A 115343-nucleotide genomic window follows, 5' to 3' on the forward strand; every position below is an offset into this window, starting at 1 on the left:
TCATTAACTCCCCTGCAAAAATAAAGAAAGGTAATGCCAATAGTGCGAAGATGTTCATTCCTGAAAGCATCATCTGAAATGCTGCCACAGGATTGATATCCATAAACAGCAAGGTAGATACCGCAGAAATTGCCAAACAAAATGCCACAGGTAAACCACAAATGAGTAAGGTGAAAAATACAACAGTCAGTAGCACTAAACTCATAGTTCATATTCCTTTTTTGGTTCAAAACTACCTAGTAGCTGCTCAAGATTAAATAACGCGATAAGGGTACCGCCTATTACTAAAGGTAAATATTGAAGGGACATTGGGAGCGATAATCCGGGTAAGATATAATGCATAGTGCGTAATGACATAGCCGTTCCAAAGTAAGCCATTGCAACACCTAATAGCCCACAAGCAATAAACTCAAATTGCAAGACTTTCGCTTTTACTGCGCTAGAGAACTGGTCTCTAAACCAGGCGAGCCCTAGGTGTAATTGACTTCTGCAACCTGCAGCCGCCGCTAGCATCACTGCGTATAACAGTAGTAACAAAGCTGTTGGTTCACTCCAGCTGGGGCTATCGTTTAGTACTTTTCTGGCAAAAACCTGCCAACCGATAATTAAGCAAATGGCTAGCAAAGAGTAGCCGCTTAAACGAAAGCACCAACGTTCAATAACATTAGCTAACTGTGTCATTAACGAGCCTCCCGAATCTTAGTAATTAAGTCTGCAAGCTCAGGGTCTTGCATTACATCTTGATAAAGTGGCTCAACAGCGCGTACAAATTCATCAAGTTCAATGTTTTCGTTGATGATAATGCCTGCCTGTATGGCCTGTGCCTTGGCCTTATTGACACGTTCATTCCAAATTACTCGCATGTGTTTGGAGGCTTCTTTGGCTGCTTTTTTAACAATGAACTGGTGTTCTTTACTAAGTTTATTCCAACTTTCTTCAGACATAACAATGACTTCAGGCACCATTGAGTGTCTGTCTAAGGTGTAATACTTGGCGGCTTCAAAATGACGAGTAGACACATAAGATGGCCAATTATTTTCTGCACCATCTATGACGCCCGTTAGCAATGATTCATACACTTGCCCAAAACTCATGGGGGTGGCATTAGCACCAAGTGCGTCCATCATACGAACGAACATATCAGTATTCTGAACTCTAATTTTGAGCCCTTTCATGTCACTCAATTTGTTAATGGGTTTCTTGGTATAAAATGAGCGAGCACCAGAATCTAAAAATGCCAGACCCACTAAATGATGAGGCGTTAAGTAATCAAGTAATTGCTCGCCAATCTCTCCTTCGAGGACAGAATACATATGGTCTTGATCACGAAAGAGATAGGGAAGCGACAAGACTTGCAACTCCTGAGCAATATTGCCTAAAGGTGCGACATTAATTCTATTGATATCTATGGCACCAAATATGGTTGCCAAAATGGTATCTTTTTCTTGCCCCAACTGCGCTGCGGCATAATGTTTCATAACAAGATCATTATTAGACATTTCTGCGATGCGCTTTCCCATATAAATCACAGACTGAGCTGTTGGGTATTGAGACGGGTGAACATCAGCCGCCCGCAGAAAAACTTGTCCTAAAACCTGTAGTGGCAATATCAACCATAAAAATGTTAAAAACGGGGTAATCAACCTCACAGTTTGTACGCCTTTTTTGCAAGGCCATAAGCTAAATCAACGGCTAGTTCATAGGCTTCACTCAGTGTGATTTTATGTTCTGCCACCAGCTCAGCTAAGAAATTACAGTCAACTCTACGGGCGAGATCATGTCGAGCCGGGATAGATAAGAATGCCCGAGTGTCATCATTGAAACCCACTGTATTATAAAAGCCAGCGGTTTCTGTAACTTGATTACGGTATCTTTTGATCCCTTCTGGACTATCATGAAACCACCATGCAGGACCTATCTTCAATGATGGGTAGTGCCCTGCCAAAGGTGCCAACTCTCTGGCATACACTGACTCATCTAAAGTAAATAAAATAAGATGTAAGTCAGGATTATTTCCGAACTTATCAAGTAAGGGTTTAAGCCCTTTCACATACTCAATTTGTGTCGGTAAATCAGCCCCTTTATCACGGCCATATAAGTTGTAAAGTTTAGAGTTATGGTTGCGATAAGAGCCTACATGAAGCTGCATCACTAAGCCGTCTTCAATGCTCATTTTTGCCATTTCCGTTAGCATTTGACCGCGAAATTGTTCAGCTTCTTCCGATGAACAGTCACCCGAAATAGCCTTGTTGAGAAGTGATTGGCATTGCTGTACTGGCAAATCACAAGTTACGGCACTTGGATGCCCATGATCTGTTGAAGTTGCACCGAATTTAATAAAGTATTGACGTCTATCTGCGATGGCCTTGAGATAACCTTGCCATGATGCAACATCTTGTTTTGTTTGTTCGCCCATTAAGCGCACTTTGTCGCCAAAGCCATAAAAATCAGGGTCTACGACTTGATCCGGTCGAAATGCCGTAATAACTTTTCCCAGCCAGCCACTTTCTCTAATTGCTTTGTGATAACGTAAGTCATCGGTTGCAGCTTCAGTGGTGGTTAACACCTCAATATTAAAGCGCTCAAATAGTGCTCTGGGTTTAAAGGCATCTGTAGCTAATTTCTCATTTATGGCATCATAAATCACATTCGCATTAGCACCGTTAAGAGGTGTATTAATGCTAAACACTTGCTCAAAAGTTGTATCTAGCCAGATTTTGCTGGGTGTACCACGAAATAAATAATAATTATCGGCGAACAGTTGCCAAATTTTGCGATTGTCGGTTTCAGCTTGAGTTCCCTGTTTATTTTCAATGCCTAGCTCACCCAACGAAATCCCTTGGCTGTATAACATTCTAAATACGTAATGATCAGGCTTAATGAGCAATTCAGTTGCATCAGTAAAGTTCTGATTACTAGCAAACCACTTCGGATCTGTATGGCCATGTGGGCTAATTATTGGCAGCGTCTTTACTTGCAAGTAAAGTTCACTTGCTAACTCTCTAATGACAGGATTTGCAGAAAAAAGCCTGTCTGGATGATTTAAATTGTCACGATTAATAGTCATATTCATTTAAAGAGTACTCAAAAGCTGATGTTTAAAATGTTGAGTTTTCAGAGCCATCATCCACTGTGTTTTTACCGACTTCTTTAAATGCTTTGCACGACTTGGCGAACATTAAATTTATAGGCGATACAATTAACAGAATTCGATTCAACACCCGATACTATTTTTAACTGTTAACCCATGTACCAGTCAGCTAGTTACCTATAATTTAAGTGTCTGACAAGCATTTATAACAGCGTGATTAGAAACACTCACAAATCCTTTTGCGAGTGTCATTAGGTTTAAAAGATAGCGCGTGCACCTAAAAATACTTGGCGTCCGGTGCCAACATAACGTTGCAATCTGTCGCTAGTACCAAAATAGGTATACTCATCGTTTTCATTTAAGTTGATGCCTTCCATTGTCAAAGTGACATTTTCGGCAAAAGGCAAGGTGTACGTCGCAGACATATCGAACTGACCACTGCCTTCACGAGTTTTCAAGAAGGGTTGGTTGTTTCTACAACAAGCCGCTGTGGTGTAATCACTTCTGAAGTTGTATGAGCCACGTATGGAGAAACGCTCAGTTTCGTAGTACACAACCAAGTTATAGTTTTCATCCGATAGCCCTACAATATTGGAAGGAACAACCACATCATTGCCGGTAACAAAAGAGGTACTGCCATTAATTTTACTGTAGTTGATCATCGTACCTAAGCCATCGACGATAAAGCTAAGAGGCTGTTGATACAGAATTTCAAAACCAGTAATTTCAGTGGTATCTGCCACGTTTTGAGGTTGAACGAAGTCAACTATGGTATCAGGTGTTAAATTTGCGTAGATATTTGAATCCAAGGTTGAAATATCTATGCCGGAATCACTGAAAGGTCCGCTTGTGGATTCGTTCTGGATAAATCCAGTGATACTTTTATCGTAGTAACTCAATGCTAAGAGCGACTCATCAGCAAAATACCATTCCAAGCCAAGGTCAATTTGATTAGATAAATAGGGTTCTAAATCTTGATTACCTCGGCTCACCGAGAAATCACTGCTAACAGAGGTTCTAGGTACCATACTAGAAACAATAGGGCGAGTGATAGTTCGTGCTGCTCCCACACGTACAACCAAGTCATCGACCACGTCCCAGGCTAAGTTAAAGCTTGGTAACAATTCGGTATAACTTGAACTGAACTCTAGGTCGTTTCCTAAGAATGGTGCAGCTACATCAACTTCTGTGTTGATAAGCCTAGTACCCGCATTGAATCGGAACTCTCTGTTTAAGAAGTCAGAAGTGTGATTGACTTCAACATAGCCCGCTGTTGTTGTCTCTTTCGCAAAATAGGTCCCGGCTTCGCGTACAGCCGAAAACTCTTTTTCGATTTGATCATAATCGAAATAGGCGGCCGCATCATCTGGATTAATGATTAAATGATTGCTAATCGCTCCATCTGTTGGGTTGAGTACACTTAAGTAATCGTTAAAGGGTAAAGTACTGGCGATTTGAGATAGCTCTGGCACATCACCTGTGATGTTATTGGCTGGCGTATTAGAAGTATTACGAAAATAGTCGTTGTCTCGCTCGTAAGAGTCGAAGGCTACACCAAAACGAAGATTTGAATCATCGTCTCCCCAGGTTCCATCTACATGAAAAGCAGTATCCTTTTCATCTCTGTATATAAAGTTAGCGCGAAGTGTATTAAGAACGAAATTATCAGGGTTGGTAATATCAACATTTGTATAGACTTCTGTAATAGGATGTGAGCCACTTGGAGTAACAATTGTGACTTCTGTATCATCTACACTAGCTAAAAAAGAAATTTCTTCAAGCTCATATTCACTGCTTGAGCTGGATAATACCGCTTCGAGTTTAAACTCGTCATTGACGAACCAAGTGGCACTCAGTGCCGTGTGAAGCTGTTCAGTTTCTTGGTAAAATTTGCGGTTTTCAGAGCGGCGATCAGCGCCTTGTAAGGTAATACTCTCAACCGTATTATTATCGCGTACTGAAGCATTCGTAGGAACAAGATCATTTTGATTTCGAATTTCAACATCCAAATTATGTCGATGGATATCACTTTCCAGCTGTGCACCTAGTATATCTAAGTTGATTTCGAAATCGTCACTAGGTTTATATTGAAAGGCAGCCACATAACTAACTCGGTTACGGTCACCAAACTGCACTTCAGTTCTTGGCAGTCTTGGCAACATCAAGGTATCTAATGCTTCGTCGGATAACCCAGAGTTATTGCCATCGGATACGTCAAATGTGTAACCACCTGCCGATTGAGATACCCAGTCTTGTGATTCGAAACCATCTACCCTAACGTCGCGCTGTTGCGTGGTAAAACCAAATAGAGCACCAAAGGTATCATCTGCAAACGTATTACTGACAATTGCGGTAAAATTAGGGTCACTTGAATCTGCTAGGTCATTGAAACCATGCTTATAGATGGTTGTGGCATTAAACCCTTCGCCAAAGTCAAAAGCTCGAGCACTGCGGATATTGACCACACCGCTGATCCCCCCCTCAACTTGATGAGCCGCAGCACTCTTTGATACGTCAATTTGGGTAAACAGGTCAGAAGAAAATACGTCGAAGTCGAACTGGCGGTTTTCTGCACTGACATCAGTTCCGCCGTTTGAGGCTGTGGAAATCGGCACGCCATTCCAAAGTACGCGAGAAAAGCTGGGTCCTAAACCCCGCAATGAAATTTGCTGACCTTCACCGTTGTCTCTTGTTATCGCCACACCTGATATACGTTGTAACGATTCAGCCAAGTTTAGATCGGGAAATTTACCTATATCTTCCGCTGAAATAGATTCAGTCGTTAATGTTGAACCACGTTTCAGATTTATCGCTTTGTTTAGTGAACCACGAATTCCTGTTACTTCAATTACTTCATATTCTTGCCCAGCGGCCTCTTCAGTTTGCTGTGCCATTACCTGAGATGTTAGGCATGAAACTATCGCCAATGTAATTGGCGACAAACAATGAGTCATTTTTGATATGTGTGTCATCACTTTTCCTATCTTTTATTTATGTTTCATTTGGCCTATTCAATCCCCTGATTGGTAAGGCGATTATAAATTAACCACGATTGACACCGGTGTCAATACATTATTTACAAATTTGATACAAATAAATAAAAAATAAGTTACTTAAATTGTAACCATTAGCACACCTTATAAATGGCTTATTTACTAATAATTATTTATTGTGGTGTACAATTCTCCCATATCAAGAAGCTCAGCAATCAAGCGATTTTATAAATCAGATGAATAACCAAAATATCAGAATAACAATTAACCATGTTGCCGATGAGGCCCAAGTTTCTAAAAAAACGGTATCTCGTGTTATAAACAATGAGCCTAATGTTAGTGAGCGAACACGTAAGCGAGTTCAAGAAACAATCGCGAGACTTAATTACTTTCCGGACCCTCAGGCGAGAGGCTTAGCATCAAGTCGATCCTTTCTATTAGCAATGATATACGATAATCCTAATCCCGAGTTTGTCACTGAAGCCATGCTAGGGATCTTAGCTAGTTGCCAAAAAAAAGGGTATGAATTAGTTGTCCATCCGTGCCTTAGTAAAGAAGAGTTGAACATCGATTCGATTCTTACGTTTATTCAACGAATTAAAATAGACGGAGTGATTTTACTTCCACCCATGTCTGAGTCTCCATTATTAATTGAAGCATTAAGAGCCAAGAAAATTAATTATGTGAGATTGCTCTCAAATGATAATGAGTTTCCTGAAAACCTAGTTCAATTCGATGATCAAAATGCAACCAAAGATGTGGTTGCTCACTTAATCAAACAAGGCCATACCAAAATTGGCTTTATTAAAGGTGCTATTAACTCAGAGTCAAGTGAGCGCAGATTCTCAGCTTTTATAGAAGCCATTGCCGCCAACAATATAGAATTACCAGAAGGATACATACAGCAAGGTAGCTACACCTTCCAATCTGGCTTAGCGAGTGGTTTGACTCTATTACAACAACGCCCCCGCCCCACCGCAATATTTGCATGTAACGATGAAATGGCATTAGGCGTTATTGCTGCAGCAAATAAGCTTAATGTTGATATTCCTGAAGACCTAGCATTGGTGGGATTTGATGATTCACCGCACTCTTCAGAGGTGGTTCCGCCCTTAACAACCGTCAATTTACAAGTCAAAAAGATGGCTGGGCTTGCTGCGGATAAACTGCTATACATTTGTGAAAACAATATTGTACAAGCAGCTAAAATACCATGCTGCGTAACTTCAGAGCTCATAATCCGTGGCTCTAGTTCATCCAAATTTGCTGACGATCTTAAAGTTAATTGATTTTTAACTCGGGAGATCTTAGACTCCTGAAAATTAAAACGTTAATTATTATCAAGTAAATTGTTAACATATAGTTTATTTTGATTATCGTGAACGGCATTAATTACTTTCGCAGCAGTTACAAGGCTAAAATTACAAGCCATTTATCATGGATATCAACAGGGTTTTTCAAGCATGAATAAAATTACGTTTTGGGCTTTGACGGTTGCAGTTGCTGGTTTTTTATTTGGATTTGACACCGCTGTCATTTCTGGAGCTGACCAACCAATTCAAGATATTTGGAATACCTCGCCCTTGTTTCACGGCATGTTTGTAATGTCTTCTGCTCTTTGGGGAACAGTACTTGGAGCATTATTAGGTAATTATCCTTGTGATAAATATGGCCGCAAAGCCACGCTCGTATTGATAGGCGTACTATTTTTTATTTCAGCGCTAGGCTCGGCCATTGCACCTGATCCCTATAGCTTTGCGATATTACGATTTATCGGTGGAATAGGCGTAGGCATATCTTCGGTGGCTGTACCAGCGTATATTTCTGAGATTGCTCCAGCACAACACAGGGGGCGATTAGTAGCGACCTACCAATTTCAACTAGTACTGGGGATCCTAGTCGCATTTCTTTCGAACTATCTACTATCAGGTATTAGCGATTATGATTGGCGCATTATGTTGGGAGTTGAAGCAGTACCGGCTTTACTTTATCTAGCCATGGTATCAAAAATGCCTGAAAGCCCACGTTGGCTCATTTTACACTCTGGAGACTCTGCCAAAGCAAAAGAAGTTTTAATGGATTTAGGCGAACAAAACAGTGCTCAAATTATTGAAGCTATTGAACAAGATGCTGAACACCACAAGCAAGATCCGCTATTTTCTCGTACCTATTCTTTTCCTATATTGTTGGTATTTTTACTCGCATCTTTCAACCAACTCTCGGGCATAAATTTTATAATTTACTACGCCCCTAGAGTATTTGAGTTGGCTGGATTAGATGCTAGTACATCGCTGCTATCAACGTCCGGAGTGGGATTAGTTAACTTAGTTTTTACCATGCTAGGACTATACTTAATAGATAACTTAGGTCGTAAAACACTTATGTATATAGGCTCAATTGGCTACATATTATCTTTAACCGTTGTATCTTGGGCTTTTAATACAGGAGCAAGCGGAATGTTAGTGGTGTTTTTTATCTTTGCGTTCATAGCTTCTCATGCAGTAAGCCAAGGTGCCGTTATTTGGGTCTTTATTGCTGAAATATTTCCTAACAGTGTACGCTCTAAAGGGCAATCAGTGGGTACTGGCGTGCATTGGGTGCTAGCTGCAGCGATTACTTTACTCATGCCATATTTTTTGACACAGTTTTTACCCAGTCAAATCTTCATGTTTTTCACTTTTATGATGGTTTTACAACTGCTGTTTGTACACAAAATGATGCCAGAAACCAAAGGTAAGTCCTTAGAGAATTTAAGCAATATTAGCTATCAATCAAACAAGTGATAACTATGCTTTAACCTCTAGATGTTAACTTTACTCTTTATACTACCAATGGCCGCTACCCCAGAATCTATTGCTGCTTGAGCTACTGCCTTAGCTACCCTTTGCAACAAGCGAGGGTCCATAGGTTTTGGAATGATATAGTCTTTACCAAAGGCTAAGCTATCAAGGTTGCTAGCTGCTAACACTTCCGCAGGCACTGGCTCTTTTGCGATATCACGGATGGCATCTACGGCAGCTATTTTCATTTCGTCGTTTATTTGTGAGGCTCTCACATCTAAGGCTCCACGGAAAATAAACGGGAAACACAGTACATTGTTCACTTGATTAGGATAGTCAGAACGACCTGTTGCCATGATTAAATCATCACGTACAGAGTGGGCTAATTCTGGTTTGATTTCTGGATCTGGGTTAGAGCAGGCAAATATAATTGGATTAGGCGCCATTAACTTTAGCCCTTCAGCTGGCAATAAATCGGGGCCGGATACTCCTACAAATACATCCGCCCCCTCTAAGGCCTCTTCTAAGGTGCGTTTGTCGGTATTATTTGCAAACAACTTCTTATGATAGGTTAGGTCTTCTCTTCTGGTATGGATCACCCCTTTACGGTCTAACATGTAGATATGTTCACGCTTAGCGCCACATTTTACCAACAGCTCCATACATGCAGTGGCAGCGGCTCCCGCTCCTAAACACACTATAATGGCGTCACCTATGTTCTTGCCTTGCACCTCTAAGGCATTGAGCATACCTGCAGCTGTCACTATAGCCGTACCGTGTTGGTCATCATGGAACACAGGAATATTACAGCGTTCTATTAATGCTTGTTCTATTTCAAAGCACTCTGGCGCTTTTATATCTTCTAAATTAATCCCTCCGAAGGTATCTGCAATATTAGCTACGGTATCAATAAATTCAGCGGTGGTTTTGTGTGTCACTTCGATATCGATAGAGTCGATATTAGCAAAGCGTTTAAACAATAATGCTTTACCTTCCATCACAGGCTTAGAAGCTAGCGGACCTAAATTACCCAATCCCAATATGGCAGTGCCATTAGAAATAACAGCCACTAAATTGCCCTTAGCTGTATATTGAAAAGCAGCTTGGGGATCAGCGGCTATTTCTCTAACTGGCTCTGCAACTCCAGGACTATAAGCTAGGGCGAGATCTGTGACACTTTCAGCAGGCTTGGTTACTTCAATGCAGATTTTTCCGGGTGTGGGTTTAGAATGATAATCAAGGGCCTGTTGGCGAAAATTAGACATAATTGATGTCGGTCCTTATTGAAAGGGTTAAAGAGAAAGTATGTTCTAGAATTTGAAGTGACTCTAGCGTTACTAAGCGGCAAGTTTACCGTTAAAAAATATTTACATGAATGTAACATAATGCACAGTCGTAAATGTTAATTCAGAGTAATTTAATTTGAATACTTAGTATCAATTTAAACAATACTTAGGCCAGATCTAGGAAGTGATTCCCCTTAGTTCTCTGCATATATAAGTTGCGCTAGCGCACTCGGCTTAGAAAATAGAAAACCTTGCATTTGATGGCAGCCCACTGACACTAAAAAGTCGACTTGTTCTCGGGTTTCTACACCATCAGCACAAACTTGCACTCCAAGTTGCGTGGCAATTTTCAGAATGGTTTTGACAACAAGAGTGGGACGTTTAGATAGCATTAAGTTATCAATAAAGTGTTTATCAATTCTGATAGTTGTTAAGTCCGACTGGTGTAAATACCCAAGCCCAGAATACCCACAACCAAAGTTACTTAAAGCAACACCGGCACCTATTCCCCTTAATTTATTTAAAAATACTGAGGCTAAGTCATAACTCTCTAAATACACCAACTCTGGCAAAGTAAACTCAATATTTGCTGGGTTTACTTGATAAGTGGAGAAGGTATTCTTGATAAAACCGAGCACATTAGTGTGTTCATTATTTACACAACATAAATTAATGGATATGACAAGCTGAGCATTATTAAGCTCAGTAATAGTGGCTAAATCTCGACATACTGTTTCAACAACCCACATGCTTATGGCACAAGACTTTCCATTGTTAACTGCGATAGGGTTAAATTCACTTTCTGGTATAAAACCTAAGGTTTTACTGTCCCAGTGCACAGATACGTCATACCCCATCACTCGCTCATCAACAGAAACCCTTGATTGGTAATTAACTGTAAACTCCTTATTTTGAATAGCTTCTTCGATAGTGGCAGCAATCAATACACTACGCTTGTTATCTTTCTTCATATCTGGGAGATACATAGTATGAGTATTTATCCCAAGCATTTTTGAACGATACATAGCTATATCTGCATTTTCTATGAACTCACTTAGATTGAAATTTGAATCTGACGCTTTAGCAATGCCTATATTTATAGTGACTTCGACCACTAGATTATTTAGTGAAAATGGCACGTTAAAGTCTTTTATTAAGCGCTCTACTATGTTTGCCAACATAGTGTCAGTAGGTTGATTATGGAGCAAAATCAAAAATTCTGAATCATCCAAGCGAGCTATGAGATCCCCCTCCCGTAACAGTCCCTTAGCTCGCTCACAAACCTTTATAAGTAATTGATCACCTGTCTCTTGGCCTAGCTCATCATAAACCTTTGAAATTCCATCTAAATCAAAATAAATAAGTACTAAATCTTGGCTATTACGCATTGTTCTGGCAAGTTCAATGCGTAATGTCTGCATAAAAAATTGACGATTTGGAAACCCAGTCAACCTATCAAAATTAGCCCATCTTTCAGCGTTCTTTTGATGCTCCTTCAAGGTTTGCGAAAGTTCACGGCTTCTAGAGTATTCTGTATTAATGGTACGCAACATTGAGTTTATACTGCCACCCAGTTCAACTAACTCCTGTTTCCCCAGTGTTTTTATTTCAATGCTGTAATCCTTTCTAACTTCCACCTCCTTAGCAAATTTAGAAATTAATATTAGAGGGTTTAATAACTTACCTTGAAGGGCGTATCCAAATGCGGCACATAGGCTTAACAAAACTACAAATAACGGTAAGGTATGTTTCAAAAGACTAGTCGTATTTTCCTCTAACACTTTAGAAACATCACTCACTACCACCAGATAGTTGTTGGTAGATAATTCAGCACCGATAGCAGTAATTACAACCAAAGTGTCGTTAATAAAGTTAGACACTGGCTGCTGGTTTAAAATAGGCGTTGCGACATAATTTTGAGGTTCTAAACTTGTAGCCTTGAAAGCTTCTTTAATATAGGACTGTTGCAATTGCCAGTTAGAATCATAAACAGCGGCATAGGAGACACTTTTAAATTTATCTAAAGCATTAAATACTTGAGCCTGTTGTGAGCTTGGTAGCAATACCACAGATCTGCTAGTTAATTCTTCGCCTAAATATGTAGATACCAAGTTAAGTTCATTAGATATTGAATCTAAAGAAATCCGCCTATTTTCTTGAATAGATATAAAAAGCGCAATACAAGAAATCAATATAAGAACACAAGTGAGATATGCTGTAGTTGCACTTTTAATGGACTTAAAAAACATTAACTAACCTAGAATGGTGTTATTTAACTAAAATAACGAAGCGACTAAAATTTACCTCACATTAACATAAAACAAACAAAAAACTGCATACCGCTTTACTTTCGGTTAATTATTTTTCCTGATGATTATTTTTTATCCACTGACTATAAATAAATGGGTCAATTTTGATATTTTTCAATCCGAAACAGTCTAAATATAACTTGGTCAAGTTTTGCACAACTCATTGCCATAACTTATACTGCGGTTCCATCATTGCGATAGTAATTGATTGAAATAATTACGTAGTCTCACTTTGACATTTATTAAGGATGAAAAAATGAAATCAAAAAATAATAAAATCCACTTAAGTTTTGCCGCTCTAGTCTTAACATTTACAGTAACACCTACTTATGCTGACGAGCTTCCAGAACCCGCCACAAACCAAGATTATTATTATGACGGAGCTCCCTCCAGAAACCTTATCAATTTAGGGCAAAGTTTGTTTTTTGATAAGATAATGAGTGGCAATAAAAATATTTCATGCGCTACCTGCCATAACCCCTTATTAGCCAGTAGTGATGGCTTATCCCTTGGGGTAGGTGAAGGTGGAGAAGGCCTAGGTAGATATAGAACAACAGGAGAGGGTTCAGATGCGGTAGAATCGAGAATTGGCCGCCATGCTCCACAGTTATATAATTTAGGCGCTAAAGAGTTTGAAAAACTGAATTGGAATGGTATTCATCAAGTTGATGCAGACTTACCAGGAGGGCTAAACCTTCCATCAGGCCTAACAACTCCTAATGGCCTAAATGATGTCCTCGCTGGGCAATCATTATTTCCAATAGTTAACTTAAATGAAATGCTAGGTGATACCGGAGAAAACGAAATTGTAGCCCTAGTCACTCAAGACGATGATCGTTTCCCTAGGCTATGGAATGCTTATGTAGACCGTCTCAAAGCTATTCCTGAATATGTTTCTCTTTTTATGGCTGCATTCGATGATGTAAATTCTGAAGATGACATTGGCATTCAACATTTTGGTAATGCGGTATCAGCATTCCAAGGTTTTGCTTTCAGAAGTGACAACAGTGCATTTGACCAGTATTTGAGAGGCAACACTGCCGCAATGACTGACAAGCAAATTAGTGGGATGGAGCTTTTTTATGGTGAAGCTGGGTGTTCCACTTGCCATAGTGGCACCTTTCAAACCGATCATGATTTTCATGGTATCGCGATACCACAAATCGGACCTGGTGCTGAAGCCGCCTTTCCTTTTGAAGACAGAGGAAGAGCAGAAGTAACTGGTTCAGCTGAAGATTGGGCTAAATTCCGTACCCCGTCACTACGTAATGTATGGATTACCGCACCTTATGGCCATTCAGGCGCTTACGGGACACTCAGAAAAATAGTTGAACATCATCTTGACCCAATAACCTCTCTAGAGAATTACAACGCTAATCAACTTATATTGCCAAAAGATGAAGTGTTAGATGCTTCCGACCTAGATGGATATAACGATGCTACTTTGCGCCAAACAATCATAGATGCTAATGAATTGGAGCCAGTTGAGTTAACTCGAGCGGAAATTAATGATTTGTTAGAATTTCTTCGTGCCTTGACAGATTGGAACGTATTAAATCAAGAGTGGATGATCCCAGACTCGGTTCCTAGTGGCTTGCCAGTTAGAGATTAGTATTTGAACTAATAATATTCTTAAAATGATTCAAAGCCATGTCGATATGTAAAACTCGCCATGGCTTTTTTAATCCTACCACATTCCAACCCAACAGCTTTACATCACAACATCTCTTAAAGTAAACCTGCCTTTTTTACACTCAAATAAGTATTAATGACGTTAGAGGTAAGCTGAGTGGCGGGAGCATGAACACATATTACTCCTTGTTTTTTAAGGCGTTTAAAATTACGTTCGATTGACTGATTTAACATCTGAGCAGAGCTATACATCAATGATTGCTCGAAATTATCCACAGGATCATTAAGGATAGTTTCATAAATAGGTTCGGAAATACTAATAACGGCAACTAAATGTTTCTTTTGAAGAATTTGTACTGCAGCCAATAAATCAGAAAAATCCTCATCTCTTAAACAACTCACTAGTAAAATAAGGGCTCTTTTAGGCTGTTTTAACAGCAGATCTTGTGCAGCTTTAACGTAATCGCTGGCAATTTTTTGAGGATATAAATCATAAAAGTGATTCAAAATTTTACTAACACTTTGCACGCCTTTCATTTGCCCCAACCACCGTGTTTCACTACCAAAGCTTTGTAAACTTAAGCTGTCACCATTTTTGAGTGCTGAATGAGACAGCAAAATAAGCGAATTCAAAGCATGGTCAAAGTAAGTCATATCATCATCATGGACACGCATTCTTTGCCCAGCATCGAGCATAATCATTACATGCTGGTTTTTTTCTTCCTGAAATTCTTTAGAAATAAGCTTGTTAAAGCGACTAGTGGCACGCCAATCAATTTGCTTTAAACTTTCACCCTCGCGATACTCTCTGAGTTGCCTGAAGTCCATCCCGGAGCCACGTAAATTAAACTTTTTCAGCCCAGCTTGGGTGAGATTGATGCTGCCATTAAGACCAGCCATATTTTGAATGGCTAAAAAATTAGGGTATACCTTTACGTCAGAGTCATTCTCATAAAGCCACGAAAACTGCCAATACCCTAAACTAGACATCACACTAAACTCTGTAAAAGATAAACGCGCTAGCCCTCTTTTACGGGGGGTAACTTTGTATTCAAGTTGCAGTGATTCATCAGATTGAATCTCTAGCTCATGAAGTTCGGTGTGCAAACTCCAATCTTCGGGGAAATGCTCTTCTACATCAAAATGAAACGCTAACCTATCGTTATTGGTGATTTCAATTTTAACTGTATGCTCGCAGTTCACAGATAAACTTTGTGGGATGTAGCGTCTACTTGATAGCAAGGGTCGCCTGCGACTAAAAATCCAATCAACAGCAATAACCACTGCCATTAGACCCGCCAGTACATAAGGTAAAATAGCTAACTGGGGAATATCCCCAAAATGCCCTAACGTAGGCAGTAAGATACTCAAACAGCATACAAGAAATAGCTGTCGCAATAGCTTTTTACTTGGTTTCCCCCCCTTTCGAATCATTGTCTTGGGGCTGGCACTTTAGCGATTATGTCATTTAAAACTTGCTCGGTGTTGACTCCAGATATTTCTAATTCAGCCGACAAAATGATCCTGTGTCTAAGTACGGGAAACACCATAGCCTTAATATGGTCTGGCAATACAAAACCACTGCCTTGCATCAAAGCATGCACCTTAGCGGTTTGAATTAGCGCAATACTCGCCCTAACACCGGCACCATGGGCCACCCCTTGCCACTCTCTTGAAGCTCTAACTAAAGCAACGGCATATTCAACAATCTTCTCATCCACCAGTACTTTAGAGGCTAGCTCTTGTAACGACAACACATCTTCTGCACTGATAACACTATTAATAGTTTGTACGTTGTGACTATTTGCCGTAATCCCTTGAGTTAAAGCTATCTCAGCAGAAAGCTCTGGGTACTCTACCTGCACTTTCATCATAAACCTGTCTAGCTCAGCTTCTGGGAGCGGATAAGTACCTTCGTTATCAATAGGGTTTTGGGTCGCTAAAACCATAAATGGTGCGTCTAGGGTATGGCTTTCGCCATCAATAGTAATTTGATGCTCTTGCATCACTTCTAACAAGGCAGCTTGAGTTTTAGCAGGAGCACGGTTAATTTCATCTGCCAGTAACAAGTTGGTAAAAGCAGGCCCCTTACGCAGTACAAATTTACCGCTTGATACGTCTAGCATAGAGTGACCGGTTACATCAGCAGGCATTAAATCAGGTGTAAATTGCACCCGCTTGTAATTAAGGCTAATGCTTTGCGCCAATGCCCTAATTAACAAAGTTTTGCCTAACCCAGGTACGCCTTCAATCAACACATGACCGCCCGCTAAGAATGCGATAATAACTTGTTCTAATACAGTATCTTGGCCTATCAATATTTGGCTTACATTTTGTTTTAGCACAGCAATTTTTTGTGTTGCCTGCTGCAAAATATCGTTATCTAAGGTGTCACTCATAACATCTTCCTGAGTTGTTGCAGCCCCTTGATACAGTGGCTGTATTGGTTTTGATTTAGTTCTTTTTGATCAAACATAAGTTGTTCAATCGTCGCGGTTGGCCAGCCAGATAGCTCTTCTAATAGGAGCACTATTTTCTGTTGGTCTGTGCTATTGGTATTGGGCCATTTTTGATTGATTCGTTGTAAAATAGTATTTCGTACTTGAGTTAACATGGTTAGTTGTTGACCATGCTGCCAATAGTGATTACCGGCCACACGAATATGCTCAGAAAAACGAGAGTTATCAGTTTTATATCCAGCAGACACACTGCCAAATCGCTTTCCAAAGTGCCATATGGCTAAAAGGATCAATACACACACTAACCAAATAAATAATGGAGCATGACCATAAAGCAAGGTAAACCAGTGGGGCTGTTCTACAGGCTTAAACAAATAAACAGTATCAGACTCCTCTAACAGACCCAGCATTAATATGGCGTTATCATACTCGTCAATTTGCCAGTTATTCCAAATTTGGACATCTGTCATTAGGGTAACTAACCCTTCTCCTTTATCAAATTGAACAAAGGTGTAACCCTCCTCATTGCTGACAGAATAAAATGGTTCAAGTTCTTCAGGAAAGGTGATCCGATAAATACTCTCTAAGCTAACTTCAATGGGGTCTCCATGGGGGTCATTCATAGAGCTAATTTGCTGCTCATACTCAGAATAAAGGCTTGATTCATCGCCAACCCATTCCACACCTATACCCAATTGTTGAATCAAGGCATTGGTTCTATGACTATCGGATTGGTCACTTGCATTGACCGATACAATCAAAAAGCCCCCCTGCTCTACCCAGCCCAGCAAGCTTGAAGCTAGTGAAGAGGAAATTGCAGCCTCTGCATCCGCCAAAATCACAGTATCTTCTATTTTAGGTGTAATACCGTTATCGTCCTTGGAATACAGGCGCTGATAATCTTGCTCAAACACCATAGTCACATCATGGGTTTCTAGCAGCTTTTGAGTAGCTAAAAAGGGTTGCTGTCTCACTTCTTTGCTTTCAGCGACATCCTGTTCTTTATCGTAAAACTCGATACTTTTAACGACATAAACTGTGACAATTAAGGCCAGCAAAACCGACAAAATAGATTTTAGGTGTCCTTGATTCATGGGGTTTCACCTGCTTCTACAGTCAGAAACACTTGCTGCCACTGTGTACACAACTCAGCCATTTTTTCAGCATTTGGCCATCTATGGGCCCAAGCTAAATCAATCCATAATTGAATTAGGCTGGTCATAAAACGCAAGCTTTCACCCTGAACTTTAGACCTAATCTCAGCCAAACATTCTAGTTCTGTCATGGATTCAGTAAGACTTAAATCATGCTTTTCATATAAGTAGGTTAAACTGCTGACTAGTAACAGAGACAAAACTTGGCGATAGGCTTGCTGCTCTAACAAAGCATCTAACTCAGCCGGGATATCACTAGGCAAGCCTTGCTGCTTTTCGTGACGGCTAAATGCAGGCAAGTCTACTTTTTGCTTTTTAAGATCGACTTTAATATTAAGAAGTTTAGCTAACTGGTGTCGGCTCAACCATAACAACCACCCAATGATTGAGATAAACAATACCCACAAAATAACTTCAGCAAACTTGGCTATAACAGCAAAAACTCCCATCCAACCACTTAAATCAGGAGGCTCTTCAGATTCCGATGACTCCCATTTCCATCCCGTCCAGCGCCAGTCTCTCACCATCTCTTTATTGTGAAATGGAGGGCCTGCCAGTATTTCTTGTAAGCTTTCTTTAATTGCTGTGTGCTTTTTAAGAGCGTCTTCTGACAGTTGCGGTTCTTCTGGGTCCGTTGCTAACTCCTCAGTTGCTTGTTCAAGCTCGTTAGTTTGAGCGTATGCAACCGGAGCATCTGCTGCATACCCCATTAACCCAGCGACTAAAATAACAAGTAAACTGATTTGTTTAGCTGACCATCTATTGCGTATCTTTTTTAGCCCTAGTTCAATATCCCAGCCTTCTAACAGGATCCTTCGGTTCAAATAGGCGGCAAAACCTCCCCCTATAAATAAGGGTGCAATAAGAACTAAGGCAAAATACCAACAAACGTTATAGGCAATAAGTATGAGGTTTGATTCAGAATAAAAAGCTTCTGCAATGTTCCATTCAAATCCTAGCGGTATCAGCATATTCACTAACATAAGCAAACCAAAAGTAATGAACAACTCCCAGTGCAAACAAATGAGCAACCACCAAAAACTATTATCATCAGTGGTTTGATGCAATAACCGCAGCCGAGCTTTACGCTTTTCACCTCTTAAACCTTCCAGCTGAGCGACAGGTAAATCAAAGCCTCGACTAGGAGATAAACGCTGCCACGTTATACTGGCCAACCAATAGACTTTAATTTGTGACTGCCACGCTTTTAAGGCTTCGACTACTGAAACCTGTTGACCAAAAACTTGGCGGCTATGTATATACAATAACCCCCTTTCAAACCAAGGCTTTAATAACCACAAGAGGTACACGCCATATTCAGGACTGAGTAAGGTGAATAACAAAAAAAATGGGAGCGTGCTGCACAGCATGAATCCATATAAAGGCCACCACCACTGCATGGCCATTCTGCAACCTAAATCAAAGGACTTCCAACTATTACGAGGGTGGGTATCTATGGCTAAAGCTTCAATTTTCATTGGGCGCTCGCCTAAATACGTACACTAAAACCCAAACCCAGCAAAAGCCACCGACAGCATATTTCACATAATTTGGAATAGAATGACTAGACGACCAAAATGCTTCGATAAAAGCAGCAATGACTAACATCAAAAATGAGCCAAAAATTAAAGGAAATACCTTTTTTGCAGAAGCCTTCATAGCATGTATACGGCTTAATTTTTTGGGTGCAATTAAGCTGTAGCCAATCACAGTGCCTGCTGCCGCTGATATAACAATAGCCGTTAACTCAAAAGCCCCATGGGTAATCACAAAGGAGAAAAACGTATCCTGATAACCTATATTTACTATATGGGCACTCACCACGCCAAAATATAAGGCATTAAAGAGTAAAATATATAGGGCACCAAAACCTAATAACAAGCCGCCAACAAAGGATTGAAAGGCAATAGATATGTTATTAAAGATATAATAGCCAAACATAATGAAATCACTATCAGATGCTCTTTCTTCTTCAAAGCGCGAATCACTGGGATCATACATTTCTTCTAAATGCACAACTTGAGCATTCGGTAACACATTGCGAATAAACTCAGGCTCCAAGAAGGTAATACCAAACATCAATAAGGCCACACCATAAAAAAGAATATGGGCCCAAATAATATAAAAACGAAACTCGGTAAGTTGTGCTGGGAAAGTATGTTTCACAAACACCATCAAAGGCATCAAAATACGATTATGAGGCTTATAAAGCTGTTGCTGACCTAACAATAACAACTGATTTAAATGACTAATTAAAGCAGGACTGTAATGGCGGCTTTTTGCGATGGATAGGTCATGAGTCAATTGCCTGAACATTTTAGGTAAATCATGCTCATCGGAGACTTCAGAAGATTCAAGTAGCTCTTTAAATAACTGCCAGTCTTGCTGTTTTAACTGAATAAAGTCATTCTGCCTCATACTTTACCCACTAAACCTGCGGCCATGGCTTTTAATTTAATCACGGCTTCTTCACCACGGCACTCCAACATAGGCTCAAGTTGATTAGCCAGTTCCTGTAAGCGCTCTTCGCTAAAGCTCTGACTTCGCTCTGCGTAAGCCACTATAGTTTGTTGTTCCTCTAAGGTTAGTGAAAGGGTGATTTGCGGCAGTTCATCCACAGTAAAATGCTCCACTTTACTGGGCGTATCTTGATACACCACCATAGTACCCGCCACATGGTCACCTATACGTTTAAATTGCTTAGAACATAAAATGGCAACAAAACCACTGAGATAAGCGAAAGGAAGAATATCTATACTTCTAAACAAATTTCGAAGCATTGAACCCGGCAATGTAATAGGGAGTCCATTGTCGTACACCACAACTAAGCCAAAGTACTTCTTACCTGGAGTGGCCCCCCTATATATCTCAAATAACACAGGGTAAAACCACTCTATACAAAACAGCAAAATGAAAAACAGGCCCTGCCCCATATTGCCAGTAAACTGTAAGGCCATTGATGCCGCAAACAAAACCACGCCTCGTATCAATAAATCAACCACAAAGGCCATAGTGCGAACGCCTATACCAGCCGGCGTCAACATAATATCGATCCCTTCAGGGGTTTCTAGGGCATAGCGGTTGTCTATCATCAGCAGGCTAACGTTTACACATCAGGTAACAGTAAACCAATGACCATTAATCCCCAAAAAGCTATGCCAATAAGAGTAAACACCCAATTAGCGGCACCGAATTTTTTATTGGTGATACCTTCTGGATCATCATTTAAAGTATTGGCAGTCTTTTGTACAACAAGCATAGGGATGATTGAGGTTAATCCAAAAATGATCCAAAAAAGACTGTCAAACAATAGATTTTCAGATATTGAAGGGAGGTTATCGCTAACATTTTGCAAAATTTGCAGCACGATATAATACACCGCCAATGGGCCAGCCATCCAAGGTGCTTTAACCGATTTATGGCCTGCTTCATTTTTAATAGTAGAAAATAACGAGTAAACAAAGAACACCTGAAATATTGCACGAAGTACCGGTAAACAGTCGCGATTTGCATTCAACTTTTGTGCTGTCCAATGTTTGTAAAACCAATAAAAGCTATAAAGGTTTAGAGTACATACAGACAAAATAATCATTTTACTAATCGCTGTAGTGAAAAACTCTGGTTTGGCTTCTTCACTGTCGCTAGAGTTAGTTATAAGTTCAGCTTCTGGAGCTTTATAAATATCATCAGTCGGCAAAATAGATTCCTTTTATAGTGTACTTTAGGGATTAAAGTTTAATTAAGCGGCAAGCATAGGTATCAAAATGGCTGCTAAAATGCCTATAAAGAAAAATCCAAGTACGATTAATACTCCCCAAAAAGACCATTTTTTTGTACCCTTTGAAATTCTTCTACACTTTCCCATTTTTTGTTTTGCCAAGCCCACTCTCGACCTTTAATACCCAAGACTATAGCCATAACAAAACCTATATATGGAATCAATGCTATCAAACCAATCCAAGTAGAATTCCCGATAGACCAAATCCAGTTAAGTAAAAATGCGCCCCAACTCCAACCTTTTACACCATCAGGTAATGGGTGGCCTTTTCCCATTCCAGAATTGTTTTCAACTTCGGTATGTAAATTCGCATCCGGAGCGGTATAGACATTTGATTCAGACAAAATAGATTCCTTATTATTTTTATATTTAACAGCACCTGTATAGTGACTATGACATTATTTTTACTCTATTGTAAACAAGAGCTTACCCCACTTTACCCAATTAACTTTTGTATTAATGTGGATTCATAAGAAACCTAAGTACTCGTTATGAATCAGTAATAAGCAAACTCAATAAACAATGACAATAAGGCGTAGGGAGATTTTAAAACAGACCAACAGCGCTAAATTACAGGCATAAAAAAGGCGCTATTTAAGCGCCTTTAATTTTTGTCTTTTCAGACTACAAACAGTTTACTTCTTTTTAAGACCAGCAAAACGTTTGTTAAACTTATCAACACGGCCGCCCGTATCTACGTTACGTTGCTTACCGGTGTAGAATGGGTGGCAAGATGAACATACGTCTAAGTTAAGTTCTTTTTTCAAAGTAGAACGTACTTTGATTACGTTTCCGCAAGAACAGTTTGCTGTCATTTCCTGGTAATCAGGATGGATACCTTCTTTCATGGGTTACCTCTTCGTCAGGCCGCATCGCTATCCAACCCGAAGTTGAACACCATACGAAAATTAAATTAAAAACTTTGTGGCTAGCCGCAAAGTGGCGCGCATAGTAATGTAAGAGCCAAGCGTGATCAAGGTTTTTGTTGTTTTTATCACCATTAAACCAAGCTGGTTCAGGTTAATAGACATTGTAAATGTTGATTAAAATGAGGTAATAACGGTTTAGTGAAACTCAATTGAGGTCAAGATTTCAAATCAGCTAAACTAGTGGGTCTAGAAAATAAATACCCCTGTAATTGATGACACCCATTTGAAATTAGAAAATTCGCCTGTTCACGGGTTTCTACACCCTCAGCACAAATTTTCAAGTTTAACTGCTTCGCCATTTCGATAATTGTTTTGGTAATTAGCGTACTGCGAACAGAAACGTTAAGGTTATCGACGAATTGTTTATCAATTTTTAAAGTATTCAATTCTATTTGGGTCAAGTAACCTAATGAAGAATATCCTGCACCAAAATCATCTAACGCAATAGAGCAGCCCATTTCACGTAAATGTGAAATAAACTGATTAGCTAATTCGAAATTATCCAAGTAGGCAGATTCGGTCACTTCAAACTCGATATTTGAAGTATCAACTTTATATCGAGTAAACATATCTTTAATGTAATCAACAAGTGCAATATTTTTAATATCAAAAGCTGATAAATTTAAAGACACAACGATTGTATCATCATGTAATGCTAAGACTTGCTCTAGCTCTTGACAGACTTTTTCAATTACCCATTTGGTGATCGATAATATCTTTCCACTTTGTTCTGCTATAGGTATAAACTCTGCTGGCGATATTATGCCTAGTGTGTCACTTTTCCACCTTATCAATGCTTCATAGCCGACTACGATAGCATCTGAGTTAACTTTTCCTTGATAGTGAATGTCAAATTCGTCTTCTTTAATCGCATTTGCAATCGAATTAGCAATGAGCAGGCGACGTTTATTTTCTTCCATCATCTCAGGCACAAAAACTGTATGTCGACTTCTACCCGCCATTTTTGAGCGGTACATAGCAATATCGGCATTACTAATAAATTCACTCACATTAAAATGTGAATCTTGAGCTTGAGCAATACCAATACTCACACCAATCTGCACTTCCCATGAACGTATATGGAAAGGTTTATTCAGACCTGCAACAAGTCGCTCAGATAACTGAAATAACTCAAGTTCATTTGGGTCATTATGTAACAAGATTAAAAACTCATCTCCTCCTAAGCGTGATATTAGATCATCCTCTCGTAAGATTGATTTACATCGGTTACACACTTCTAACAAAACTAAATCACCGACTTCATGACCAAAAGAGTCGTTCACGCCTTTAAAGCCATCTAAATCGAAGTACATCAAAACTAAATTTTGGTTTTCGCGTTTTGCTTTAGACAACTCTAAACGGAGCGTTTCCATGAAAAACTGACGATTTGGTAAGCCTGTTAAACCATCAAAATTCGCCAGCCGCTCCATGGTTTTCTGTTGCTCCATTAACTTATTAGTATATTTCTTATTTTTTTGAGTCTCTTGGTTAATTGTCTCCATCATAAAATTAAGGTCTGTACTCAGTGACGTAACTTCTTGCTTTCCTTTAATATTAATTTTTAAAGAATAATCATGGGTTTTTTGAATTTTTTGAGCGATGCGAGACAAATGACTAAGCGGGAAAAACAACCTTGCTTGTACCCAAAGGAGAAAGGCAAATACAACAATTAGCAGCACCAGAGTAATGGGAAGAACTTGCTTAAGAAGGCTCTGTTTACTCTTATTTAATGGACCGCTAGAGTCGAGGACAATACGCAAATACCCTAAAGGAAAAAGTTCATCCCCTACTAATTTTAAAGCAACCAATTCATCGTTATCGACATAAACGCCAGGCAGCTTGGTTTTAACTCCTTCGTATTGTGCATAAGACTTAGACTTCACTTGAGTAAATGCCTTACCATGGTAACTCTGCAGAGGATGCCACTTGTCATCATAGATGAAAGCATACTTCACATTATCGTAAGGGTCTAAACGTAATAGCATGGTTGCCAGTTCGAATTCATCAGGCTGCACTGCAAGCATGGGAACTAAGTCACTTGACATATTTTCAGACAATGCATCAAGATCTCCCTTTACTGACTCAAAATATAGTTTTTCATGCTCCTGAATTGAAAAATATAAAATGGCTAAGCTGACAAAACATATTGCAATGACGGAAATGGACGATGTGGTATTTTTAATGGTATTAAATAACATCAGGCTCCCTTGCAAAATTCAATACAGTTGTTTCGTACATGAATAATATGATGCATTATCTAACTATCACCATCTTCTTCAGCTTTGATCTTATAGATTGGCTATTAAGAACACAATGCTGACTAGACTAAAGTTGTAGGCTAAACAGCCGTTTAAAAATCTTATATCAAGTATTAATTTAAGAACTAAGAGCAGGTCCAATAATATCTATGGCAATACTTCGTGTCGCCCTACCAATACCTAAACGTAGACTATTTGATTACCATTACGAGGGCATAATGCCCGAAGTGGGAGTAAGAGTACGCGTCCCCTTTGGGCCACGCAAACTTATAGGCGTTGTTTGGGAGATCGCATCTGAGTCAGAATGGGATATTGCTAAGTTAAAACCAGTTGAGGAGGTCATTGACGATACGCCAGTATTAGATAAAACCTTACTTAAACTATGTAACTGGTTAGCTCATTACTACAAACACCCAATAGGTGATGTAGTGCAATCAGCTTTACCAGTAGCTCTTCGCAAGGGAGAATCTAGCTTACCCAAACCAGTTACTTTTTTAACAACCAGCGAATCAGGTGCAAAATTAGAATTAGCTGAATTATCACGGGCACCAAAACAGCAAAAATTACTCGAAAAACTACAAGCTTCAGAATTAACAAAAACCATTGCCAATACAGAGTTTGGTGCACCAGCCATTAAAGCACTGCTAGATAAAGATTTAATAGTTAAGGTCGAGAAAGCACCTAAGTTGGAGACTAATTGGCAACAGCAACTGACAGTAGTAGACAAACCCACACCTAATGTTGAGCAGGCAATTGCCATTAGCTGCATCGAAGGTGCGCTAGGTCAATATAGTAGCTTTTTACTAGAGGGTATAACTGGCAGTGGGAAAACAGAAGTTTATCTACAAGCCATTGAGCCTGTTTTAAAACAAGGTAAACAAGTATTAATACTGGTTCCCGAAATAGGCCTGACACCTCAAACCGTACACCGATTTAAGTATCGATTTGGAATAGAGGTAGGGGTATTACATTCTGGATTAACTAACCTTGAGCGTTTACAGGTGTGGCAGCAAAGCAGCAAAGGACAACTTGGTATTGTAATTGGTACCCGCTCTGCCATTTTCACCCCCATACTCAATCCTGGTTTACTCATTGTTGATGAGGAGCATGATGCATCCTATAAACAACAAGATGGCTTACGTTACCATGCCAGAGATCTAGCCGTTGTCCGCGCCCACGCAGAAAATATCCCCCTTGTGTTAGGTACCGCAACACCAGCATTAGAAACCCTAAACAATGCCCTAACAGGAAAATACCAGCACTTAATACTTAAACAACGGGCCGGTAATGCCTCGGTTGCTAGCCAGCATGTGTTTGATATTCGTCAACAACAGGTTCAATTTGGCTTAGCCCAAGGCATGTTAGATAGGATCAAGCAGCACTTGCAGCAAGGCAGTCAGGTAATGTTGTTTATCAATCGCCGCGGTTATGCCCCTGCTTTAACCTGTCATCAATGTGGACATATTGAGCAATGCAAACGCTGTGACAAACCCTACACGCTGCATAAGCTGCTGAATAAGCTGCAATGCCACCATTGTGGTAGTGCTAAACCTATTCCCAGACATTGCCAAAATTGCCACTCAGAAGACTTAACCGCCATAGGGGTGGGCACTGAACAGTTAGAGCATGGCTTAGCAGAGTACTTTCCCGAGTACAGCAGTATCCGTATTGATAGCGATAGCGCCAGAGGTAAAAACAAACTCGATAAAATGCTAGACAGCATTAACAATAACGAACACCAAATTCTAATAGGTACTCAAATTTTATCGAAAGGGCATCATTTTCCTAATGTAACCCTAGTATTGATCTTAGATATAGACGGTGCTCTTTTTAGTGCAGACTACAGAGCGGCAGAGCATTTAGCACAGCTAATTACCCAAGTAGCGGGTCGTGCAGGTCGCGCTGAAAAGCCCGGTGAAATGTGGCTACAAACTCACGATCCAGCTCATCCCTTACTGCAAGATTTAATCAACAATGGTTATGGGCACTTTGCTCGATATGCATTATTAGAGAGAGAGCATGCGGCACTGCCTCCCTATACTTTTCAAGCACTTTTTAAAGCACAAGCAATGAGTGCACAGCTTGCACACGAATTTTTAGCTCATGTTAGACACTTTTTTGATCAGGATCCCAATGTGTTTTGTATCGGACCTATTCCTGCTTTGATGGAAAAAAGGCAAGGTCAATATCGCATGCAACTCGTTCTTCAAAGTACACAGCGCAGTCATTTACAACACGCCCTTGGGCAGCATATACATCAGATAGAAGACTTGCCCCTTGCCAATAAAGTGAGGTGGTCTTTGGATATTGATCCTCGAGACTTTAGCTAGGATTGCAACCTAACTCAAAAATAATAAAGATACTGATTGATGAAAATATCAGTCAAGGTAAAATAATACGTCGTTTCTCTCCCTGTTTTCGGATATATCATTTTCATGGCTCCTAAAGATTACGTGGCCCGCGGCCGTAATAAAAAACCAGCTCCTCCGCCTCCTAAAGCTTCATTACCTTGGTTAAGAATTATCATCACTCTTAGCCTGCTAGGATTATTTGCTTATTTTTTATGGAGTATTAAGGGTAAAGCACCATATACTGAGGCCGAGATTGAAACTAGCTCTCAAGTACAAATAGCCGAAAATGGTGAAGCTCTACCCGAAATACCCGAAGAAGAATGGGAGTTCATTAAAACATTACCGGAATACACAGTGGAGATTGAGCAACAAGAACAAGACCAACCTATAGTGCAAAGGCTAATGCAATGTGGTTCATTTAGAAAAGAACACCAAGCCCAAGAACTAAAAGCTCAAATTGCATTTCAAGGTTTAGAAGCCCAGGTACGATCAAGTAAAGGCACTTCTGGTTTGTGGTATCGGGTGATTTTAGGGCCTTATGACAGTAAGCGCTTGGCTGAAAAAGATCGCCACACCTTGCAAAGAGCTAAAATTATTGGCTGTAAGATTTGGAACTGGAATTTAAACTAATAAGGTTTTGAGCTAACCGGCACACCTAAATGTGCGAGTTAGCCATAATCTTAAAGAAAACTAACTTGGAAAAGCAAAGCTTACACCTTCGCGTACGCCACTTGAAGGCCACCTTTGGGTAATGGTTTTACGCTTAGTATAAAACCTAACGCCATCTGGGCCATAGGCATGCAAATCACCAAACAATGAACGCTTCCAACCGCCAAAACTATGGTAAGCCACAGGCACAGGTAGAGGGACATTAATTCCCACCATTCCCACTTGTATATTGTCTGAGAAGTACCTAGCCGCTTCACCATCCCGAGTAAAAATACAGGTACCATTACCGTATTCATGATCATCAATTAACTGCATCGCTTGTTGCATAGTGTCTACGCGGATAACTTGTAACACAGGACCAAATATCTCAGCCTTATAGCTTTCCATATCTTTGGTGACGCCATCAATTAAAGTGGCACCGATAAAGAAACCATTATCGTAACCTTCAACCTTAGTATTTCGGCCATCGACTACAATTTTAGCGCCTTGTTGTTCGGCACTCGCTAAATAACCGCTGACCTTGTCTCGGTGTTGGCAACTAATCAGCGGGCCAAAATCGTTACTCGCATCTGTGTAAGCCCCTACTTTCAATCCAGTCATAGCTTGTTGCATTTTGTCTACTAAGGTATCGCCAGCTTTGTCGCCAACGGCCACAACAACAGACAAAGCCATACAGCGCTCTCCAGACGATCCAAAGGCCGCTCCTAACAACTGATTAACGGCGTTATCCATATCAGCATCAGGCATCACTATGGCATGATTTTTAGCACCACCTAACGCCTGACAACGTTTACCGGCAGCATTAGCTGTGGTGTAAATATATTCTGCGATTGGCGTTGAACCAACAAAGCTCACAGCTTTTACTGCGGGGTTAGTCAGCAACTCGTCTACCGCTTCTTTATCACCGTTCACTACATTCATGACGCCATCTGGCAAGCCTGCTTCTTTTAGCAATTGTGCAATGAAAAGTGTTGAGCTAGGCGCACGTTCAGAAGGTTTAAGAACAAAGGTATTGCCGCACACTATTGCTAACGGAAACATCCATAAGGGCACCATAGCTGGGAAATTAAACGGGGTAATCCCCGTTACCACACCCAAAGGTTGAAGCTCACTCCATGAATCAATATTCGGCCCCACATTTCTACTGTGCTCACCTTTTAATAATTGTGGCGCACCACAAGCAAACTCGACATTCTCAATGCCCCTTTGAATTTCGCCAGCCGCATCATGACTGATCTTGCCGTGCTCTTGACCAATCAACTCGGCAATATGCTCAGCATTGTCTTCAAGCAATTGCTTAAATTTAAACATCACCCTCGCCCGCTTCAATACCGGAGTATTTCGCCATGCAGGAAACGCTACTTGAGCAGTATCGATTGCCTCTTGCACAGTTTCTGCCGATGCCAATAGAACCTGCTTATCCACAGCCCCTGTTGCTGGGTTAGTGACATCTTGGGTGCGCCCTGAAGGAGTGACTATTTCTCCCTTAATAAAATGTCCAATAGTTGTCATAATTTTTCCTCAAACACAGTGCTACCCATTACCCAAATAAGGTCAATAGCAAACTGGGTAGTCTTATTAATAGAATGAAGCTTACCGACAGTTTTCTTTGTTGATTTTATGTGCACTGTCGGTAACCTTTTGATTTAAAGTAGGTTAGTCACTACTTTTAGTTAGGTGATGGTAACCACGGTTGTAATAAACGAGTGCTCCAGCCTGTTCTTTTTGTTTGATCCCTACCACTTCACAGATAATGACGTCGTGAGTAGCGACACTTTTCATTTCCACAATATTGCAATCAAAGGACACTGCAGACTCATCTAAAAGCGGTGAGCCAGTGACTAGGGTTTTCCAAGTGCCTTGTGCAAAACGTTCAGACATGGGTGCTTTTCCACCAAATAGATTTGATAAATTATCTTGTCCTGCGTCTAAGGTATTTATCACCAAACTGCTAGCGTTCTCAAAGGCTTTATAAACAGAAGCCCCGCGGTTTAAACACACCAATAGTGTAGGTGGGTTGTCACTCACACTGCATACGGCCGTAGCTGTAAAACCCGCTTTGCCTTGACCTGAGCCTGTGGTCACAACGCTAACTGTACCTGGTAAGGCTGACATACCCTGTCTAAATTCATCTCCAGAAATACACGGCGCGGTGTTCTTAAGTATCACTTCTTTTAATGCGCTCATGATGAGTCTCCTAGCTTAATATGTTTGTGTTATACAATTTTGCAGGCTTGCTCAAAGGCTAAGCGAGGCAGACGTTTATGAACTTTTTCACTGTCGCCATAGCCAAGGTTAATTAAAAAGTTAACCTTCCATGTACTATCTGCGAAAAATGTTTCATCTAATAATTTGGGGTTAAACCCAGACATAGCGCCGCAATCTAACCCTAAGGCACGAGCTGCACTTATTAGATAAGCACCTTGAAGTGAGCTGTTGCGCATAGCCGTTTCATAAGCCGCTTCTGGGCTACCAGTAAACCAACTTTTAGCATCAGCGTAAGGAAACAAAGTCGGCAGTTCTTCATAAAACTCTTCATCAAAAGCAACAATAACCGTACAAGGAGCCGACATAGTTTTATCTAAATTACCGCTCGATATTGTAGGCTTTAATTTTTCTTTACCCTCCGCAGACGTCACAAATACAAAACGTGCTGGGCTGCAGTTAGCTGACGTAGAGCCCAGCTTAACCATGTCATATAATTGAGTTAACAAAGCTTCAGGAATAGGTTTATCTTGCCAGTTTGAGTGGGTATGCGCGTCGTAAAAGAGTTGCGAAAGTGCTGCATCGTCTAAAGGTGTTGTCATCGGTAATGTTCCAAAATTTGTATTATTAATTTAAAAATTAGTTAGATAAGAATGTGAGTAATTTATCGTTGAATACATCTGGGGTAGTAACCGTACAAGCATGTCCCCCGTATTCATAAACTGCCAACTCTGCATTAGGTAAAAAGCCTGCTAGCACTTCAGATCTTTGCCAAGGCACCAACATATCGTCCTTGTTAGCAACGATTAAAGTAGGGGTAGTAATGCTTGCTATATCAGCCTCTATATCAAACTCGCTTAAAGCTTGTATTCTTGCTAATAAATTGGGTTTGTCAGGGAAAGACGCAAGCATATGTTGTTCTTCTTGCTCGAGCATATCGATATTTTGCATGATCCAATCTGGTGGATACAAAAACAAAGCTTGGGCCTGCAAGTACATTAGTGGCGGGCTATTATCTAATAATGATTTTCTTACCCTAAAACAACGTAAACTGTGTTCATTAGGGCTACTCCACGCATTAATTAACACCAGACTTTGTAGCAATTCGGGGCGCTCGATAGCAATTTGTAAGCCCACTAAGCCACCTAATGCATGGCCCACAAAATGGCAATCGCTCACATCGATACTATCTAAAAGCGCGAGTAACTCTGTTGCCATTGATTGAATAGAGTAACCACTAGGTAAAACTCCAGGGCTGCGACCTGTGCCATTTTGGTCATAGACAATCACCCGAAAACTACTTTCTAAGGCAGGCAGTTGAGCTTTCCAAAAATGAGCAGAGCCGCCTAATCCAGAGCTCAATACAACAGTTGGCGCCTCCGGATGTTTAGAGCCCAGTATTTCAAAATACATGTTTAAACCTTATTACACATTTAGAATTTATACCGCTTTTTGCTGCAAGGCACGTGTCTCTAAAAGCACTAGTCAATGTGGGCAATACTTGCGATCTCCACTAGCGCTTCCGGCTTAACCAAGCCACATTGAATACAGTAGCGAGCTGGTTTTTCGCCAGGGAAATACTCAGCATACACCTTATTCAACGCTGGATAGTCATCCCAACTGGTGATCATTATGGTGTTAAATGTCACATCATCCATAGTGCCACCAGCAGCTTCAACTACACTTTTAATGGTTTCTAAAATGTAACGAGTTTGCGCTTCTGCATCCCCAACGTGAACAATATTATTGTCTTTATCAAAGGCTAACGTACCCGAAACATACAAGATATTATCCGCCATAGAACCCGGAACAAAAGGAGCGATTGGGGTACTAGTGCCTGGTGGTATGATTGCTTTTTTACTCATTTTAGATTTCCTTTAATTTAGTTTTTTATGGTAATTATTTAGTGGCTTTATTAAGCCAGAACATCACAAAATTCATCTACACTAGATACCCAACCAAAAAAAGTAGCTATATTAAACAGCGCCGATTCTTGGATCATATCCGAGCCCGCTTGATAGGTAGCATCAGCCAATACAACGCCAAAATACTCCAAGAAAAAGCCATCTCGTAAGGTTGATTCCACACATACATTGGTAGCAATACCAGTAAACACTAAGTTACGAATGCCACGACTACGCATCATGCTATCTAGGTTAGTGTTAAAGAACCCGCTATAACGGGTTTTGGGGATAATGATATCTCCCTCTTGAGGGGTTAGCTCATCAACCAGTTCGTAGTCCCAGGTACCTTTTGCTAAGAGTGTGCCCATAAGCTCTGGGTTTTTACGCATGGTTTTTAAAGCGTTAGATTTATACCAATTTGGCGACCCTGGGCCACCTGCTTCAGCATATTTGTTGTCCCAACCATTTTGAAAGAACACAATAGGCATGTTAGCTTTTCTAGCCGCGGCAATCGCTTTAGCAGTTTGCGCAATTACAGGGCCTGTGCTTGAAATATCAAAGCCAGCCTTGTCTAAATAACCATTTTTACTGGCGTAAGCATTTTGCATATCTACAACTATTAGCGCAGTTTCAGTTACATCAAAGGCTAACGGTTCTGGCTTTGCAGGTAATATAATTTCATTAGGCTTATCGCCAGTACAATAACCAGCAATGGGGAGTTCTGTAACTTCAGACATTATTCACCTACCGCTGCTTTGATATGTTGACGAGATTTCATAAGTGGTTGAATCTTTTGTCCGTAATCATCCATGCCTTGGATAAAGTCATCAAAGGTTAGGAGTACACCCTCACAACCCGGCACAGTATCAATTTCGTCTAGCATGGCGGCAACTGAAGCATAAGAGCCTACTAAAGTGCCCATATTTAGGTTAACCGCTGATGTAGGATCAGTCATATCTCGAATATTGGTATCTTTTCCTGATTTTTTATCTGCGGCGCCCTGTTGTGTCATCCAATCTAAAGCAGATTGATCTTTACCATCTTTATACATTTGCCACTTAGCCATGGCTTTTTCATCAGTTTCGTCGGCAATAACCATGATCAATACCACCGAACCAACGTTTCTGCCTTTTTCTTCTGCCACAACTTTTAAACGCTCTGCCGTAGGGGCAAAAGCAGTTGGCGTATTTACGCCTTTTCCAAAGCAAAAGTTGTAATCTGCATGTTCAGCTGAAAACTCCATTCCCGCGGAACTTTGACCTGCACAAATAATAGGAATTTTAGATTCAGGCATGGGCTTCATACGGCAATCTTCCATATGGAAATGGTCACCTTTAAAATCACTACTTCCGGTTTCCCACAACTCTTTACACACTTTTATATACTCACCCAAGTATTCGTAGCGGTTAGAGAAAAACTCATCTCCAGGCCACATACCCATTTGTGAATACTCTGGACGTTGCCAGCCAGTAATTAGGTTTACACCAAAGCGGCCGTGAGAAATTGAATCAATAGTCGCCGCCATTCGGGCGACTATTGCCGGTGGCATCACTAATGTGGCGGCCGTTGCATATAGTTTAATTTTCGAGGTAACCGCGGCTAACCCTGCCATAAGGGTGAAAGACTCCAGGTTGTAATCCCAAAACTCAGTGTCGCCACCAAACCCTCTCAACTTAATCATGGATAAAGCAAAGTCCATATCGTACTGCTCTGCTTTTTGGACCACCTCTTTATTTAAATCAAAACTAGGTTTGTATTGAGGTGAAGTCTTTGAAATTAACCAGCCATTGTTACCAATTGGAATAAATACGCCTACGTCCACTATTGCCTCACTTATTTTTTGATTATCTTTATTACGTGCAACTAACTTAATTTGTAAGTAACAGCGTGACAGTTATAAACTGCTTAGTTGTTAAACAATAACCTGACTTAGCACATTTCAGACCAAATGGTAAAAACCTATATATAACAACACGATAAAAACAAAACACAGGCAAACTTGGACCAAACGGTCCAAAATGTTGCGTGATATTCGTGCAACAACGCACAAAAAAAAGGCACGTGAGAAAACCTAGATTATTTTAATCAGGGATATTAGAATTCTAGGGAACCAATTAAAGGATTCATTTACCTTGTCATCGGAAAAAACAACAGCCAATTCAGATACATCCCAAGCACTAGGCGGCGGAACTAAGCGTAGTCGAGCAAAACTAGATAAAAAGAATGCCATAATGCAAGCCGCACTAGAATTATTTTCTCGCCATGGTGTAAAAGGTACCAGAGTTGAAAAAATAGCTGCTTTAGCCAAGGTATCCAAAACTAACTTACTCTATTATTTCAATAGTAAAGAGCAACTCTACATAGAGGTAATGCAGCGACTATTGCAGGTTTGGCTTGCGCCTTTGGCTAGTTTTAACGAAGAACAAGATGCCATACAAACAATCAATGACTACATTAGAGTAAAATTAGAACTATCAAGAGACCACCCAGCGGAGTCTCGACTGTTTTGCATGGAAATGCTTCACGGTGCACCATTATTAGAAGATCAGCTAAAGTCTCCATTAAAGGAATTGGTTGATTCAAAAGCTGCGGTTATTAATGCTTGGATTGCTGCAGGAAAACTAGCGCCTGTAGACCCATACCACTTAATTTTCACTATATGGTCAACCACCCAACACTATGCAGATTTTCGCGTGCAAATTGAATCTATCACAGACAAAAATCTAGATGACCATGACTTTTTTGAGAGTACCCTTAGCAACCTACAAAACATCATTTTGCAAGGTGTACGCCCTAGTTAAATTAAGCAATGCTAAAGGGAATGCATAGTAGCTATACCTTACAACACCTTGCGTACTTGAAAAAAAATCAATGCTCCCCACATCTAATCCATCTGGCAGCGTTTTAAATTATTAAATCGCCATAGCCCACTCTTAGCCCTAACAACCAATAATTGATTAACCCTTGGTTGTTAAGAGATATCGAAGGAATTTTCGTGACTACAATTGTATCTGTACGCCGTAATAACCAAGTAGTTATTGCAGGTGATGGCCAAGTATCACTTGGTAATACCGTAATGAAAGGCAATGCTAAAAAAGTACGCCGTTTATATCATAACAAAGTACTGGCAGGGTTTGCCGGCGGCACCGCCGATGCATTTACCTTATTTGAACGGTTTGAGTCTAAATTAGAAATACACCAAGGTAACTTAACCCGTGCAGCGGTTGAGCTGGCCAAAGATTGGCGTAGTGATCGCGCTCTTCGTAAGCTTGAAGCCCTGTTAGCGGTAGCAGATGAAACTGCCTCTTTCATTATCACGGGTAACGGTGATGTGGTACAGCCAGAGAATGACTTAATTGCCATTGGTTCGGGAGGAAACTTCGCTCAAGCTTCAGCAATGGCACTACTTGCAAATACAGAGTTATCGGCAAAAGAAATTGCTGAAAAAAGTTTAACTATAGCCGGCGATATTTGTGTGTTTACCAATCATAGTCAAACAGTCGAAACCATAGACTACTAATATCAAACAGAATTTTACGAGCCACGCTTCAAAAGTGACTCACTTTATATAAGGTTTTCAATATGTCAGAAATGACCCCAAGAGAAATTGTTCACGAGTTGGACAGTCACATTATCGGCCAACAAGATGCTAAACGTGCAGTATCTATCGCGTTACGTAATAGATGGCGAAGAATGCAACTTGAGCCAGAACTTCGTCAAGAAGTCACGCCCAAAAACATCCTAATGATAGGCCCTACTGGTGTGGGTAAAACGGAAATTGCACGCCGCCTAGCAAAACTTGCCAATGCGCCTTTTATTAAAGTTGAAGCCACAAAATTCACGGAAGTGGGCTATGTGGGTAAAGAAGTGGAAACCATCATCCGAGACTTGGCTGATATCGCCGTTAAGATGACCAAAGAGCAAGCTACGCAAAAAGTAAAATTTCGCGCCGAAGAAAACGCAGAAGAGCGTATCTTAGACGCTCTATTACCGCCCCCCGAAAACGCCTTTGGCGAAAAAGAAGAGCCGCAAGACAAAGGCACCAGACAAATTTTTCGCAAAAAGCTACGTGAAGGCCAGTTAGATGATAAAGAAATCGAGCTAGATTTTGCTGCGCCTCAAGTTGGCGTAGAGATCATGGCGCCTCCGGGTATGGAAGAGATGACCAACCAACTTCAAGGTATGTTTCAAAACTTATCAGGTAAGGAAAAGAAAAAGAAAAAACTTAAGGTTAAAGAAGCCTTTAAGTTATTGATTGAAGAAGAAGCCAGCAAACTAGTGAATCAAGAAGACTTAAAGCAAACCGCTATTGAATCATTAGAGCAAAATGGCATTGTCTTCATCGATGAAATTGACAAAATTTGTAAGCGCGAAGGCACTACCAGCGGTGGCGATGTCTCCCGTGAAGGTGTACAACGAGACTTACTGCCATTAGTTGAAGGTTCAACCGTATCCACTAAACATGGCATGGTAAAAACTGATCACATTTTGTTTGTTGCATCTGGCGCATTCCAAATGAGTAAGCCATCTGATCTTATCCCTGAGTTACAAGGCCGCTTACCCATTCGTGTTGAATTATCAGCATTAACGTCTGATGACTTTGTGCGTATTTTGACAGAACCTAATGCTTCGTTAACCGAGCAATATGTGGCTTTACTTAAAACCGAAGGGGTTGATGTAACCTTTACCGAAGAAGGTATTAAGCGAATTGCTAATGCCGCTTGGCAAGTAAATGAACGCACCGAAAACATTGGTGCTAGACGTTTACACACAGTTATGGAGCGCTTAATGGAAGAAATTTCTTACGACGCTTCTGAAAGAAACGGGGAATCATTGATAGTCGATGCTGAGTACGTTAACAATCATCTAGATATGCTAGTAGAAGACGAAGACCTAAGTCGCTTTATTCTTTAATCACGTGCTACATAGTATCTAGCACATAAAAAATGCCGCTTATTTTAAGATAAAAGTAAGCGGCATTTTTGACTTTAAGGTTTGATATAAAGTTTAGCGCTAGCCACATCAATAATAGTGCTCATCTGGGCCAGGTGCTTATTACCTAAAACACCAATAAGACGTGGTTGGTTTTCAACATTTACCGCATTCATTAATGCAGTAAAATCAGTAGTAAAAAAGTCATCTGAAATAGTCGTATGCCCTAAGGTAATAAGACCATTTTTAAATACCTTCATAGGCAGCTCTATTCCTTCGCCAATAACGGTTTTTGCAGTGGGGTGGTCTTTCAAATCTAAACCAAACGACTTAAGTACAGACTCATCTAATACTATTTCAGGCGCTCCAGTATCAACTAATAATCTGACTTTTTGCTCTGCTAATAGAGCATCAACAAAACTAAAACCCATTGGTGAATTTTGCAAGGTAACGATATTGTATGGTTTATCAAAAGTTGCAGTTAGAAATTTATCTATGTCGGTCTGGCCATCAGGGAGCAGCAGCTTAGCGTTTTTCACGTCCAGCAAAGCATTCAACTCAACCAATGCATCGTTGCCTATAATACCCATCACTTCGGGAGAAAACCGGTTTGATGAATCATTAGAGAAAATAGACGTAAGACGAAGTTGTTTTTTGCCAATAGAAAATTGAGCTATATCCACTGGCATAGTAGCAATTTTGCCCGCATCAGCATCGCCTATGCGAACCCCGTCGATTCTATCCTTGTTAGTATTAATAGCAAAAACATCTAGGTTTTGACTAAAAATAACAGTGCCAGTTACACCGGTATCAAGTATGAATTTTGCCTGTACGTCATTGATAGAGGCATGTATTTCAAAGTGCCCATCTTCAGTCTTGATTAGAGGGATATGCTCCATCTCCGCATATGATAAAAATGACATGGCTGTTAAAAATACCAAAATGAATGCTTTCAAAAAAATATCCTTTTTATAAGTTGAAGTTATTTGGCCCATTTTCTTTAGAGAAGTTCAGATTTACTGACGAGCAAATTGATTCAACATACCCTCTCAACAGCCAGGCATATTGATATCTTCAACATAGAATCGAGTCAGCTGCTCCCCGTTAATGTTGGAATTCAATGAATACCTCTATTGTCGTAAAGAGTATGAATCAAGGTTTTGAATCCAAATAATGCACTTATCCACAGCACTTTTTATATTTTTTACCACTACCGCAGATACATGGATCATTCCGAGCAGGGGCTTTTTCAACGGTTACTGTACCCTTTTTATTCAGTAATGCAGTTAACTCGTTGATCTTCTCTACCGCTCCTTCCTTTGCATCAATGGTAATATCTGCATACAAATCAGCTTCAGCCACTAAAGCTTCAACTTCTTGCTTACGAGTGTCATTGGTAACCACTAACTTAAGGGGATATTTTTTGCTGCCTACAATACGGCTAGCGTTACGCTCATAACCGTATTTTAAAGTCGTTTGACGAGCGTCTTGACGACCTTTAAAAAAGAATTTATCTGACATTTGATGTTCCGAATATATAAAAGTAATGAGCAGATGCCATCATTAAATTGTCACAAAAACTAGTAAAAAATACTCTGCAAATACGAACAGGTTAAAGTGATAGGCTGCTATAAAAAATTATTCGCAAGTTTACTACAAGTACCAAGCTCACACATAGTCTGCCTGAGATTATTACAGTCTTTCGGACAAAAAAACGCCGCGCTAAGGCGGCGTTACAATTACAAATACTTTTTCTATAGTTACTCAATTAGCTGTTTCGGCTGAGTTCCTTGCTGCCCTGTTTTAGCCAAGATAAATGCGCCAATAAAAGCAGATAAAATAGAGCCTATCAATACCCCTACTTTAACACTCACCTGATACTCTAAGGGTTGCTCTTCAAAAGCTAAGGTCCCTATAAATAAACTCATAGTAAAGCCAATACCGCATAATAAAGTCACGCCGTACAGCTGTGCCCAAGTAGCTTTTTCGGGTAGTTTAGCCAAACCTGATTTAACGGTTAACCAACACACTCCGAAAATCCCCACCTGCTTACCAATAAATAAACCGGCAGCTATTCCTAAGGTAATAGGATTGAAGATATTATCCATAGTGGCACCAATTAATGACACGCCAGCATTGGCAAAGGCAAAAATAGGCAACACAAAAAACGCCACCCAACTATGAAGCTTATGTTCAAGGTGCTCCAACATTGGCTGACCATCGGTGTTTTTGAGTTTCAATGGGATAAACAAGGCTAATGCAAATCCTGCTAAGGTAGCGTGTACACCCGACTTTAACACTGCAGCCCATACAACAACCCCCACCAGAATGTAGATACCTTGAGTACGAACATTAAAGCGATTTAATAAAAACAACACAATTAATCCAGACACAGCAACCGCCAGAGAAACGGTAGATAAGTCTTGAGAATAAAATAGCGCAATAATAACAATAGCCCCAATGTCATCAAAAATAGCCACACTCAGTAAAAAGAGTTTTAAACTCAAGGGTAAAAATTTACCAAAGATAGTGAACACACCAACAGCGAAGGCAATATCAGTGGCAGACGGGATAGCCCAACCTGCAATTGCAACGGGGTCATCGCTATTAAACCAAACATAAATTAACGCTGGAAATACAATACCTGCAATGGCCGCCACTGCGGGTAATGTTATTTGGGCTGGTGACGATAAATTTCCTCCTAATATTTCTCGTTTAATTTCTAAACCAACAAGAAAGAAAAATATAGCCATTAAACCATCGTTTACCCACAGAATAAGAGGCTTAGCAATTTCAAAGTTTCCAAATGCTACAGTCACAGGGATAGCTAACAGCCCATTATAGAGCCCATTAAGCGGCGTATTAGCCATTATCATAGCTACTATAGCTGCCAGAATTAACACCACGCCACTCGCTGCGTCGTGCTTGAAAAAAGCCTGAATTGAACTAGGCATACTCCCCCCTTTACTAATTTTAAAAAGTAGTTATACAGAAAAAATATGCATTGTAATATTCGAATTATATTTGCATATCATCAACTTTAGATTGATGATTGTCGTTTTTATATAAGCTATCGCCCGTGACTAACCTAAACTATCAACATCTATTATATTTTTACATCACCGCAAAAGAAGGAAGTATCGCAAGAGCCTCTAAAGTATTGCACCTCACAGCTCAAACTATTAGCAGCCAGATATCAGTGTTAGAAGACACTTGCGGTTTTCAACTTTTCGATAGAATTGGTAAAAGGTTAGTATTAAATGAAAAAGGCAAGCTTACCTATACATTTGCAGATGATATATTCAAATTAGGTAATGAGCTTCAGCATACTCTAAAAAATCAATATCAAACCTCACAACATATTTTTACAGTGGGCATCACAGATGCGCTACCCAAAGTTTTAGCTTTCGATTTATTTCGCTCTTGTTTTGAAAACGACCTAAATACGCACCTTATTTGCAAAGAAGGAGATCTCGACTCTTTAATGACAGAACTTGCGGTTAATAAGCTAGATATAATTTTATCTGACAGACCTATGCTACCAGGTGTACATGTAAAAGCATTTAATCATGTTATTGGTGAAGGTGGCCTTACATTTTTAGCAAGTGCTAATCTAGCTGAGAGTTTAAAAGACAATTTTCCCCAATCCTTGCACCATCAACCCTTTCTAATTTCAGGCGAAAAATCAGTACAGCGACTAAACCTACTCACTTGGTTCGACAGTCTTGGTATACAACCAATCATAAAAGCAGAGTTTGAAGACAGTGCATTAACAAAACTTTTTGGGCAAGCTGGATACGGAGTATTCTGTGCGCCTACCTCAATCGAGCAACATTTAATGGAACACTATGATGTGAGCATTGTAGGTAGAACGAAAGATATAAAAGAAAACCTATATTTGATTTCCCCAGAACGAAAACTAAAACACCCGGCGGTTGTGCCTTTATTTGAACATGCTAAAACCATTGTTCAGGCTAAATAGAGTGGGGTTACAACTCTAAATAAGAATCTATTGAAATAGTGTAATTAGCCTTCTATATTAATGACACGCATGATTTACTAAAAGGATTTTTAACGTGTTTACCAGCATCTTTATGTCTTCAATATCAAGCCTAATACCATGTTAGCGGCAGTGACCCCTACCCTATTAAATGTTCGCAGTATGCCTACTCCAAGCTCAACTGTATTAGGGCAATTGACTCAAGGTATGGTGATAAAAGGTGATGGGCCTTTTGATGGTTGGGTGCAATTTAATTACCAAGATACCTTTGGTTTTATATCGGCTCACTATTTACAACCTATTAATGATTTAACCAAACTTACTGGAACCGTAAGTACCGACCGCCTTAATGTACGTGATGCTCCATCTGCTAGTGCAAAATACCTAGCCACACTGACTCGCGGCGCGTCTGTGAAAACCTTAGCATTTGTTAATGACTGGCTAGAAATAGAATTCAACGGATACACCGCATACGTTGCTGCTATTTATGTAGACTTGGTTTATTTATCAGCAGGCTATTACGCAAAAGTAAGTGCTGACTTATTAAATGTGCGGTCAGCCCCTTATCCAAACGCAGGCTTATTTGGGCAGCTTGCACAAGGAGAAAAGATTTGGGTAGAAGGACAGCAAAAAAGTTGGAGTCAAATTCGCTTTAATGGCAATCGTGGTTATGTTGCCAGCCAATATATTAATAAAGTAAATAGCACAGAGCCTGTTCCGATCGTTATAGATAACACTCAAGAAACTATCATTCCTCTCGAAAACCATAGAGAGAGTTTATCTCGATTGACACCCAACACTATTTTAACTGTGGCAGGGTCAAATGAGCAACGCAACGCAGCTGCCACTTGGAACAAATGGGGAGCTTTACTGGAATCACTCAGTGCTAAAAAAGAGCTAGATGTGGCCTGTGCATTGGCTGTACTTTGTGTAGAAAGCTCTGGAAAAGGGTTTGAACAAAACAACAGTGATCGCATGATTATCCGCTTCGAGAATCACAAATTTTGGACCTACTGGGGTAAATATAATCCACAGCAATACCGACAACATTTTCGTTACAGCAACAACAAAGTATGGCAAGGCCACGAATGGCGGCGAGATCTAACTGGCGAATGGGTCAGTTTTCATGGGCGTCAAGCTAGCGAATGGCAAGTATTTGAATTTGCACGGCAGCTAGATGAAAACGCTGCCATGTTATCCATCAGTATGGGCGCACCGCAAATTATGGGGTTTCATTACGAACGTATTGGTTACCAATCTGTGGTTGAAATGTTCGATGCTTTCTCACGAAACATTCAAGGGCAAGTTAACGGTTTATTTGATTTTTTTTCAACAAGAATGCTGGGATATTTACGAGATTTATCTTTTGAAGAGTTCGCAGGTATGTACAACGGCTCAGGACAGAAACAAGTTTACGGCCAAAAAATACAACAACATTATGCGGCATTTAAAAAGATGATGCCTAATTTGGATAACAGTCATCCCTAGGAGGGAATATGAACGTTTTTTCTTTTATAAGTAACATTTTTGAACCCGCAGTAAAATTAATTGATGAAGTACACACCAGTACTGAAGAAAAGCTCAAACTTCAAAGCCAAATTAAGGCTGTCGAAAACGAACTGCTTGCAAAGGTAATCGATTACGAAAACCAATTATTGCAAAGCAAAACCGCCATTATTACTGCCGAAGCAACGGGCCAGTCTTGGATGCAACGTAATTGGCGGCCTATCACAATGCTTACATTTTTAGGTCTGGTGGTATTTGACAGCTTTGGCTGGCTGCCTAACCCGTTAGCGAAGGAGGCATGGACTTTATTGCAGATTGGTTTAGGGGGATATGTTGCAGGACGCTCGGCAGAAAAGATGACTCAACAATATTTAAAAGCTCGCCCTGCCGAGCCAAAAAACGATATGGCCAAAGGATAAAGCCAACTCACCCATAGGTATCCCGTAAACCTGCTAAATAACTCATCTATCAGTTAAGAATGTTTAGCAGGTTAATCATTCATTTTTTGAGATACACCCGAGCAGTCTTTAAACTGTTTAAAAAACCGCCGTGCAATCTCGACATTTAATCTTCAGTTCCGTATGATGCGCGCCTTCGCTTGCTTGATAACCTTATCAGGGTGCAAGCCCATCTATTTACTTTATCTCTGGACGACAAACTTTTGATTTCTACTGCAAATATCACCATGCAATTTGGCGCTGAGCCATTGTTCGAAAATATCTCAGCCAAATTTGGCCAAGGCAACCGCTACGGACTGATAGGTGCCAATGGTTGTGGTAAATCAACCTTTATGAAAATTCTAACAGGTGAACTAGTACCCAGTGCTGGCAACGTGTCGATAACCCCTGGAGATAAAGTTGGTACTCTAAGCCAAAACCAATTCGCTTTTGAAGAATTTACTGTTGTCGATACCGTGATCATGGGTGACACCAAACTCTGGAAAATTAAGCAAGAAAGAGACGAAATCTATTCTAAGCCCGAAATGAGTGAAGAAGACGGTATGCACGTTGCTGAACTTGAAACGCAATTTGCAGAAATGGATGGCTACACAGCAGAAGCTCGTGCTGGAGATTTACTAATAGAAGCTGGCATAGAAGAAGACGCTCACTTTGGTTTGATGTCACAAATTCCCCCAGGAAAGAAGCTCAGAGTATTATTGGCTCAAGCATTATTCTCTAACCCAGACATATTGTTATTAGACGAACCTACCAACAACTTGGACATTTACACCATTAATTGGTTAGCTGAAGTACTAAACCAACGTAAATGCACAATGATCATTATTTCACACGATCGTCACTTCTTAAATTCTGTCTGTACCCATATGGCAGATATTGATTACGGCGAGCTACGCATCTATCCAGGTAACTACGAAGCCTATCAGGCCGCATCATCACTAATACAAGAACAGTTATTGACAGAAAATGCCAAGAAAAGCGCCGAAATGGATGAACTACAAGCCTTTGTTGACCGCTTCTCTGCAAATGCCTCAAAAGCAAAACAGGCTAGTTCTCGGGCAAGACGATTAGAAAAAATCACCCTTGATGAAGTTAAATCATCTAGCCGGCGTACTCCTAGAATTGTTTTAAAGCAACATAAAAAACTGCATCGCCAAGCTTTAATTCTTGAACAGCTAGGCCATGGATTTGATGACGAGTTGCTATTTAAAGGCGGAGAGTTAATTTTAGAAGCTGGTGCAAGGCTTGCAGTTATCGGTGAAAACGGTGTCGGCAAAACCACATTCCTACGCTGTTTGGTTGATGAGTTACAAGCAAAAGAAGGCGTGGTGAAATGGTCTGAAAATGCAACTATTGGGTATTGCCCCCAAGACAGCACAGCCGACTTTGCAGAAGATTTAACCTTATTTGATTGGATGTCCCAATGGCGAACTCCAAAACATGACGACTTAGCAGTAAGAGCCATGTTAGGTAGCTTGCTTTTCAGTGCAGATGACTTTAACAAAAAAGCCAAGGTATGCTCAGGTGGTGAGAAAAACCGCCTATTGTTTGGCAAGTTGATGATGTCTGATATCAATGTACTGATAATGGACGAACCCACAAACCATATGGATATGGAAGCCATTGAAGCACTTAATAACGCCTTGAAAAAATTCGACGGCACCTTGATTTTTGTAAGCCATGATAGACAATTTGTATCTTCACTTGCTACCCGAGTAATTGAAATAAACAACCAAGAAGTGATTAACTTCCAAGGTACTTACAACGAATACCTAGCCAGCCGTAAAGAAGCCCAAGCAAGAACTTAAGACTAAATCAGCCCATATTAAAGGTATGGGCTAAGACCTCTTAAAATCTATCACTCAGTTTCACCGCCCATTTTTTTATGCGATAAGTTTTTCTATGTACCCCTATAGGTTTTATATTGGGCCATTGCATAGTACATCATTAATAATTAGTCTAGGTTCACAGTATTTTATTCAAACAGAGTGGCACATGAACCAAGAGACCCAAAACATTCCTTTAGTTGATTCTTCACGCCGCAAATGGCTTAAGTCTGTAGGCTTAGGCGCTGGTGCAATGGCACTTACAGCATGTGTTGATTCAAGTGTGAAAGAACTTAGTGCTGCAGGCATGAAGACCGATCACTTTCCAACGGCTACACCTAACCTAAATGATGGCTTGGTTCGTTTATCATCGAATGAAAATGCTTTTGGTCCTTCAGCTAAAGCTGTCGAAGCTATGCAAGGCGAATTGTTTAATCTTGGCCGATATGCAGATGCTACCACCAGTGTTCTCATCAAAAAGATTGCCGCTCAAGAAGGTGTGTCTGAAGACCAAATTATCGTAACAAATGGCTCGTCACCTATTTTGTTTGGTTATGCTGACTGGATAGCTAAGAATGGCGGTAAACTAGTTACCTCAATGGCGACATATGAAGGCGTGCCTCGCGGTGCTGCATTTATGGGTGCTGATGTTACTTTTGTTCCTTTAGATGCTGATATGAACTTCGATCTTGATGCCATTGAAGCTGCCGTGACTGACGACACTACTGCAGTTTATGTATGCAATCCAAACAACCCAACAGGTACAGTTGTAGATGCCGCTAAATTAACCGCATTTGCTAAACGTGTTTCTAAAAGATGTCAGGTTTTCATCGATGAAGCCTATATCGAAATGACAGATGCATATCCTGCCAATGTGCAATCAAAATTAGCAGCAGATGGGCATAATGTGGTTATTTGTCGCACGTTCTCAAAAATTCATGCCATGGCAGGACAACGTTTAGGTTATGCCATTATGCCTGCAGAGCAAGCTAAAACTATGGGTCGCATGTTACGTATGGGTGGTGTGAATTACCTAGGTCTAGTTGCCGGTATGGCCAGCATGGACGACCACGCTAACTTAAATAAAATGCGTGACATGATAAAGACAGAGCGAGAAAAACTTACAACTGCCGCAGAAGAATTAGGCCGCCCCTATGCGAAAAATCCTCAAGGTAACTTCATCTATATGGATACAGGTATGCCTCATGATGAATTCGCAGCAAAAATGAAAGCACTTAAGGTGAGAGTTGTTGGTAGAACTTGGCCTGGCTATGACTCATGGTCACGTATTAGTGTGGGCACACCATCAGAAACAGATGCTTGCGTTGCAGCATTAAAAGCGGTTTTAGCGTAAATCGATTGCAATAATAATAATATCTCTTCATATAGACCTGAGTAGCGCTAGCAATAGATATACTGAGGTCTAAATGAAACACTACAGCCTAATCATATTTGATTGGGCTTTTTTTATGCTCAATATAGAGTTTAAGACACTCAACTACCATGGAGCAGGCAGCAAAACTTGATAACATAGCCACATATGACAATCTAATGGTCTTCGACTAATGCAAAATCATAACGCCTCTCCCCTAAATGACTTTATTGAATATCCACCAGCAGAAATGCTAGCGCGTTCTAAACAGTTTTATATAGACATAAAACGTCGCCATAGCATTCGCCAATTTAGTGATCGGAACGTTGATAAAGCTATTATTGAAAATTGCTTAAAGGCCGCAGGTACCGCACCTAACGGCGCAAACCACCAGCCTTGGCACTTTGCTGCTATTCATTCACCAGAAATTAAAAAGCAAGTACGAGAACAAGCAGAAGCCCACGAACGAGGCTTTTATGAAGGCCGAGCAGGAGAAGAATGGTTAGGAGCTTTAAAGCCATTAGGCACAGACGCAAACAAGCCTTATCTTGAACACGCCCCCTGGTTGATTGCCATTTTTAGTCAGAAAAATAAAGAGTCTGAAGCCGGCCAAAAACAAAATAACTACTATGTACATGAGTCAGTAGGTATTGCCACAGGCTTTTTGATAAATGCCTTACATCACTCAGGCCTAGTTACTCTTACCCATACTCCTAAACCCATGAGTTTTTTATCTAAAATTTGCAAGCGTCCAGACAATGAACGCCCCTACATGCTGTTAATCGTGGGCTATCCTGCAAGTAGCGCTACTGTACCTCACCACGCTAGTACTAAAAAATCACTAGATGAAATTGCAAGTTTTCTATGATGGCTATCAAAGCACTTTTAACAGCGGTTATCTTATTGTTTTCAGGCCTAGGTATTGCCTGCCAAGAGTGGCAAGCTAGTACCAAAAACAACCAAGTGTCAGGTTGGGATTATCAACTTAATCCTCAGAATGTAATGGTTACACCTGATCCTAAAGATAGTAGTGCTAAAGTAATAAAGTTTACTATCACCCCAGATTCAATTTGGCCTAATGGCCATACTCGGGCAGAATTAAAGCACAATGGTTGCGCAACAAACGAAGGTGATACTAGCTATTTTTCTTGGGAGTTTTATCTAGACAGGCCCATCAAGATCACTAACAACATAGCCTACTGGGAAACAGACAAAACCTACCAACAAAGTATGGGATTTTATCTCAAGCCAGAAGTTAAAAGCGGACATCCAATTACAGAATTGACATTTTTTAGTAGCCACCCAAAACGTCAGATACATTGGCAAACAATTGTTGAAGTAGATAAATGGCATAAAATAGATATGGCTTTGACCTGGTCTGAAAACAAACAAGATGGACGCATTAGCCTGTGGTTTAACAACCAAGCAGTGATTACCAAGTTAACGGCTAAAACCAAACCCGATGCTAACCAATTATTTGTGCAACTTGGTTTACATAGAAACCAATCAGACACACTTGTAGATACTATTTACCTGCGTAATGTCAAAGAGACTCGCTCTTTGGCACAACTGTTAACGGTTAAGTAAAGTGTAATAACAAGCCGCTATTGGGCTACTTTGCTAAATCGACCTCTCGGGCGGTTTTAAAATCTGAAGGCATTTTCCATTTAGGCCATTCACTTGAATTAGCTAATGTTTCTGTAATATCTACCATCAACTCAATATCTTGCTTTACACCACCGAGTGACCAGTCGGTAGAGTAGTCATCTGCTGCTTTATGATATTTATGGGCAATATAATCTGGGTCAGTATCACCTAAACTCATAAACAATAAGCTTGGTACACCTTGTTTAGCCATTGAAAAATGGTCAGAGCGGAAAAACAAACCATTTTGAGGACGAGGGTCTAGTTTCACCTTGCGGTTTTGTTTAGCAGTTGCAGCGGCAAGGTAGTCTTCCATTTCTGATAAGCCATCACCGTATTGCAGAATATAATCCACTTCATCAAGGACATTCATGCCATCAATGTTAACCAAAGCGACCATATCTTGGGTAGCTATAATCTCGCCTTTAGAAAACTGTTCAGAGCCAATTAAACCAGTTTCTTCTGCAGTAAAATTAATAAATAAAATCGACCGCTCAAAAGGGGTAACCTTATGCTTGGCCATTAATATTCTAGCCATTTCTAAGGTACCCGCAGTACCCGATGCGTTATCTACGGCGCCATTATAGATAATATCTCCACTAGGCGTTTTCTTAGTACCAAAGTGATCCCAGTGAGCTCCTACCAGTAAATATTCGTTGGGATACTTACTTCCCTCAATTTTGGCAATGACATTATGTGAGGTTGCATGACTTATCTCATTTTTAAGGGTCAAATTAACATTTTGCTTTAAGGTAACGGCACGAAAGCGTTTACTTAAGGCTTGCTTCTTGAGTACCTGATAATCAAGGCCTGACTGTTCAAAAATGTCCTCGGTAGCCGCCAATTGTAACCAGCCCATTATGGGCAACTTAGAGGCATTATCAGATGCATCAACAAGTGTATATTTGCTACCTGTATTAGAACTTTCTACCACACTCCAAGGGTAAGCTGCGGGGGCGGTTTCATGTACTATCAAGACTGCTTTGGCACCTTGGCGAGCAGCTTCTTCATATTTGTAAGTCCAGCGACCATAGTAGGTCATGGCATTGCCGGTAAATATCTCTGGATCTTGTGTCGCAAAACCTGGGTCATTCACAAGGACGATAACGGTTTTGCCTTTAACATCGACATTAGCATAGTCGTTCCAATTGTACTCTGGAGCATTAATACCATACCCCACAAATACCAAAGGCGTGTTATCTAATTCGATTTTTTCGCTAATTTGCTCAGTGCGAGCCGTAAAATCAGCTCCAGATTGCAAAGATAAGTCGCCAATCTTCAGCATAATATTTGGGTTTGGGGTAATCTGCGCCATAGGCACAGCTTGATAATAATGCCCTAAAGACGATTCACCAACTCGATTGGGGTTAGCGCCAACAAGCTCCATTTTTTGGTACTCGGTTGCCAAATACTCAATCGTAAGGGCTTCACCCTGGGTTAAAGGTCCGCGGCCTGCAAACTTATCTGAAGCCAGTACTTTAATATGTTCAGCAACCAAAGGTAAATCAACCGAAAAATGCTCTTTGGAGTCTGCAAAAACAGCAAAATTAATAAGTAAAAAAGATAGCGTGAATAAAGACTTAAGACGTAAACCAATAAAACGGAAAAAGAGTATAGGTGACATTTATAGAATCTCTTAATTATAATAGGGCAAGTTTATCGCACTTGCCTATACACTTCTAAATAAACCGCACCTACCTTATACATTTGATCACGAGACATACATGAAGCTAAATTTCCATAAATCATTCTGGGAAGCCCCCTGCACCACCGAACAGGATTTACACCAATTACTCGAACGAACCCATAGGGATGGGTATCAAGGCACTGAGTTATTTTTACCTTTTTTTGACTTTGATGCTGAATTGACATTGGCAGCCCATCGCCAACATTCCTTAAACATTATTACCGGAATAGCCACAGAGGGCAGTAACTTAGCAGAGCACCTTAGAAGTATGGAGCGACAAGTTGAAAAAGCCTTGTCATTTAATCCTATACTCATTAACAGTCATACAGGCCGTGATATTTTTAGCCTAGAAGACAATCTAGTACTGTTTGAACATGCTTTAGAGTTAGAGCAAAAATTCGATATTTGCATCACCCACGAAACCCATAGGTTCAGACCTACCTTCAGTACATTTGATACAGAAAAAATCGTCGCGGCGTTGCCTGAGCTAAAATTGAATTTAGACATTAGCCATTGGATGGTGGTTCACGAGTCCGATCTAAATGACCAACTAGCCCGGTTAAAGAAAATTTTTCCTCAGGTTCATCATATTCATGCCCGAGTGGGATTTGAAGAGGGGCCACAGGTAACTAACCCACAAGATTCTCTATGGAAAAGCCATGTAGATAACCATGTGAAGTTATGGCAAAGCGTCATAGATTTCGCTAAAAAACGCAATCAAGAAGACTTTACTATCACCCCAGAGTTTGGGCCATTTCCCTACGCCCATGTGCAGCCCCAATCACATCAACCTCTAGCTGATATTTGGGAAGCCAATAACTTTATGCGTAAGCACCTACAAGACAGATTGAGTTAAGCAACTCAGTCTGTCTTAAGGCTAAGATTAATTTAATGTTTTAAGCTGTTCGATAACATCTTCTGGCTCAGAACGGTTGCGATAATCAACATCAACAAAACGCCACACAATATCGCCCGCCTGGTTAACAATAAATGTCGCAGGGATAGGTAAAATACTGCCGTTACCGTTATTAATTTTTTCTAAATCTAACCCTCTGTCCTTTTTCATATGCTCGGTTAGTACCTCAGGTACTTGCCATGCCACACCAAAGGCCTCAGCTAATTTTGCATCTTGGTCAGATAAAACCGGAAATGTCAGCTCTTGCTTTTCAACAATACTTAATGACTCGTCAGGCACTTGAGCACTAATAGCGACGAGCTCAGCATTTAGCCCATGAATTTCTGCTAAACGCTGACTCAAGGCTCTAAGCTGCAGGTTACAATAAGGGCACCAACTGCCACGGTAAAAGGTCACCACTAGAGCACCATTTGCTAATAAATCACTGGACTTTACTTGCTTGCCATTGGCGTCAGGTAAATCAAAACTTGGTGCTTTACTACCAACTGCTAAAGCACTATCACCTTGTTTAAACGCTACAGCATCCGCTAAAAGTTTATCTACCTTTTGGGCAAACTCAGGGTTACCTTGGCGGGTTTTATCCATTTGTGAATCTGTTTGACTTCTAAGACTTGTCATTTTTTACCTAATCAATTATTTAAACAATTTGAGCTGCATTCGGAATAGAGCGCTCAATAAAAACTAAGGCGTCTGACTGTTCAGACTAAACAAAGTTCTCTATCTAACACCTTATAAATATATATTGTACTGGCTTAAAATGATTTAAAAGCCTAATTCTAGTGTTTAAGTTCAGTTGCAAAGGTTACGGAACAAACTACGGTCACCTAAAAATAAAAGCTAATCGACCATAAAGCCCCAACCATCACTAACACCACCGTGCTTATCCGCTATTCCAGCGAAGACATATTCAACCATGGTTATAAATTTATGGGTGGGCACCATTTTTCTGGAAATGCATACTGATATTGGGTCTTCGTCTACGTATATATCGACTTCAACATCTAAGAATTTTTCTACCACTTCGTTTGCCATGTTTGTTGCTGATTGCTCATCTACAAACAAGTGGCAAAAATCCACTACGTATTCTTTATCTAAATCAACACCACTATCTTTAAATTGCTGTAATACTTGTCCGTTGGCATCTTTTGGAAAATCCCTTGTTTGTGCACAAGCGGTTACAAATAAAACCATGAGACTTAGAAATATAATGCGTATCATAAAACTCCTAAAATTTAACCCTTCTGGGTATAGAAATGGGCGAACAGAAACTCACTTTACTCTACAATACCTCACCAAAGTATTTAAATGGGACTTAATATGAAAGCAGGGACAAAGTGGTCACTCAGAATTTTATCAACACTGGTAATTGTCGCAGCAATTGCATGGTGGACAATAGGCCCAGATTGGCGTGCTTTTTTGGCAGATCCACCTAAAGATACAAGAATTCTTTTTTGGAGCCAAAGTCAACGTGATGAGGGCTTTAAGCTACTCGATCAATTGCCCTGGTTAGTAAAATCTCGCGAAATATCCCCCAGTGAAAATATGAGACCCTTGCCAAAGGGAGATGGTATTTCATTAAGCCAAGATATTAACGCCTTTTTCGAAGAGCAAAATTTATCTGGCGCATTAATATTGCACAAAGGCAAAATACGTTACGAAAAGTACGGTTTAGGACACTCTCCAGACAAGCGTTGGACTAGCTTTTCAGTGGCCAAGTCCTTTACTTCAAGCCTAGTGGGAATAGCCTTAAAAGAAGGCCATATATCAAGTCTTAACGACAAAGTATCAGACTATATTGTAGGCCTTAAAGGCTCAGCATACGACCATGTCACAATCGAACAATTGTTGACAATGACATCAGGTGTAGCTTGGGACGAAAATTACTCCGACCCTAACTCAGACGTGTCACAATTTAACCTACACCAAGCTGAAGATGGCTTGCCTACCATTGTAAGTTACATGCGCCAACTTAAAAGAGCCCACCAGCCCGGTGAAAAATGGCATTACTCTACTGGTGAAACCAACCTAATAGGAATTTTAGTTGAACAAGCAACGGGCCGTCATCTTGCGGATTATCTTACCGAAAAAATTTGGCAACCCTTTGGTATGGAAAACAAAGCAAGCTGGTTATTAGGCGCAGACGGTTACGAAATTTCAGGTTGTTGTATTCAAGCCAGTTTACGTGACTTTGCACGTTATGGTTTGTTTATATTAGAAGGAGGGATTATAAACGGTGAGTCGGTTTTCCCCGATGACTGGTTAGCAAAAGCCACAAATAAGCACACTGATTTTGGTATCGACGGCAAGGGTTACGGATATCAATGGTGGACCTTTGATGACGGCAGCTTTACCGCCAGAGGCATTTTTGGGCAAACCATTTTCATCGACCCTAAGCTAGAATTAGTCATAGCTTTCAACGGCAATTGGCTCAACGCCAGTGATCCTATATTAAATAAAAAACGCTTTAACTTTATTGACCTAATAAGAGCATCAATAGATGCAGAAGCCAATTAACGAATTCACTTACTTTTTGCGGTTTATTTAAATTACCAAACTGATTCGGCTCAAGATGTGAGCCGAATCACCCACTTTAATCGGCCTAAAAACTAAAACAGTTAAACTTGGGAAGATCATGAAATACGGCCCCTTTACTCCACTAGGGTCATGTTCACCAAAGCGCCATATTCAACCTTATAAATGCACTCAGCACCCACAAACTCACTCTGTCCATTTAAAAAATAGGATGAGTAGAAGGTGTCATTTACTTGTTACAACCATCAAAAACTAGGAAGGTGATACTTAAACGATTAGTTATTGGCGGCTAATGTAAGCCCTAAACTAACAGGTGAAATAATTAAAAAACCACCCCGATATGTATTGACTGGATTATTTATAAAGGTTTCACAGGTAAAGAAGCGCTTACTCTGTTAGAATGTGGGCTAGCAAATTAAAGCTTCGTCCGACTGTATCTAATAACCCACCCACTTCTCCACTGATTTTAGTACCCAGATTGCCAACTAGTTTGGCTAACAACTCCATCACGCTTGAAATATATTACCAGCACCTGTTGGAAGCCATATTCGAGCAAAAGGAAACATCATGAATACTTTGTCATTAGGCGTCATTGGTTCTTCTAAAAAAGAAGACGAGCGACGGGTTGCAATCCATCCTGAACATTTATCAAGACTACCGACAAGCCTACGTAAACAACTCATTTTTGAAACTGGCTATGGTGAACGATTCGATATATCAGACGCAGAACTTGCTAGTCAAACAGGTGGGATCGCAACTAGAGACGAACTACTAGAGACCATGGACATCACTATTATTACTAAACCTATTCAAACTGATTTTGAACAGTTACGAGAAGGGGGAGTTTTATGGGGTTACCCACACTGCACACAACAACGAGAAATTACGCAAACTGCCATTGAGCGCAAGCAAACTCTAATCGCTTTTGAGGATATGTTTGTATGGAGCCCCAAGGGCCAAGCAGGTCGCCATACCTTTTATAAAAATAATGAAATGGCAGGCTATGCAGGAGTTATCCACGCGCTACAGCTAAAAGGCATAGATGGCCACTATGGCGATCAACGTAAAGTTCTCATTTTCAGTTTTGGAGCCGTTAGCCGAGGTGCCATTTATGCACTTAAGGCCCATGGATTTCGAGATATTACAATTTGCATTCAACGTCCTGATCATGAAGTACGTGAAGAAGTGTTAGATTGTCATTATGTAACGCTTAGACAGGGTAGAGAAGATGAAGCCCGCATGATAATTGTCGAACATGATGGAACTGAAAGACCATTATCAGAACTAATTAATGAATCAGGAATTATTGTTAACGGCACATTTCAGGATCCAAATATGCCTATTGATTTTGTTACTGAAGAAGAAAAAAACTGCCTAAATCCAGGCTGCTTAATAGTAGATGTAAGCTGTGATGAAGGTATGGGATTCTATTTTGCCAAACCGACTACATTCAAAAACCCAATGTTTAAGGTAGCCAAAGTCGACTACTATGCTGTTGATCATACCCCAAGTTATTATTGGGAAAGCGCTTCTCGCTCTATTTCCGCTGCTTTAGTTGTACATTTACCATCAATTGCCGCCGGACCTGATGGTTGGAAAAAGAATGAAACCATTCGCCGTGCCATCAATATTGACCAAGGTGTTATTCAAAAATCAGAAATACTAGCATTTCAAAATAGACACGCTACTTACCCCCATAAAGCGCCCTAGTGCATCATTACATTAATGGGTTCTATTTCTAAACCACTACCTGTATTTTTGATATTCAAACTAGCCCTTAAAGTCAGTACTTAGTAAGTACTGCTGGGCACAAAGAGAGTTTAGAGAACTTGTGTGGGGTGTATATACCAACCACTTTTTGATTTTCACAATCATTGACTTAATTGGAGTTCTCTGGCGTTGCTTAGCAAGATAAGTTAATCCACACACACCTTGAAAAGTATAAAATTTCCCCAATATCGAATAAGTGATAATCAATATCACGCCTTTAAGGAACCGAATTATGGAACTGTTACTCGAGTATATTTTAACGGCACAAACCCTCATTTTAGTATTTGTGATAGTGCTACTTAAAACCTCCATTAAGTTTGTGCCACAAAACCGAGCCTATGTCATTGAACGCTTCGGTAAATATCAGTCAAGCAAAGAAGCAGGTCTTAATTTTATTTTTCCATTTATCGACCGGGTGTCAGCAGATCGCTCCCTTAAAGAGCAAGCCGTAGATGTGCCAGAACAAAGTGCCATTACTAAAGATAACATTTCATTACATGTAGATGGTGTACTGTATTTTCGTGTACTTGACCCTTACAAAGCGACCTATGGGGTAGACGATTACGTATTTGCCGTGACTCAACTTGCACAAACCACAATGCGTTCTGAGTTAGGTAAAATGGAGCTAGATAAAACCTTTGAAGAAAGGGATGTGCTTAATACTAATATTGTTACTTCTATTAATGATGCTGCGGGCCCTTGGGGCATTCAGGTTTTACGATACGAAATTAAAGACATTGTACCTCCACAGTCAATAATGGAAGCCATGGAAGCTCAAATGAAGGCAGAACGTGTGAAGCGGGCCCAAATTCTTGAATCTGAAGGTGACAGACAAGCTGCCATTAACCGCGCAGAAGGTGAGAAAGCGTCTGTTGTACTAGCCGCTGAAGCTGATAAGTCTGAAGCTATATTACGTGCTGAAGGTGAAGCAAAAGCTATAGTTGCTGTAGCCACCGCTCAAGCAGAAGCCCTACGACAAGTAGGTGAAGCCGCTGCCACTGAAGATGGGCAAAAAGCCATTCAATTAGACTTAGCCACTAAAGCCATTGAAGCCAAACAAGCCATTGCTAAAGAATCTTCTGTTGTGTTATTACCTGACAGCAGCACAGAAGCCGCCAGTGTAGTAGCTCAAGCTATGACTATTATCAATACATTGAATAAGGGCTAAGACATGGATTGGGCAATCAATAACTTAGCTGAGAGTTTGCTCATATTGGGCATTCTTTTATTGGTGGTGGAAGTTGCAGTATTAGGGTTTTCAACTTTCGTGTTGTTTTTTGTTGGTTGTGCTGCTGTGCTTTCTGCGATTTTATTGTACTTGGGGCTTATCCCAGATACGTTATTAGGGTCCATGCTTAGTACTGGTATATTCACTGCTTTGTTAGCTATTTTGTTATGGAAGCCCTTAAAGAATATGCAAACTCAAGTAGATGTTACTAAACCTAAAGGTGATTTAGTTGGCCATACTTTCGTGCTTAAAGATGAAGTATCTCCTGAACTAACACCTACTTATCGGTATTCAGGCATAGACTGGAAACTTGAATCGGTAAATAAAATAGAAGCAGGCACAACCGTAGAAGTGGTTGATGCATCTGTGGGTAAATTTATCATACGAGCTAAACTCTAATTTTAGCTCTTTGCTAAACGCTCCAAATCAGCAATTTTCACGCATTTACTGCCCAATAAAAACAAAACCCCGCGATTGCGGGGTTTTGCGTAAATGCCTACCTTAGCGGTTAAGCTAAAAACGACTTACATTGTGACGAACTCTTCGCCTGAAGTTGGGTGAATGGCGACACAAGCATCAAAGTCTGCTTTAGTTGCGCCCATTTTCATTGCTACACCAAAACCTTGTAGGATTTCGTCCATGCCAAAGCCTATACCATGTATGCCCACGACTTTTTGATTGTCACCGGCACAAACTAACTTCATACGAGTCATTTGGCGATGCTTAGTCACAGCTGTGTACATAGCCGCAAAACCTGAACTAAAAACAGTAACATTGTCTTCACCGAATTCTTCTATTGCTTCTGCTTCACTTAGTCCCATTGTACCGATTGGCGGGTGACTAAATACAACCGTTGGTATTAAGCTGTAATCCATATGTGCATCTGTTTGGCCATTAAACAAACGCTCTGATAACAAACGACCAGACTTAACGGCAACAGGGGTAAGTTCAACATAACCAATGTTGTCGCCCACTGCATATACGCCGGGTACATTAGTATTTTGGTACTTATCTACCTTGATGTAACCTCTATCAGTTATCTCAACACCGATTTTATCTAAACCAATTTTATCAGTTGCTGGTTCGCGGCCAATTGCCCAGATTACGCAATCGGTTTCGATTTTATCGCCACTTTCAAACTCAATGGTAAGCGAACCATCAGCATTTTTAAGTACTTGAGTAGGGGTTGCATGGGTATGAAGAGTGGGGCCATCTTGCTCCATTAACTCTACTAATGTTTCAGACAGCATAGTGTCAAAGTTACGCAGTGGCGCATGTTTACGCACCACTAAATCTGTTTTGGTACCAAGGGCATGCATTACGCCAGCAAGCTCTACTGCGATATAGCCAGCACCTACTACTACAGCACGTTTAGGCTGTTCGGCTAGTTCAAAAAAGCCGTTTGAATCAATCCCTAAGTCAGCACCAGGAATATTTGGCTGCACTGGGCGGCCACCTGTAGCGATTAGTATATGATCAGCGGTATATTGCTTACCGTCTACTTCAACAGTGTTTTTATCAACAAAAGTGGCAAAACCTTTAATTAGGGTTACACCATTTTTTTCAAAACCACCGCCGTAACTTCCGTGAATACGCTTGATATAGGCTTCACGGCTATCTACTAAGGTTTTCCAGTCAAACTTATTCACTGTTACGTCAAAGCCATAGTCTGGCGCATATAAATTAATAGCTTCTGCTACATGGGCACCAAACCACATCACTTTCTTAGGTACACAACCCACGTTAACGCAAGTGCCCCCTATGGCAACAGCTTCTATTACTGCGGCCTTTTTGCCGTGTTTAGCTGCGCGATTTGCCGATGCAATACCACCGCTACCGCCACCGATACATATAAAATCAAAATCTGCCATAAGTCTGCCTTAGTAAAAATAGTAAATAGAAGATAATGCCTATTAGAAAAAATTAACACCGTATTTTCTCAATTAATGTAATCGAGTAAATCAATGTAGGCATACATATCTTTAGAAAGACCTTATTAAAACAAATTAATTGCACAGAATTAAAATTTTCTAATGGGATAAGTGCTCTGCTATTGAGATTTAATGTAAGCAACCCAACCTTTATAATTAAATTAACGTAAAAAGACCTTTTTATGACGAACCCAATAAACGATTTATCTGGCCTGCCTCAATTTTCTGCCATTAAACCTGAGCACATTCAACCAGCCATCGAAGAAGCGATTGCTGCCTGTAAAACTAAAATTTCTGATTTACTCAGCCAAGACAATTACAGCTGGGATAGCCTAGTAGCACCCATTGAAGAAATTGATGACGAGCTAAGCCGTAAGTGGTCTCCTGTGTCGCACATGAATTCAGTGGTAAGTAACGATGCACTTCGTGAAGCACACGATGCTTGCTTACCTGCTTTGTCTGAATACGGCACTTGGGTGGGGCAAAATGCCGACCTTTACAATGCGTACTGTCAAATAGAAGCTAGCAGTGAATTTGCTGATTTGTCAGAAGCCCAGCAAAAGGTTATCACCCAAGCAATCCGAGACTTTAAGCTTTCGGGTGTAGCTTTAAACGAAGACAAAAAAGCCCGTTATGCTGAAGTAAAAAGTCGTTTATCTGATTTAGGCTCGACCTTTAGCAACAATGTGATGGATGCCACCTTAGGCTGGCAAAAACATATCACTGATATAGCAGAACTTGCTGGGTTACCTGAGTCTGCGTTAGGTGCAGCTAAACAGTTAGCCGAAAGCAAAGAGCTTGATGGCTGGGTATTTACCTTAGACATACCGAGTTATTTACCGGTTTTAACCTACGCAGACAACCGCGAGCTACGTGAAGAAATGTATCGCGCCTATACCACTAGGGCCTCTGAACAAGGGCCAAATGCTGGCAAATGGGACAACACTGAGATAATCAACGAAACCCTAACCTTACGCCAAGAACTATCTAAGCTACTTGGGTTTGAGCACTTTGCTGAATACTCACTTGCCAGCAAGATGGCCAACTCTAGTGAGCAGGTAAATGGATTTTTATTAGACTTGGCGAATCGCTCAAAACCACAAGCTCAGCAAGACATTGACACCCTTACCAGTTATGCCCAAGAGCATTTTCAAGCGGGTGAATTACAGGCTTGGGACTTTGCTTATTACAGCGAAAAGCTAAAAGAGCAAACTTACAAAATATCTGACGAACAGCTGCGCCCATACTTTCCCGAAAGCACGGTAGTAAAAGGCTTGTTCGAAGTAATATCAAGGCTATACAAGCTAACGGTCACCGAGCGTGAAGGCGTTGACACTTGGCATAAAGATGTGCGTTTTTACGATATAAAAGACGAGTCAGGCGAGCTAAGAGGCAGCTTTTATCTAGACTTATACGCCCGTGAGAAAAAACGCGGTGGCGCTTGGATGGACGAATGCCAAGTACGCAGGCAAAAACTAGACAGTACTCAGCAGTATCCTGTTGCCTACCTAACCTGTAACTTTAGTGGCCCAGTAGGTGACAAACCTGCACTATTTACCCACGATGAAGTCGTGACTTTATTCCATGAGTTTGGCCACGGTATTCACCACATGCTTACCAAAATCAATGTGGGCGGTGTATCAGGCATAAACGGCGTAGCATGGGACGCAGTCGAGTTACCTAGTCAGTTTTTAGAAAACTGGTGCTGGCAACCAGAAGCACTTAGCTTTATATCTGGTCACTATGAAACCGGCGAGCCATTACCACAAACACTATTAGACAATATGTTAGCTGCCCGTAATTTCCAGTCGGCTATGCAAATGTTGCGTCAGCTAGAATTTAGTATTTTTGATTTTAGCCTGCACGAAAACTTTATCGATGCAGAGCAAACCAATGTGCAAGCTTGGTTAGACCAAGTTCGCGAGCAAGTAGCAGTATTAACCCCGCCTAGCTTTAACCGCTTCCAAAACAGTTTTGGGCACATATTTGCAGGTGGCTACGCAGCGGGTTATTACAGCTACAAGTGGGCTGAGGTTTTATCATCAGATGCCTTTAGTCGTTTTGAAGAAGAAGGTATTTTTAACCAGCAAACCGGACAGGACTTTTTACACAACATCCTAGAAATGGGTGGCAGTAAAGAGCCGATGGAGTTATTTGTAGCCTTTAGAGGACGTGAGCCAGAAGTAGATGCCTTATTACGTCACTCTGGTATTGCTGCCTAATGTAGCTAAACGCTAACTCTAAAAACACCAACTTGCACCGCTATGTAAACTTAATTTTATGTAGTGGTGTATACCCTGTTACTGCCCCCAAAATATAAATTACACCATGCAAAATTTAGAAAAATTTAAAGACATATACCAGCGAGCCTGTGAGCGAAAAGGTGGCCCCAAAGTACTAGAGGCCATGTTAGCAAAACCTTTAACGCCTGCAGAATTACAGCAAATAGGAGACGACCGCTTTTTAGCTGAGTTTACCCAAAAGGTGTTTCAATCTGGTTTTGTGTGGCGTGTTGTAAGAAACAAATGGCCAGACTTTGAACGAGCATTTTTTGGGTTTGAGATAGAAAAAGTATTACTCATACCTGATGAAATGTTAGAAAAAAAGGCCGCAGACCCCAGCATCATTCGTAACTTCACTAAGGTGAAAACCATACGCGACAATGCACAAATGATTGACACTGTAGCCCGCGAGCATGGCAGCTTTGCTAAATTTGTAGCTAACTGGCCCACAGATGACATTATTGGTTTATGGGCATTTTTGAAAAAAAACGGCGCTCGCTTAGGCGGAAATACTGGCCCCTATGGTTTACGGGCTATAGGTAAAGATACCTTTTTACTCACCAATGATATTGTGGGCTACTTTACCCAAAGAGGCATAATCTCAGGCTCTGCCCAATCAAAACGCTCACTAACCGCCATCCAACAAAGCTTTAACGAACTACAGCAACAAAGCGGCCGTTCTGTACAGGAGTTAAGCTTAATTATATCCAGAAGTGTTGGGGATAATATTCTCTAGCAAGCGACAAGCAAATTAAAACTTGTTGGCCTGTGGGTTATTAAATGGACGTACTCTTGTAAGTATTTTATCTAGGTGTCTTTGTAAGGCCTGACTAATTTACCGTCAGATGACAAGAGGAAACAATGGCGACACCAATACATAGCAAACTCATCAATAAAGCCGCTAGGGAAGTACTCAAGCCTGCTGGGTTGGTTAGAAAGGGACAGTCAAGAATTTGGCTGGACGATAATAAATGGTGGCTCACCATGATTGAGTTTCAGCCATCTAGTTGGTCTAAAGGTACATATTTAAATGTTGGAATATCTTGGCTTTGGTACCCGAAAGACTCTCTTTCATTCGATATTGGTTACAGAGAAAGCTCGTTCGTTGAATTTAAAGATGAAGAAACCTTTTTAGAAGAAGTAATCAAGTTAGCTGAAAAAGCAAAAGATAAAGCCTTAACCCACCGTCATTCAATGTCATCTCCTGAGCTTGCGAAAGAGTTTGTCTTAAAGAATACCATTGATGACAAGCAAAACATTTGGGCTTGTCTACATAAAGGCATGGCGTGTTTATACGCTTCGGATACTTCAAATGCAAAAAACCACTTAGAAAATGTTATGCAATGCAAAGAAAACAGGGATTGGGCTAACTCTGTAAAGGGCTTTGCACAATTATTGTTGAATCTAAAACCAGATGAACAGCTGTTTGCTATGCAGGACGCAATAATGAAATCTCGCAAATTAATAAAGCTACCAGAAATAGAGGGGTTGTTTAGCAATCGAGTCTAACTATTTAGTCGGAAAACTTATTTAGACATATGAGCAGAGCCTTCACATAAACTTCATCCTTGGAAATTTAACTAAAGCATTGTAACTCTAAGTTAAACTACCAAACTAATTTGAAACCATATGACTTTTGTAATCAACGGCTCTGACACCCTAGATTCCATAGATTCCATAGATTCAAAGAACTAGGATCTCCAAGTGTAAGGAATAGTGCTAACAACTTTACTAAGGAAAAATGATGGAAATAAAACCCGCAGATTCAGACGCGTGGAACATTGCTGAAGGCAAAGCCAATGGAAAACCTAGCCTTATCCGCTATAGACCAGAGTTAAGACAACTTATCGGCTCTCCTAACTATCCTCAACGACTTGTTATATTTTGGGATTATAAACAGACGAATGACTCTGGGTTGCCTAGCAACACCCAACTAGATGAAATGAAAATGTTTGAAGATGCAATCGTCGATCCCTTAGATGTCGATCGGCTCGCAATATTTGTTTATTCTTATACAAATGCGGGCACTCGCGAATGGCATTTCTATACTGGTAACATTGAAAAAGTAGGAGTAATAATAAATAGTGCACTATCGAAACACGATAAATTTCCAATCGAATTACAAGTGTACGAAGACACTGAGTGGTCAGAGCTAAAAAAAGTATATGAAATCTGTAAGTAAAAATGCACCTAACAAATCAACTATGCATAAAACAGGAAAGAGCCACATCCCATATGCAAATCACTATTTGTCTAAGAGAAGATTATGCCAGCAAAATTAGATGACATTGAGTGGGCAATTGAGTTCTCATCTGCTGGATTAGGTGATCACGAGGCGTATATCAGTTTAGATACTGGCGAAATTTATTATGTTGGTGATACTGTGGAAGAACCGATACCAGATGACCTCTATGAGTGTGATAGATATCTTAAGTTACCCAGTAAACAGGATTTAGGATTAAGTAAGCGATTGGCCCTGAGTTTTATTGCCGAATCGATTCCCGAAGAATTGGAATTTGGAAACGATATTTTTAGCCGCCGCGGCGCATACGCAAAATTTAAGTCGCTGCTAGAATCAAAAGGAAAACTAGAAGATTGGTATACGTACGAGGAGACTGCGTTAAAACAAGCCACGATTCAATGGTGTAAAAATAATGATGTTAAAATTAACAGCGGCATGTAACGAATGTTGCAGACCCCCACTGCAAAGGCGTATATGTTAAATCTAAGGAATCACAAACGTTATTATGAACCAAGCTTTGACGAACTACTGCAACAAAGCGGCCGTTCTTTACAGGAATTAAGCTTAATTATATCCAGAAGTGTTGGGGGATAATATTCTGTAGTAAGCGAATAGCAAATTGAAGCTTGTTGGCCTGTGGGTAATTAAATGGACGTACTCTTGTAAGTATTTTATCTTGAGTGTCTTTGTAAGACCACCTTGGGCAAATTATGCTGCACTTTAAAAAAATCCAGTGGTTAAAAGTTATCGCTTACGCAATTGTACCGAGCATTTCAGTTGTGCTCGTTGTTGCTATTCTAACTTTTGGTTTATTGAGCTTGGGGTTTGATATTACTGAAAACGCGACAATATTTCTGTTGGCTAGCTATCTCTGTTCGTTTGCTATTACTTATTTTGCCTATTTTACGTTAGCGAAAAAGCAATTTTATCACCCTTTTCAGCATGCAGTTTTCGTATATATTTTGAATATTGCCATTGGCTTTACGGTGGATTTTCTACTTCCCATCGCGTTGATAACCTGGGAAGTGTTTATTGTTGAGCTATTTGCTTATATAGCTATATTGGTAGTTGCAACCAAGCATGGTATTAAATATCGCAATCGTTTTATTGATAATGCGGTCTAAAAATCCCATAAGCACCACTTACATAGTCAGCCTATTTACTAACATCAAAGAATAAAATCTGGCTTATTTAAGAGTAAAAAATGAATCCGAAACATCCAAAATATATAGGCATTATTCTCGGCGTCCTTTACGGTTTATCCCTCAGGCTTTTATGGGAAATTGAAGCCTTTCGAGATCTTGGTCAAGTAGTGACAGTCTCATTTACCTTTTTTGTACCCTTTGTAATCGGATTTATACGTATCCACTTTGAGTGTAAGGTCAGTCCTAACCTCACGGTTAGCAAAATGATTACATTATCTTGGCAGCCTATTTTCTTTTTCCTATTGGCTACTGTGGTCACTCTATTGGAGGGAAGCATATGTATAGCGATGGCATTACCCGCATTTATGTTTTTTTCTAGTCTGGGCGGCGTAGCTGCTGGCTATTTAAATAGATATTTTACTAAAAAACGTAACGCGACTTTAATGTCGGTAGTATTATTTCCAATTTTGATCTCGCCAATTGAAACAAATTTCATAGCGTTAACTAAAACCTATACAGTTGAAAACAGTATCACTATTTATGCTTCTCCAAGTGTCGTTTGGAAACAGCTTGGAGAGGTTGAGTTAATTCAGCCAGATGAGCTAGATATTACACTGGCTTCACTGATCGGCGTTCCAAAACCAATTAGGGCAAGCATGAGTGCAGATGGAGTTGGGGCTGTACGAACTAGCGAATGGGAAAAGGGGGTAATATTTAGGGAAGTTATTACATCTTGGAAGCCAGAAAGAGAGATGACCTACTCCTTTGAAATCGATCCTGAAGCAATCCCAGACGACGCATTAGATAAACACATTAAGCTTGGGGGTGAATACTTCTCACCTTTAAATGGCGGATACTACTTATCGAAAGACCATAATGGTAATACCGTTTTAACGTTGAAAACTAGATTAGTAGACAATACTAACTTTGGCTTTTATTCCCGTATTTGGGGGGAGTTAATCTTTCAAGACTTTCATAATTCGTTGTTAAAACTTATGAAATCTAGAGCTGAGCATAGGGTGCTCCGGTAAAGTTTTGTGATATTTACTTAGAGCTAATTTTAAAGACAAACAAGGAATTAGCTTTACCTGTAGCAACTAACAAATGTTGGTTATCTTTAGTAAGAGTAATTGATGATATGCTCTTTATCTGGTTACCACGAGCACTTAATAATTTGTCCGTATAGTTAAGCTTCCCATCAACTCCTACACTAAACATATGTAAGCCAATCCCTGCCTCTCCAGCAGCATAAACTTTTGAGCCATCAGACGAGATGGCTATGCTACTCGCCCCATCTAAACCTGAGCCTCCAACATTAGAATTATCTATCACTTGCCAAAATTCATATTTCCCAGTATTTAGCTTACGAAAAACAACAACAGAGCTACTCCCAGAGCAAGCGACATATAGAAATTTCCCTTTAGGTGAAACTACAATTTTTTGAGGGTTAACAAATTGCTCGACACCAGAAACACCGTTTTTTACGACTTGCTTTACCAGTAACTCACCTTTGTTATTGCGTTCAAAGATAGTTAACTGGTTGCTATCAAAGCCCAGTATATATAATTCATCATTACGTGGAGAAAAAGCCAAGCTAATTGGTTTACCCAAATCAATCTCAAGTGGCTTTGCATCTTTGACTGCCCTGTTAAAGAGAATTTTCCCATCAGCTCCAATATCAAAAATTGCAACGGCGTTACTCATATAGCTTGCAACAAAAAGCTGCTTGTCATCCAACGTTTTAATCACATCCCAAGCACCAAGCAGAGCAAAGTGATCTAACTCATTAATTGGCTCATTGCTATTAAACACTTGCTCATAGCTAATACCATCGCTGATAGTTTCACTCAGCTGGTAAACGTTATTATTTAGAGAAAAACGCGTTAAAGCCCCATCATAAAACGCTGTTACCACTGCTTGTTTACTTTCTTCTAGGTAGGCTACCCCTGAAGCGCCTTCTAATCCACTTACATTCATAGACGAATTTTTAAACACTTCACTAAGAGTTAGATAAAAATCGTTGTCTAAATTGAAAATGGCAAACGCATTATCATCGCCACTTGATACAAAAACTCTGGAGTTATCAGTTAAAACTTTTACATTTCTAGGATTGCCTAGGCCATCAACACCATCTATATCATCCTTTAGGATTTGAATGAGCTGTAAACTATCTGTCGTATTAGCAATAGCTGCATTTAAGCTCATTAAAGTTAAGACTATAAAAAATGAAATCAGCTTATTCTTGTTAAGCATTAACTCGCCCTTCTCGTAGAAATATAACAACTTATAATCTATCAGATTGTGTAACGACCAACTCACCTATTATAAACCTATCGCCTAACTCCATTTACCTCTTAAAAATTATGGCTATATGTAACTTGCACACTTCTTGGTAATTCTGGAAATACCAGAGTCGACCCAAAGTAACCGCCTTCAAACACTGGTCGCCAATTTTTTTCATCGGTTAAGTTTTGAACTTCAAAACGTAACTTGGCATGCTGGCTTAACGCCACTGTGGTGCTGGCATTTATGGTGATTTGATCACGTATTAACACTGTAGCTAAGTAGTCTAACGGGTAGCTTTTGCTATAAATGGCAGTGGCTGATACATCCCAATAGTCAAATATATTCCAACCTGCGTTTAAAGATACGGTTTGCTCCGGTATGCCCTGCACTCTTTGGTTTGACGGTTCAAAGCCTGCAAAATTTGGTGCCCCTATGCCTGTACCTACAATAATATCTGGGCGGGAGTTATCAAAGGCGTCAGCTACTTGCTGCGAATCTTGAAAACTAGCAGAGTCGTCGTAGCGGGCATCTAGGTAGCTATAACCTAAGGTGGCCCAAAGGTTTTGCCCTTGATACACCACTTGCCCTTCGAAACCTTTTGCCACAATACCTGAGTTACTGCCATCTCTGTTACGTAGGCTACGGGCTTGTTCAAAGATTGAAGCATCGGCATACCATGGGTTTTGAGCTGGCGCATATTTAATGCCCACTTCAAATAGCTCGTTTTCTGTTTCGAAGTTTAAAGGGTTAATTTGATTGTCTGCCCCTAGTGCCGTGCCACCAGCTAGGCTGTTAGAGGTGGCTTCGCTATAGCTGTAACTGGCATAAGTCACTAGGTCTTCTTGCAACTTAAAATTAGCACTTAGTGAGCCTGAATACAGCCAAGTATTGTAGGTATCACGGGCGGCAATTTGCCCTTGTGGGGCGATTGCATCTTGGGCTTTTACGTCGTAGTAGTCTGCACGCACTCCAACATTGGTACTCAGGCGCTCAGTCCAGTCACTTTGTTGTTCAACAAACACACCGCTTTGCCATGTTGTGGAGTCGGTGGTATCTGAGGTTGAAAAGTCGTTAATACCATCGCCATCTACATCATAGTTTGCACCGGGAGACACAAATACGCCTGGGCGTAACTCAACTAACCTAGCCTGTTGGGCTTCAGTTAAGGGAATACGGCGCTGGTCTAATGTGCCTAATAAATCAATAGGCAAATCAGCTTCTGTGGTGAACTGGCTGTAACCTAATACATCGTTATAACGAATATCCACACCCCAAGTGGTTTGCTGCTGCGAGCTCCAAACAGAGTTTATTTCGATTCTGTTTTGTGCCGTTTTGGCACCATCTACAATTTCTACAAAGCTATTTTGGGCAATTTCTTCACGGTCTAAAAATTGAAAGTAACTACGATTGGTTAAGCTGTGTACGCTATTTAGTTGGCGTTCGTAAGTACTATGAAATAAATACGTCTGCACATTGTTTATGTTGTCAGGGTCGGTCAACACTGTACTTCTTGAAATGGGCACTTCGCCTGTGGGCGATACTACAGCAAATGCCCCAGGAACTTCCGAACCATTAGGTTGCACACCTTGGCCTGTTATATACAAGCCATGGTCTATCAAATTTTGAGTGGGGCGGTTGATACCAGCGTTGTCAGCAAAGCCCACGTTGTAATATTCAAAGCTTACATCCCAGCTCGACTTAGCATCAGGCAATAAGCGATATGCGACAAATACATCTTCACTTTTGTAATCACCAAAATCATAAAAGCTGCCGTTGTCGATTAATTCAATACTCACACGGGCACCGCTTTTACCTTCTTCTATTGCTTTATCTATGTCCAATTGCCCTCTGTAGTGGTCCCAACTCCCTGCACTAACTTGCAAGCTAACATCACTGCCCGTTAAGCCTGCGGTTTTATTTTTTAGGTTTACAAACCCGCCATTACGCTGGGTTGTACCAAGCAATACAGAAGGTGCCCCTTTAACTATGTCTATTTGTCCTAAGCTGTTAAAGGACAATGGAATACCAAACCCATTATTACCCCCTTGTCGCCTGAGTCCCTGTTGAAACACCTCTCCAAGCTGGCCACGAATAGTAGGTAAACTTGGCGCACCAAAACCACTGGCAGCATAAGTATTAGGCACAAGCACAAGCACATCTTGCAAATCGTCTATTGATAACTGCTCGAGCATGTCTTCAGATATTGAGGTAAGGGTGCGGGATATCTCGGTTATTTGCTTATCTTTACCAAAAGGGCCATCTACTATTGTATCTTTTGGAGATACGATTAACGATGAAGCAGACTGCCCTGCAACGGTTATGTGCTCAACATCATTATTTGACTCTTGAGCAGTTGCGGCAAACGCCATGGATAAGCTGATACTCATGCTTAGGCTGTGTTGTCTGATAGACATGTTAATCCTCTCGATATTGATTCGAGCTTAAAGACCTAGCCACTACACATTTTATTACAACTAACTCAGAAGTAAGCCATTTTTTCTGTTTGCAGCGTGATTTATTAGGTAAACTAACTTGTGAATATTCTAAAGGAAACGCCATGAGTCCCCAGAGCCACAATGCCGAGCAAAATAACAACGAAAAACCTCCAGTAGAGGCGCTACCAGATACAACTCACTTTGGTTTTAAACAAGTAGAAACCGACCAAAAAGTAAATATGGTGAAAGACGTATTTCAGTCGGTAGCCGCAAAATATGACATTATGAATGATGTTATGTCTTTGGGTATTCATAGGTTATGGAAACGTTACACCATAGACTGTAGTGGCGTAAGAGCTGGGCACAAAGTATTAGATTTAGCCGGTGGCACAGGTGATTTAACTGCTAAGTTTTCAAGAATAGTAGGCGAATCGGGGCAAGTAGTACTGGCTGATATTAATGACGCCATGCTCAAAGTTGGCCGCGAAAAGCTTAGAGACAAAGGCATTGTTGGTAATGTTGAGTATGTACAAGCCAATGCTGAAGAATTGCCCTTCCCCGATAACAGCTTTGACATCATCACTATTGCGTTTGGCCTTAGAAACGTAACCGATAAAGACAAAGCTTTAGCATCTATGTACCGCGTGCTTAAACCTGGTGGCAGATTGTTAGTGTTAGAGTTTTCAAAACCTACCCATGACATGCTAAACAAAGCTTACGATATGTATTCTTTCCATGTGCTACCAAAAATTGGGCAACTGGTGGCAAATGATGCAGATAGCTACCAATACTTGGCTGAGTCTATTCGCATGCATCCAGAGCAAGAAGTATTAAAAGAGATGATGGAAAACGTGGGATTTGAACAAACCACTTATACTAATTTAACAGGCGGTATCGTAGCCTTACACCGCGGTTTTAAGTTTTAGTTATGCCTATTGCACAGATACTTACATCAGGGGTTGAGCTTGGGTTTAACCAATTACTAAAGCTCGACCCAGATAGCCAAGCACGGCTAGCTAAATTGAGTGGAAAGTCCCTGCAGGTCTCAGTAAAAGAGTTACCCTTCCCATTATTGTTTAACTTTTCTGAACAAGTTGAAGTAGGCGCTGTAATAGAAAGCAACGAACATAATCAAGCCCCAGACTGTTTGATAGAATTAGACCTTAACACCCTTCCCAAATTGCAAGATAGCAGCCAGCTAACCCAGCTTATTCAGCAAAAGAAATTGTCGCTCATTGGTGATATCTATATCGCGCAAACCTTTGGTGACTTAATTAAAGAGTTAGATATTGACTGGGAGGAGCAGCTTTCAAAATACACTGGGGATGTGGTGGCCCATCAAACTTTTAGTAGTGCTAAATCACTATTTGCGCAAGCCAAGCAAGAACTTGAAAAAGCCGCAACAAATATTGGCACCCGAATGACCCAAGCTGACGCGGTAGCCGTAAAACCTATAGAAATGGCCTTGTTTAGTGAGCAAGTGAGCGATTTGCGTAGTGATGCAGAACGCTTAAGTGCCAGAGTTCAAAGATTAGAGCAAACCCTAAAAGACCTCAAAGGATAGTTACCCCAAGGTGAGAATTTTACGTTTTTATCAAATTAATAAGGTCATGTTAGAGCATGGCTTAGATGAATTAATTCCTCGAAAATGGCTACCTTGGTACGCCAAATTATGTAGAGTCAGTTTATTTTGGTTACGCAATAAACACCCAGATAAATCCCAAGGGGTTCGGGTGCGTTTAGCGCTACAAACCTTGGGCCCTGTTTTTATAAAATTTGGACAAATGTTGTCTACCCGAAAAGACTTGCTTGCCGATGACATTGCCAACGAATTAACGATTCTACAAGACCAAGTTCAACCTTTTGATAGCGACATAGCCCAAAATATTATCTGCCAATCTTTAGGCATTAAAGATGTAAGCGAAATATTCAGTTCATTTGAAAGCAAACCTTTAGCCTCAGCCTCAATTGCACAGGTTCATGCAGCCAGACTCAAAGAGGGTGATAGAGATGTAGTGGTTAAAGTTATTCGACCTAACATTAAGTCGCTTATTCAATCAGATATTGAATTAATGCAAACCGCTGCATCGGTTTTACAAAAACTCTTACCCGATGGAAAACGCCTTCGCCCAGTAGAAGTAATTGCTGAGTACGAACGTACCATAATTGATGAGTTAGACCTGATGCATGAAGCCGCAAATGGCATTCAATTTAAGGTAAACTTCGAAAACTCACCTGCTTTATATGTGCCCACTATTTATGGTGATTATAGCCGCAAAAGCGTCATGGTAATGGAGCGTATTTACGGCACACCCATCTCTGATATTGAGCAGCTTAGAGCCCGTAATACTAATATGAAACGCTTGGCAGAACGAGGGGTTGAAGTATTTTTCACTCAGGTTTTTCGCGATAGTTTCTTCCATGCAGATATGCATCCGGGCAATATCTTTGTATCTACTGTGAATCCAGACGACCCTCAATATATCACCATAGATTTTGGCATAGTGGGGACACTAAATAGTGAAGACAAACGGTACTTAGCCGAAAATTTCATCGCCTTTTTCAATCGTAATTATCGCAAAGTTGCGCAGCTACACATTGACTCTGGGTGGGTTCCATCTGATACCGACATTGATGATTTTGAAGCCTCTATCCGTAAAGTATGTGAGCCAATTTTCCAAAAACCTTTAGCAGAAATAGAATTTAGTAATGTCTTATTGCAGCTATTTAATACTGCTAGACGCTTCAACATGATCATTCAGCCTCAATTGGTGTTACTGCAAAAAACCTTGTTATATATTGAAGGCTTGGGCCGTCAATTATACCCCCAACTGGATCTTTGGGAGACCGCTAAGCCCTTTTTAGAAAATTGGATGAAAGAACAAATTGGCGTTAAAGCCATGTATCAAAAAATCTCAACTAATTTGCCTTTTTGGTCTGAAAAAATGCCAGAAATGCCAGACCTGATTTACGATTCATTAAAGCAAATCAAAACCCTACCAGAGCAACAAAGACAAGAATTTGAGCGTCAACAACTGGCAGCTAAACGCCAACATACTAGCTCACAATTGATGATGATTGGTGCAACCTTTATTTTGGTTGCCGCCTTGTTACCCATTTATCTCAAGCCCTGGTGGCCAAGTGCTACGTGTGCAGTGATAGGGCTGGCTAGTTGGGCTATGGCGTGGCGCAGCAAATAACTTAGTGGTACATCACAGATGTGCAACGAGCATTGCTGCTAACTGCACATGTGTTTTTACTTAATTAAGACTGACCAAAGAAACCTTCTACTCTCAGAGCCAAGCCATAAGACGCCGAAAAGTGCTCATCTCTACGCCATAATACAAATGGCTCTACCTCATAAAATAGCCAACTTCTTAAGGTGTTTTTTCGCCACCGCATACTGACTAAGTATTCTTCTACTCGATAATTAGGGCGGCTAAACCCTTCAATGTAAAAACCGGTAATAAGGGCATTATGCTCACTAAATTGCGTTAACTTTTGTAAGCTATGTAGCCAGCGCCAGTCATTGGTTCTGTCTCTAAAGTAATAATGATTATTAAACCTGAACATAGACTTGGTGGTGGCTTTGTACCCAAGCTGCCAGGAAAAATCCGCCCCTAAACCGTCACGGCTATATAAATAGGCTGATGTTTCCCACCGCAAACTTATTTTATCTGATAGTGAAAAAGCATTTCTATAGCTACTTTTTGCAAAGGGTTGTAGCCGTCTACCAATACCGATTCTATGGGATAAACCACTACCTGGGGTACGCTGCCAACGTAAAGCGAGACTCACTCTGTGTCTTTCTCGAATGTTGTCATTCCCATCACTTAATAAATTATCGTCAGGGGATTCATCATCATAGTCAGATAAAACCACATCTACTCGGTTCTTGAGATTGGGTAACTTTACTCTTAATTTAAATCTTGGGCTTACTTCACTAAAGTCTCTGCTTCTAGGCTCCCACCCAAGTCTGATACGAGCTTCGCCATTCGCTTTTTCGTTAGTATCAAAATCTTCTAAGGCAAAAAAATTATCAAACCATAAGACACTATCATTTACTGAAGATGCAATGTTTTGATGCATTGTATCTAACCAAGGATAATCAAGAGCCTGCTCTTGGGCACTGACTCTACAACAGATTAAGGCCAAAAAAAGGACATAAATGTTTTTTTTAATCACACATTTTCTCAATAAAAGATGTACGCCATGTGACTTCAAAGTTGATATTTAGTGTAACCATATATTACCTAAATGACCAAACAAGGATTTTGTGCTATCAAATCCAGTGACCTTTTCATTTAGCTACGTATAATAGGGAGAGATAAGTCTTAAGGAGTCTATTTATGTTTGGTATTAGTCCTATGCAGTTAGGGATCATCTTAGTAATCGTTATTTTATTATTTGGAACAAAAAAATTGCGCGGTATGGGTGGCGATTTAGGTTCAGCTCTTAAAGGCTTTAAAAAAGCTATGAGCGATGACGACAAAGAAAAAGACGCTGACTTTGTTGCTAATGAAAAAGTAGAAAACAAATCTAGCGAATCAGCCGACAACACTGTGCAACAAACAAAAAGTGAACAAAAAGAGCACAATTAATGTTTGATATTGGCTTTTTTGAAATACTCTTCATTGCTGTCATTGCGTTAGTGGTGTTAGGCCCAGAAAGACTACCTGGAGCCATACGTTCTACTCTCAAAACAGTTCGAGGTATTAAGGGTATGGCTAATGGCTTTCGTCAAGAAGTTGAGCAACAGTTTAAAATTCATGAGCTCCACGAAAATCTTAAAAAAGCTGAAGAGCAAAGTTTAGAAAATCTATCTCCGGAGTTGCAAAAGTCTGTTGACGAATTACGTGACGCCGCAAAATCCGTACAAAAACCCTATTCTAAAGAGTAACCAGAATGGCCGACCAAAATAGCTTAGTTACCCACCTAATTGAGCTTAGAAGCCGCGTTTTAAAAGCATTTTTAAGTGTATTCTTTGTGTTCTTATGCCTAGTATATTTCGCTCAAGATCTATACCTATGGATTGCCACTCCCTTACAAGAAGCTTTACCCGATAATGCACAAATGATAGCAACAGATGTTGCCTCATCGTTTTTTGCCCCCTTTAAGCTCACCATGGTGTTATCGTTTTTTATTGCCATACCTATGGTGTTGTATCAAATCTGGGGCTTTATTGCTCCTGGGCTTTATAAAAATGAAAAACGATTAATTGCGCCTTTGCTATTTTCTAGCACCTTGTTGTTTTATTTAGGGATGGCCTTTGCTTACTACGTTGTTTTTCCTTTAGCGTTTGCATTTTTTACAAGTGTCATACCGGAAGGCATAGTCAATAACACGGACATAAGCAGCTACTTAAATTTTGTGTTAAAAATATTTTTTGCGTTTGGATTGTCTTTCGAAATCCCCATAGCCATTGTATTAATGTGCTGGACAGGAATGACAACCCCCGACTCCCTTCGAGAAAAACGTCCTTATGTGATTGTTGGGGTATTTGTCCTTGGTATGTTACTCACGCCACCAGATATAATTTCACAAACACTCCTTGCTATCCCTATGTGGATATTATTCGAATGCGGCGTAATTGTGGGCAGCATATACACTCGTAAAAAGAAAGAAGACACCCCAGAGGAACAAATATGAAGTTGTTTACCCCCATTGGAGCATTATTATTTATAGTTAGCTTTGCTGCTTCAAGCAATGACTTAATAAATAACTTACAAAAATGTAAACAAGTCGAAAATGCACTCGAAAGGTTAGTGTGTTTCGATAAAGTTAGTAAAAATTTGCCGACAACCTACCAAGAATTAAAGCCAATAGCTGGCGTCGAGCCGCCCCCCCCCACGAAACAACAACCAAAGTTAAAAGGTGAAAACAAGCAGTTTGGAGTTGAGCATAAAGCGGACATCAGCGACTTACCGGCTACAATTAGTGCAGTTATTACATCAGTTAAGTTAGGGCCATATAAAAAATATGTAATCCAATTAGATAACGGGCATATATGGAAACAAACAGATGACAAACGCTTAAAATTGTCTAAGGGCGATAAGGTAATAATTAAAAGAGGTGCGCTTAATTCTTTCTTCATTGAAAAAGACGGAGTAAACACGCGGATGCGGGTAAAACGGGCTAACTAATTAATGAGCTGGATTGATATTGGAGTCAACTTAGCCGATTCAAGATTAGATGCTGAGCCAGTTATACAACGGGCCTTTAACGCTGGTGTTGGAAAATTAATTATCACAGGGACGAGTATTCAAGCTAGCTGTGACGCTTTAACATTAGCGAAAAACCATCCAAAAACATTGTATACTACAGCAGGTGTTCACCCCCATCACGCCAAAAGTTTTAACCATCAAACTCGTACTAGTTTAGAAAAGTTAGCCAATGAAGAGCAAGTTATTGCAATTGGTGAGTGTGGCTTAGATTTTAATCGCAACTTTTCTACGCCAGCACAACAACTCCATGCATTTGAACAACAATTACAATTAGCTAGCGAATTAGGCTTGCCTGTTTTTTTACATGAAAGGGACGCATTTGCTGAGCAAGTCATATTACTTAAAAAATACCGCAGTGCTTTAGTCGGTGGCGTTGCCCACTGCTTTACTGGGGACTCAGAACAAATGGCTCAATACTTAGATTTAGATCTGTATATAGGCATTACTGGTTGGGTTTGCGACACCAAAAGAGGTCAGGCTCTTAGAGACGCAGTTTCTTCTCTTCCCTTAGAACGATTGCTAATAGAAACGGATGCCCCTTATCTACGCCCTAAAGGTTTACCCAACAACCGAAAACTGGATAAAGGTAATAACGAGCCCGCTTATTTACCGTTTATTGCGGCTGAATTGTCAAACCTAATGGGCGTTGAGCTGCAGACACTGCAACAAGCTTGTCACGACAACACCCATAAGTTATTCAATAAAATTAAGATAGGTATCGGTAGTGAGCACTAGCATTCTAGGTACAAAATTATCTATAAATGGCTCAATAATACTTGCTGGTTTTTGTTGCATACTAATTTTTATTATTGCAAATGCTCTAATTAGTAATAATGGAAAAAAAGAAGTAAGAATAGATAACCTACATTACATTATTGACTCAGCACATGACATTGATATTGACCAAGCCCTCAACTTTGAAACAAAAGATTGGCAGACTAATGATACAGACATCTACTCCCCGGCCATGTCGGACGATATACACTGGTTAAAATTTACAATCCAAGGAAGAGAGGCGTTAGGCCCTAAGCTATTAGAGATAGATAACCCATTTTTAAATCGAGTTCATGTCTGGTTTGTGCAAAAAAATAAAATACTAAGCCATCTAAGCACAGGTGATGAACAACCTTTTAGTGAACGACCAATTTTACATGAGAACTTTGTTTTTTCGGTGCCGGCAACCACAGATACTATCGACGTTTACGTTAGCGCCTATTCAACAGGGGCCATTCGCCTGCCAATATACCTGTGGCCAGAGAAGCTGTATTTAAGTTACGAAACTAAAAGTGCCATCACCATGGGGGTGTTTATTGGCTTGATGTTAGCTATGGGAATTTGTAGTTTATTCTACTTTGTCGCCACTAAAGCCTTACCGTTTCTAATTTACAGTGGCTATGTTGTCAGCTTGGTCCTTACCATTACCACCTTATTTGGCTTAACATTTCGATACCTTTGGCCTGAATCCACCTTATTTCAGCAAGATTCATTGGCACTTTTCGCCTCATGTTTACTTTGCCTGTCCACTATTTTTTGCGATCAATTACTCAAAGTAAAACTTTACAGTTCTCTGTTAAGCAGACTTTTAAGAGCTATTGCTACAATCTTTATAATTGGCGCGGGGGTGAGTTTCTTCATACCTTTACCGTTATTTATCAATGCTTTTTTATCAATGACACTAGTAAGCGGCTTAGTTGTATTTTTGACTGGTATTTGGTTGTGGAAAAAAGGCTCAATTATAGCGCACTATTACACCCTTACGTGGGCTATGTTGTATCTTCTAGGCCTAGCAGTTGTTTTAGATAATTTAAACATAGTGAGCTTTAGCTTATCACCCACTCACTTTTTAATGTTAGGGGCAACGATAGAGACTATATTTTTAGCCTTAATTCTAATTATTAGCCATAACAAGAAAAAACAAGCAGAGCTGATTGAACAAACCAAACTGTTAGATATAGAAAGACAAAGCCGTAACACTGCAAAAGAAGTATTAGAACTACAAAAAACCGCTACCGAAGAGCTTGAATACAAAGTACAAGAGCGTACTTTAGAGTTAGAAATCACTCTAAGAGAGCTTTCAGAAAAAAATCAAGAACTAGAAAAGAAGAACACCTTAGATTCATTAACTGGAATTAGAAATCGTAGTTATTTTGATAAAAAATATCAGGCTGAACTTCGTAGGAGTAAACGAGAACAAACTCAACTGTCTATTGTTATGTTAGACATAGACCATTTTAAAAGTGTCAATGACATTCATGGCCACTTAATGGGAGACGAGTGCATTAAAGTAGTAGCCAACATTTTGAAACAATCATTAAAGAGGCTTAGTGATGATGTTTGCAGGTATGGTGGTGAAGAATTTGCAATGATATTACCCAGTACCGATTTAGAAGGGGCTTTAGCTCTGGTTGAAAAAATACGTATAGAGATATCAAATACAGAAGTTGTATTAAATGAAGCCTCAGTAAAAGTAACAATCAGTGCCGGTATCGGTACTGCAACAGCGGATGTGACCATGAATGAAAAGAGCATTTTGGCACTGGCTGATCAACAATTATACAAGGCAAAAAATGCTGGCCGCAATCAAACTATTGGCAGCTATTTGTCTTAGCCAACATAAATAGGTATACACATGTTTGAACAATATCCTCAAAGCCGTATGCGTCGAGTGCGTAAACAAGCCTCAACTCGAAATTTAGTAGCAGAAAATCAACTTTCGACTAATGACCTAATTTATCCGATGTTTGTATTGGAAGGCGAAAATCAAAAACAAATAGTGCCTTCTATGCCTGGTGTTGAACGAATGTCTATCGACCTACTAGTAGCAGAAGCTAAAGAGCTTCTCGAGCTTGGTATTCAAGGAATTGCTTTATTTCCGGTCACACCGCCCGAAGCTAAATCACTGTGCGCCAGTGAGGCATTTAATCCCCAAGGTTTAGCACAAAGAGCAGTACGAGCTCTAAAGGCTGCAGTGCCAGATATAGCGATTATTACTGATGTAGCATTAGACCCTTTCACCTCTCATGGTCAAGATGGCCTTATTGACGATTCTGGCTATGTGCTTAATGATGAAACCATTGAAGTGTTAGTCAAACAGGCTTTATCACATGCAGAAGCAGGGGCCGATATTGTGGCACCTTCAGACATGATGGACGGACGCATTGGTGAAATTCGACGTGCACTTGAAGAGCAAGGTTATATAAACACTTGTATTATGGCCTATTCAGCTAAGTATGCATCTAGCTATTACGGCCCATTTAGAGATGCGGTTGGCTCAGCAGGCAATATTAAAGGTGGCGACAAAAAAAGCTACCAAATGGACCCCGCCAACTCCGACGAAGCATTAAGAGAAATCGCTTTAGATCTGCAGGAAGGGGCAGACATGGTGATGGTGAAACCAGGCATGCCTTATTTAGATATTGTAAGACGCTGTAAAGACGAATTTAAAGTTCCTACTTTCGCTTATCAAGTCAGCGGTGAATACGCCATGCACAAGGCTGCTTTTGCTAATGGCTGGCTCAATGAAGAACAAGTAATATTGGAGTCATTGTTAGCATTTAAAAGAGCAGGAGCGGATGGAATTCTGACTTACTTTGCTAAACAAGCTGCGCAATTACTTAAAGGGTAACAATTAAAGTTTTAATGCATCTAATAGCTACAGGAGCTTTCAATTTAAACTTACGAATAGCTCCTACTCTAGCCCCAAAACAGTGTCACTTTTTTTAGTGTTCTAAAAGCGTAATAAAGTCATATTTTGGCATTGGGCGATGAAAATAATAACCTTGATAAGCTGTAATGTTTTTAGTTGCCAAATATGCAAACTCATCACTGTTTTCAACACCTTCAACAATACATTCCAAAGAAAAGTGTTCGCAAATATCTATGATTGAATCGACGATAACGTGATTTTTACTGGTTTGGTCAATATCTGTTATAAAGCTTCTATCTATCTTGATAGTTTGCAATGGCAATTGATGTAAATAAGATAAGGAAGAGTAGCCACTACCAAAGTCATCAAGCATAGTCACCACGCCTTTATCTTTTAAGTACTTCATTTTTTGAATAGTTAAATCGATATTATCGATAACTACTCCCTCAGTAACTTCTACTCTAACTTGACGACTATTTATACAATATCTATTAAGTGCACTCAGTAAACTATCGACAAAATTATGATGAATAAACTGGCGAGGGCTAACATTAACGCTAATATATTTGAGTGCGTCATTTGACCCTACAGAACTCAAAATTTGACAAACTTGCTCCAAAACCCAACTCCCAATATCTAGAATTAAACCAGACTCTTCTGCAATTGGGATAAACTCGTCTGGACCTACTCGTCCTAAGCTTTGATTAGACCATCGTAATAAGGCTTCAGCTCCAAGTACTTTTCCATCGACTGCCACTAATGGCTGATAGTAGACTTCAAATTCATCATTTTGAATCGCAGTTTTTAAGTACTTTTCTATTTGCGTTTTTCTCTCTGAAGAAGACTGGAGCTGCTTATTGTAAAAGCTATAACCATTGCGATTGGCTTGCTTTACTGCATTCATCGCTTTTTCAGCGTTTTGTACGATTACGTCTACTTGTTGGCGAGCGCTTAGTACACTATCCGCTTCTACTGGAAACATGTTGATCCCTGTAGACGCTGAAATACTGAATATGTTGCCATCTATGTTAATAGGAGATGCTATCAGAGCCGCTAGTTTCTTAGCTATTTTCTTAGCCTTTTCTATTGCAATTGAATAGTCAACAGAAAGCTCAACAACTAATAAAACAAATTCATCCCCTCCTATTCTTGCTAACGTATCTCCTGGCCGCATGCACTCTTGTAGTCGCTTACCAACAACTTTTATTACATCGTCACCCACTGCATGACCTAAGGTATTGTTAATAACCTTAAAGCGATCTAAATCTAATATAAAAATTGCGCCGATGTTTTTGGTCGTAAAACTTGAAGATAATGTTTTTAGTAAGTCTAGATTAAACTTTTTTCGATTAGCCAAATTAGTGAGAGGGTCTAACATTGACTGCTCTATTAATAACTCTTCTGCGAATTTGCGCGCTTCGATTTCTTTAATTAAATTCTGATGTTCTTGGCAGGCTTTACAGCTTGCGGAAAGCTTAATTAATAATGGCTCTAAAGCTGCAAGTATCACCTCATCAATTTCTGTGGCGTACCTTTCTAAAATAAGCACGCCAAATTGTGGAACCTTTAAAAAATAATAATGACATGATTGTTTTGAAATGCATGAATAAGCCACCTCCCCTTGATAGTAGAAGCTCTTTGCGTCTTCTACTAACTTTCGTTTATAGTCAGAACTTAGCTGTGGGTAACAATATAAATTCCCATCAGAGTGAGTTTTGGGTGTTTCTGTCAACTCACACTGGTTAAAGTCCATTAGCACAACCGAGCTCAAACTTAATCGCTGTAAGGCGCGCTGCATGAATGTATTCAGCATCTTTTCTAGTTTCAAATCTAAGCCGATATTCATAACCAGCTCATGTTGAATAGAAATAATTTGTAATGCTCGGTCTGTAGAGTACATAAATATAATTTTAATTCTTTTGTCTAAATAGTCTTTACTTAGTGCTTAGCTACAGCAGCCACTGCCGTTTTATTATGAAAATGAATAGCACCAGATGTACTCGATGCTATTTCTCCTAAGACTAAAACCCCTAACATAGCTGAGTTATTGAAAGCAGATGTAATACCCTTTAATTCATCCTTAAATTCGTTTTCAAGAAACAAATGCCTGCTAACACAATCAAATAGCAACCCTTGTTCCATAACAGTAGCTTGTGTTACTTCCTCCACTGCATTTACCGCAGCAGCAACCAGCTTTTTGTTGTCACCTTTTAATATATATAGCAAAGTGTTTTCAGGAACTTTCCCTACACAAACTAAACTATTTGCTTCAACACTAATAGGATCACGCACTAACACATCATCATCTAAACGCTCTATCCCAAAAGGATAGGTTTTAGCGACTTCAAAAAATTCATTCGCAGTGACGCTCTTATTTTCAAATTTATAGATGACGTTTTCATATACCTCGAATGCCGGTCGAAAATTCAGTTGAATAATTTTGTTATCATCAACTTCATTCGCCAAAAAGGGCCCATCCAATACCTCCCAACCATGGCCAATTGCTAGCTCGAATGAGATTGGCATGAAAATAACTACCATAGCATCCATTAGTAGCCCTTGATTGGTGAATAAACAAGGCTTGCGTTCGAAACTTAATGACCCAGCGCCGCCGCCAAAAACGTTTAATTTATTTCCAAAGTGCTCGAAAATAGCATTCAAAGCAAAGTCTATATTCCTAGATATTCCGTCAATTAATATCATGGCAGATTCGAAATGAAAGGAGTCACTCAACATATCAACATCACTTGAATCAGCATTTTCTAAATCAGGAAGTACCATTACCTTTACATCAGAAAATATAGGTACAACTAGCATGCCTTCGTCTACCACTTCATCTTTTATAATGATAGCCGGAAATACCCCACCAAAAACGGGAACCTGCAAAGAGGTTAAAATGGGGTCAAAAAAAGTTTGATTTTTTAAGCTTTCATCACAGCAAAATATCAATAACGCTTGGGGGCTACTAGATAAAGCGGCATTAATTAATGATTGTAGTGATTCGCCTGTGACTATTACTGAATATTGATATTGTCCAAATAAAAGACCCATGTATTTTCCATTTTATTAAACAAGACAGCGGCCAAAAGACAAACAGATGAAATTTATATCCTAAATAAGAAGGGTAAGATACTAAACTTAGTACAAAAAATGAAAAAATACATGGTTCGTTAATTTTGAATACAATTCCGCCCCAAATTTTTTCCTTTATAGAGCGCGTTGTCAGCCCTTTTAAACAAGGCTTCGAATGTATCTTCAGGTTCAAGCTCAGCTACCCCACCGGTGATAGTAACGGGTACATTTACACCCCCTTGGTTTATTTGCATGTTTTCAATTGCTAACCTTAACTTTTCAGCTATGGCCATGGCTCCCGCTAAGTCAGTACTTGGTAAATACACTAAAAACTCCTCGCCCCCCCATCTAGCTAACTTATCTTGCTTTCTAATTTTCCCTTTAAGTATTTTCGCCCCATTAATCAATACAGTGTCACCTAGATCATGGCCATAGGTATCATTAATGTATTTAAAATTATCAAAGTCATACAAGACTATACAAAAAGGTTCAAAATCTTGCTTCGAATTATCAAAGGTTCGTTGTAAATAAGGATGTAAACCGTGCCTATTTAACAGACCAGTTAACTTATCTGAGCGAGCTAATTTATCTAACTCAAAATTAGCTTTTTCTAGTTGTTTAGTACGTAACTCAACTTTATTTTCTAACTCCGCACCCAGAAGCTGTAATTCGCTGTTACTTTGCTGGAGCTGCATAGACAAAGCTTCATTATTGCTAATAACGTTATTAAAACGCTGATTTATTACATAACTTTGGCAAATAATAAATCCAACTATCCCCAGGTTAAAAAATGGCCCAGTATCTAGAATACTATTTGCGTACAAGATGTCATTAATAGCAAAGAGACTAAGAACAACGGCACTAAATGCCATCATTTTAGCAGTCGGTTGCTTGGTTATATTAGCAACCAACATGTTTATGAGTGTGTACAGCATCACAATAAAAGAAAATAACTGGTAGCTCATTAATGAGTAGCCGATTAATTCTACTGGACTAAACAATATAAATAGCGAATAGCTGATTCCAATAACATAGAAAAATCTAGATATATTAATATTAAACACCCTAGGAAAACATAAGTGCATAAAATACAACACATTGAGTACGCCAAGATAAAACGTTAGATAATTTAGTTTCAAGGCTGCGGAATAACCAATGGAAAAGTACTCTAAAACAAAGTACATATGCTCAGCTGTGAACTCTCTTAATAAAAAGATTAAGCATAAACAAGCAAACGCTAATGGAATCTTTTCATCTGGTCTAAAATAATACTGAATCAGGTAAAACGCCGTAGTTACCACCAGCGCACCAATTATAAACATGCTTAATGCCACCAAATCTCGCTGTACTGAGTAAATACTGTCAGTATTGCCAAGCACTATTGGTGACCATAATCCCCCCCATGCAGAGTGAAAATTAGAGACTTGAATTGTTAATGAAAAACTCTCAGTGTGTTTAGGGATGATAACTATTGTTGGTTTAAACTCTGCTATGCCCTTTTCCACACTTGTTGCGACTACCCCTGCACTGGCAACTAACTTTTCATCTAAAAATAATTTATAGGCAGTTTCCACTTTAGGAATTTGCAGAGCTAAGTTTAAATCAGAGTCTAATAGATGAACCCTTAGATGATAAGTTCCATATCCAAGCACAGGGCCTTCAGTAGAGTTGTTTAACGACCAACCATCAGTGCCTTGAATTATAGTAGCGTCATTAATTTGATTTTGAATATTTTGAGGCTCAACTAACTGACCCTCAAAAAAAGCCCACTCACCAGCCAAGGAAGTTATTTTGTTGTCTTTGAAGTAATTTTCTTGAAAAGTAAGCTCACCATCTTTGGCCAAAAGATGACTAGGTTTAAGTGCTATACCAAAGTGAAAAATTAAAGCGGAAAAAAGAACGGTAGTCATCAAAAATAAAATAATTGATAACACTTTGGATGGTAGTGTTTTTAATTCTAACCTCTGATCAATCATAAACGCTATAAATCCCTATGTAGCGGAGCAAATAATGTCTAACGTATTAAATTACTCAAAGAAAGTTAAGCCTTTTATATATACGATCAACGACATTCTAATACCCAACCCACTTTATGTTGTTGCCACTTTTCATTAGCTAATTCTGCGTCAATCAGAGGATGAGATTTCAACCACCCAACAGGAAAGGTTAATACCCATTTTTCACCTGAAACTTGCAGTTCATATTTAGCAAGAATTTTATCTTTTCTGCGAATAGATAATATACAAGCCAATCGTAAAACGCGAAGTAAAATCAATAGTGCATGGCGTACATCAGGGTGATAGGCATCAAACAAACTCAGGTTAATATCTTGCCTATGGCTTTGCACTAAGGTTTTGATACCCGATTGCTGTTGTTTTGTATAGCCAACCATAGGTAGGTGGCTGAGTATGTATGCTCCATGCAAATGATGTTGTTTGTACTCTATGTGTAAACCAGTTTCATGTAACATCGCCGCTGCAATCAAAATTGCCTCGGAGTCTAGGTTCCCAAAATCTACTTGGCGTTGCACTTGCCTAAACAGATTTAGAGATAAACTTTTTACTCTATTTGCGTGGCTGGATTCAATATGAAAACGTGCAATATTTTGCTGTAGCGTTTGTAATCTTCGATCATTCTGCTGCATGTTATCGAGCATGCCATAAATAAGGCCTTCTCGAAGTGCTCCACCAGAAATTTGCATCTCTTGTATATTTAATTCTTCAAACAAGGCAATCAAAATTGCCAAACCACTAGGGAAAATAACCCTTCTAGATTCGGTTAAACCCTCTATATTCAGTAAATCAATAGAAATACAATCAATACACTGCTGTTGTAAGTTGTAAAGGTAGTCTAACCGAATTGAATCGCTGATCCCTTGAGAAACTAAAATTTCAGTAATCGCTTGTGGTGTTCCCGATGCGCCCAAACATTGCAACCACTCAAAATGGATAAAATCATTAATAACTGGTTTTAATTCTAGTTTAGCGGCAGAGATGGCTTGTTCAAAATTTGCAGTAGTCATTTCACCATCACAAAAATAACGTTCTTTATAGGTGACACAGCCCATATTGAGGCTTTCTAGGTGGATGGGAGTCATATCATTACCGACTATAATTTCTGTACTCGCCCCTCCAATATCGATAACCAGTGTATTTCCTTGATTAGCCGAAGTGTAGGCCACACCTAAATAAATCTGCCGTGCTTCTTCTTTACCATCAATTACATCTAACCTGTGATGCAGAATTTGTTGTGCTTTCTTTATAAATACATTGGCATTCGTTGCTAACCTTAAGGTTGCTGTACCAACAATTTTTATATTGGCGAGAGGAATATCTTGCAAGCGCTCTGCAAACATTTCTAAGCACTTCCAACCTCGCTCTAAACTATCTTGGTCAAGCTGCATGTTGTCATCTAAACCTGCAGCCAATCGTACTTTTTGTTTTACTTTACCGATGATTTGTACACTTCCAGCCGATACTCGCACAATCACCATATGAAAACTATTTGAGCCTAAATCTACGGCTGCATACAACTGTTCAGGTTGGGTAAAGGGAGCTGTGACTTCAGTGTTATTAATCATCTAGGCTGCTTATGTCTAGGCCCTGAATGCCTTTTTTGAGGTGTACGTCCATTTTGCATACGCTTTTTAAAGCGCGGTTTTGGCGGAGCAACATCTCTCATCAAGTCATTGGGGTTGTATTCAGTGACTGGAATTGAATGTTGCACATATTCTTCAATAGCCGGAAGGTTAAGAGAATACTTTTCACAGGCGAAACTAATTGAAATACCACTTTGCCCAGCTCGGCCAGTACGACCAATACGATGCACATAATCTTCAGCATCATCTGGTAAATCATAATTAAATACATGGCTGACAGATGAAATATGCAATCCCCTAGCTGCAACATCTGTTGCTACTAAAATATCTATGTTACCTGATGTAAAGTTTTCCAAAATCTTAAGGCGTTTATTTTGAGGAACATCACCACTCAACAATCCAACCCTATGGTTATCAGCTTGCAACCAATCAGACACCCTTTCACAACTATGCTTAGTATTTGCAAAAACAATGGCTTTTTCTGGCCACTCTTCTTCCATCAAAGTTAATAATAAATAAGGTTTATCTTCATCTGAAGGATAAAACAATTCTTCTTTGACGCGCTCGGCGGTTTTTCTTTCTGGCTCTATCTGAACATGGGTAGGATTATCCATGTGTTCGTAAGCTAATTCTTGTACTCGATATGATAAAGTCGCTGAAAACAACATACTTAAACGCTTGGTTGGCTTTGGCATTCTGTTAAATAAATAACGAATGTCTTTGATAAAGCCCAAATCAAACATTCTGTCGGCTTCATCCAAAACAGCAACTTGAATCCCTTCTAAAGAAAAAATGTTCTGCTTATAGTAATCAATAATACGGCCGGTAGTACCGATAATAATATCTACACCTTCTTGAAGCTTTTCCCGTTGACTTTGGTAACCTTCACCCCCATAAATGAGACCAAGGCTTAAACCTGTGTGTTTGCTAAGCAATTCTGCATCATTAAAGATTTGCACCGCCAACTCTCGAGTAGGAGCCATAATAATAGCCCTAGGTTGACCTTTTGAGTCTTGTGGGTTGGACAACAAATAATGGAAGGTAGCAACCAAGAACGCAATGGTTTTACCTGTTCCAGTTTGTGCCTGACCCGCTATATCGTTGCCTTCAAGCAATGGGGGTAAACTCAGCGCTTGAATTGGGGTACAGTGGTTAAAGTTAGCAGCAGAAAGCGCTTTTATAACCTGCGGATTAATCGGCAAGTCTGAAAAATGTGTTTCGGTTAAATGTGTTGTTTGCATAGCTTATAGCTTATCATTGCTTGCATTAAAAACCAGTTTCTATATAACAATCATAACCGCGCTGGTTTATTATTCAGCGACAGAAAAAAATTACGGAGAAAAAAATGAGCGACAAAATTATCCAGTTATCTGACGATAGTTTCGAGGCCGATGTTATCAATGCTGCGGGTCCTGTATTAGTTGATTTTTGGGCAGAATGGTGTGGCCCATGTAAAATGATTGCGCCAATTCTGCATGAAGTTGCTGACGAATTTGACGGCAAAGTAACAGTTGGCAAGCTGAATGTCGATGAAAATAACGAAACACCGCCTAAGTATGGCATCAGAGGCATTCCAACTTTGTTACTTTTTAAAGGTGGAAGTGTTGCCGCAACTAAAGTTGGCGCTTTGTCAAAAACTCAACTTTTAGAGTTCTTAAACGACAACATTTAAGTACTTTTAACAAAATAAAGTAGAATTAAAAAGCTCAATAATTATTGAGCTTTTTTGTTGCTGATATCTAGCCATATATATAATGCTGTATCAGAGCAGAGTAAATATGCGACAAAAACCCACTTAAAGCGGTATTAATCATACAATTTGCTAGACTAAGTGTAATTTTGGTGCTAACTTTTAGCATGTTCACAGCTGAACAGACCAATACTTCGCTCAAATCAGAGATGTAAAAAAGTAAAAACCTTTGACTCACTCAACACAATTAGCTTGAATCAAGCTGTTATCATAAAGACCCACCAATATGAATTTAACTGAACTTAAGAATAAACCGATCAGTGAACTTGTAAAACTAGCAGAAGAAATGAAGCTAGAAAACATGGCTCGTGCTCGTAAACAAGACATTATCTTTTCGATACTAAAATCTCACGCCAAAAGCGGAGAAGATATTTTTGGTAACGGAGTACTAGAGATACTTCAAGACGGCTTCGGATTCTTACGTTCAAATGACTCTTCATATTTGGCAGGACCTGATGATATATATGTGTCGCCCAGTCAAATAAGACGATTTAACTTACGCACCGGTGATACCATTTCAGGTAAAATCCGACCGCCTAAAGACAGTGAACGTTATTTTGCTTTATTAAAAATTAACGAAGTTAATTTTGACCGCCCTGAAAGCTCCCGTAGCAAGATATTGTTTGAAAACCTTACTCCTTTACATGCCAATGAACGTTTAACAATGGAGCGTGGTAACGGTAGTAGTGAAGATATTACTGCCAGGGTATTAGACTTAGCATCACCTATAGGCCGCGGGCAACGTGGTTTGATAGTAGCCCCCCCAAAAGCAGGTAAAACATTACTACTGCAAAACATCGCACAATCTATTGCAGCCAACCACCCAGAATGTTTATTGATGGTATTGCTAATAGATGAGCGACCAGAAGAAGTAACTGAAATGCAACGTTTGGTAAGGGGGGAAGTAGTAGCTTCTACCTTTGATGAACCAGCAAGTCGTCACGTTCAAGTTGCCGAAATGGTAATCGAAAAAGCTAAGCGTTTAGTTGAGCACAAGAAAGATGTAGTGATTTTATTAGATTCAATCACGCGTTTAGCCAGAGCTTATAACACGGTAATCCCTTCTTCAGGTAAAGTACTAACTGGTGGTGTAGATGCAAATGCATTACATAAACCGAAGCGTTTTTTTGGTGCCGCCCGTAACATCGAAGAAGGCGGTAGTTTAACCATTATCGCAACAGCTTTGATTGATACTGGTTCAAAAATGGACGAAGTTATCTACGAAGAATTTAAAGGTACAGGTAATATGGAATTACATCTGAACCGTAAAATTGCAGAAAAGCGTGTATTCCCTGCTATTGATTACAACCGTTCAGGTACTCGTCGTGAAGAGTTATTGACCACTCAAGACGAATTACAAAAAATGTGGATATTGCGTAAAATCGTACACGAAATGTCGGAAATTGATGCGATGGAGTTTTTGATTGGTAAGTTATCCATGACCAAAACCAACGATGAGTTCTTTACTGCTATGCGCAGACAAAAAAGCTAATCGATATTCAAAATTATTAATGACAAAAATCCGCACAGGTAACTGTTCGCGGATTTTTTTTATGTTTACCTAATAAAATTTAGCCAATGTAATTCATGAATAGCATCAATTGTTCGCATACAAAGACCCTTATCATGGGAAATATACATGACTAACTACCACAAGGTTTTGAAATTTCCGGAGGTTAAAGTATTAACCGGGTTAACCATGGATTATATGCAGCAAAAATTGTTAAAAGAGCGGCGTAATCTATAGATCACTAAGGTTTATAACGGTTTAGTGATACGCTACAATATGCCTCCAAAAATTTGAGCATTAGCAGAGATTTCTAACTATTTGTATACTCATAAGTTTGAAGTCATATCTACAACACACCAAAAGTAAAGTGAGATAAATATGTCAAAAGTAGCCATAGTTATGGGATCAAAATCAGACTGGCCTACTATGCAACAAGCAGCATTAATGCTTGAAAGACTAGGGGTAGATTACACTGCTAAAGTAGTCTCTGCTCACCGCACACCTAATTTACTAACAGAGTTTGCAGAACAAGCAGCGGAACAAGGTTTTTCAGTAATAATTGGCGGGGCCGGTGGTGCCGCACACTTACCTGGCATGATAGCAGCCCACACTCACTTACCTGTATTCGGGGTGCCTGTACGTTCTAGCCAACTTAACGGCATAGACTCTTTGTTATCTATAGTACAGATGCCAAAAGGCGTCGCAGTAGGTACCTTAGCGATTGGTGAAGCAGGAGCGGCAAATGCCGGTCTATTAGCTGCACAAATAATAGCGTTACAAAACAAAGAAGTAGCAGAAGCTGTGAAATCATTTAGGGCAGAGCAAACTTCAACTGTGTTAGCACAAGATGAACTAACCTTACCTTCAGCATAATAAACAAGAGAGTAATAGCATGAGTATATTGGTTCTTGGTTCTGGCCAGCTTGCAAGAATGATGGCCCTATCAGCCTATCCACTTGGAATAAGTGTGCAGGCTGTAGATGTTGCCGATAATAAAATTGTCGACCCAGTTACCAAACAAGTAATCAATAATACTCTTGAACGGTTAATAGAAGAAGTAGATGCCATCACAGTTGAATTTGAGCATATACCAGAAGATTTACTCGAAATAGTACATCGCAGTGGTAAACTGAAGCCCAGTGTAGAAGCTATTTTAACGGGTGCTGACCGAGTAAGAGAAAAAAAGCTCTTAGAAAAACTCGATATCGCAAACTGCCCGTTTAGTATTGTGACTGAAGTAAAACAGCTTGAAGACGCTGTCGAGTCTTTAGGTAATAGCTTAATTATAAAAGCCAGTCGTGATGGTTATGATGGTTATGGCCAATGGCGTTTACACGACCTTGCTGAACTGCCAAAGCTAAAGGAACAGCTATCTAAACTAGATCTTCAAAAAGTGCCTTTAGTTGTAGAAAAAATGCTCAAATTTGACCGAGAGCTCTCTCTCGTCGCGGTTCGTAACGCTGAAGGTGATATAGCCTATTATCCCCTTGCAGAGAACTTACATTACCAAGGCCAATTACATGTATCAGTGGCCCCAGCACCCCATGTAAGCAACGAATTAACTCAACAAGCACAAACTATATTCAATAAACTCGCAGAATCTCTAGATTATGTCGGTGTATTAGCCGTTGAATTTTTCCAAATTGGGCAACAACTTTTAGTTAACGAAATAGCACCAAGAGTACATAACTCAGGCCATTGGACTATGCACGGAGCAGATACTTGTCAGTTTGAGAATCACATTCGCGCGGTTAGAGGTTTACCATTAGGGTCAACAAAAGTGACATCACCTACGGCAATGATCAATATAATAGGCTGTAAAAACTTCGCTAGAGAAATGTTAAGCATTCCCGGTTGTCACATGCATTGGTATGGCAAAACACCAAGAGAAAAAAGAAAAATGGGACATTTCAACTTATGCGCAGATAACTATCAGCAATTGGGTGCTTCAATGTTAGCACTTACAGAATATGTACCAGTTGAAAATTTTCCCATGTTAAAAGATGAAGCCCGCAGATTGATGGATATTTAAGCGATATAAAACTAAAGGGTTTAATTAATTGACATCACTCTATTTGTGAATAGAATAGCGCTCGCTTTAGGGATTAGCTGTTACTAAACAACTTACCAACAACCCTAAAGTGGTATTACTTAGTGTGCCGACTTAGCTCAGTTGGTAGAGCAACTGACTTGTAATCAGTAGGTCACCAGTTCGACTCCGGTAGTCGGCACCATTTTCTCCCACTAAATCTTCGAAGCAAATTGCCGAACGAAGTGAACTCCTATTTCTGAGGAGATTTAAGCGCAACCCACCAGAAAGAACAGCTATAAATTATAAGATTTACCCTAAACACATCGACTTCTTTTTCAAAAACATCAAAGTATTAAGTTCGTTTACATATGCCAAGGTTTAAATTGACCACGATCATTTTGGCCCCTTGTGGTTATACTATGGCTTATTAATCATTAAATTTTCTAGCTTCTTTTTAGCATACGTCTCAGCTAACTTCTTAGCGACGCCTAATACAGTAGAAACGCTTTCCTCTTTAAATTCATTTTTTATCGTGTTCCAAACCTCTTTTTGACGAAGGTTTTCAATGAACTCATGTCCAGCCCAAGTTAATTTAACATTTGCTATCCAAGTACTATTAATTCCAAACGTTCTTCTATCAACTAGCTTTTCTTGTATAAGAAGTACCATGTGGTTCTCTACAACACTATTATCATAGCCTTTTATCTTACTCTCAAAACTGTCAGCTTCTATTTCTAACAAAATATCCCGAATTAATTCCATATCTCTTTTCATATAGGCTCCCTCTATTTTCTAATAAAAACATCTCTGCAAGCTCTTATTTGGAAAGCCACTGTAAGATATTTACTAGCTCCTATCTACTGCTTTTAATCTTTGTCTGCGTAGTCGATGCTTTGATTTACCGCGACTACAGATTCCCCATCACATTATTGGCTTGTCGAATGCCAGAATATGGACATCCTGACAAAGCAATATTTTATTGCCGTGTCGACATAAAAGACACTAAATTTATGGAAAAGGGGGTTTGTCTATCGCACGGCTTCTTTTGCCTACTTTTCTTAGCTGTTGAAGAAAAGTAGGTTGGACGAAATGGATTTCGTTTGAAAAAAGGCAGGGATGCCATAAGCGAAGCCATATTCTATCCTAGTAACGCCTACGCCCCTTAAACCACACTCCCAACCCTGTTAATGCGATAAAGAAGGGGATTAAAAACAATATAACGATCACTTGGCGTTTTTGTTTGCTGGTTAAGTCTAGTCTTTCTACTTCTATCTTTTTTGGAGTAAGTAAGGTTTTGGCGTCTAGCTCGGCTAACCAGTTGACTAAATTGAGGCCCAGTTTGGCATTGCTGTATTGGTTAATGTAAACGTTACTTAAAAAGTCGGCGTCGGTGAATACGATTAATCGGGTGTCTGATGGTTTGTCGTCTTGTTTTGAGTTGGCGGGGTGTTCTCCAAGCACAACGTAGGAAATGGGCACCGGGCCTGGGGTGTCGATATTCGGATCGAATTGTATGTCTAGGTTGCGGTTGGTTTCTGCCCAGCTATTGGTGCTGGATGCGGTGGATACTATCACGGCTTGTTTTATGTTGGGTGCACGGTTTTCTAATAAGCGTATCGAACGAGGGCGCACGTAAAAGGTGTAATCTAAGCCTTGGGTGAGTGCCTCGTGGGGCTGATAATTTTTGCTGGCTGGGCTACCCACATCATCACCAACATGGTTGGTTAAGTCCACCACAATGTCGGGCTGAACATCTAAGCCCCATTGATTCAACAGAGTATTTAAACTGGGGTTTTGTTTTAGCTGTGCTTGACTCAACGGCTGTTCTGGGATGCTGACTAAGGTGTGTTCAATCAGAAATAAGGCGTCGCCACCTTGCTTTAGGTAATCATCAATCAGAGTGTCTTCTTCAGCCGTTAATTCAGTCTTAGGGCCAGCTATGATGAGCACATCACAATCTTCAGGGATAGACTGGCTGATACCCAACATTAAGGTGTCGCTAAGGATGTTGTTGTCGGCTAACAATTGCTTAAAGGTAGACAGCCCTGCATATTCCTCACTTGAGATTGAGTATTCACCATGCCCTGACAAAAAGTACACTTTTCTTGGAGGGCGAATAGCGCTAGCAATGGTATTGGTTAGACTTTGTTCCGATAAAGGGTTGAAGGTAAAATCAAGGTCTTTGCGCCTACTGCCAGACTGAACAATCACCTTACGTTCGTCGCCATTAATGGCGTTGCCAAACTTGGCTGCATAGGCAATGCGCTCTAAAGGGTCGATGATTTCAGCGGTAATTAAGCCAGCTGAGTTTCTTGCAAATTCTTGAAGTAAATCTTGTAGGTAAGTGGGGGGCGTTCCCACGTAAAAGGTGGTTAACTTAACTTCCTTACTTAGGCTGCTAACAAAAGCAATTGTGCTGTCTGATAAGGTATGTTGCTTATCTTGTGTTACATCCCAGCGTATGCTCGAGCTACTCGCTAAATAATGGCTCACGGCGAGAAACCCTAGGCTACCTACCAATATGCAACTAACCATAGCTAACGTTTTCCAACCTCTGGGGCTGATAAAAGTATTGGCTTGTGCTGATTGTGTTTGAATTGAATCTCGACGGACCATTACATAGGCGAGTATTAAAAATAGTACCCCACCACATATCACAAGGCCGCCAAAAAAATAGCTAAGCTGTTGTTCAATATAGATTAGAGACAGCCCTAAAATTAGGCTTAAAAACCCTAAACCACATAAATAGGGGAGCATTGACTTAGCGTTAGTGTTGTTCGTAGACATGTTCATTTATTGCCACAACTTATTATTGGTACTGAACCGTGTGAGCACCAAACAAAGCACAATACCGCTAAGGTAATAGACAAGATCACTTGGCGTAATGATACCCACGGCAAAGTTTTCTAAATGGGTACGTGTGCTGAGTTGTGTGAAAAAGTCAGCCATGGGGCCTGTAAAATAGGGTGCGAAGCTAGTTGAAAAATACAATGAGAATAAGATCACATAAGACACCATAGCGGCAATGATTTGATTAGAGGTCCAGGATGAAACAAGTAAGCCTATGGCAATAAAGAAAGCCCCTTCTAACCAAATGCCTGCATACCCAGACAAAATACTGGGTAGGTCAGGCGCACCAAAATATTCAATAATCATGTAATAGGTCAGGGTTAACCCAATCAAGATTGAGTAGAAAGTTAACATGCTGAGATACTTACCCATGACAATCATAGTGTGCGTTAAAGGGGCAGTGAGTAAAAACTCCATGGTGCCGTTTGCCTTTTCCTCTGAGAACAATCTCATGGTTAGCAGCGGTATTAAAAATACAAACATAAACTCCATGAGTTGAAAAATATCTCGTAATGCCACCTCACGGTTTTGCTCAACGATGAGATAAAAGAAAACGTTAAATAAAGACACGGTTGCGATGAGAATAATGTAAGCAATGGGCGAGCTAAAATAACTATATAGCTCTTTTTTTGTTAGTGCGATTATTTTATTCATCGCCTGCTCGCAAAGGCTGGGTCAGGTGTTCTTGGTGATGACTGATAAACACTTGGTCTAGGGTTAGTGGCTGCGATTGCGCTGGGTCTTTACTCTTCAACACCTCATCTAAGCTGCTATCTAGCACCAGTCGGCCTGACTTAATCATCAATACCCGCTGGGCAATTTGTTCAATTTCAATCAAGGTATGAGAGCTTAACAGGACTGTTCTTTGATTCCTTTGATTCTTGATTAAACTCAGTACTTCTTTAATTTGCATTGGGTCTAGGCCGCTAGTAGGCTCATCTAATATCAACAATTTGGGTTCATGAATAATGGCTTGGGCAATACCAACACGTTGTCTATAGCCTTTAGATAAGGTCGCTATCTTCTTATGTTTGGCGTGATCCAAATGGCATTCTTCCAATACCTTAGCTACTTGTAATCGGCGCCGATTGCTTTGAACATCTTTTATTTCAGCGGCAAACTTAAGGTACTGTTGCACTGTCATATCATCGTAAAGGGGGGGCTTTTCTGGCAAATACCCAACCTTTTTGCGGACCTTTAAAGATTGTTTTGAAACATCATCGCCATCAATTATCACCTCGCCAGAAGAGGCTGCTAGAAAGGAAGTGAGAATACGCATCAGGGTGGTTTTCCCCGCACCATTTTTACCTAATACCCCTACGATATCGCCACTGTTAATTTCAAAACAAATGTCATCCACAGCTCTGAATGAGCCAAAATTTTTAGTGATATGCCTAGCAATAAGCATGGACGGTAACCCTTGTTGTTATTTCAAGATTCATGTTCAGATAACCAAGTAGTACCAAGGCGAAAAGCCGGCACTAAAACGTGGACACCGAAAATGGGTTTAAGTCACAAAATCGATAAATAAAATATTTGCTTACCCAAATGGGTTAGGAAGAAATAAGAATAGGCTGGGTATAATAGCACCATTCATATTTGCTGATACTTTTATATTTAGGTGTTTGACCTAGTATTAGAAGCAGTAAAAAACAGAACTAACCAAAGCTTAACCCGGCCCCTTAAAACTAGCCTGAAAGGAGTTTCAGCGGCTTATTCAAAAACCGCTGAATACATTTAGAGTTTATCTATTAGCATTGGCTAAAGTTATTTTTTCACACCAGATACTCTAGCCCACTCTCCATCTATAGCTATGGGCTCCATATCGAAGTCTTGGCTATATAGGTCATTTATTTCTTTTGCTTGATTCTCTAAGATTCCAGACAGAACTAACTTGCCTCCCGGCTTACAGTAGGCACTAATGACCTCCCTAAGCTCTCTAAGCGGCCCTGCTAAGATGTTAGCTAAGACAATATCGGCCAATAACTCAGGTTGGCTCTCAGGTAAATACAGCTCTATTTTGTCACCTACCTCATTACGGTTAGCATTATCTTGACTGGCTAATAAAGCTTGAGGATCTATATCTATACCTATGACTCTTTTTGCGCCTAACTTAAGGGCTGCAATACCCAAAATACCTGAGCCACAACCAAAGTCGACAACTATAGATTGTGACAGTTCTAAACCATCTAACCATTTTAAACACAAACTAGTAGTAGGATGGGTACCCGTACCAAATGCTAACCCTGGATCTAGCATAACATTAACAGCTGTTGGGTCTGGTACATCACGCCAACTTGGGCAAATCCATAAGCGTTCTCCAAACTGCATGGGATGGAAGTTCTCCATCCACTCCCTTTCCCAATCTTTATCTTCTAGTTGGTCAAGCTTATGGTTAAACCCCTTACCTAATATTTTAGATTTCTCAAGCTGATTGATAACCCGCTGCATATCATGTTCAGCGTCATATAAGCCTACAACCTGAGTGTCAGGCCAAAGGAGTACTTCGCCAGGCTTTGGTTCGTACATGGGTGTATCTTTAGCATCTACAAAGGTGACAGCTTGTGCACCATTGGCAGACAGCATTTCCCCAATTTGTTCCGCATATTCAGCTTGATGATTTATTTTTAGTTGGATCCAAGGCATGGTAGAAGTCTTCAAAATGTATTTACTTTTTAGTATACCATTAGTCTGTTCACCTATTATAAATAGCAATCAAGCTTATAAATTTTTCGCTTCTTTTTAAGAGGTAAATTAAGTGCTCAATATTTATACAACTATAGTTTAATACGCATGTTTACCAGACCCTGCTACCATTAAATGTAAAGTTATAAAGAGGTCAAACTCATGTGGTTAACTAGTAAAAATCTTGAATTAGAAAATAAATTACTTCAAAAGGACGCTGAATTAAGCTCACGAAACTCAATGTTCAAAGCTCTTTCAGCTTCCATGGCAATGATTGAGTTTACGCCTGACGGACACATTCTTACCGCGAATCAAAACTTCGTAAATACGATGAAGTACCCTCTAGAAAAAATTATAGGTAAGCACCATAAAATGTTTTGTAAGTCGGAGCTTGTCAATTCTGATAAGTATAAAGAATTCTGGCAAAGGTTGGAAAAAGGAGAGGCCTTTAATGGTGAGTTTGAACGTCTCACCCAATCAGGAGAAAGTATATATTTAGCTGCCAGTTATTGCCCAATTATCAACGAATTAGGAAATGTTGAAAAAGTTATTAAAATTGCATCAGATGTAACTGAAACTGTTAATTCTATGCGGGAGTTGAAGAGCATGGTTGACTCAGTTTCACGCTCAATGGCAGTAATAGAGTTCAACCTCGACGGCACAATTATTAAATGCAATAACAATTTTTCTGCCTCAACAGGGTATACAGAGCAAGAGATAATCGGAAAACATCATAGTATATTTTGCAACCCGGAATACGCTAGATCTAGCCAATATAAAGATATGTGGGTACAGTTGAATCAAGGGCAATTTTTGTCAGGAAAATTTGAACGGGTAGACAAACACAACCAACCTCTTTGGTTACAGGCAACTTATAACCCCATGTTCGATTCTGATAATAAAGTTTTTAAGGTTGTTAAGTTTGCAAATAACATAACAGAAACCGTGACCTCCTCTTCAAAATCCACTCAAATGGCTTATGAATCTTTAACAAATACTGATGAAGTGTCTCTAAAAGGGTTAGAAATCGTCAATGACGCGATACAAGCAATGTCGAAAGTATCTAACGGTTTAGAATCTGCAGCCCAAAGTATCCAATCATTAAGCAACCAGTCTGACCAGATTAGTGAGATAGTGAATACAATTACTGCAATTGCAGACCAAACCAACCTACTAGCACTAAATGCAGCTATAGAAGCAGCGAGAGCAGGAGAACAAGGCAGAGGGTTTGCTGTTGTTGCCGATGAAGTGAGGCAACTAGCCGCCCGTACGAGTAAATCTACAGCTGAAATAGATGGAGTTGTGAAAGAGAATAATACGCTCGCATCAGATGCGGTAAAGTCAATGGAGGCAGTCGTTGAAAATTCTAAATCTGGAATAGAGTTAGTAGAACAAACTGGTGCAGCAATTGATGAAATTAGCAGCAATACCAAAGAAATCCTGAAAGAAATACAATCACAATTAACCAATTAGTTGAAATTAATAGTAATTTTCACCTATAAAAATGGGGCTATAAAGCCCCATTTTTCACATCAAGAAAGCTTGTAGGCTAGTGCCCACCCATACCTAGTTTTTTCTCTAGGTAATGAATATTTGCACCACCAGCAGCAAAATGTTCATCAGCCATAATGCTCTTTTGCAACTCGATATTGGTTTTAATTCCACCAATAACTAGCTCATCTAATGCTAAACGCATTCTAGCAATAGCCACTTCACGAGTTTCACCATATGTGATTAGCTTACCTATCATAGAATCATAATATGGCGGTACGCTATATCCGGCATAAATGTGAGAATCCCAACGTATACCTAGGCCACCCGGCGGGTGAAACTTGGTAATTTTACCTGGGCTAGGAATAAAGGTTTCAGAATCTTCTGCATTTATTCTGCATTCAATTGCATGGCCTTTTACGTCAATTTGATCTTGAGTAATAGTTAATTTTTGACCAGAAGCAACGCGTAATTGTTCTTTAATCAAATCTATACCTGTGATCATTTCAGATACAGGGTGCTCTACTTGGATTCGAGTATTCATTTCAATGAAATAAAATTCTCCATTCTCAAAAAGAAACTCGAATGTGCCCGCACCACGATAATTAATATCAATACAAGCTTGGCAGCATCTAGCACCAATAGCTGCACGCATTTCAGGAGTAATACCTGGAGCTGGCGCTTCTTCTACAACTTTTTGGTGACGACGTTGCATGGAGCAATCTCGCTCACCTAAATGAATCGCGCTACCTTGACCGTCAGCTAATACTTGAATTTCTACATGGCGGGGGTTTTCTAAAAACTTCTCCATATACACAACATCATTATTAAATGCTGCACCGGCTTCGCTCTTCGTCATCTCGATTGAAGAAATAAGCTCTTCTTCATTGCGCACTACGCGCATACCGCGACCACCGCCACCACCAGCAGCTTTAACAATAATCGGGTAACCAATGCCTTGAGCAAGCTCTTTATTACGAGCGTCGTTAGTTCCTAGAGGGCCATCTGAACCTGGTACACATGGCACACCTGCCGCCTTCATTGATTTAATTGCGGACACTTTGTCGCCCATTAAATTAATAGTGTCTGCTTTAGGGCCAATAAATATAAAGCCGCTTCTTTCAACCGCTTCAGCGAAATCTGCGTTTTCAGCTAAAAAACCATAACCTGGATGAATAGCTTCTGCATCTGTCACTTCAGCAGCGGCAATTATACGGGGAATATTTAAATAACTTTCGGTTGCAGATGCTTTACCAATACATATGGTTTCATCTGCTAACAATACATGTTTTAGAGACTCGTCAGCCGTTGAATGAACCGCGACAGTTTTAATGCCCAACTCTTTACAGGCGCGCAAAATTCGTAAAGCGATTTCACCACGGTTTGCAATAAGGACTTTATTTAACATCGTCATTAACCTTTTATTCAATCACAAACATAGGTTGATCGAACTCTACGGGCTCTTGGTTTTCAACTAGAATTTGCTTAACAACACCAGCCTTATCAGATTCAATCTGGTTCATCATTTTCATTGCTTCGATGATACAAAGCGTATCACCCACATTTACTTTTTGACCCACTTCAACAAATGCACTTGCAGTTGGAGAAGATGAGCGATAGAAAGTCCCTACCATAGGTGAACATACAGTATGCCCACTTATAGCTGCGGCAGCTTCTGGAGCAGAAGCAGGTGCTGGAGCGGCTGCAACAGGAGCAGGAGCTGCAACTTGAGGAGCTGGCGCATATTGAATAGGTGCAGCGGCAACACTACTACCAACTTGAATTCTTACAGACTCTTCACCTTCTGTGATTTCTAACTCAGATATTCCTGACTCTTCAACCAGTTCAATCAATTTTTTAATTTTGCGTATATCCATTTTTCTCTCTCTAATAGACTGGCAAACCCATAAATTGGGTGTGCAATTATTTAGTTAAATATTTTTTCGCGGCTGCAATAGCAAACTCATACCCTTGTGAGCCCAATCCACAAATCACGCCCTGAGCAATATCGGAAAGGTAGGAGTGCTTTCTAAACGCCTCTCTAGCATGCACATTTGATAAATGTACCTCTATAAAAGGGATAGACACACTTAACAATGCATCTCTTAAGGCAATACTGGTATGAGTAAACGCCCCCGGATTAATGACAATAAAATCAACTTTGTTAAACGCTTTATGTACTGCATCAATTAATTCATGTTCCGCATTGGATTGCACATGAGTTAAACTAATACCAATAGATACAGCAAACCTATCTAACTTTTTATTAATTTGTTGTAGATTTTCAGAGCCATAAGTCTCTGGCTCTCTAGTACCCAACATATTTAAGTTGGGCCCATTAATGACTAATAAGTTCACTAGCTGACCATTTTACGTACAATATATGTACTAGAATTGAAATTATCGGACCATTATAGTGGGTAAATAGAAATTAGCAGCAAAATACTGGTCTTATCTGCGAAGATTACCGCAAAGTTTATAAAAATTGTATTTTTATCACTCGCTTTTTAGGGAGCTTTTGCTATCAATTATATCGCCCATATTCACCTAGCTAATCATACTCGTACTAGCTTAGTTGGAAACTTTTTAGGGGATTTTGTGAGGGGCTCCGAACTAAGTCATTTACCTTCAGACATTGAGTTAGGAGTCCGTATGCATCGCAGCGTAGATACGTTTACGGATAGCCATCCACTAGTATTGGATCTTAAAAAAGAATTCACTGGGAAACTTCGCAGAATGTCAGGGGTCATAATCGACATATATTTTGATTATTTATTAATGACGAATTGGAAAGACTATTCTACTTCTTACAGTAACATTTTATTTGCTCAGTTTTATGATGAGCTTGAGAAGTTCAGTTTACCCATAAGCACCGAATTTGATAAACAAGCTGAAAGACTTATAAAATATCGATGGCTTAACCAATATTCCAATCGAGATACTTGTTTTCAAGCATTTTCTTCAATTGAATCAAGGCTAGGAAATAAAATACAATTTGCTGTTGACGCCAACCATTTTATCAAACAAAACCATAATCTATTTGCAAGAAAATTTTCACAGTTTTACCCAGAGTTATTAGAACATGGAGTAAACTTTGTTCAATCATCTACAGCCCCCAAGTAAGAGAAAGCACCATGGCTATTAAAGAAATAAAACACCCGCTAATTCAACATAAAATAGGCCTAATGCGTAAAAAAGGCATAAGTAGTAAAGATTTTCGTGAGCTTGCTAGTGAAGTAGGAAACTTGCTTACCTACGAGGCAACGAGAGACTTACAAACAGAACAAACAACCATTACAGCTTGGGATGGACAACAATTACAAACTGAGAAGATTAAAGGTAAAAAAATAACAGTTGTGCCCATACTAAGGGCTGGGTTAGGAATGTTGGACGGTGTACTACAACTGATCCCTAATGCAAAAATTAGCGTGGTTGGTTTATACAGAGATGAAGAAACACTGCAACCTGTAGCCTATTTCGACAAAGTAGTAAAAGATATTACCAAACGAACAGCACTAATCGTTGACCCAATGTTAGCTACGGGAGGAACGCTAATAGCCACTATTGATTTACTCAAACAAAAAGGATGTACCGATATTATGGGGTTATTTTTAGTTGCCGCCCCAGAGGGTATTGCCGCGTTAGAAGCTGCACATCCAGATATAGATATTTATACTGCATCAGTAGATGAGAAACTTAACGAGCAAGGTTACATATTACCTGGACTAGGGGATGCTGGAGATAAAATTTTTGGCACCCGATAAAGGCTTTTAACCATTAAATTACAGGGTACTTACGTTAAACCCAAAGCTAGTACCTTACGCATTAAACATTAAAAAATACGAGTTACGTGTTGCTCAAAGGTGCTCGCTTTCATAAACCCCGTCACTCTTGCAGAACTCAGTTCTTGGCCACTTTCATCAAAGAATAAAATCGTTGGTAAACCCAAAACTGAAAAGTGCTCTTGAAATGCTAGGTTATCGGGGTTGTTATCAGTCAAATCAATTTGCATCCATACCGTATGGCTTAAAGCATCAACTACAGCTTGATCAGAAAATGTATATTTCTCAAACTCTTTACACGCCACGCACCAATCAGCATAGAGGTCTAACATGACAGTCTTTCCTTCACCATTGGCTTCAGCCAAAGCTTCTTCAAAAGCTTCAAGACTAGTAACTTGCTTAAACTTAACGTGTGAAATTTTACCAATATTATCTTCGCCAACAGTATCTTGGTAAAAAATACTGTTCGTGGTTTGATATCCATAGATTGCAGATATAAACAAACCAACAAAAATAATTAAAGCCCTAACGCCTTTGAAAAAAGACACAGCTGTGGTTTGGTTCATCACATAAAAATAAGTAAAGCTTACTAACCCCAACAGCGACCATGCTATATCAGTTGCCACATGAGTCACTAAACGCTCAACAAACATTATGGCTACCGCCAGCATCATGAACCCAAACGCTACTTTAACAATGTTCATCCAGTGCCCAGCTTTAGGCAGCAATTTACCACCTGTGATACCAAATAAAATCAGTGGTATCCCCATGCCGAGACTTAACACATATAAAGCACTAAAACCTAAGACGAGGTCGCCACTTTGAGCAATAAATAATAAAATTCCAGTTAGTGGTGCTGTTGTACACGGTGAGGCAACCAGGCCCGAAATAGCCCCCATTACGAGTACACCCAAATAACTACCACTGGTTTGTTTGTTACTCATTGCATTAAGTTTTTCTTGCCATGCAGATGGCAGCTGCAATTCATAAGCCCCAAACATCACAATTGCCAATAAAATAAAGATAACAATTAACGTAATTAGAATCGCCGGGTGCTGCAGGCTAGCCTGAAATTGTACCCCAGCAGAGGCCACGATTAGTCCTAATAAGGAGTAAGTGAGAGCCATGCCTTGAACGTAAATAAAAGAAAGACTGAAGGCTCTAGAGGTACTCATACTGATACCCTGGCCAATAACAATACCAGATAAAATTGGGTACATAGGAAACACGCAAGGTGTAAAAGCTAACCCCACACCTAAGCCTAAAAATATTAGTAAGGTCCACAGCAAACTTTTTTCACTAGATAATAAGCTTGCAAGCTCAAATTGCTCTGAAACAACTGGAGCAGCAGAGTTATGATTACCGGCATCAACTACTGAGCTATTAGCCTCATTAGCAATTACACTTTCTAAAAAGACTTCTTTGGTGACAGGAGGATAACAAAGACCAGCATCTGCACAGCCTTGATAGCGAATTTTTACAACCCCATCTTTGGCTGCAAAAATTATAGGATATTGGACTTCTAATTCACCACGAAACACATCAGACAATCCAAAAAACTCATCTTCTACCTGCATCGCCTCAGGAAACACAGGTTCCCCTAACTCAGTCTGTTTTAATGCTGTCTTAAATTGCTTTTTATATAAATAATAGTCATCTGCAATTTTCCACTTTAATATCAATTGACCACTTCTTTGTTCAAAATCAAACTGAAAGGCCTCGTCTACTTTCAAAAACTCAGGCTCGTCTGCAAATAAATCAGCCAATGGGTCTACCGATTGCGCAAAGCTACCCAAGCAAAACAAACTAGAAAAAACAAATAAAATGACACGATTAGCAACTAAGTTCATGAACTACTCTTTTTAATTAAACAGTAACTAGGACAATATACATATTGTAAATATCCCAAAGTTAAGCGTGTAAGCTTAAAAATATATTAAGAAAGTAAACTTTTAGTTAAAGACCCTTACTAATCTAAGAGTCTTTCAACAGCCCCTACCACAAACAAAAGCAATATTTTGTAACAAAGCGACTCTTGGTTTATTCCAAGCTGAGCCCATTATAATAACAAATACACAGACTCTGGTATCAGTTAAAATAATACTTGGGTATACCATGATAAAGAGGCATTTTTGGCTAAATTATTTCTACTTTTCGCAATATTACCTATTGCTGAAATCGCGATACTAATCAATGTGGGTGAATTAATTGGAGGCTGGTATACCATTGCCATCGTCATTTTTACCGCTTTTGTAGGAGCCCGTTTAGTTAGACAACAAGGCCTGACAACACTCACTCAAGCCCAGCAAAAAATGCAAACAGGGGTTATGCCAGGCCAAGAAATGGCTGAGGGTATACTCCTAGCAATCGCGGGGGTCCTTTTAGTTACGCCAGGGTTTATTACTGATATTGTAGGTTTTCTACTAACTCTGCCTATGACTAGGCCTATTATTGCTAGTAATTTGTTAAAACGACTGATTATTAAAACTGCAGAGCCCTCTTTTCACAATGGCTTTCAATCACCCCCACATTCAAAGCAAAACTCAGAAGATATTATTGAAGGTGAGTTTGAGCGCAAAGAATCGCCTTCTGGCAAACCAAGACTCAATGACGATTTAAATAAGCCAGATTAGATTCCAGAAATTAATGATATGGGAAATCCAAAACAGCGCACCTAGCTCTATATAAACTCTTGTGGCCTGATATCTGCTTCAACAAACTCAGATTTAGTATGTTTTACTTTAAAAAAATAAGGTAAATCCCTACACCCCTTTAAAGACAGACTGAGGAAAAGATATGAGTGGATTAACATCTCGTAAAAACGCTATAACAGAAATTACCAATCGCGCACCTAAATCGTGCAAAACACCAGAACCATTGAGCAAAATTTGGGCGAGCGATGTTTTTGGCTTAGCGGCTATGGAAGAAGCATTATCTAAAAACGCCTTTAAAGCTATCAAGAAGACAGTTCAAACCGGCGCTCCACTTGATACAGCTACCGCAGACGTTGTTGCTGCCGCGATGAAAGATTGGGCTATCGCCAAGGGTGTTAAGTTTTTCTCGCATATCTTCTACCCAATGACCAATATCACGGCTGAAAAACATGATGGTTTTATCATCACCAATTCAGACGGCGGAGCGATTACAGAATTTACAGGTAGCTTGTTGATAAAAGGCGAGCCTGATGGTTCTTCTTTCCCTAATGGTAGCTTGCGTATGACTAACGCAGCCCGTGGCTACACAGCATGGGATCCCACCAGTCCTGCATATGTAATGAAAACCGCCAATGGCGCAACATTAATGATCCCAAGCGTATTTATGTCTTGGACAGGCGAAGCACTAGATAAGAAAATTCCTTTGCTACGTTCAAACAAAGCAATGGATAAAGCGGCTCAAAAAGTACTAAGTTTAATGGGTGAAACTGAAATCGCTACCCTAAACTCTAGCTGTGGTGCTGAGCAAGAGTACTTTTTAGTTGATGAACACTTTGCTAACGCTCGCCCTGACCTATTGCTCGCGGGTCGTACTTTATTTGGCGCTGCTCCAGCAAAGGGTCAACAATTTGATGACCATTACTTTGGCGCTATACCAGCGAGAGTCCAAGTCTTTATGCAAGACTTTGAAGACAAGCTATATCGCATGGGAATTCCAGCAAAAACACACCACAACGAAGTTGCCCCGGGCCAATTTGAAATTGCTCCTTACTTCGAAGCTGCCAACGTAGCGGCTGATCATCAACAATTACTGATGACGTTAATGAAAAGCACAGCTAAAGAGCATGGCTTCTTGTGTTTATTACATGAAAAACCTTTTGCAGGTGTAAATGGTTCAGGTAAGCACGTTAACTGGTCAGTTGGTAATGCGACTCAAGGCAACTTGTTAGACCCAGGCAGCACACCCCATGATAACCTAAACTTCTTATTATTCTGTGGTGCTGTTATTAGAGGCGTACATAAATACGGACCACTTTTAAGAGCGGTAATCGCATCTGCTGCAAATGACCACCGCTTAGGTGCTAATGAAGCGCCACCAGCAATATTATCAGTTTACTTGGGAACTCAATTAGAAAGTGTTTTCAATGATATAAAAGAAGGTAAGTTACTTGAGAAAGCTAAAGGCGGCTTAATGGACTTAGGTCTATCTCAAATTCTTTCTTTCGAACGCGATCCAGGTGACCGTAACCGTACATCACCGTTTGCATTTACTGGTAACCGTTTCGAATTTAGAGCTGTAGGTTCATCGCAGTCAGTATCAGGGCCATTAGTAGCCATGAATACTATGTTAGCTGATTCACTAAGCTGGATTGCAGACAAACTAGAAGCGGTATTAGACAAAGGTGAAGACAAAACAGCTGCTGTCATCACAGTTCTTCAAGAGCTAATGGAAGAGCACGGTAATGTTATCTTCGGTGGTGACGGTTATTCAAGTGAATGGCATAAAGCTGCTGTAGAAGAACGTGGCTTGAAAAACATTCCAACCACTGCCGATGCGCTACCTGCATTTAAAGAAGAATCTGTGGTTAAACTTTTTGAATCGACTGGCGTTCTATCTCCAGCAGAACTGGCTAGCCGTTTTGAAGTATACGCAGAGCAATATATCCTATCTATTGAAGTAGAAGCTAAGTTAGTAATTGGCATGGCCAGTACTAGAATATATCCAGCGACTATTGAATATCTAGATAGTTTATCTAGCACAGCTACCAACCTTAGTAAGTTGAATATCACAATTAGTCACAATAGTATTGACGAAATTGCCGCTGAAACAGACGCTATGATGGCTGCTGTACGTAAACTTAAAGAAGCGATTGAGGTTGAGGAATTTGACTCTGTTGAAGCTCACCTTAATTATTGTGCAGATACACTTTGTCCGTTAATGCTAGAGGTACGTACTCATGCAGATGCACTAGAATTAGTAGTCTCTGATGACTTATGGCCTTTACCTAAGTATCAAGAAATGTTGTTTATCAAGTAATCAAAACATAAATTTCAAATCTACAAGAAAAAGAGCTCCGGCTCTTTTTCTTTTTTTAAAGCTGCTAACTGCTAAACTCCTCCGTATTACACTCAACAATACATACCCCGCGGATATATACAATGAAAGCCTGCGCCTGCCATATTCTAGTAAAAGACCAAGCATTAGCTGAAAAACTAAAGTTACAACTTAAAAAAGGGGAAGACTTTCATAAGCTAGCTAAAAAGCATTCAATCTGTCCCTCAGGCAAGCGAGGTGGCGATTTAGGAGAGTTTAGTCCAGGTTCTATGGTTAAAGCTTTTGACAATGTGGTATTTAAAAAAGAAATTTTAACCGTACATGGGCCCGTAAAAACAAAGTTTGGTTACCACCTAATTAAAACTTTATATAGAAACTAATCACAATTATTAGGCAATAAAAAAGCTCCTTTTAGGAGCTTTCTTAAATTTTATAATAGGTTTGTAGTGATAATTATGAATCTACAGAGCCACAAAAACGGTAACCTTCTCCGTGAATAGTAACAATCAAATCATCCGCATTCACTTCTGACTCAAAGTGCTTACGTATGCGTCGTATAGTAACATCTACTGTACGGTCATTCGGACGCAATTCACGCCCCGTCATTTCCATAATTAACTGTTCTCTAGTCAGTATTTTACCTGGATTATTTAAGAACAAATGCAATGCTCTAAATTCACTACGAGGTAAACGGAATTCTTTCGTACTTGGAGATATTAAGCTGCGGCTGTCACCATCTAACGTCCAACCATTAAAGCTGACTCGGCTAGGCAAGTCATCATCTTCACTACTGTTGGTAGTTCGTGTTAATAAGTTTCTAGCTCTAATAGTTAATTCACGTGGATTAAATGGCTTAGTTAGATAGTCATCTGCGCCGATTTCTAATCCTAAAATACGATCTACGTCGTTATCTCTACCGGTTAAAAATATTAGTCCGATATTTTTACGACCGCGTACTTCTCGGGCCAAAATCAAACCGTTTTTACCCGGAAGGTTAATATCCATAATGACTAAATTGATAGTGTTGTTTTCAAAGAAGTCATGCATTTGCTCGCCGTTCTCAGCTTCGAATACATTGTACCCTTCTGCTTCGAACAAGCTTTTTAAAGTGGTACGAGTAACGACTTCGTCTTCAACAATTAATACGTTAGGAGTCTGCATGATTCGGGCCTAGTTAAAAATTTGTGTAAAAGTTTATCAGAAAATATCTAAAAATCAGTAGCATAATTACATATTAAGTAAAAAATAGCGCATTTAAACACAGGAAAATAGTCTTCTTTGTTTATTTATTTAAAAGTACTAGCATTTACATGCTTCGAATCGACTATTTTCACTGGAAACATAATAGAAAAATGCACCCCGTGATCTTCTTCACTTACAATTGAAATCGAACCATTTAAACCTTGAGTCACCAGATTGTAGACTAAATGCATCCCTAGTCCACTTCCCCCCTGTCCGCGCTTAGTCGTAACAAAAGGGTCAAAGATTCGCTTACACAATTGTTCAGGAATACCTTTTCCATTATCTACGAAGTCGATTTTGACCTTACTATTTTCAATTAGTTCTATTTTAATATTAATATCACCTTCTCCCATGCCTTCAAAGCCATGAATAATGGAGTTCATAATTAAATTAATCATAATTTGATTAATAGGTCCCGCTTTTGACTCAACTATAAGGTCATCAGAACAAGCAATATGTATTTTGTAAGGCGTTTTCTTCAACGTAGGGCCCATTGAAATCAGAATTTCGCTCATCAAGTTCGAAAATGAAAATACTCTGCTACTCTCTGAAGACTGATCAACCGCCACTTGTTTAAAACTAGAAATTAACTCAGCAGCTCTATTTAAATTTCGATAAATAATATTGAGATTTTCTTCACCTTCATCAATAAATTTAGTCAAAGCACTCGCTTTGAGGGTTTTACCTTCAAAAGCTACTCGCATTTCTGCAAGCCTATCTAACATCATAGTAGAGGCTGTCACCCCTAAGCCAATTGGAGTATTAACTTCATGTGCAACACCAGCAACCATGTCCCCCAAAGAAGCCATTTTTTCATTTTGTACAATTTGTCTTTGAAATTGATGTAACTGCTCTAGGGTATGAATAAGTTCACTATTTGCTTCTTTTAAGGCCAAAGTACGCTGTTGCACTTTTCCCTCCAGACTTACAGTCAACTTAAGCTGTTCTGCCTCGGCTTGTGCTTGCTTATCTATATATTCTTGAGTATTGAACAACATTCCATTGAAGGCACTACCTAATATGTCTAACTCCTTAATACCATGTGCATCTACTCTACTTGAGTAATCTTTGGTTCTAGAGATACGTTGCACCAGCTTACCCATACCTTCTATAGGGGAAGTAATTGATCGTTGCAATTTAAAAACTAAAAGAAAGCACACCGCTAAACAAAGTAAAAATACCCCAAGGGTGATAATAAAAGAGCGTGTAATTAGTAAATCTAGAGAGGCAACTGAAGACCTAATATAGACGTAACCAATCAGTTTATCTTCTAAATAGATGGGCCTGACTACCTCCATAACATCGAGGGATTTTTGAGGGGTAAATAACTCATTAATTTGTGAGTACTTGGCTCTAACGGGAGCTATTCCAGTTTTATTGTAACTAGCTAACAAACTCAACTTAGGCTCATCATCCACCTTATATATATGAACATTTTCAATTGTAGGTGAAGACACTAAAGCACTTAACATTAGCTCTAAAACTCTGACATCATCTTCAACGATAAATGGTTTAGCTTGAAGCCCCGTTACCTCTGCGGCAACAACAACACTTCGTTCAAGCGTTTTTTGGTATGTCATTATTTGGCTATATAAATTAATAGAAGAAGAAAGACTTAGAGTAAGTGCAATAACGGCCATTACACCCCATAATATGAGGCTTTTAATCGAAAGAAATGTTTTCTTAGCTACCATATGAATCTTATATTGCCCCAAATTTACCAAAATGACGATCTGGTCATTAAATTACTATCTCGCAACGAAATACTTGCATTAAATTTAGAATTAAATCAGCTAAAAGCATACTAGTTCTTAACTAACTTCACTATTTCCTCTTCACTCAAACCATAGTTTATGGCCATTCGTTGTATTGAAACTTGCTGCTTAATATTCTCTACCGTATTACTCTGAGGGTTAAAATTTCTATTTATATCACTCAAACAAATGCATATAACTTGATGTTTGGCGATCCCCAGAGACGGCACTGCTAACGCCGCTCTTTTATATATTAGGTGAGGGCAGCTAGAAGTTCGACTTGGGGCTTGAAGACATTCTTTTGTTATAGCCCATGAGTTCCCCACAACCCAAAAGCTCAAAACAATAAAACTTGTCGGAACCCTTAAATTCATTACAAAGCTCCTAAATACAGCCCTTCATAATTTTTAGCTGCATCTTCCCAAGTGAAGCGGCTTAACATAGCGTTCTTTTGAGTCGATTCAAACACGTCTGGGCTTTCATAATAAAACAGTAATGCCCGTTCAACGCAAGCAAGTAGGGCCTCGCCACTAGGCTCAACAAAAACGAAGCCAGTTGCTGATTCTGGATCATCCGCTAAATCAATCACTGTATCTTTTAAGCCACCAACCGCCCTGACTATGGGTAACGTGCCATAGGCTAAGCTATACATTTGATTCAAACCACAAGGTTCAAACAGAGAAGGCATTAAAAAGAAGTCGCTGCCAGCTTCTATCATATGTGCTTTGCGAACACTAAAGTCCTCTATGAAAGCAAATTTAGATTGATGTTTTGCAGCCGTATTTCTTAACGCATCACTGATTTCAGGGTCACCGGTACCAATAATAACCAGTTGAAATTGATGACGTAATAATAACTCCAAGATTGGCATGATAAAGGCAAAGCCTTTTTGTTCGGTTAACCGACACACCATACCTATAATCGGCAAATTATCATTCTCTGGCAGCCCAACATTTTTCTGCAAATCATTTTTACAATGTTTTTTACCGGCTAAATTCGAGTAGTCATATTGGGCTACTATATTTTCGTCTATAGCAGGGTCCCACTGACTATAATCACACCCATTAAGGATACCCGATACATCATTTCGTCTGCGATTAAACTCGTCATATAAATAATGCGAACCAAGGGGAGATAGGAGCTCCTGCGCATAATTAGGACTCACAGCGTTGATTTTATTTGCGTATCGAATACCCATACGCACAAAGTTGAGGGCATCACCGTCTAGCTGGCTATGCAACTGGTAATGAGGTTGCAGGTATTCAATGTCACTAAATTTATGGGTGCCTTGATATGCTCCATTATGAATTGTAAAAATTGTTTTAGCATGAGTAAAAAAGCCACTGTTATCAATAGTCACAAAATAAGGGGTCAATGCTGTATGCCAGTCATTACAATGAATAACATCCGCTTGAAAACTTACTGCTTTAGCAGTTTGTAGCGCTGCGTTAGCAAAAAATGCAAAACGTTCTGCGTTGTCATGGTATGCATGGTAATCATCTGTATATAATCCCTTTCGATCAAAAAATTCAGGATAATCAACAGCTAATACCTGTACATTTTCAATATTCAACTCTTTTATGGCAAATTCATAAGCTTTATTACCAGAAAATAACACCTGCTTTTCACAGTAATCAGGAGCGTTAAATCTTTGGGCCAATTGTTGATAATATGGTATCACTATTGTCACGTCATGACCCATTGCTTTTAAAGCGATAGGCAGTGACTTTCCTACGTCAGCCAAGCCACCAGTTTTGACTAAATCTTCAACTTCCGAAACAACAAATAATATTTTCATAGCAATAGCCAACCCTTTAATTGAATGATTAAATCATACTCCCATTTTGCTTAGTCTAAGGCTATTTCACTCGACTACAAAGATATACACTGAATTGTGTAGTTTGCTCTATCAAGGTAACCATTTTAAAACGTTTTTCAAGTAATTCAGAGTATCTCAAAAACTTGTTAGCAACCAAGTTTAGGGTTCCGTCAGCAGCCAAATATTGTTTAACCTGTGATATAAAACTCTCCGAAACTGAATAATCGGTTTGAATTCCAGTATGAAAAGGAGGGTTTGTAAATACACTTGCAAACTTACCCTTTATCTCTGTTAAACCATTTGATGCGACTACCTCTACTTCTAGATCATTTAATCTAGCGCTTTCCTTAGAACAGTAAACCGCTAATGCGCTAACGTCACTCATTACAACTTGAGCCTTTGGATTTTTAAGCCCTAGAAAACATCCTATGACCCCTGCCCCACTGCCAAAATCAAGTACTCGTCCATTGGGAACTTTGATTTCACTATTCAACAATACACTAGTACCGTTATCGATTGAGCCATGGTTAAACACACCAGGTAACGAACAAATTTTATATTCAATGCCTGCTACTTCAATATCAAAAGCCTTTTGCCATTGTGTTAACTTAAAAGGTTTAATCTTTTTATCAATTTTTGCAGCAAACAACGCACAATGTCTGGCGGAGTCAATTTTATTCACTTGAGAACTCACAACTTCAAGCATCTTTGATGCGCTTTTTACACCCCCTTTATTTTCACCAACGAGCAATAAATCAGCACCATTTTTAAGGCAAGCAGCAATATTCGCAATCAACATTTTTGCTTGTTCTTTAGACTTTGGCATATAAATAACTGCCCCATCAAACTCATCCTTTGTGGGGTAAGAAGCAGCAAAAAGGTGCTTATCCTGCTGCCCATTGGCGCAACTGTTTTGATAAACATCAAAGTATTGATGAAAAACATGAAGCTCTACATTGTGTAACTGGGTACTAATATGACTATCTGTAGGGTTCACAAACAACCACTTACCTGTTTGAAAAACCTCTTTGCTACGCATTAGTAATTGACTAGGAGCAGATAACATTATGAAATTCTCTCAAACATTAAATCCCACACTCCATGTCCTAATCTGTGACCACGTTGTTCAAACTTTGTAAGTGGTCTTTGTTCTGGACGAGGCACATAATCATTCGTTTCTGACTGGTTCTTAAATCCTTCAGCTTCGGACATGACCTCTAACATATGTTCAGCATAATTCTCCCAATCGGTAGCCATATGAAAAACGCCACCGATTTCCAGTTTCGCTCTTAATTTTTGTACAAACTCACTCTGCACTATACGTCTTTTGTGATGGCGAGTTTTATGCCATGGGTCAGGGAAAAAAAGTTGTACTCTGGCTAAACTGTTATCTGCAACACAGTCAGCAAGTATCTCTGCTGCGTCATGTTCAAATAATCTTAAATTAGTTACGCTTTGCTCTGCTGCTTCATTTAAGCATGCACCCACGCCGGGCCTATGTACTTCAATTCCAATAAAGTCTTTTTCCGGCTCTTTAGCAGCCATCTCAACTAATGACTTACCCATACCAAAGCCTATCTCAAGAACAACAGGGGCTGAACGGCCAAATACTTCAGAAAAGGTTAATGACCCTGCTTTATGTTCTAACCCCATGGTGGGCCAATATTGCTCAATGGCTCTTGCTTGCCCTTGCGTAAGCCGCCCTTCTCGCTTCACAAAACTTTGAATTTTACGAATATAAACCCCTGACTTAGCGGCTTCTTCTTCAGACTTAAACTGACTCATGAATTTTTCTCTTATTAAAAAACGAATTGCTGTTTTAATTCAGCACTAATGTGGCGCATTATCCTTTCACATTTAAGGATTGCAAGGTTTCGCCAGTAAATATCATGCTATGAAATTGACCAGCTTTTGAGCTAGATTAATCGGCTGCTCTAAAGGCAGCATATGTCCTGCACCTTTAATTATTGTCACCTTTGCTTGTTGCAAGCTAGCAACTGCTCGCTCTATTTCGGTCAGCTTGACTAAATTATCTTGCTCGCCAACTACGAATTGTATCGGAAAACGACATGTTGCTAATTGAAGCACCAAGTTCTTTCTAACCTCAGTAGCGCTAAGCTGGGCCTCTAAAACGCCCATACCCAAATCACGTTCCATACTTTTCACTACATCCTTAAGAGCATTATCATTTTGATTAGCTTCATGAAAATACTTAACAAGATGTTTTTCACTAGAGCCTTTAAATTGTTTATTCCGTATTAATTTAAGGGTTTGCTTGCGCTGAGCCAAAACATCCCCAGGTAAGGCATTACAACTGCTACTAATTAAGGTTAAAGAAGCCACGCGAGACTTATGCTCAATCGCTGTTAATGCTGCAATATATGCCCCCATAGAGAAGCCTATTAAGTGAACCGGCTCGTCAAAATAGTCTAAACGATCAGCACTTAACATTCGCATTTGATCTAGATCTTGAGCCCACTGTAAAGGCACAAAGGCGCGTTTAGGGATATTCAGATGTTGCCAACAAGAATTAAATATTCGCTCATCACACAAAGTGCCCGGTAAAAATATTACAGGTGAGTTGATTTTATGCGGACTGCTACTAGGGTTTAACAAGAAAGTCTCGATTGATGTTTTTATCTTAGATTAAGGTATTATCCTGTAAATATTGTAAGAACAACAGTCGATAATTCAGTGTCCAAAAATAGTAGTCAGCCATTTAATCAAAACGTACTTACATGGTTTGATAAAAATGGCCGTAAAGATTTACCTTGGCAATCAACTAAAACACCCTATAGGGTTTGGGTGTCAGAAATAATGCTACAGCAAACCCAAGTCAAAACAGTGATTCCGTACTATCGTAATTTTATGGAACGCTTCCCCGATGTATTAAGTTTAGCTAATGCCCCACAAGATGAAGTTTTACATCTTTGGACTGGACTGGGATATTACGCTCGCGCTCGGAATTTACAAAAAGCAGCACAAGTCATTCGTGATGAATACCAAGGCAAGTTTCCTGAGGAGCTAGAACAAGTAATCGCATTGCCAGGTATAGGTCGCTCAACTGCAGGCGCAATATTATCTCTCGCCTGCCAACAAGCACACAGTATTTTAGATGGCAATGTAAAGCGAGTGCTGGCACGCTATTTCGCTATAGACGGTTGGCCGGGCAATAAAAAAGTAGAAACCGAGTTATGGCGCTACGCAGATGAATTAACCCCAGCCACCAGAACCGGCGATTACACCCAAGCAATGATGGATATGGGCGCTACCCTATGTACTCGTAGTAAACCTAAATGTGATAGATGCCCTGTGCAATTAGGATGCTTAGCCTTTGTGCAAGGTAGACAAACTGAGCTCCCCCATAAGAAACCAAAAAAGCAAATCCCTACTAAATCTACAATTATGTTAGTCCCCATGTGGCAGCAACAAGTATTAATTTATAAGCGCCCTCAAAGTGGTATATGGGGAGGATTGTGGGGCCTTCATGAAGTTGACAATGAAAGAATGGTAGAAAAGTTCACAACTAATTTAAAATTGGGAGAGATACAAGAACAGGCACTAGACCCTTTTCGTCATACTTTTAGCCACTTTCATTTAGATATTCAGCCAATTATATTGCACTTAAAACAACAACCCTCACACCAGATAATGGAAAACTCACAAATGTGGTTTGATTTAGCGCAACCACAAAGTTTAGGATTAGCCGCGCCAACCAAGAAACTATTTAGTACAATTGGCGCATCATTTTAATAAAATATGTAATAAGAGCATTATGAGTAGAACTGTATTTTGTCAACGCATGCAAAAAGAAACCGATGGCCTTGATTTTCAACTTTATCCTGGCGAACTAGGGCAGAAGATATTTGAAAATATTGGGAAAGAAGCATGGGCTGAATGGCAAAAGAAACAAACCATGTTAATTAATGAGAACAAGCTCAATATGATGGAGCCGACAGACAGAGCATTTTTAGAAACCCAAATGCAGGCCTACCTATTTGAAGGCAAAGAGCCAAACATTGAAGGTTACGTTGCGCCAAACAAGTAATTTAACTAAAAATTTCAACCTAGATGGCATTTTTTACAGTCAATTTGCTTAATCTATAAGCGATCTACAAAAATACCGGAAAAAGTGGTTGACTTAAAAGCCGTAAATCCGTTTAATACGCACCCACAGCGACACAGGCATACTTTTACAGTAGTTTGTTAGTTGAAGCCCAGATAGCTCAGTTGGTAGAGCAGAGGATTGAAAATCCTCGTGTCCTTGGTTCGATCCCGAGTCTGGGCACCATTATTACAGACAAACCCTAACCTTTTGGTTGGGGTTTTTCGTTTCTAAAGATTAATAAATTTTTACCCTATATCGCTTTATATACCAAACGTTTTTAACTAGGCTCTATGTCTAAATCAATACAGAAATTGATATCGCACTATATCAACCATTATCTCCCACTTAATTTAATTCAAGCCGTAAAATTTGATATTTCATTAGGAATATTTTTTCTAAATGGTTGTTCATAAAGCATTAGTGGTTATAATCTCCTACAGATTTTAAGGTTAATACGCCTGATTTGGAGAATTTTGTGAAATTTAAAGTTTTTTTATGCATTTGTGTGAGTGTATTTAGTATTTTTAGTGCTCAAGCTCAAGATATGACTGAAGATGATATAAAAGCTCGTATCGAGCCTGTAGGCAAGGTACATATTGCCGGTGCAAAAGCTGAAGCAGCTTCAAGTGGCCCACGCTCTGGAGCAGACATATATGCCAAGACTTGTGTTGCTTGTCATAGTATAGGTGTTCTAGGTGCTCCAAAATTACAAGACGCTGCAGATTGGAGTCCCCGCTTAGAAAAAGGTTTTGATACAGTTTGGCAAAATGCTATCAATGGTATCGGTGGCATGCCACCCAA

Annotated in this window: 105 protein-coding genes and 2 tRNA genes (2 of these 107 only partly in view); 52 read left to right on the top strand and 55 right to left on the bottom strand. The window is 39.8% G+C overall.

From position 1 onward, the window contains the following. The 5 genes from EOK74_RS01270 to EOK74_RS01290 form a co-directional block, all read right to left on the bottom strand. Positions 1–205, bottom strand: the 5' end (the start) of a protein-coding gene (locus EOK74_RS01270) for a TRAP transporter large permease (protein WP_133468088.1). It extends 1082 nt beyond the left edge of the window; only the first 205 of its 1287 coding nucleotides appear in the window; the start codon lies at positions 203–205; the stop codon falls past the left edge of the window. Next, positions 202–681, bottom strand: coding sequence for a TRAP transporter small permease (locus EOK74_RS01275; protein ID WP_133468089.1), 480 nt, complete (start codon positions 679–681; stop codon positions 202–204). The genes EOK74_RS01270 and EOK74_RS01275 overlap by 4 nt, the downstream gene beginning before the upstream one ends. Continuing rightward, a complete protein-coding gene (locus EOK74_RS01280) occupies positions 681–1649 on the bottom strand; it encodes a TRAP transporter substrate-binding protein (RefSeq protein ID WP_133468090.1) in 969 nt (322 codons plus the stop codon). Before EOK74_RS01280 ends, EOK74_RS01275 begins: the two co-directional genes overlap by 1 nt. Next, positions 1646–3067 (bottom strand): glucuronate isomerase, encoded by a 1422-nt coding sequence (uxaC, locus tag EOK74_RS01285; RefSeq protein WP_133468236.1) that lies wholly within the window; start codon positions 3065–3067, stop codon positions 1646–1648. The genes EOK74_RS01280 and uxaC overlap by 4 nt, the downstream gene beginning before the upstream one ends. A 281-nt stretch (positions 3068–3348) precedes the next feature. Next, positions 3349–6063 (bottom strand): TonB-dependent receptor, encoded by a 2715-nt coding sequence (locus EOK74_RS01290; protein WP_133468091.1) that lies wholly within the window; start codon positions 6061–6063, stop codon positions 3349–3351. 257 nt (positions 6064–6320) lie between these two features. Between EOK74_RS01290 and EOK74_RS01295 the strand changes: the two genes are divergently transcribed. Beyond that, positions 6321–7373, top strand: coding sequence for a LacI family DNA-binding transcriptional regulator (locus tag EOK74_RS01295; RefSeq protein WP_133468092.1), 1053 nt, complete (start codon positions 6321–6323; stop codon positions 7371–7373). A 174-nt stretch (positions 7374–7547) separates the two neighbouring features. Continuing rightward, entirely contained in the window at positions 7548–8867 is a 1320-nt protein-coding gene (locus EOK74_RS01300; RefSeq protein ID WP_133468093.1) for a sugar porter family MFS transporter, read from the top strand. Positions 8868–8884: 17 nt separating this feature from the next. Here the strand turns inward: EOK74_RS01300 and EOK74_RS01305 are convergent, their stop codons facing one another. Then, on the bottom strand, positions 8885–10129 hold the full coding sequence (locus EOK74_RS01305; protein ID WP_133468094.1) for a malic enzyme-like NAD(P)-binding protein: 1245 nt from the start codon (positions 10127–10129) through the stop codon (positions 8885–8887). Positions 10130–10344: 215 nt separating this feature from the next. Then, positions 10345–12399: a bifunctional diguanylate cyclase/phosphodiesterase gene (locus EOK74_RS01310; RefSeq protein WP_133468095.1), complete on the bottom strand. Its 2055-nt coding sequence runs from the start codon at positions 12397–12399 to the stop codon at positions 10345–10347. A 316-nt stretch (positions 12400–12715) separates the two neighbouring features. Here EOK74_RS01310 and EOK74_RS01315 point away from each other — a divergent pair, with 316 nt between their 5' ends. Then, on the top strand, positions 12716–14071 hold the full coding sequence (locus tag EOK74_RS01315) for a cytochrome-c peroxidase (RefSeq protein WP_133468096.1): 1356 nt from the start codon (positions 12716–12718) through the stop codon (positions 14069–14071). Between the two features lie 116 nt (positions 14072–14187). Here the strand turns inward: EOK74_RS01315 and EOK74_RS01320 are convergent, their stop codons facing one another. From EOK74_RS01320 to EOK74_RS01365, 10 genes are all read right to left on the bottom strand, one after another. Then, a complete protein-coding gene (locus tag EOK74_RS01320; RefSeq protein WP_166638693.1) occupies positions 14188–15462 on the bottom strand; it encodes a DUF58 domain-containing protein in 1275 nt (424 codons plus the stop codon). Positions 15463–15521: 59 nt separating this feature from the next. Continuing rightward, entirely contained in the window at positions 15522–16490 is a 969-nt protein-coding gene (locus EOK74_RS01325; protein ID WP_133468098.1) for an AAA family ATPase, read from the bottom strand. Further along, entirely contained in the window at positions 16487–17644 is a 1158-nt protein-coding gene (locus EOK74_RS01330; protein ID WP_133468099.1) for a DUF4350 domain-containing protein, read from the bottom strand. Before EOK74_RS01330 ends, EOK74_RS01325 begins: the two co-directional genes overlap by 4 nt. Next, a complete protein-coding gene (locus EOK74_RS01335; RefSeq protein WP_133468100.1) occupies positions 17641–19182 on the bottom strand; it encodes a hypothetical protein in 1542 nt (513 codons plus the stop codon). The genes EOK74_RS01330 and EOK74_RS01335 overlap by 4 nt, the downstream gene beginning before the upstream one ends. Beyond that, positions 19172–20122, bottom strand: a complete 951-nt coding sequence (locus EOK74_RS01340; RefSeq protein ID WP_133468101.1) for a stage II sporulation protein M — start codon at positions 20120–20122, stop codon at positions 19172–19174. Before EOK74_RS01340 ends, EOK74_RS01335 begins: the two co-directional genes overlap by 11 nt. Further along, complete coding sequence (locus EOK74_RS01345; RefSeq protein ID WP_133468102.1) at positions 20119–20796, bottom strand: RDD family protein; 678 nt, start codon at positions 20794–20796, stop codon at positions 20119–20121. The genes EOK74_RS01340 and EOK74_RS01345 overlap by 4 nt, the downstream gene beginning before the upstream one ends. Positions 20797–20810: 14 nt before the next feature. Then, entirely contained in the window at positions 20811–21401 is a 591-nt protein-coding gene (locus tag EOK74_RS01350) for a hypothetical protein (RefSeq protein WP_133468103.1), read from the bottom strand. Positions 21402–21508: 107 nt separating this feature from the next. Then, the gene (locus EOK74_RS01355; protein WP_205964455.1) at positions 21509–21826 is read right to left on the bottom strand and encodes a hypothetical protein; all 318 of its coding nucleotides are present in this window, start codon (positions 21824–21826) and stop codon (positions 21509–21511) included. 291 nt (positions 21827–22117) lie between these two features. Next, positions 22118–22330 carry a 50S ribosomal protein L31 gene (gene rpmE / locus EOK74_RS01360; protein WP_133468104.1) on the bottom strand — a complete coding sequence of 71 codons (213 nt, stop codon included), beginning with the start codon at positions 22328–22330 and terminating at the stop codon, positions 22118–22120. Positions 22331–22566: 236 nt separating this feature from the next. Continuing rightward, positions 22567–24609 carry an EAL domain-containing protein gene (locus tag EOK74_RS01365; protein ID WP_133468105.1) on the bottom strand — a complete coding sequence of 681 codons (2043 nt, stop codon included), beginning with the start codon at positions 24607–24609 and terminating at the stop codon, positions 22567–22569. A 209-nt stretch (positions 24610–24818) separates the two neighbouring features. Here EOK74_RS01365 and priA point away from each other — a divergent pair, with 209 nt between their 5' ends. Continuing rightward, entirely contained in the window at positions 24819–26999 is a 2181-nt protein-coding gene (priA, locus tag EOK74_RS01370) for a primosomal protein N' (RefSeq protein WP_133468106.1), read from the top strand. A gap of 105 nt (positions 27000–27104) precedes the next feature. Next, positions 27105–27650 carry an SPOR domain-containing protein gene (locus EOK74_RS01375; protein ID WP_133468107.1) on the top strand — a complete coding sequence of 182 codons (546 nt, stop codon included), beginning with the start codon at positions 27105–27107 and terminating at the stop codon, positions 27648–27650. Between the two features lie 60 nt (positions 27651–27710). Here the strand turns inward: EOK74_RS01375 and EOK74_RS01380 are convergent, their stop codons facing one another. From EOK74_RS01380 to rutA, 7 genes are all read right to left on the bottom strand, one after another. After that, positions 27711–29201 (bottom strand): CoA-acylating methylmalonate-semialdehyde dehydrogenase, encoded by a 1491-nt coding sequence (locus EOK74_RS01380; protein ID WP_133468108.1) that lies wholly within the window; start codon positions 29199–29201, stop codon positions 27711–27713. A gap of 144 nt (positions 29202–29345) precedes the next feature. Next, positions 29346–29876, bottom strand: coding sequence for a flavin reductase (locus EOK74_RS01385; protein WP_133468109.1), 531 nt, complete (start codon positions 29874–29876; stop codon positions 29346–29348). Positions 29877–29905: 29 nt separating this feature from the next. Next, the gene (locus EOK74_RS01390) at positions 29906–30496 is read right to left on the bottom strand and encodes a malonic semialdehyde reductase (RefSeq protein ID WP_133468110.1); all 591 of its coding nucleotides are present in this window, start codon (positions 30494–30496) and stop codon (positions 29906–29908) included. Positions 30497–30533: 37 nt separating this feature from the next. Then, positions 30534–31307, bottom strand: a complete 774-nt coding sequence (gene rutD, locus EOK74_RS01395) for a pyrimidine utilization protein D (RefSeq protein ID WP_133468111.1) — start codon at positions 31305–31307, stop codon at positions 30534–30536. 68 nt (positions 31308–31375) lie between these two features. Further along, positions 31376–31759, bottom strand: coding sequence for a pyrimidine utilization protein C (rutC, locus tag EOK74_RS01400; RefSeq protein WP_133468112.1), 384 nt, complete (start codon positions 31757–31759; stop codon positions 31376–31378). A gap of 50 nt (positions 31760–31809) precedes the next feature. Further along, on the bottom strand, positions 31810–32535 hold the full coding sequence (gene rutB, locus EOK74_RS01405) for a pyrimidine utilization protein B (RefSeq protein WP_133468113.1): 726 nt from the start codon (positions 32533–32535) through the stop codon (positions 31810–31812). After that, entirely contained in the window at positions 32535–33620 is a 1086-nt protein-coding gene (gene rutA, locus EOK74_RS01410) for a pyrimidine utilization protein A (RefSeq protein WP_133468114.1), read from the bottom strand. Before rutA ends, rutB begins: the two co-directional genes overlap by 1 nt. Before the next feature lie 310 nt (positions 33621–33930). On the opposite strand from rutA, the gene rutR reads away from it, so the two are divergent. From rutR to hslU, 3 genes are all read left to right on the top strand, one after another. Further along, complete coding sequence (rutR, locus tag EOK74_RS01415; protein ID WP_239023959.1) at positions 33931–34599, top strand: HTH-type transcriptional regulator RutR; 669 nt, start codon at positions 33931–33933, stop codon at positions 34597–34599. A 194-nt stretch (positions 34600–34793) separates the two neighbouring features. Next, the gene (gene hslV, locus EOK74_RS01420; RefSeq protein ID WP_133468115.1) at positions 34794–35318 is read left to right on the top strand and encodes an ATP-dependent protease subunit HslV; all 525 of its coding nucleotides are present in this window, start codon (positions 34794–34796) and stop codon (positions 35316–35318) included. Between the two features lie 62 nt (positions 35319–35380). Beyond that, complete coding sequence (hslU, locus tag EOK74_RS01425) at positions 35381–36712, top strand: HslU--HslV peptidase ATPase subunit (RefSeq protein WP_133468116.1); 1332 nt, start codon at positions 35381–35383, stop codon at positions 36710–36712. A 74-nt stretch (positions 36713–36786) separates the two neighbouring features. On the opposite strand, the gene EOK74_RS01430 is transcribed toward hslU, so the two are convergent. From EOK74_RS01430 to nhaA, 3 genes are all read right to left on the bottom strand, one after another. Then, a complete protein-coding gene (locus EOK74_RS01430; RefSeq protein ID WP_166638694.1) occupies positions 36787–37686 on the bottom strand; it encodes a pepsin/retropepsin-like aspartic protease family protein in 900 nt (299 codons plus the stop codon). Between the two features lie 223 nt (positions 37687–37909). Next, a complete protein-coding gene (locus EOK74_RS01435; protein WP_133468118.1) occupies positions 37910–38251 on the bottom strand; it encodes a PBPRA1643 family SWIM/SEC-C metal-binding motif protein in 342 nt (113 codons plus the stop codon). 239 nt (positions 38252–38490) lie between these two features. Further along, positions 38491–39684, bottom strand: coding sequence for a Na+/H+ antiporter NhaA (gene nhaA / locus EOK74_RS01440; RefSeq protein WP_133468119.1), 1194 nt, complete (start codon positions 39682–39684; stop codon positions 38491–38493). Between the two features lie 125 nt (positions 39685–39809). Here nhaA and EOK74_RS01445 point away from each other — a divergent pair, with 125 nt between their 5' ends. From EOK74_RS01445 to EOK74_RS01475, 7 genes are all read left to right on the top strand, one after another. Further along, positions 39810–40712 carry a LysR family transcriptional regulator gene (locus EOK74_RS01445; protein ID WP_133468120.1) on the top strand — a complete coding sequence of 301 codons (903 nt, stop codon included), beginning with the start codon at positions 39810–39812 and terminating at the stop codon, positions 40710–40712. Positions 40713–40850: 138 nt separating this feature from the next. Beyond that, a complete protein-coding gene (locus EOK74_RS01450) occupies positions 40851–42218 on the top strand; it encodes an N-acetylmuramidase domain-containing protein (protein WP_133468121.1) in 1368 nt (455 codons plus the stop codon). Between the two features lie 8 nt (positions 42219–42226). Continuing rightward, on the top strand, positions 42227–42655 hold the full coding sequence (locus tag EOK74_RS01455; RefSeq protein WP_133468122.1) for a 3TM-type holin: 429 nt from the start codon (positions 42227–42229) through the stop codon (positions 42653–42655). Positions 42656–42897: 242 nt separating this feature from the next. Continuing rightward, a complete protein-coding gene (locus EOK74_RS01460; RefSeq protein ID WP_133468238.1) occupies positions 42898–44502 on the top strand; it encodes an ABC-F family ATPase in 1605 nt (534 codons plus the stop codon). Positions 44503–44689: 187 nt separating this feature from the next. Continuing rightward, entirely contained in the window at positions 44690–45874 is a 1185-nt protein-coding gene (locus EOK74_RS01465) for a pyridoxal phosphate-dependent aminotransferase (RefSeq protein WP_133468123.1), read from the top strand. A gap of 211 nt (positions 45875–46085) precedes the next feature. Next, positions 46086–46760, top strand: coding sequence for a nitroreductase family protein (locus tag EOK74_RS01470; protein WP_133468124.1), 675 nt, complete (start codon positions 46086–46088; stop codon positions 46758–46760). Further along, complete coding sequence (locus EOK74_RS01475; RefSeq protein ID WP_133468125.1) at positions 46757–47479, top strand: heparin lyase I family protein; 723 nt, start codon at positions 46757–46759, stop codon at positions 47477–47479. Before EOK74_RS01470 ends, EOK74_RS01475 begins: the two co-directional genes overlap by 4 nt. Positions 47480–47504: 25 nt before the next feature. Here the strand turns inward: EOK74_RS01475 and EOK74_RS01480 are convergent, their stop codons facing one another. Next, the gene (locus EOK74_RS01480; protein ID WP_133468126.1) at positions 47505–49160 is read right to left on the bottom strand and encodes a M28 family metallopeptidase; all 1656 of its coding nucleotides are present in this window, start codon (positions 49158–49160) and stop codon (positions 47505–47507) included. A 100-nt stretch (positions 49161–49260) separates the two neighbouring features. On the opposite strand from EOK74_RS01480, the gene EOK74_RS01485 reads away from it, so the two are divergent. Continuing rightward, positions 49261–50079 (top strand): sugar phosphate isomerase/epimerase family protein, encoded by an 819-nt coding sequence (locus EOK74_RS01485; RefSeq protein ID WP_133468127.1) that lies wholly within the window; start codon positions 49261–49263, stop codon positions 50077–50079. A gap of 27 nt (positions 50080–50106) precedes the next feature. Here EOK74_RS01485 and EOK74_RS01490 read toward each other — a convergent pair whose 3' ends face one another. Together EOK74_RS01490 and EOK74_RS01495 are read right to left on the bottom strand one after the other, a co-directional pair. Beyond that, on the bottom strand, positions 50107–50757 hold the full coding sequence (locus EOK74_RS01490) for a peroxiredoxin-like family protein (protein WP_133468128.1): 651 nt from the start codon (positions 50755–50757) through the stop codon (positions 50107–50109). A gap of 219 nt (positions 50758–50976) precedes the next feature. After that, positions 50977–51357 carry a ribonuclease E inhibitor RraB gene (locus tag EOK74_RS01495; RefSeq protein WP_133468129.1) on the bottom strand — a complete coding sequence of 127 codons (381 nt, stop codon included), beginning with the start codon at positions 51355–51357 and terminating at the stop codon, positions 50977–50979. 99 nt (positions 51358–51456) lie between these two features. Here EOK74_RS01495 and EOK74_RS01500 point away from each other — a divergent pair, with 99 nt between their 5' ends. From EOK74_RS01500 to EOK74_RS01515, 4 genes are all read left to right on the top strand, one after another. Continuing rightward, complete coding sequence (locus tag EOK74_RS01500; RefSeq protein ID WP_133468130.1) at positions 51457–52653, top strand: serine hydrolase domain-containing protein; 1197 nt, start codon at positions 51457–51459, stop codon at positions 52651–52653. A gap of 585 nt (positions 52654–53238) precedes the next feature. Next, positions 53239–54381, top strand: a complete 1143-nt coding sequence (locus EOK74_RS01505) for a N(5)-(carboxyethyl)ornithine synthase (protein ID WP_133468131.1) — start codon at positions 53239–53241, stop codon at positions 54379–54381. A gap of 292 nt (positions 54382–54673) precedes the next feature. Further along, positions 54674–55609 carry an SPFH domain-containing protein gene (locus EOK74_RS01510; protein ID WP_133468132.1) on the top strand — a complete coding sequence of 312 codons (936 nt, stop codon included), beginning with the start codon at positions 54674–54676 and terminating at the stop codon, positions 55607–55609. A gap of 3 nt (positions 55610–55612) precedes the next feature. Beyond that, positions 55613–56068 carry an NfeD family protein gene (locus tag EOK74_RS01515; protein ID WP_133468133.1) on the top strand — a complete coding sequence of 152 codons (456 nt, stop codon included), beginning with the start codon at positions 55613–55615 and terminating at the stop codon, positions 56066–56068. 125 nt (positions 56069–56193) lie between these two features. On the opposite strand, the gene gorA is transcribed toward EOK74_RS01515, so the two are convergent. Further along, positions 56194–57540: a glutathione-disulfide reductase gene (gene gorA, locus EOK74_RS01520; RefSeq protein ID WP_133468134.1), complete on the bottom strand. Its 1347-nt coding sequence runs from the start codon at positions 57538–57540 to the stop codon at positions 56194–56196. Between the two features lie 242 nt (positions 57541–57782). Here gorA and prlC point away from each other — a divergent pair, with 242 nt between their 5' ends. The 7 genes from prlC (at position 57783) to EOK74_RS01560 (ending at position 64300) form a co-directional block, all read left to right on the top strand. After that, positions 57783–59822 carry an oligopeptidase A gene (prlC, locus tag EOK74_RS01525; RefSeq protein ID WP_133468135.1) on the top strand — a complete coding sequence of 680 codons (2040 nt, stop codon included), beginning with the start codon at positions 57783–57785 and terminating at the stop codon, positions 59820–59822. A 106-nt stretch (positions 59823–59928) separates the two neighbouring features. Further along, positions 59929–60618, top strand: a complete 690-nt coding sequence (locus EOK74_RS01530) for a DNA-3-methyladenine glycosylase I (protein ID WP_133468136.1) — start codon at positions 59929–59931, stop codon at positions 60616–60618. Between the two features lie 125 nt (positions 60619–60743). After that, entirely contained in the window at positions 60744–61391 is a 648-nt protein-coding gene (locus tag EOK74_RS01535; protein ID WP_133468137.1) for a hypothetical protein, read from the top strand. Positions 61392–61623: 232 nt separating this feature from the next. After that, complete coding sequence (locus EOK74_RS01540; protein WP_133468138.1) at positions 61624–62064, top strand: DUF695 domain-containing protein; 441 nt, start codon at positions 61624–61626, stop codon at positions 62062–62064. Positions 62065–62148: 84 nt separating this feature from the next. Beyond that, complete coding sequence (locus EOK74_RS01545) at positions 62149–62565, top strand: UPF0158 family protein (protein WP_133468139.1); 417 nt, start codon at positions 62149–62151, stop codon at positions 62563–62565. Between the two features lie 269 nt (positions 62566–62834). Beyond that, positions 62835–63248 (top strand): hypothetical protein, encoded by a 414-nt coding sequence (locus EOK74_RS01555; protein WP_133468140.1) that lies wholly within the window; start codon positions 62835–62837, stop codon positions 63246–63248. Between the two features lie 80 nt (positions 63249–63328). After that, positions 63329–64300 (top strand): SRPBCC family protein, encoded by a 972-nt coding sequence (locus EOK74_RS01560; protein ID WP_133468141.1) that lies wholly within the window; start codon positions 63329–63331, stop codon positions 64298–64300. Between the two features lie 13 nt (positions 64301–64313). On the opposite strand, the gene EOK74_RS01565 is transcribed toward EOK74_RS01560, so the two are convergent. Together EOK74_RS01565 and EOK74_RS01570 are read right to left on the bottom strand one after the other, a co-directional pair. After that, positions 64314–65522 carry a beta-propeller fold lactonase family protein gene (locus EOK74_RS01565; RefSeq protein ID WP_133468142.1) on the bottom strand — a complete coding sequence of 403 codons (1209 nt, stop codon included), beginning with the start codon at positions 65520–65522 and terminating at the stop codon, positions 64314–64316. Between the two features lie 101 nt (positions 65523–65623). Further along, entirely contained in the window at positions 65624–67969 is a 2346-nt protein-coding gene (locus EOK74_RS01570) for a TonB-dependent receptor (protein ID WP_133468143.1), read from the bottom strand. A gap of 143 nt (positions 67970–68112) precedes the next feature. Here EOK74_RS01570 and ubiE point away from each other — a divergent pair, with 143 nt between their 5' ends. From ubiE to ubiB, 3 genes are read left to right on the top strand one after another with little or no spacing between them, the layout of a single operon-like run. After that, positions 68113–68916 carry a bifunctional demethylmenaquinone methyltransferase/2-methoxy-6-polyprenyl-1,4-benzoquinol methylase UbiE gene (gene ubiE, locus EOK74_RS01575; protein ID WP_133468144.1) on the top strand — a complete coding sequence of 268 codons (804 nt, stop codon included), beginning with the start codon at positions 68113–68115 and terminating at the stop codon, positions 68914–68916. Positions 68917–68918: 2 nt separating this feature from the next. Next, positions 68919–69554: a ubiquinone biosynthesis accessory factor UbiJ gene (locus EOK74_RS01580; protein ID WP_133468145.1), complete on the top strand. Its 636-nt coding sequence runs from the start codon at positions 68919–68921 to the stop codon at positions 69552–69554. A gap of 10 nt (positions 69555–69564) precedes the next feature. Next, on the top strand, positions 69565–71190 hold the full coding sequence (gene ubiB / locus EOK74_RS01585) for a ubiquinone biosynthesis regulatory protein kinase UbiB (protein ID WP_133468146.1): 1626 nt from the start codon (positions 69565–69567) through the stop codon (positions 71188–71190). Positions 71191–71254: 64 nt separating this feature from the next. Here ubiB and EOK74_RS01590 read toward each other — a convergent pair whose 3' ends face one another. Next, on the bottom strand, positions 71255–72175 hold the full coding sequence (locus EOK74_RS01590) for a hypothetical protein (RefSeq protein ID WP_239023960.1): 921 nt from the start codon (positions 72173–72175) through the stop codon (positions 71255–71257). Positions 72176–72339: 164 nt separating this feature from the next. On the opposite strand from EOK74_RS01590, the gene tatA reads away from it, so the two are divergent. Genes tatA through hemB form a run of 7 tightly spaced genes read left to right on the top strand, consistent with a single transcriptional unit; the run spans position 72340 to position 77839 of the window. After that, a complete protein-coding gene (tatA, locus tag EOK74_RS01595; RefSeq protein ID WP_133468147.1) occupies positions 72340–72591 on the top strand; it encodes a twin-arginine translocase TatA/TatE family subunit in 252 nt (83 codons plus the stop codon). Then, positions 72591–72890 (top strand): Sec-independent protein translocase protein TatB, encoded by a 300-nt coding sequence (gene tatB, locus EOK74_RS01600; protein WP_133468148.1) that lies wholly within the window; start codon positions 72591–72593, stop codon positions 72888–72890. Before tatA ends, tatB begins: the two co-directional genes overlap by 1 nt. A gap of 5 nt (positions 72891–72895) precedes the next feature. After that, entirely contained in the window at positions 72896–73639 is a 744-nt protein-coding gene (gene tatC, locus EOK74_RS01605; protein WP_133468149.1) for a twin-arginine translocase subunit TatC, read from the top strand. Continuing rightward, a complete protein-coding gene (locus EOK74_RS01610; RefSeq protein ID WP_133468150.1) occupies positions 73636–74133 on the top strand; it encodes a hypothetical protein in 498 nt (165 codons plus the stop codon). The genes tatC and EOK74_RS01610 overlap by 4 nt, the downstream gene beginning before the upstream one ends. Before the next feature lie 3 nt (positions 74134–74136). Further along, a complete protein-coding gene (locus EOK74_RS01615; protein WP_133468151.1) occupies positions 74137–74949 on the top strand; it encodes a TatD family hydrolase in 813 nt (270 codons plus the stop codon). Continuing rightward, positions 74939–76822, top strand: coding sequence for a sensor domain-containing diguanylate cyclase (locus EOK74_RS01620; RefSeq protein ID WP_133468152.1), 1884 nt, complete (start codon positions 74939–74941; stop codon positions 76820–76822). Before EOK74_RS01615 ends, EOK74_RS01620 begins: the two co-directional genes overlap by 11 nt. Before the next feature lie 21 nt (positions 76823–76843). Next, positions 76844–77839, top strand: a complete 996-nt coding sequence (gene hemB, locus EOK74_RS01625; RefSeq protein ID WP_133468153.1) for a porphobilinogen synthase — start codon at positions 76844–76846, stop codon at positions 77837–77839. Between the two features lie 94 nt (positions 77840–77933). On the opposite strand, the gene EOK74_RS01630 is transcribed toward hemB, so the two are convergent. The 5 genes from EOK74_RS01630 to rhlB all read right to left on the bottom strand — a co-directional run bounded on the left by EOK74_RS01630 (position 77934) and on the right by rhlB (position 85771). Then, on the bottom strand, positions 77934–79760 hold the full coding sequence (locus tag EOK74_RS01630) for a putative bifunctional diguanylate cyclase/phosphodiesterase (RefSeq protein WP_133468154.1): 1827 nt from the start codon (positions 79758–79760) through the stop codon (positions 77934–77936). A 38-nt stretch (positions 79761–79798) separates the two neighbouring features. Continuing rightward, positions 79799–80911: an FIST signal transduction protein gene (locus tag EOK74_RS01635; RefSeq protein ID WP_133468155.1), complete on the bottom strand. Its 1113-nt coding sequence runs from the start codon at positions 80909–80911 to the stop codon at positions 79799–79801. 119 nt (positions 80912–81030) lie between these two features. Continuing rightward, positions 81031–82908 (bottom strand): sensor domain-containing diguanylate cyclase, encoded by a 1878-nt coding sequence (locus tag EOK74_RS01640; RefSeq protein WP_133468156.1) that lies wholly within the window; start codon positions 82906–82908, stop codon positions 81031–81033. Between the two features lie 86 nt (positions 82909–82994). After that, positions 82995–84512, bottom strand: coding sequence for a Ppx/GppA phosphatase family protein (locus EOK74_RS01645; protein WP_133468157.1), 1518 nt, complete (start codon positions 84510–84512; stop codon positions 82995–82997). After that, positions 84509–85771, bottom strand: a complete 1263-nt coding sequence (rhlB, locus tag EOK74_RS01650; protein ID WP_133468158.1) for an ATP-dependent RNA helicase RhlB — start codon at positions 85769–85771, stop codon at positions 84509–84511. Before rhlB ends, EOK74_RS01645 begins: the two co-directional genes overlap by 4 nt. Before the next feature lie 104 nt (positions 85772–85875). Here rhlB and trxA point away from each other — a divergent pair, with 104 nt between their 5' ends. The 5 genes from trxA (at position 85876) to EOK74_RS01675 (ending at position 90024) form a co-directional block, all read left to right on the top strand. Next, positions 85876–86202 carry a thioredoxin TrxA gene (gene trxA / locus EOK74_RS01655; RefSeq protein ID WP_133468159.1) on the top strand — a complete coding sequence of 109 codons (327 nt, stop codon included), beginning with the start codon at positions 85876–85878 and terminating at the stop codon, positions 86200–86202. Between the two features lie 304 nt (positions 86203–86506). Beyond that, positions 86507–87772 carry a transcription termination factor Rho gene (gene rho, locus EOK74_RS01660; protein ID WP_133468160.1) on the top strand — a complete coding sequence of 422 codons (1266 nt, stop codon included), beginning with the start codon at positions 86507–86509 and terminating at the stop codon, positions 87770–87772. Positions 87773–88168: 396 nt separating this feature from the next. Further along, positions 88169–88663, top strand: a complete 495-nt coding sequence (gene purE / locus EOK74_RS01665; protein WP_133468161.1) for a 5-(carboxyamino)imidazole ribonucleotide mutase — start codon at positions 88169–88171, stop codon at positions 88661–88663. Between the two features lie 19 nt (positions 88664–88682). Further along, complete coding sequence (locus EOK74_RS01670) at positions 88683–89822, top strand: 5-(carboxyamino)imidazole ribonucleotide synthase (RefSeq protein WP_133468162.1); 1140 nt, start codon at positions 88683–88685, stop codon at positions 89820–89822. A 126-nt stretch (positions 89823–89948) separates the two neighbouring features. Next, positions 89949–90024, top strand: a tRNA-Thr gene (locus EOK74_RS01675). A gap of 215 nt (positions 90025–90239) precedes the next feature. On the opposite strand, the gene EOK74_RS01680 is transcribed toward EOK74_RS01675, so the two are convergent. The 5 genes from EOK74_RS01680 to prmA all read right to left on the bottom strand — a co-directional run bounded on the left by EOK74_RS01680 (position 90240) and on the right by prmA (position 95318). After that, complete coding sequence (locus tag EOK74_RS01680) at positions 90240–90596, bottom strand: DUF2513 domain-containing protein (protein WP_133468163.1); 357 nt, start codon at positions 90594–90596, stop codon at positions 90240–90242. 369 nt (positions 90597–90965) lie between these two features. Then, positions 90966–92615, bottom strand: a complete 1650-nt coding sequence (locus EOK74_RS01685) for a GldG family protein (protein ID WP_239023961.1) — start codon at positions 92613–92615, stop codon at positions 90966–90968. Next, the gene (locus tag EOK74_RS01690; RefSeq protein ID WP_133468164.1) at positions 92616–93326 is read right to left on the bottom strand and encodes an ABC transporter permease subunit; all 711 of its coding nucleotides are present in this window, start codon (positions 93324–93326) and stop codon (positions 92616–92618) included. Then, positions 93319–94080, bottom strand: coding sequence for an ABC transporter ATP-binding protein (locus tag EOK74_RS01695; protein WP_133468165.1), 762 nt, complete (start codon positions 94078–94080; stop codon positions 93319–93321). The genes EOK74_RS01690 and EOK74_RS01695 overlap by 8 nt, the downstream gene beginning before the upstream one ends. 359 nt (positions 94081–94439) lie before the next feature. Then, positions 94440–95318 carry a 50S ribosomal protein L11 methyltransferase gene (prmA, locus tag EOK74_RS01700; protein ID WP_133468241.1) on the bottom strand — a complete coding sequence of 293 codons (879 nt, stop codon included), beginning with the start codon at positions 95316–95318 and terminating at the stop codon, positions 94440–94442. Positions 95319–95519: 201 nt separating this feature from the next. Here prmA and EOK74_RS01705 point away from each other — a divergent pair, with 201 nt between their 5' ends. After that, positions 95520–96830, top strand: a complete 1311-nt coding sequence (locus tag EOK74_RS01705) for a methyl-accepting chemotaxis protein (protein WP_133468166.1) — start codon at positions 95520–95522, stop codon at positions 96828–96830. Positions 96831–96906: 76 nt separating this feature from the next. Here EOK74_RS01705 and accC read toward each other — a convergent pair whose 3' ends face one another. Genes accC through aroQ form a run of 3 tightly spaced genes read right to left on the bottom strand, consistent with a single transcriptional unit; the run spans position 96907 to position 99206 of the window. After that, positions 96907–98256, bottom strand: coding sequence for an acetyl-CoA carboxylase biotin carboxylase subunit (gene accC / locus EOK74_RS01710; RefSeq protein ID WP_133468167.1), 1350 nt, complete (start codon positions 98254–98256; stop codon positions 96907–96909). Positions 98257–98269: 13 nt separating this feature from the next. Next, entirely contained in the window at positions 98270–98725 is a 456-nt protein-coding gene (gene accB / locus EOK74_RS01715; RefSeq protein WP_133468168.1) for an acetyl-CoA carboxylase biotin carboxyl carrier protein, read from the bottom strand. A gap of 46 nt (positions 98726–98771) precedes the next feature. Next, a complete protein-coding gene (aroQ, locus tag EOK74_RS01720; RefSeq protein ID WP_133468169.1) occupies positions 98772–99206 on the bottom strand; it encodes a type II 3-dehydroquinate dehydratase in 435 nt (144 codons plus the stop codon). A gap of 174 nt (positions 99207–99380) precedes the next feature. Here aroQ and EOK74_RS01725 point away from each other — a divergent pair, with 174 nt between their 5' ends. Further along, the gene (locus EOK74_RS01725; protein WP_420818917.1) at positions 99381–99971 is read left to right on the top strand and encodes an acyl carrier protein phosphodiesterase; all 591 of its coding nucleotides are present in this window, start codon (positions 99381–99383) and stop codon (positions 99969–99971) included. Between the two features lie 11 nt (positions 99972–99982). Continuing rightward, positions 99983–100612 carry a uracil phosphoribosyltransferase gene (gene upp / locus EOK74_RS01730; protein WP_133468171.1) on the top strand — a complete coding sequence of 210 codons (630 nt, stop codon included), beginning with the start codon at positions 99983–99985 and terminating at the stop codon, positions 100610–100612. Between the two features lie 68 nt (positions 100613–100680). Here the strand turns inward: upp and EOK74_RS01735 are convergent, their stop codons facing one another. Continuing rightward, positions 100681–102456, bottom strand: coding sequence for a protein-disulfide reductase DsbD (locus EOK74_RS01735; protein ID WP_420818918.1), 1776 nt, complete (start codon positions 102454–102456; stop codon positions 100681–100683). 306 nt (positions 102457–102762) lie between these two features. Here EOK74_RS01735 and EOK74_RS01740 point away from each other — a divergent pair, with 306 nt between their 5' ends. The 3 genes from EOK74_RS01740 (at position 102763) to ppiC (ending at position 105999) form a co-directional block, all read left to right on the top strand. Beyond that, positions 102763–103263: an FxsA family protein gene (locus tag EOK74_RS01740; RefSeq protein WP_133468173.1), complete on the top strand. Its 501-nt coding sequence runs from the start codon at positions 102763–102765 to the stop codon at positions 103261–103263. Positions 103264–103426: 163 nt separating this feature from the next. Beyond that, positions 103427–105601 (top strand): glutamine synthetase III family protein, encoded by a 2175-nt coding sequence (locus EOK74_RS01745; protein WP_133468174.1) that lies wholly within the window; start codon positions 103427–103429, stop codon positions 105599–105601. Between the two features lie 122 nt (positions 105602–105723). Next, the gene (gene ppiC, locus EOK74_RS01750; protein WP_133468175.1) at positions 105724–105999 is read left to right on the top strand and encodes a peptidylprolyl isomerase PpiC; all 276 of its coding nucleotides are present in this window, start codon (positions 105724–105726) and stop codon (positions 105997–105999) included. A gap of 73 nt (positions 106000–106072) precedes the next feature. Here the strand turns inward: ppiC and arcA are convergent, their stop codons facing one another. From arcA to EOK74_RS01785, 7 genes are all read right to left on the bottom strand, one after another. Beyond that, the gene (arcA, locus tag EOK74_RS01755) at positions 106073–106780 is read right to left on the bottom strand and encodes a two-component system response regulator ArcA (RefSeq protein ID WP_133468176.1); all 708 of its coding nucleotides are present in this window, start codon (positions 106778–106780) and stop codon (positions 106073–106075) included. 125 nt (positions 106781–106905) lie between these two features. Further along, positions 106906–108555: a sensor histidine kinase gene (locus EOK74_RS01760; protein WP_133468177.1), complete on the bottom strand. Its 1650-nt coding sequence runs from the start codon at positions 108553–108555 to the stop codon at positions 106906–106908. Positions 108556–108665: 110 nt separating this feature from the next. Continuing rightward, positions 108666–108989, bottom strand: a complete 324-nt coding sequence (locus EOK74_RS01765) for a hypothetical protein (RefSeq protein ID WP_133468178.1) — start codon at positions 108987–108989, stop codon at positions 108666–108668. Beyond that, a complete protein-coding gene (gene glgA / locus EOK74_RS01770; RefSeq protein ID WP_133468179.1) occupies positions 108989–110413 on the bottom strand; it encodes a glycogen synthase GlgA in 1425 nt (474 codons plus the stop codon). The genes EOK74_RS01765 and glgA overlap by 1 nt, the downstream gene beginning before the upstream one ends. A gap of 61 nt (positions 110414–110474) precedes the next feature. Then, positions 110475–111500 (bottom strand): class I SAM-dependent methyltransferase, encoded by a 1026-nt coding sequence (locus EOK74_RS01775; RefSeq protein WP_133468180.1) that lies wholly within the window; start codon positions 111498–111500, stop codon positions 110475–110477. Beyond that, positions 111500–112219 carry a tRNA (guanosine(46)-N7)-methyltransferase TrmB gene (gene trmB / locus EOK74_RS01780; RefSeq protein ID WP_133468181.1) on the bottom strand — a complete coding sequence of 240 codons (720 nt, stop codon included), beginning with the start codon at positions 112217–112219 and terminating at the stop codon, positions 111500–111502. The genes EOK74_RS01775 and trmB overlap by 1 nt, the downstream gene beginning before the upstream one ends. Positions 112220–112321: 102 nt before the next feature. Beyond that, positions 112322–113050, bottom strand: a complete 729-nt coding sequence (locus EOK74_RS01785) for an alpha/beta fold hydrolase (protein WP_133468182.1) — start codon at positions 113048–113050, stop codon at positions 112322–112324. 78 nt (positions 113051–113128) lie between these two features. Here EOK74_RS01785 and mutY point away from each other — a divergent pair, with 78 nt between their 5' ends. The 4 genes from mutY to EOK74_RS01805 form a co-directional block, all read left to right on the top strand. Beyond that, the gene (gene mutY, locus EOK74_RS01790) at positions 113129–114187 is read left to right on the top strand and encodes an A/G-specific adenine glycosylase (RefSeq protein ID WP_133468183.1); all 1059 of its coding nucleotides are present in this window, start codon (positions 113129–113131) and stop codon (positions 114185–114187) included. A 22-nt stretch (positions 114188–114209) separates the two neighbouring features. Then, positions 114210–114482: an oxidative damage protection protein gene (locus tag EOK74_RS01795; RefSeq protein WP_133468184.1), complete on the top strand. Its 273-nt coding sequence runs from the start codon at positions 114210–114212 to the stop codon at positions 114480–114482. 167 nt (positions 114483–114649) lie between these two features. Further along, positions 114650–114725, top strand: a tRNA-Phe gene (locus tag EOK74_RS01800). A gap of 292 nt (positions 114726–115017) precedes the next feature. Next, a protein-coding gene (locus EOK74_RS01805) for a c-type cytochrome (RefSeq protein ID WP_133468185.1) crosses the window boundary here: on the top strand, positions 115018–115343 show its 5' portion. Its footprint extends 70 nt past the window's final position; the window shows 326 of its 396 coding nt (coding positions 1–326); its start codon is at positions 115018–115020; its stop codon lies beyond the right edge, outside the window.

Source organism: Paraglaciecola marina (assembly GCF_004360155.1).
Classification (GTDB): domain Bacteria; phylum Pseudomonadota; class Gammaproteobacteria; order Enterobacterales; family Alteromonadaceae; genus Paraglaciecola; species Paraglaciecola marina.

Coding starts and splice junctions, on each gene's coding strand:
- EOK74_RS01385 (WP_133468109.1), bottom strand. CDS start 29,876: ATGAGCGCATTAAAAGAAGTGATACTTAAGAACACCGCGCCGTGTATT.
- EOK74_RS01545 (WP_133468139.1), top strand. CDS start 62,149: ATGCCAGCAAAATTAGATGACATTGAGTGGGCAATTGAGTTCTCATCT.
- prmA (WP_133468241.1), bottom strand. CDS start 95,318: ATGCCTTGGATCCAACTAAAAATAAATCATCAAGCTGAATATGCGGAA.
- EOK74_RS01325 (WP_133468098.1), bottom strand. CDS start 16,490: ATGAGTGACACCTTAGATAACGATATTTTGCAGCAGGCAACACAAAAA.
- EOK74_RS01500 (WP_133468130.1), top strand. CDS start 51,457: ATGAAAGCAGGGACAAAGTGGTCACTCAGAATTTTATCAACACTGGTA.
- EOK74_RS01635 (WP_133468155.1), bottom strand. CDS start 80,911: ATGGGTCTTTTATTTGGACAATATCAATATTCAGTAATAGTCACAGGC.
- EOK74_RS01490 (WP_133468128.1), bottom strand. CDS start 50,757: ATGACAAGTCTTAGAAGTCAAACAGATTCACAAATGGATAAAACCCGC.
- EOK74_RS01530 (WP_133468136.1), top strand. CDS start 59,929: ATGCAAAATTTAGAAAAATTTAAAGACATATACCAGCGAGCCTGTGAG.
- EOK74_RS01745 (WP_133468174.1), top strand. CDS start 103,427: ATGAGTGGATTAACATCTCGTAAAAACGCTATAACAGAAATTACCAAT.
- rutB (WP_133468113.1), bottom strand. CDS start 32,535: ATGTCTGAAGTTACAGAACTCCCCATTGCTGGTTATTGTACTGGCGAT.
- prlC (WP_133468135.1), top strand. CDS start 57,783: ATGACGAACCCAATAAACGATTTATCTGGCCTGCCTCAATTTTCTGCC.
- EOK74_RS01685 (WP_239023961.1), bottom strand. CDS start 92,615: ATGAACATGTCTACGAACAACACTAACGCTAAGTCAATGCTCCCCTAT.
- EOK74_RS01310 (WP_133468095.1), bottom strand. CDS start 12,399: ATGTTTTTTAAGTCCATTAAAAGTGCAACTACAGCATATCTCACTTGT.
- EOK74_RS01615 (WP_133468151.1), top strand. CDS start 74,137: ATGAGCTGGATTGATATTGGAGTCAACTTAGCCGATTCAAGATTAGAT.
- EOK74_RS01765 (WP_133468178.1), bottom strand. CDS start 108,989: ATGAATTTAAGGGTTCCGACAAGTTTTATTGTTTTGAGCTTTTGGGTT.
- EOK74_RS01645 (WP_133468157.1), bottom strand. CDS start 84,512: ATGATTAATAACACTGAAGTCACAGCTCCCTTTACCCAACCTGAACAG.
- EOK74_RS01570 (WP_133468143.1), bottom strand. CDS start 67,969: ATGTCTATCAGACAACACAGCCTAAGCATGAGTATCAGCTTATCCATG.
- EOK74_RS01390 (WP_133468110.1), bottom strand. CDS start 30,496: ATGACAACACCTTTAGACGATGCAGCACTTTCGCAACTCTTTTACGAC.
- EOK74_RS01705 (WP_133468166.1), top strand. CDS start 95,520: ATGTGGTTAACTAGTAAAAATCTTGAATTAGAAAATAAATTACTTCAA.
- EOK74_RS01340 (WP_133468101.1), bottom strand. CDS start 20,122: ATGAGGCAGAATGACTTTATTCAGTTAAAACAGCAAGACTGGCAGTTA.
- glgA (WP_133468179.1), bottom strand. CDS start 110,413: ATGAAAATATTATTTGTTGTTTCGGAAGTTGAAGATTTAGTCAAAACT.
- trmB (WP_133468181.1), bottom strand. CDS start 112,219: ATGAGTCAGTTTAAGTCTGAAGAAGAAGCCGCTAAGTCAGGGGTTTAT.
- EOK74_RS01380 (WP_133468108.1), bottom strand. CDS start 29,201: ATGACAACTATTGGACATTTTATTAAGGGAGAAATAGTCACTCCTTCA.
- EOK74_RS01630 (WP_133468154.1), bottom strand. CDS start 79,760: ATGTACTCTACAGACCGAGCATTACAAATTATTTCTATTCAACATGAG.
- uxaC (WP_133468236.1), bottom strand. CDS start 3,067: ATGACTATTAATCGTGACAATTTAAATCATCCAGACAGGCTTTTTTCT.
- EOK74_RS01450 (WP_133468121.1), top strand. CDS start 40,851: ATGTTAGCGGCAGTGACCCCTACCCTATTAAATGTTCGCAGTATGCCT.
- rutC (WP_133468112.1), bottom strand. CDS start 31,759: ATGAGTAAAAAAGCAATCATACCACCAGGCACTAGTACCCCAATCGCT.
- EOK74_RS01470 (WP_133468124.1), top strand. CDS start 46,086: ATGCAAAATCATAACGCCTCTCCCCTAAATGACTTTATTGAATATCCA.
- EOK74_RS01695 (WP_133468165.1), bottom strand. CDS start 94,080: ATGCTTATTGCTAGGCATATCACTAAAAATTTTGGCTCATTCAGAGCT.
- purE (WP_133468161.1), top strand. CDS start 88,169: ATGTCAAAAGTAGCCATAGTTATGGGATCAAAATCAGACTGGCCTACT.
- EOK74_RS01515 (WP_133468133.1), top strand. CDS start 55,613: ATGGATTGGGCAATCAATAACTTAGCTGAGAGTTTGCTCATATTGGGC.
- EOK74_RS01345 (WP_133468102.1), bottom strand. CDS start 20,796: ATGATAGACAACCGCTATGCCCTAGAAACCCCTGAAGGGATCGATATT.
- tatC (WP_133468149.1), top strand. CDS start 72,896: ATGGCCGACCAAAATAGCTTAGTTACCCACCTAATTGAGCTTAGAAGC.
- EOK74_RS01505 (WP_133468131.1), top strand. CDS start 53,239: ATGAATACTTTGTCATTAGGCGTCATTGGTTCTTCTAAAAAAGAAGAC.
- EOK74_RS01670 (WP_133468162.1), top strand. CDS start 88,683: ATGAGTATATTGGTTCTTGGTTCTGGCCAGCTTGCAAGAATGATGGCC.
- upp (WP_133468171.1), top strand. CDS start 99,983: ATGGCTATTAAAGAAATAAAACACCCGCTAATTCAACATAAAATAGGC.
- EOK74_RS01365 (WP_133468105.1), bottom strand. CDS start 24,609: ATGTTATTTAATACCATTAAAAATACCACATCGTCCATTTCCGTCATT.
- EOK74_RS01305 (WP_133468094.1), bottom strand. CDS start 10,129: ATGTCTAATTTTCGCCAACAGGCCCTTGATTATCATTCTAAACCCACA.
- EOK74_RS01295 (WP_133468092.1), top strand. CDS start 6,321: ATGAATAACCAAAATATCAGAATAACAATTAACCATGTTGCCGATGAG.
- EOK74_RS01610 (WP_133468150.1), top strand. CDS start 73,636: ATGAAGTTGTTTACCCCCATTGGAGCATTATTATTTATAGTTAGCTTT.
- accC (WP_133468167.1), bottom strand. CDS start 98,256: ATGTTAAATAAAGTCCTTATTGCAAACCGTGGTGAAATCGCTTTACGA.
- tatB (WP_133468148.1), top strand. CDS start 72,591: ATGTTTGATATTGGCTTTTTTGAAATACTCTTCATTGCTGTCATTGCG.
- EOK74_RS01435 (WP_133468118.1), bottom strand. CDS start 38,251: ATGTCAGATAAATTCTTTTTTAAAGGTCGTCAAGACGCTCGTCAAACG.
- ppiC (WP_133468175.1), top strand. CDS start 105,724: ATGAAAGCCTGCGCCTGCCATATTCTAGTAAAAGACCAAGCATTAGCT.
- EOK74_RS01580 (WP_133468145.1), top strand. CDS start 68,919: ATGCCTATTGCACAGATACTTACATCAGGGGTTGAGCTTGGGTTTAAC.
- EOK74_RS01300 (WP_133468093.1), top strand. CDS start 7,548: ATGAATAAAATTACGTTTTGGGCTTTGACGGTTGCAGTTGCTGGTTTT.
- EOK74_RS01775 (WP_133468180.1), bottom strand. CDS start 111,500: ATGTTATCTGCTCCTAGTCAATTACTAATGCGTAGCAAAGAGGTTTTT.
- EOK74_RS01680 (WP_133468163.1), bottom strand. CDS start 90,596: ATGAAAAGAGATATGGAATTAATTCGGGATATTTTGTTAGAAATAGAA.
- EOK74_RS01465 (WP_133468123.1), top strand. CDS start 44,690: ATGAACCAAGAGACCCAAAACATTCCTTTAGTTGATTCTTCACGCCGC.
- EOK74_RS01455 (WP_133468122.1), top strand. CDS start 42,227: ATGAACGTTTTTTCTTTTATAAGTAACATTTTTGAACCCGCAGTAAAA.
- tatA (WP_133468147.1), top strand. CDS start 72,340: ATGTTTGGTATTAGTCCTATGCAGTTAGGGATCATCTTAGTAATCGTT.
- nhaA (WP_133468119.1), bottom strand. CDS start 39,684: ATGCCTAGTTCAATTCAGGCTTTTTTCAAGCACGACGCAGCGAGTGGC.
- rho (WP_133468160.1), top strand. CDS start 86,507: ATGAATTTAACTGAACTTAAGAATAAACCGATCAGTGAACTTGTAAAA.
- EOK74_RS01335 (WP_133468100.1), bottom strand. CDS start 19,182: ATGAAAATTGAAGCTTTAGCCATAGATACCCACCCTCGTAATAGTTGG.
- EOK74_RS01555 (WP_133468140.1), top strand. CDS start 62,835: ATGCTGCACTTTAAAAAAATCCAGTGGTTAAAAGTTATCGCTTACGCA.
- EOK74_RS01690 (WP_133468164.1), bottom strand. CDS start 93,326: ATGAATAAAATAATCGCACTAACAAAAAAAGAGCTATATAGTTATTTT.
- EOK74_RS01315 (WP_133468096.1), top strand. CDS start 12,716: ATGAAATCAAAAAATAATAAAATCCACTTAAGTTTTGCCGCTCTAGTC.
- EOK74_RS01495 (WP_133468129.1), bottom strand. CDS start 51,357: ATGATACGCATTATATTTCTAAGTCTCATGGTTTTATTTGTAACCGCT.
- EOK74_RS01485 (WP_133468127.1), top strand. CDS start 49,261: ATGAAGCTAAATTTCCATAAATCATTCTGGGAAGCCCCCTGCACCACC.
- hemB (WP_133468153.1), top strand. CDS start 76,844: ATGTTTGAACAATATCCTCAAAGCCGTATGCGTCGAGTGCGTAAACAA.
- rpmE (WP_133468104.1), bottom strand. CDS start 22,330: ATGAAAGAAGGTATCCATCCTGATTACCAGGAAATGACAGCAAACTGT.
- EOK74_RS01535 (WP_133468137.1), top strand. CDS start 60,744: ATGGCGACACCAATACATAGCAAACTCATCAATAAAGCCGCTAGGGAA.
- EOK74_RS01330 (WP_133468099.1), bottom strand. CDS start 17,644: ATGAATCAAGGACACCTAAAATCTATTTTGTCGGTTTTGCTGGCCTTA.
- EOK74_RS01275 (WP_133468089.1), bottom strand. CDS start 681: ATGACACAGTTAGCTAATGTTATTGAACGTTGGTGCTTTCGTTTAAGC.
- ubiE (WP_133468144.1), top strand. CDS start 68,113: ATGAGTCCCCAGAGCCACAATGCCGAGCAAAATAACAACGAAAAACCT.
- EOK74_RS01540 (WP_133468138.1), top strand. CDS start 61,624: ATGATGGAAATAAAACCCGCAGATTCAGACGCGTGGAACATTGCTGAA.
- EOK74_RS01640 (WP_133468156.1), bottom strand. CDS start 82,908: ATGATTGATCAGAGGTTAGAATTAAAAACACTACCATCCAAAGTGTTA.
- hslU (WP_133468116.1), top strand. CDS start 35,381: ATGTCAGAAATGACCCCAAGAGAAATTGTTCACGAGTTGGACAGTCAC.
- accB (WP_133468168.1), bottom strand. CDS start 98,725: ATGGATATACGCAAAATTAAAAAATTGATTGAACTGGTTGAAGAGTCA.
- EOK74_RS01290 (WP_133468091.1), bottom strand. CDS start 6,063: ATGACACACATATCAAAAATGACTCATTGTTTGTCGCCAATTACATTG.
- EOK74_RS01560 (WP_133468141.1), top strand. CDS start 63,329: ATGAATCCGAAACATCCAAAATATATAGGCATTATTCTCGGCGTCCTT.
- arcA (WP_133468176.1), bottom strand. CDS start 106,780: ATGCAGACTCCTAACGTATTAATTGTTGAAGACGAAGTCGTTACTCGT.
- priA (WP_133468106.1), top strand. CDS start 24,819: ATGGCAATACTTCGTGTCGCCCTACCAATACCTAAACGTAGACTATTT.
- rutD (WP_133468111.1), bottom strand. CDS start 31,307: ATGTATTTTGAAATACTGGGCTCTAAACATCCGGAGGCGCCAACTGTT.
- EOK74_RS01510 (WP_133468132.1), top strand. CDS start 54,674: ATGGAACTGTTACTCGAGTATATTTTAACGGCACAAACCCTCATTTTA.
- trxA (WP_133468159.1), top strand. CDS start 85,876: ATGAGCGACAAAATTATCCAGTTATCTGACGATAGTTTCGAGGCCGAT.
- EOK74_RS01480 (WP_133468126.1), bottom strand. CDS start 49,160: ATGTCACCTATACTCTTTTTCCGTTTTATTGGTTTACGTCTTAAGTCT.
- gorA (WP_133468134.1), bottom strand. CDS start 57,540: ATGGCAGATTTTGATTTTATATGTATCGGTGGCGGTAGCGGTGGTATT.
- EOK74_RS01565 (WP_133468142.1), bottom strand. CDS start 65,522: ATGCTTAACAAGAATAAGCTGATTTCATTTTTTATAGTCTTAACTTTA.
- EOK74_RS01760 (WP_133468177.1), bottom strand. CDS start 108,555: ATGGTAGCTAAGAAAACATTTCTTTCGATTAAAAGCCTCATATTATGG.
- EOK74_RS01375 (WP_133468107.1), top strand. CDS start 27,105: ATGGCTCCTAAAGATTACGTGGCCCGCGGCCGTAATAAAAAACCAGCT.
- EOK74_RS01795 (WP_133468184.1), top strand. CDS start 114,210: ATGAGTAGAACTGTATTTTGTCAACGCATGCAAAAAGAAACCGATGGC.
- EOK74_RS01475 (WP_133468125.1), top strand. CDS start 46,757: ATGATGGCTATCAAAGCACTTTTAACAGCGGTTATCTTATTGTTTTCA.
- rhlB (WP_133468158.1), bottom strand. CDS start 85,771: ATGCAAACAACACATTTAACCGAAACACATTTTTCAGACTTGCCGATT.